Here is a 111,808-nt window from a genome sequence, read left to right on the forward strand (position 1 = left end):
CCGCCGTACAGGCCATGGAAGCTGCAACCCGCCCTCAGGCACCAGTACCGGCACCAATGGTTCCACCGGCCGCTATTGCCCAGAGCCGTCAGGCAGCTGCTGTTGATATTGATGAAGTTACCACGTCTTCCACCCGCCAGGCTTCCGGTTGGGTTATCCAGATCGGTGCTTCTCCGGACAAGAACTCCGCCATGGCCCTGTTGCAGAACGCACAGGACAAGGGTGGCAACGTTCTCAACTCCGCAACCCCCTTCACCGTCGCTTTCAGCAAGGATGGTGCTCAGGTCTACCGTGCACGCTTCGGCGGGTTCACTGACCAGAACAAAGCAGTCAATGCCTGCAATGCATTGAAAAAGAAGGGCATCAGCTGCTGGGCTTCCCTTCAATGATTATCAACTGCTGGCATGACGTTGTTCTCGACATGCCAGTGCCTTCCTCGACTTGTTCTGCGTAACGAGGTTCAAAAATGGCGAGCAACGAAAACTACTCTGAAGCAATGACAACCGCACCCGTACAAAGAGGTAACTCGGTTTTGCACCCTCTGCATGAGGTGGCAATGCGTATTGCTGACGTTGGCCTGAATAGATCAAAAGCCAAGACCAAGGATCTGGTCAATCTGCTTCTGTGCCACGGTGCACGCGCATGGCGCAACAACCAGCCAGAAGCCAATATACACCTGCATATTTCGGCACGTTATGGTCGCGCGCCCATCAATATCCGCATCCGCTAATATCAGGCGGTGAGGAAAGGCGGTTTCCGCCAAATGACTTCAAAAGGCACGCTTACTGGTTCACACCTGAGCGTGCCTTTTGCGTTTCAGCGATTGCCTGAAATGATCAGGCCGCGATGCGCGGATAATGTGTTCTGATTTTGCTGATGTAATGCTGGCCGGGAGACGGTGCTGCGCACATGGCAGTGGCTTCAGCTTCCGGTACATCACGGAAATTGCGCTCTTCACCGTTCTTGAAGCAGATACGGAGCTGCCCGTCTTCAGGGCTGAAATAGACTGACTTGATGATTTTCGATGTGACAGCAAGTTGTTTCATTTTTTTATTTTCCCTGTTTTGACGTCACCTTACACAGCGGACGCAAATATTCCGTCAAACAGGGTGGTGAACGGTTGTTTAAGTCAAAACGCCGCTTTCTAGGTATTTCACACTGCCTCCTTGCGCTACGTAACCTTACGTTACGGCGCGGTGTAATCCAGCGTACACAACCAAATCACGTCATCCGGTTCTGGAACGAATAGGGCGCCGACACGTTTTCCAGCCTCCAAATCGGCACATTCAGACCGATACCCCATCACCCAACGGAGGAAGTCATGCAAACACTGGCAGAACTGTTCGAGCACACCCTGAAAGACGTCTACTACGCGGAAAACGCGATCGCGAAAGCACTGCCCAAAGTGTCGAAGGCGGTCAAAAGCGCCGAGTTCAAAAAAGCGGTTGACCACCACCTGGAAGAAACCAAGGGCCAGATCAAGACCCTCGACAAGGTGTTCAAGACCATCAACGTAAAGCCAGAAGGCGTCAAATGCGATGCGACCGATGGCCTGATCAAGGAAGCCGAAGGCATCATGGAAGAAGCCAAAGGCGTGGCGCTGGATGCCGGTCTGCTCGCAGCCTGTCAGGCGGTCGAACATTACGAGATCGCCCGTTACGGTTCATTGCGTGAATGGGCAAAGGTGCTGGGCAATGAAGAAGCACATGTGCTGCTCAGCGAAATTCTCGACCAGGAAAAAGCAGCCAACAGCAAGATGACCAATCTTGCCGTCACGGCCATCAACAAGTGATAGCGATCTCCTGAAAACCAAAGCCGCCCTGAGACATCAAGGGCGGCTTTGTTTTGCGATATGCAGGCGAGGGCGGATCACAACCCACGCCAGTTATTCTTCAGAGTACCGTGCCGAACTCCATGCTGACGGGTTCGATCAGCGCCGGAAAGGCGTCACACTCGGCCTGTCCCAACCAGCCGGCACAAATGCCTTCCGCCCGGCTACGACTATCGGCAAAAGCCAGATCGGCAAACACATCACCATCGAGCGCGTCGACCGTATCGACACCGCGACACGCACTGGAGACCGCTTCCGTCCAGAAAAGGGAAAACGTTTTGAGGACTACCTGAAAACCTTGCACTGACCGGCAATCCCATGGTCTCATTGGCAAGCTGCGCCGCAAGGGCTTTCATTCCGACAGGTTTTTCTCGATGGAGTGTTTGCACAGCTCCGGTTTGCCGATTGTGATGTCCTTGACCGAAGTCCATTTGGACTTGCCGTTAGCGTCTTCATCAATTGTGAAATATTGCAAAACGCAGTTTTTGGACTGGTGATCGACGGACTGCACAGCGAGAAGTCGGCTGTCGCGACGGTAATCGACCCTCACATCACCCTGTTTGTTGCTGCCCGGCAGGTCGATCAAAATACCTGATTTGTGATCGGCGACGATAAATGGTGAGCAGTTTTTCGAACACTTGATGTCAACGAGCGAATATTGACCAGCAAAATTCGGGCGCCTTAACATGGCCGTGCGGACTGCGGTCTGGGCGGCCTTATCATCGGCGAGACGATCGCGAAAATCCGGCTTCAGGGTTTGCCCGGTATAGCGCGTGGCGGGAAAGTCCTCCCGGTCTGGAACGTCAAATTTGCTGTCGTGTACTGCAACCTTGGTTCCGGTCACCTCGAGAAAATCCTGGGGTGGGGCAAGCGGCCTGGGTTTGGGCACCGATACCACCTCCTGTTGCTGAGGCTCCGGCTTTTCCTTGTGCCAGGCTTTGTAGGTGACAGATTTTTTCTCAATGGACGGCATCTCGCATGCGTACCACTGCGACTGTGAAACTGACTGCCCCTTTTCCCTGTAACACCAGCCATTGGACTTCAGCGTCTTCTCCAGCGCGACGTGATGGTCACAGTCGTACTTCGTCTCCCGCGTCTGTCTGTCGCCCTTACGGCAATCCAGAGCCATTCTTTCCCAACGGCTCAGCATCGAAACCGGTCTGCTCCTGTCCGGCTCGGCAAACAGGGGCGCGTCCATTTCGCCGGTGATTTTTTCTGTTCTTGGGTTCCAGGACACGCTGTACATCGTCACCCCGGAAAGGAAGCTGGTACCGGCAGCATTTTTCTGGAACCAATCCGCAGAAAACTCTAAAACGCAGATGTCCTCGCAGATGATGTGATATATGCCTTCATTCAGCGTGTAGGCCCGCACTGGCCACTCCGCAGACAGTTGCCGTCTCTTTTTCAGCACATCCGCCTTGAGTGTCTTTCCGTCAGCCTCGATATCGCCCTTGTCCACAACACCGGCATAGGCCCTGTTCCAGAACGCCATGCCTGGTCTGTCGTTGCGTCCCAGATTTTCGATGTAACTCATCATAAAACGACGGGCTTTTTCCTCTTGCGCCTTCAAAAGCGGCGTGGATGCCACCGGCGGCCGATCGATAACCTCGCGCACGGACAGGAGAGGGGTTGTTATCCGATATTTTTCCATTTCGCTGGTCGTTAGATAGCGGACGTCATCATGTGAGACGGATAACGAAATCCGCAACAATGCAGGATTGGCACCCATATCATCGAGGTAGCCGATCAGTTCACCCGTTGTTTCCTGCATATATTCAATTGCAGTATCGACATCTGCATCGTCTTCATCTGTCGAATAAATCCCCCGGTGCACACCAAGCGAACCCTCGGCGGCATCTCGCTCAATGCCGCCCATGAAGGCGTAAACACAGGCAGAAGCGCAGCTATTGTCGACGCCCTGAATGGTGTTGAGGCCAAGATCGCGGATGGCTCTGCCAAATTTCATCGCCTCCATGATATCCCCGCCATCGCTGTTGAAGGAGACAATTTTTACGCCGTATCCGGCGAAATCAAGCTTCAATTGCTCGACATCATATTCTTCGTCAAATTCGCCACTGATCACCAGGTAGGGTGAAAAGCCGTCTGTCGTCACCAGTTCATAGGTAATCTCGGCCCGGGCGCTATTCGACCAGCAAAAACAGGCGACAAATGCCCACAGCATGAAACGCACAAACACCAGACCAAGCCCCCAATTACCCGGTAATTTCTCTCATTCAACATGGCGTCGATCACGTCGCTACCACGACCAAAATTTACGAGAACCGCAACCTAAAGCGAGAGGTCGCGGGTCCATGTCATTGCGTCAGATTTTTCATGATTGGACGATCGCAGGCCTTGGCATCACCAATATCAAGCCTATCAATGAGCCTCCAGTTCGAACTGGCATCCTGTCTCTCAGCGATTTCAACAGCATCAATCATGCAGCCAGCACTATCCGGAGATATGTATTGCATGAACATAAGTCTGCTGTCAGGGCGGTAACCGACACGCACTCCCTCCCGATCACTGTGTCTCGGCAGGGCAATCGGTTTGCCTGTCTTGTGATTGACAACAAAGTACATAGGGCAGCCTTCGTTGTTGCAATCAATTTTTATAAGCCTGTAATGCCCGGCAAAATTTGGCCCTTCACGCATCTCGTCACGAATGATGGTGGCGGCATTACGAAACTTGACGTCTCGCCCTTTGAAATCAGGCGACACGGACTTTCCCTTGTACTGGCTTGCAGGATAATCCGAAAGCTGCGGCACCTTGATCTGCCCGTTTGCGCCACCAACGGCACATTCATGCCAGCGCTCGTTACGTGCTTTGCCTGCTATGCCGTAACACCAGCCAATATCCGCTAAAAACGCTTCAATCTCCTGCTGAACCTGGCATGCGATCTTGAGTTCTGCAGGGTCACCGGACTGCAGACGGCAGTCTCCTTCAACAACACCCCAGGAAGCGATCATATGGGTTGGCCCGAATTTTTCCTCTCGCTCACCACTGAGTTGGGCAACATCTCCGATTATTTTGTTTGTCTTGGGATCAAAGTTCAAAACAGTCGCTAACATTCCGGAGCGGGCCTCTCCAGTCGCAGCGTTTTTCCAATACCACATGACGAAGGCGCTAACCGCACAGGTTGCCTTACACTCAGTTTTCGTCAAACCAAGGTCTGAACTGTAAAACCGTACTGGCCACTGTTTGAAAAATGCCTGTTTCTTTTTCAGCAAGCCCGCTTTTGATGTCATGCCATCATCGGTCTTGACCTTGTCTGCGTAGGACCTTTGCAGAAAATCCAGCGCCTCATCGTCTCCCCGGCGCAGTGCATGCAGATAGGCCAACATCATGTCCTGAGCCCGTTGTTCTGGTGTTGCAGAACGGACTGGTGTTTCTGGCAAAGGAGCATTGCCGGGTCGTTGCGTTTGTGCTGTTTTGGGTGTGGTTTCCAGTGCCGGCTGAACCTTGCCATCGTCATCGATAAAAAGTGTTGTTACCAGATATTGTTTCATCTCGCTTTCGGTCAAAAAGTGCGGATTACCGTCTGGTACCGATCCGGCGAGTTTTAATACGTTCGGATCGACACCCATCTCAACGCTATAATCAACAAGACTGCCGCCAAACTCGTGGAGAGACTCTTTCGTCGTAAGGCTGTCATTCCCGTCGAACATCGCCCTGTCGATGGCAAGTGAGCCTTCTCCCGCATAGCGATAGGCACCACCCATAAATGCGTAGACACAAGCGGAATAACATTCCACATTTTTGACCTGTGTTGTCATCAGATCGAGAGACCGGATTACCCTGCCAAACTCCATCGCCTTTGCGACATCGCCGCCCGCACTGTCAAAAACGATGCCTTCTGCACCGCTGGCGGCGACCTCAAGCGCAAGTTGGTCGGCATTATCAGACGGCTCGAACGTGCCCGAGACAAGCAAATAAGGCGCATCGCCTTTGATTGGTCTGACCTCATATGTCATCTCGGCGCGGACGCTACTCGACCAGCAAAGACAGGCGACAACCGCCCACAGCATTAAACGCAGAAACACCCGATCCAGCCCCCAATTGTCAGGCAGGTGCCATGTGCACCGCCCCTATGCGATTCCTTCGCCTAATATGTAGCACTGCGAACAAGCCTACACGTTAAACGATTAAGTAAAACGCTACGCAAATCGCGCTATTGGCGAAAAATGTCGCTCATCCGTGGCTGCAATCGCAACCAATCTCGTCCTCCAGCGGGCATTATAAAAGGTCGGGCAGGGGTTTTAAGCCTGTTCCGGTCCGCGTGATGCCTCCGGTTTCCAGCCGCGTGTATACCCATGACCCATGGCCGCCACGGCAATGTTCAACTGGTGCTGCAGATGTTCGATCTCCTCGATCATTGCTTCGATGGCTGCCTTGGGATCACCGTCGTGGCAGGACAGGATATAGTCGGCAACGTCGATATTTTTTTCAGGGCGCACGGTCCCGTTCTCCTGCTTAAGAGCCAAATTTCACCTGATATGTTGACCGTATGATCGATGCCCCAGCACCTATTTGTTCTATTTATGTTCTCATTTACAGGAGAGTCAAGGCAAACCTGAACCTGTGGAAAAATCGCCTGATGATACCGGAATTTTCAGGGGCACCGCTGGACAACTCAACCGCGCGGCAGATGACGCAAAAAGCCTTTTGCAGCAGGCATCTCACGTCGGCACAGGGGCTTTGGCGTTGCTGTCTTAACAACGCATCGTTGCTCTGACGCCGACTACCAATCAAATAACCCCCGCCCATAATCCTCGACTATCCGCCTCCAAAAAACTAGAAGATCGGCGTGATCGACGAGAGGAACAAGACATGAGTAAAGCAGCCGGGAATGGCTGGTGGCTACATTGCGTGGTCATCGGCATTGTCATCATCGCGGAACTAATTGGCATACAACGCCTGCCGATCGGCATTGGCACGGTGGTGTTTCTGCCAATTCTGTATGCCTTTGCGATGGGCATCATCCTTAACCCCCACATTCTCAAAAAGACCGCAGCCCTTATTCCGCCAAGCGCGGTCAAGCTGTCGGGCACCATGATCACCATTGCGATCATGCCCTTCATCGCCAAGTTCGGTACCACCGTTGGCCCGCAGATCGATGCCATTATCGAAGCTGGTCCGGCACTGGTCATTCAGGAACTCGGCAACCTCGGCACCATCGCCGTTGCTTTCCCGGTTGCGGTGTTTCTGCTGCGCATGGGCCGCGAATCCATCGGTGCGACCTATTCGATCGACCGCGAGCCAAACATTGCGCTGATTGCTGACCGTTACGGCCTCAACAGCCCGGAAGGCGCTGGCGCCATGGGCGTTTACGCCACCGGCACGCTGATCGGCACCTTCGTTTTTGCCATCATGCCACCGTTGATCCATTCGCTCGGCTGGTTTGATTTCCGTGCGCTTGCCATGTCCTGCGGCGTTGGTTCCGGCAGCATGCTTGCCGCCTGCACCGGCGGTCTCGTCACCATCATGCCTGACAACAAGGATGTCATTCTGGCCCTTGCTGCCGCCAGCAACATCCTGACCTACGCCACCGGCCTTTATGTTGGCCTGTTCGTGGCCCTGCCGCTGACCGACTGGCTGTACCGCAAGGCACGCCCCAATGACCCGGCGAACTACAAGACCAAGGAGATCGCAGCATGAGCACCGCGCACACAACATCCATGGAAGACGTCATTCCCCAGCACGGTGAAGATGAACGCAAGGTCAATGTGGCACGTTACGCCGTCCTGCTTCTGGTTGCCTGTGTCATCGGTCTCATCTCCAACTGGGTCGGAACCGGCACAAGCCCGCTGACGGCGCTGCCCGGCATGGTCGTTCTGTACCTGCTGTCAGTCGCCGGTATCGTGATGGCGCGTTTCATCCCGCTCAGCCTGCCAGGCGTTGCCTGGACCTCGCTTCTGGCCATTCTGGTCACGGTGCCAGCCATTCCCGGTTCTGCCTGGGTGCTGGCGCAGGTTGAGGCGCTGAACTTCCTGGCACTGGCCACCCCGGCACTGGCCTATGGTGGTCTGGCGCTGACCAAAGGCGAGTTTGATATTGCCCGCCGGTCCGGCTGGAAAATCGTCATCGTCGCCATTTGCGTGATGTTCGGCACCTATATCGGCTCCGTCATCATTGCGGATATTTCGCTGCGCCTCACCGGCATGTAAGCTCACCCTTTGAATCACATCTGGCCGCCCCGCAACGGGCGGCCTTTTTGAATAAAACACGTGTACTGGAGCCGATCATGCAGGGCGAACACATCGAGGAAGCCATCAAGTGGCGCCACCACCTCCACCAAAACCCCGAACTCGGCTTTGAGGAACACAATACCGCGGCCTTCATCGCCTCACACCTGTCCGACTGGGGTTTCAAGGTCACCACAGGTTACGGCAAAACCGGCGTTGTCGGCACGCTGTCCAAGGGCACTTCAACGAAAGCCATCGGCATACGCGCCGATATCGATGCCTTGCCCATTCTTGAACAGAGCGGCGTTGCCTACGCCTCCAAGGTGGCGGGCAAGATGCATGCCTGCGGGCATGATGGCCACGTGGCCATGGCGCTTGCCGCAGCACGCATTGCCAGCAAGACCGATTTTGATGGCACGGTGCATTTCGTGTTCCAGCCAGCAGAAGAAAACGAAGGCGGCGGCCGCGCCATGGTGGAGCAGGGGCTGTTTAAAGATTTCCCCATGGACCGCATTTTCGGCCTGCACAACTGGCCGGCACTGGAACTGGGCAAATGCGTGGCACGCGATGACCGCATGATGGCGGCCTTCGGCACCTTTGAAATCAAGGTGGTCGGCCGTGGTGCCCACGGCGCCATGCCCCATGAAGGTGCAGACCCGATTGTTGCGGCCTCGCAGATTGTCTCATCGCTGCAGTCCATTGCCGCCCGCAATGTTTCACCACTGGAATCGGCCGTTGTCTCGGCCACCCAGATCCATGGCGGCGACGCCTGGAACGTTATTCCGGAAGAGGTGGTCATTCGCGGCACCACCCGCTGGTTTGAAGAAACGGTTGGCGACAAGATTGAAAACCGTATCAGAACATTGGCCACTGCGGTTGCCGCAGGTTTTGAGTGCGAAGCAACGCTCAATTACGAGTATCGTTACCCCGCCACCATCAATGACCCGGAAAGCGCCCGGATCGTGCGTGCCACGGCCAAGTCTGCGCTGGGACTGGATGTGGTGGAGGTTCCACCGAGCATGGCGGCGGAAGATTTCGCCTTCATGCTGCGTGAAAAGCCCGGTTGTTATTTCTGGCTGGGCGCCAAGCGTGAAGGACGTAACCCCGGCCTGCATTCTGCCTATTTCGACTTCAACGATGCACTGTTGCCCACCGGTGTGGCCATGTGGGGTGCGCTGATTGAAGGGCAACTGGCAAAGGCCTGAGCCAGCAGCGCCTCGTGCTTATGCGTGCGGGGCGCAATGGACAGAACCCACGTTGACTGGCCTAACGTTTTGACGAAAATACACTTATGGAAACGCTAGACGCAAAAGCCTTGCGCATGTTCATCGCTGTCGTCCGCTGCGGATCGATCAGAAGTGCCGCCGATCATCTCGGCGTGGCAGCCTCTATCGTCAGCCGGCAGATAGCCGATACCGAAAAGAACGTCGGCCTGCCGCTGTTTGACCGCACCAGCCGTGGTGTGGGGCTAACGGATGCTGGCGGGCTGGTCTATGAACATGCCCAGCGTGTGCTGGAAGACAGCGGCGGGCTGGCCGAACAGCTGGACCAGCTGCGCGGCATCCAGCAGGCGCGGGTGCGCATTTGCTGCGGCGAGGGGTTTCTGGGCGACCTTATCGAACACGCACTGTCGAAATTCGTGAAAGTCTATCCCGGCATCAGCTATTACCTGAAACTTGGCAGCACCGATCAGGTGCAGGACGAGGTCGCCAATGGCGATGTTGATATCGGCATTGCCTATAACCCCGTCATCGATACCCGCATCCGCTCGCTGGCCATTTCCCGCCAGCCGCTGTGCCTTGTTGCGCCGCTCGACCATCCGCTGCTGAAAGAACAGTCGGTGTCGCTGGCGCAATGCATGACACAGTCTCCCTATTCGCTGCTGATCAAGGGTCATGGCGTCACCCAGCTGGTGTCGCGCGTCGCCGTCGACCACGGCATTGCGGTCGCGCCGCTCATCGACACGCCGTCGATCGACGTGCTGCGCCGCTTTGTCATGGCGGGCCTTGGCGTGACCTTCCTGCCGCGCTTTGCCGTCTCGACAGAACTGAACCGCGGCGCACTTGGCATTGTGGAACTGAATGACCCGCTTCTGGTGCAGGCCAGTGCCCACCTCATGGTCAAGGCCCGTCGCCGCCTGCCAAATTCGGTGGAACGTCTCAGCAGTTTTCTGGCCGCCGAAATGGCCGCTTTCCAGCAATAACACCGTCCTCTTAGCCTGATTTCCATCCCCGTGTTGCTTCACCGGCAACACTTTGTTCCCGGTTGCCCAACTACCGTAACGCCCTGTTTGATGACAGCCTCTTTGCCGACGGATCGACCGCACAAGCGGCGAAAAACGGATAAACGAGGTGGAATAATGTCAGAAGAAAACAGGCAAACGGTCGGGGTTGTCGGCCTTGGCAGCATGGGGCTGGGCATGGCGCAAACCCTGGTGGCGCGGTTTGTCACGCTGGGTTTTGACCTGTCGGCAGAGCGCCGCGCATTGGCGGAAAAGTCCGGCATCGTGCCAGTTACCGCCATCCGCGAACTGTTTGAAAAATGTGATTTTCTGGTGTTTTCCCTGCCCACCGCCAAGGATGTGGCCGGTGTGGTCAATGACCATGTCGATGTGCTGGAAGCACGCCAGGGCAGCAAGGTGGTCATTATCGACACCTCTACGTCAGAGCCGGATGTCAGCCGTGAGCTTGCCAAGCGCCTGAGCGCCCTTGGTCATGGCTTTCTCGATGCCCCGGTCAGCGGCGGCCCGGCCGGTGCAGCGTCCGGCAAACTGACAATGATGATTGGCGGCACGGCCGAAGACGTGGCACTGGCCAGCCCTGCCATCGAAACCATGGCCTCCAAGGCACTGCATGTTGGCGCAAGCGGCGCTGGCAACGTGGCAAAGCTGGTCAACAACATGCTGGCCGCAGCCCACATGGTCACCACCCGCGAGGGCCTGAAACTGGCGCTGGCCGCCGGTATTGATCCCGAAGCTGCCTTGCGCGTCGTCAACGCTGCGTCCGGCCGTTCGATGATCTCGGAAGTGCATTTCCCCACCTGGGTGATGTCGGGCCGCTTCGACAGCGGTTTTTCCATGGGCCTGATGCGCAAGGACGTGCGCCTTGCCAGTGAACTGGCCGCCAGCACCGGCGCCGATCTGCCTGTCGCACAAACCGTTGCCAAACTGTGGGCCGGTACCACCGAGTTTACGGACGGCGATGATTTCACACGTATGGGCGCCTTCAAGGCGGCAGGCAATTAAGGAGCGATATCAATGGATAATCTGAACATGACAAATGAGCCCGGCGCCCGCATCCGCGAAATCTACAAAACCATTACCGGTACGCAAGACATTGCCAGCTTCGTCGGCGGCGAATTCATCACCGGTTCCGGCACCGAACTGGCGCTGACAGACCCATCCACCGGCAAGGTTTTTGCGCAGTACAAGGATGCCGACAAGGCGGTCATCAACGCCGCCATGGATGCTGCAGCCACCGCCCAGAAGGAATGGATGAAGCTGACAGCCTCTGGCCGTGGCCGGGTGATGTTTGAAATCGCCCGCCAGATCCGCGCCAATGCCGCCGTGATTGCCGAAGTAGAAAGCCGCTCTGCCGGTCGCCCGATCCGCGACATCAGGGGCGAGGTGACCAAGGTCGCCGAAATGTTCGAATATTATGCCGGCTGGTGCGACAAGCTGCATGGCGATGTCATTCCGGTGCCGACAACCCACCTCAACTACACCCGCAATGAGCCAATTGGCACCGTGGTGCAGATCACCCCATGGAATGCGCCGCTCAACACCGGCGGCTGGCAGATTGCGCCGGCCATCTGCGCTGGCAATGCCGTGGTCATCAAGCCATCGGAACTGACACCACTCAGCACCATTCTGTTGGGTGTGTTGTGCGAAAAGGGCGGCGCACCGCGCGGTCTGGTCAATGTTATCGCAGGGCAGGGCACAACGGCCGGTCAGGCCGCCATTGCCCACCCGCAGACCGGCCTTGTTGTGTTTGTCGGTTCGGCCTTTGCCGGTTCGATCATCGCGGCAGAAGCCGCCAAGAACGTCGTGCCATGCATTCTGGAACTCGGTGGCAAATCCGCCAATATCGTGTTTGACGATGCCGATATCGACCGCGCTATCTTGGGCGCACAGTCTGCCATTTTCGGCGGTGCAGGCCAAAGCTGCGTGGCCGGTTCGCGCCTTCTGGTACACCGCTCCATCCACCAGAAATTTGTCGAGAAATATACCGAGGCCACCCAGCGCATTCCGGTCGGCGACCCCTTCCTGGACACCACCCAGATCGGCCCGATCAACAACCTGCGCCAGTGGAACAAGATCAGTGAAATGGTCGAAACCGGCCTCAAGGAAGGCGCAACGCTTGCCACCGGCGGCCGCAAACCATCAGAACTGGAAGCAACGGGCGGATATTATTTCGCTCCGACCATTCTCGACAATGTCGCGCCACAGGCAACACTGTCAAAGGAAGAGGTGTTTGGCCCGGTGGTTGGTGTCACACCATTTGACAGCGAGGAAGAAGCAATCGCCTTGGCCAATGACAATCCTTACGGATTGGCCGGTGCCGTGTGGACACAGAATGTGGCCCGCGCCCACCGTGTGGCCTCGCAGGTACGTGCCGGTACTTTCTGGATCAACGGTTACAAGACCATCAGCGTTATGTCGCCATTCGGTGGCTTCGGCAAAAGCGGTTACGGCCGCTCCAGCGGTCGCGACGCGCTTCTGGCCTATACTCAGACCAAGAGCATCTGGGTGGAAACCGCAGCAGACCCGGTGATTACCTTCGGTTATTTCGCCGGATAAAATTAAGACAGTGCGGGCCGGTCATTCCGGCCCGTTTCTGTTTCAGGCCCAACTCTTTCACCTTGCCGGATACGCCCAGATGCCGCATTCTCACTGGTGAGGATAACAAAAGGTGGGAATGAGCATGGAAACCAACCAACTGCATCGCGGTCGGCTCATCGACCATATCCAGCTTGTCGTGCGTGACCTGAAGGTCAGTCAGCATTTTTACACCGCCGTTCTTGCTGTACTCGACATTCCGGTTGTCGAAACGGCAGAGGATTTTTTCTGGGCCGACGAACTGGTCGTATCTTCATCCAAAAGTCCGGCGGCACTGGGCGTGTTGACCGGCCGGCACCATCTGGCCTTTCAGGCCAAGGACCGCGCCACGGTGGATGCGTTTTACAAAACAGCACTTGACCACGGCGGGCAGGACAATGGCGCGCCCGGCGAGCGCGAGAATTATCATCCCGGTTATTACGCCGCTTTCGTGCTTGATCCTGACGGCAATAATATTGAAGCCGTCTTCCACGGTGAGGCAAAACGCAGTGCACCATCCGTTGTCATCGACTTCTAGGATATCAGCACGTTTTGTCTGATAGCGGACAATGACGGTCCGTCATCACGCACAGTCACGCATTTTTGAACAATGCTGAAACCTTTTCACCATCTGGGAGTTTAGGCAGGGAGCGAATTGCTCGCACTTCAATTGTTCGCGATCCGCCTTCCAAGCGGAGGGTCAGGCTCGTTCAGGAGAGGAGATAACCCTATGAACTCCATTATCTATCTAGTCGGCCTCGTTGTTATCGTCATGTTCATTCTCTCGTTCCTGGGACTACGCTGATGACCGATCACACCATTGTTGAAACTCCCGCAGTGGGAACTCCCCCGGTGGAAACGCCAAACCGTAGCTATGTCGATTGGCCGGCCATTTTTGCCGGCGCCGTCATCGCGTCCGGCTCCATGGCCGTTCTGACGACGTTTGCTGGCGCTTTGGGACTTAGCTCAATCACGGCGGATGATGGCGGCGATATCAGCACAGTATGGCTGGTACTGACGGCATTGTTCGTCATTATCTCCATGGTTGGCTCTTACATGCTGGGCGGTTACGTAACCGGGCGCATGCGTCACCCATCTGTAGAGACATCGCGCGATGAACTGACCTTCCGTGATGGCATCAATGGTCTAGTAGTCTGGGGCATCGGCACCATCATTTCAACGCTTCTGGCGGTTGGTCTGGTGTCTGGCGGCGTCAAGGCAGCAGGAAATGTTGCAGCCACCGCAATCGAAGCAACCGGCTCAGCAGTCGGCGGCGCTGCACAGGGTGCTGGACAGCTTGCCGGTGGCGTCATTTCCGGTGCAGGCAGTGCCGTTGGCGGTGTTGCACAGGGCGTTGGTCAGGCTGCAGCCCCTACGGTCAACGACATGTTGCCAGGCGGCTTCAAGGCCAACCCGGTTGACTACTTCACCGACGTTCTGTTGCGCACAGACCCGCAGATTTCACAGATGGATGATACCCAGAACATGGCCTACACCCAGCGTCAGGTCAGCGGTATCCTCGGCACTTTGCTGTCGACAGGTGAAATCAGTGATGGTGACCGCATCTGGCTGACAAACCAGATCGTTGCCCGCACAGGTCTTAGCCCAACCGATGCAGAAGTACGCGTTGCTGAAACCGTAGAGCGTGTAAAGACGGTGCGTACCGAAGCGCAGGCCAAGATCGACGAAGCCCAGAAACAGTTGACTGAAGTCCGGGCACAGGCAGAAAAAGCCGTCGAAGATGCCAAGACTGCAGCAGCTGATGCTGCCGAGAAGGCCCGTATCACCGGCATTCTCACAGCCTTCCTGCTGGGTGCATCTGCCCTTGTTGCAGCGGTTGCCGCCTACATTGGTGCCGTCCACGGTGGTCGTCACCGCGACGAAGGTCGCATCTGGGGTGGTCTCGCCTACAGAAAGTAACCAAGCTCCCCCTGAAGAAGGCAGCCCCTGTCTCACATGTGAGGCGGGGGCTGTCGCTCGCTGATCTCGTGGCCAAATCGAACACCTGGCCACGCAGACGGCTATATCAAGCGGACCAGTAGCGGCAAGCCAACATACACCGCAGCGTGTGGAACTTCTTGCCGCTTTCGCTGTTTCGCTTACGTACTCAAGGTAAAGGAATTAGGGATGAAAACCACGACAACAACCCGCGCCAAATCACTCACCCCTACGCAGTTGAAGAGCGAAATTGCCCAGCTGCAAAAGCAGGTAGCAGACCTCAGCAAGCAGCTTGCCACGCTGAAATCCCGCAAGGAACCGGAATCCTTTCTTGCCATCGGCCAAGATCGCCCATGGATGCGCATTGCTGCAACGGTCGCTGCAACCTTCGTGCTCGGTCGCATCGTAGACCGTTTCCGGCTGGGTGCCGCTGGTGCGACAGCCGTGCCGATGATTGCCGCCCAGCTTGGCCACCGCTTTTCTCTTACCCACCGCCGTCGGTAATTTGAATGCCACCACGGATTAAGCAACAACATATCATTGGCAGTGCGACACAGCGGCTTTTGGCCCGCGCGTCGTGGAGATCGCAGTAAAATGTCGTCCTTCCTGGAAACCACATTTGGACCCAAGGATTTTAAAATCATCGAGACTGCATTGCAGGCATGGCGCAGTCATTATGCACTGGCAAAGGACGATCCCGATGTCAGCATAGCCGCCGAGATCTGCCTCAATCTCTACCGTGAGGGCAACAGAAACCTCCAGGACCTGCAAAACGCCATGGCGCGTCACAAGGGCCTGAACGAGATCGCCTCGCATCACTAGAGCAGCTCCAGCGACGCTCGAAACCGGTTTCGCTGGAAATGCTTCAGACTATTTTAGCACAAACATCTTGAGACAAGGGGCGGGGCATTTCCTGCGCCGCCCTTTGGTTTTGACTGCTAAAACACCTCAAATTCGCTCGGGGGAGCCGCTGCCGTCAGTTCATCGAGTTCATTTTTTGCATGAACTTCCAGTTCCTATTCCTCAGGCGCTCATGTTCAAGGGCATAGATTTTACGCGCTTTTGAAAGAGTCCAACCAATCTGATCAATGAGAAGAATCATTTGACGGACCGATAAAATCGCGTTGAGCTGGTCTACAACCATCTTTTCTTCGGGTGGGATAGAGGTTTCGATATATGTCCTGAAGGCATCTAAGTCGGATTGGATACCGTCAGCCCCTGAAGAAAAGTTCGCACCTCGATAGGTAAGGTGAGGGATGACATTGAAGGGGGAAAAATCAAACGCTGCGATGCCGCAACATTCAGCCAAGCAGTTGGTTTCCATTTTTTGGCAAAGAAACGCAATGCTCGGTGGTAGTTCTATAGTTATCATAAGCCTGTGATTGCATCGCATTTTATGTGAATGCAAGAGTGAATTTCCGCCATGGTTGCATCTCACCATAGCCACAAAACCGTTCCCCCGAACGGACAGCGAAAAACCGAAAAAGCTTCAAACTCGCCAACGGCAAGGCGGCCTGTTATATCAGGCGCACTGGCAGCGATGCCTCTATAAATACGCGTTCCGGGAGGCATGATGAAGCCGGACATTTTGATTGTCGATGACGATCCCGCCATCCGCTCGGTGGTACGGGTGGCGCTGGAAAAGGCGGGCACGACTGTGGCGGAAGCCCGCGATGGACGCAGCGCGCTGCAGGCAGTCGCTGAAAATCATTGTGATCTGGTTGTGCTTGATGTCGGCATGCCCGACATGGATGGTTTTGCCTGTTGCCGCGCCATCCGCGCAAATTCCAACGTGCCGGTGCTGTTTTTGACCGCCCAGGATGACGAAATAGACCGCGTGCTGGGTTTTGAACTGGGTGCCGATGATTACGTCACCAAACCGTTTTCGCCGCGCGAACTGGTGCTGCGCATCAAGGCCATATTGGCACGGGTCAGGCCCGTGCAGGACCACGTCGTCAGCACCCGTGTCATCAGTCATGGCGATCTGGTGGTTGATCTCAACCGCCATGCCTGCACATTGCGCCACCAGGCACTTGACCTGACAGCGACCGAATTTTCAGTCCTCAGCATTCTGCTGGCTCGACCGGGTTTCGTTCTGGATCGCAACATGCTGATCAGAGAGACCTATGGCAACAATTCCAGCCTGTCGGGCCGCACGCTTGACAGCCATGTCAGAAACATCAGGGCAAAAGCCGCCGCACTGGGTTACGCAGACATCATCGAGACGGTACGCGGTGTCGGCCTGCGGCTTGGTCCCTGCACACTTGGCTCGAATGGGCAAAACACATGACAAGGCCGTTGATCAACCGTGTGCCGAACAAGTGGCGTCCGCGCATGGCACTGGTCGTGACATTGGTCTGCGCCAGCCTGCTGGCCGTGCCATCAGTGGCAATTTTTGCCCTGCAATTTGGCACCAACTGGTTCATGCGCGAGACAGAATCCGCCTTGCTCAAGCAGGCCGCCATCTATGCCAGCGCCTATGCGCAGGCTTTTGAGGCGACAAAAACCGAAGCCGACACCGCCACACCGGGGTACTACCTGCCGCCGCCGATTCGCGTTTTCTGGAATGCCGAAGCACGCACCTTCAATTCGCTGCTGGATCTGCGCGTCAACACCATTGAACCGACCCGGCCAGATGCGGTGGAAAGCGACAAGACGCTCGGTCCACGCTACCGGCAGATAGCAGACGGACTGAAGACTTTGGCGGAACGGGCCGGTCGCACGACGCTTTCAAGCGTGGTGTTTGTGGATTTTCAGGGGCTTGATCTGCAAGCGGCCACACCGATGAGCTTTGCCAGTGTGCCAGAGGTCGAAAAGGCACTGCGGGGTGAGGTGGGTGCAGCACTTCGCTGGCACAGCGATGCCGATGCCCGCTGGCCGTTTTTATCTGTCAGCCGCGGCACGGGCTTTCGTGTGTTGATCACATACCCCGTCATCAGCTCCAACCGGGTAATTGGCGCGGTCTATATTTCACGCACGCCGCGCCCGCTTGAAAACTATTCCTCGCAGGAGGCAACCGCCTTCCTCACGCTGGCCGCGGTGACGGTGCTCGGCGCGCTGATCATCGGGTCGTTTCTGGTGTGGGCAGTGCTGCGGCCGCTGCTTGCCCTGCGCAATCAGGCGCGGCGGGTTGCAAATGGCGATGATACCGACCTTGCGCCGCTTGGCCATTACGGCATCGCCGAAATAGCGCAACTGGGTGACGCATTGCTGACCATGGCCGGCAGCCTGTCACAACGCTCCAAAGAAATTGCCATCTACACCAATCATGTCACGCATGAGCTTAAATCTCCGGTCACCTCCATCGTCGGGGCTGCCGAACTGCTTGAAGACGGCGACCTGCCACCAGAAACCCAGCGTGCGCTGGCCGCCACAATCCGCGAGCAGGGCGAGCGTATGACCAGACTGCTGGACCAGTTGCGGGAAATAACACGGGCACGGCAGCAGGTTTCAGGTCAATCCAGCCATGGGACAACCCGCTTATCCCAGATGTTACCGGCGGAAGATGGCTTGGAAATTTCCGTCAACAGCGATCAGGCGACACTGCCGCTTTCACTGCTGCATGGCCGCACCATTCTGTCCCACATGGCGCAAAATGCCCGCCACCACGGTGCCGACAGGCTGTCGTTGCATTGGAATGACCGACAACTGATCATCACCGACAATGGTCGCGGTTTTGCCGATGTTGATCTGACCCGGCTTGGCCAACCGTTTTTCACAACGCGGCGGGAAGAGGGCGGCACAGGCCTAGGGCTTGCCATCGTCATTGCCATTCTGGATCTATACGGCGGAACGCTGCGTCCGGTGCGCCACGAAGAGGGCGCACGCTTTGAGATATTCTTTCCAGGCGACTGATCTCTGCACACAATCTGCACCAAAGCTGCACGACACCAAGAGCGAACCAGCGGGCGATGCGCGCTAGACAGGCCAGGCAGGCACCACAAAGCCTGCTCATTCGATAGGAAAACCAATGAACGTAAAGCTCCTGTTTGGCCTTGCCATTGCGCTTGCCTCGCCAATATCTGCCCTTATGGCCACGCCTGCCAGCGCCGCTGACAACATCGCCAACCGGTATCTGAAAGCGTCTGAGCCATATTTAAAGGCGACATGCCCGGTGAAACCGGATGGCATCAGCAATTTCGTCTATTTCAGCCGCGACCGTGAAGCAATCCAGGGCCATCCGCTGCTGACCAACGCACGTTTTTCAGGCGCACAGATCATGTATTCCTGGCGCAACCTTGAACCGAGCGAAGGGCAATATGACTTTTCCGACATCAAGGCCGATGTCGATTACCTTGCCCAACATGGCAAGAAGCTGTTCATCCAGCTGCAGGATGCGTCATTCTCCCCCGAATACAAGCCGGTGCCAAACGACCTGCTGACAGACAAATTCGACGGAGGCGTTACCGGCCAATATACCGATGACGGCAAGCTTGAGGGCTGGGTGGCCAAACGCTGGAACGACGCTGTTCATGCGCGCTTCGAGAGCCTGTTGTTGGCACTCGGCAAGGAATTCGATGGCCGCATTGAAGGCATAAACCTGCAGGAAACCGCAATTGGCGTCACCGCCAAGTCCGATCATTCCTTCTCGGCCGCGCGTTACATTGAGGGCATTAAAGCCAACATGCAGGCGTTGAAGACCGCATTCCCGAAATCGACGACCATGATCTATGCCAACTTCATGCCGGATGAATGGTTGCCGTGGGACGACAAGGGATATCTGCGCGGCATCTACGACTTTGGCAACCAGATCGGCGTTGGCCTTGGTGCACCCGACCTGATGGTAACCCGCAAGAACCAGCTGAACCACGCGCTTGCCATGATGCATGAAAACAGCTTCGCTGTACCGCTTGGCATTGCGGTGCAAGATGGCAATTACATTGGCGAAACCGGCACTGAAAAGGTCGTCAAGAAGCGCAAAAATCTGGTGCCGATGCTACACGCCTTCGCAGCAGATTTTCTCAAAGTGAACTACATGTTCTGGGTCAACCAGCAGCCCTATTTCGAAGAGGACGTGCTGCCCTGTTTCGCAGAATAAACGGGTATCCAGTTGTCAATGACCGCACGAAAACCGGAGCTCACTGACTGATGATATCGAGCGCCGCCAGATCATTGTCGATCGGGCGGCGAGGCTTGAAATGTGCATGCAGGCCTTGGACCTGCAATCGATAGTTCGCCACCAATCCACTAAGTGCAGTCAAAATCTTATCGGCCTCAAGCGCGCAGTAGGAGTTGCCAAGCACCTGCAACACATCTGCACTGCCACGCTGGTCAAACTTGGCGAGCACAGTCGTTTCTGCCGTGCGCTCATAAAGCCAGTCATCGGCCAGCATCATATGGTGGCGCAGTTCATCCAGCAGGGTCTGGGCGTAAAACAGCTCGCCACGTTTTGCCCGCCGGAATGTCTCATGCGCGGCCGCAATGCCCTTACTGATGGAGATATCTACCTCGTCGGCAGTGACGGTAAACGGCAATTCCCGCGATGCCTCAACTAGCCCAGCCACGATCATTTCCGGATCGTGGAGAACGATCACCGGAAGCCGATACCATGGCGATGGCATCAGTTTCGCCGCATCGAGATAAAAGATATCGATCTTGTTGAATGGTGCGAAATGCGAAACACAGTGGCGGGTGCCGGGCATCCATTCATTGAACAGGAAACCCGGCCATTCCATAGGAATATTGCGCCTGTTTTGCACGAACCAGCCGTAACGTTCAGGCCGCACCACAACCCGCAGGTCTATGTCGGAATAGGCGTCAAAACTGCCCGCCGCCAGCGACCCGGACACAAACAGGCCAAGTACATCCGCATCGGCGCAAAAATGATCCGTGGCTACATCAAGCAGACGGTCTCTGGCGTCGGACAAATCTTTCGGATCGAGGTTGGCCATAAGTCGATCCTAGCAAAAGCCGCGATATCGGCAATGGGTGAGATATGGCTGCCGTTGCGTGAGGTTGCGTTACGCCAGGTGGTCGAGTTCAGCCGGGATAATCAAGAAACATCGTCGGTGTCATGGCCGTGACCTGCCGGAAGGCGCAGGAGAAGGACGCCGTGCTGGAAAAGCCGAACTCGCTGGCAACGCGGGCAATGGCATAACCTCGGCCCAGCTGGTCCATGGCCTGCACGATGCGGGCACGTTGTCGCCAGGATTTCAGCGTCATGCCGGTTTCCTCCGGAAAAAGCCGGCTGACCGTGCGCACCGAGGTTGCGGCCCGTGCCGCCAGTTCGTCGATGTTCATCGCGTTCCGGCGGTCCTCGAAGGCGAGATCCGCCACCCGTTTGCCAATCTGGCTGACGGGCAGGGGCAGAAAGGTCGGGGCGTGCGCCGTCTCGGTCAGTTCATGCAGCATCAGCCTTGCGACCAGTTCAACCTTGTCCGGCCCGGTCGTGTCGGAAAAGGCAGCGTCAAGCAGCGCCTGCATCAGCGGCGTCACCCTCAGCGTAAACGGCCGGTCCAGCTGGGTTGGCGGCGCCCATGCCTCGGCCACCGCTGGTTCCCAGTTGACCATCCACAGTTCCGCATCGGTCAGCACCTCGACCCGATGTGAAACACCGGCCGGTATCCACACGGCAAGCTGCGGCGGCACCAGCCAGCGACCGGCCTCCGTCAACACCTGCACCATGCCGGATGCGGCAAAGGTCAGCTGCGCTTCTTCATGGGTGTGGGTCGGCATGCCCATGCCACGCTCTTTGAAACCACGGTGCAGGGTAAAGGGCGGTTTGTGCATCCGGTTTGGCCTTTGCGCGATGCGGATTGGCGTCACATCGCCAAGCCGTTGGTCTATCATGGCCAGTATCAAAGGTCGAGCGCGTGCAAAGCCCAGCGGCACAAGCACCCGAAATGAGGAACGAGAGATGAAAGCGGTTGTCATCAGACAATACGGCAATAATGACGTGGTAGACTACACCGACGTTGATCGCCCGGTGCCGGGGCCAAGTGAGGTTCTGGTCAGGGTCCACGCCGCAGGGGTCAATCCCGTCGACTGGAAAATCCGTGGCGGCCTTGGCCAGCGCATGGGCCTGTCGCTGCCCATTCATCTTGGCGGAGAAATTGCCGGCACCATCGAAGAATGCGGCGATGCCGTCAGCAACTTCAAACCTGGTGATCCGGTCTATGGCATTATCCCGACCGGCGGGTTTGCAGATTATGCCATTGCCAAGGCCGACGACATTGCCCACAAACCGGCCAACCTCGATTTCATGGAAAGTGCCGCCATACCACTTGGCGCACTGACCGCATGGCAGGCGATGTTTGATCTCGCCAAACTTCAGGGCGGCCAGAAGCTATTGATCACAAACAGTTCTGGCGGTGTCGGTTCGCTTGCCGTGCAACTTGCCAAGGCCAAAGGTGCGCATGTCACCGCCATGGGATCAGCCCGCAATGAGGACTATATCCGCAGCCTCGGCGCAGATCAGTTCATCGACTACGAAAGCCAGCCGTTAGACACCATGGCCAAGGACATCGATGTGGTGTTCGACACGGTCGGCGGCGACACCTTCGACAAGGCATTCCTGCCGCTGAAGAAGGGCGGTTTTCTGGTCACTGCCGTGGCGTTCCCCGCCGATGAGGCAGACAGATATGGTGTTGGCGCTGCCCGCGTTTTCTGCAAAGCCAATGCACAACAGCTAATGTCGATCAGGGAGCTGGTTGAGGCAGGGAAACTGAAACCCACCGTCGCAACGGTGCTGCCGCTTGCAGAGATCAACCAGGCCTTTGATCTCTCCGAGGCCGGGCGCACCCGTGGCAAGATCGTGCTTGATGTCATCGGTCAGCACTAGACGGCATACCTAATCGGGCGCGGCGAGGGGATTGCCGCCGCCCATCATCCCGGCAGATGTTCGGCGGCAAAATCCACGAAGGCGCGTAGTTTGGGCGACAGATGTTTGCTCGTCGGCCACATGACGCTGATCTGTGTTTTCGTGGGCAGATAGTCATCGAGGACACTGACCAGACGGCCGCTTTGCAACTGGTTGCGCACGGCAAGATCCGGAACACAGGCAAGGCCAAGACCATTTTCGGCAAAACAGATTTGCGGGTCGAGCGTGTTCATGACGGCGCTGTTCAAAAGCTCGACATGAACCGGTTTCCCGCCATCGGACAGCGGCCATTTGTCCAGCTTGCCAGTGGTGGCGAAGCGGTAGATCAGGCAGGGATGGGTGGCAAGGTCTTGCGGACGCTCTGGAATACCGGCATCGCCAAAATAGTCCGGTGAACCGATGATCACCCGGCGGTAATAACCAAGCGTGCGTTTCATCAGGCGGCTGTCGGCATGGTCTCCGGTGCGGATCACCGCGTCAAAACCCTCATCGATCACATCAACGATACGATCGGTGAAATCGAGTTCCAGTTCGATCTGCGGGTAGAGCCGTTTGAACCCGGCAATCTTCTGCACAAACAGGCTGCCCAAGGACGGCAGGCTGAGGCGTAGTTTACCCTGCGGTGCCTGCCGCGTTTGCGACAGTTCGGTTTCGGCCGCCTCAAACTCTCTGAGGATATGACGACAGCGTTTGAGAAACATCACCCCTTCCTCTGTCAGGGTGATGCTGCGGGTCGAGCGATGAAACAGCTGCACGCCAAGCCGCTCTTCCAGACGTTGTACGGCCTTGCTTACCGCCGATGCCGTGACACCGAGCTTGCGACCTGCCTCGGTAAAACCGCCGGTATCGGCGGCCTGAACAAAGGCGTGGAGCGCCCCGAAACTGTCCAAAACTCGTCTCCCATGCACGACAAAAATTCCAAAGTGTTGTGAATTGTAGAGAATTTTTCTTTGTCTGACGAGCCTTTACAGCTGGCCGCCACCCAATTTCGAAAGGCTGTAAAGCATGACGACACAAACCAACTCCGCATCGCCGGCTCAACCGCCGCACAGCCTGCCGCTTGGCAGGTTGCTGGTGCTTGCCTGCGCAGGTTTTGTCACCTTAATGACGGAGGTCATGCCCGCAGGCCTGTTGCCGCAGATCAGCACCGGGCTTGGCGTAACCGACAGCCTGTCCGGCCAACTTGTCACCGCCTATGCCGCTGGCTCTTTGCTGACGGCCATTCCTTTGATGACACTGACCCAGACGTTGCCGCGACGCGGGCTGTTACTCACCGCATTGGTCGGGTTTATCATCGTCAACGCCGTTACGGCGGTGTCTCATCTCTATTGGCTGACACTGGTCGCGCGGTTTTTCGCGGGCATGTTCGGCGGCATGGTATGGGCGCTGCTGGTCGGTTACGCGGCACGCATCGCACCGGCGCATCTCATCGGCCGGGCCATAGCCATTACCGGTATTGGCGGCCCGCTGGCCTTTTCCCTTGGCGTACCCGTTGGCACATTCCTGGGCACGATATTCGGTTGGCGGCTGGCCTTTGGCGGCATGAGTGTGCTGGCCTTGGCACTTGTGCTGTCAGCCTATGTCTTGCTGCCAGATTTCCCCGGCCAGCAGCGTGGCAAACATGTGTCCATTCGCCATGTGTTGATGCTTCCAGGCCTTGTTGCCATCCTGGCGACGATGTTGATATTCGTCGTCGCGCACAACATTCTCTACACCTATATCGCACCCTTCCTGCAGCCTTCGGGCCTGACATCGCGTGTTGACCTCGTGCTTTTGCTGTTCGGTGTCGCTGGTATAATCGGGCTGTGGTTGGCCGGCACATTCATCGACCGTCACCTGCGCGTGATGGTGCTAGGCAGCCTGCTGATATTTGCAACCATTGCCCTCGTGCTCGCCTTTGCGACAACGTCACCATCCGTCATTCTGGTCGCCGTGATTATCTGGGGCGGTGTCGTCGGCGCTGCGCCAACCCTGTTCCAGACCGCGCAGGCCAAGGCGGCAGGTGAGGCGACCGATATGGCGCAGGCCATGTTCGTGACGGCCTGGAATTGCGGCATTGCTGGTGGTGGTCTGGTGGGCGGCCTGCTGCTTGATCATATCGGCCCAGCCTCATTTCCCTGGGTCATCTTTGCGCTGCTGCTTGTTGCCTTGGCGCTAGCAACGGCGGCAAAGCGCCACGGTTTTGTCGCGGCAAAACCATAGCAAACCACAACGGCTTGAGCGCTGTTTACAAGTGCTCAAGCCTTGCATGTAGGGGTATCAGCCGTTGTTGCAGCGGTCATGCGGCTCGTTGGATGCGGCATCCGAACTGCTCGAAACGGATGCCGGCACAGTTAGCGGATTTTTCGCAGTGAATTCTTGGTTGATTGCGGTTAGCTTCACACCACGCCCGCCGGGCCGTTAACAGGAGATAACACATGTTCACCCACATCATGATTGGCAGCAATGACCTGGAACAGGCCAGACGTTTCTACGACGCGACATTCACGGCACTGGGCGGCAAACCGGGTGAAATGGATGCCAGAGGTCGCCTGATATATCTGCATGACGGTAGCCGTTTGATGATCACCACACCGATCGATGGCAAACCGGCAACACCGGCCAATGGCGGCACCATCGGCATTGCCGCCGCAACAGCCGCCAATGTCCAGGCATGGCATGATGCGGGTATCGCCAATGGCGGCACCTCCATTGAAACGCCACCCACCGAACGACCCAACGGTGCTTTCGTCGCTTACCTGCGCGACCCCGACGGCAACAAGCTGACCGCTCGCACACCGGCAACGAAGTGAGCTCGACCGACCTCTATGAAAGATGATTTGAATTCCGCTGTGCGTAGAGCGGCAAAAGGTTCTGGATGGTCGGTAAAGCACGACACCCTCGTGAAGCGTCTTGATGGTTCAGTGCTTGCGGTGCATCCGCGCCGCGGCTCAAAAGGCTTTATCGAGGTACGAGCTAAACCTGTCGCCTGGGATCAGCTGCTCTGGTCGATCCTCCAAATATCAGGCAATGACAAAATGCCCGCCAGCTTCCATTTTACTGGTGCATTTACTTGCGACACACCGGCATTGATGCACTTAACGATCGCAGACACAGATGGGCATGACACGGTCGCCATCAAAATGCTCGAACTTGCGGCACGTTGCCAAGGCCAGACGGGCCTGTGGAGTGGTTATAGCCTGAACGACGCGATAGCAGCCGAGGCACCAAACCAACCCTATCGCTATCATATGACGCAAGTGATTGAGCGGATCGCCGCCGGAGATCGGCAATCTGCAAATTTTATCTGTCAGCAAGCGTCTTCCGGTGCGCTGGACATTAGAAAGTCGTTGAGTTCGACGGACAATGAAACGCCGCCAGATGCCAGAGGTGGTCGACCATCCAAGACCTTCTTTGAACTTGCACAGTTGTGGATGAACCGACATTGATGAGCGGACAGCCACCATGACAAATGGCTTAGTGGGCGCCGCGTTCGCGGGAAGAGGCGATCAGCGCAACCGCCGAAAGTTTGGTCCGTCTTGGCCTGATCAGGGCCCAAAAACACCGCGAAAATCCGACCGGAAACCATAAAAACAAAGCCCTATTAGAAGGGGCTTAACGAAATCGTTTCTCGAGGCTAGAATAGTCTCGCTAAAGGACGGAACCTTTTTCGGTCCGCCCCGTTTTAGGCTTGTTCTGGAGGAGGAACAGATGCCGACATTATCTTGGGGCAACCCAATCGAAGTGAAAACACCGCATAGTGGCACACAGACTGTCCATGGCCCATATTCCGCTCTTGCCATTCTGACCAATGAATGGCCGGATGCACGCGGACCGGCCTATGTCGAGGCCCGGCGTTTTTGCCGCGCTGCACTGGACGGCAGAAAATCAGCTGAAGAAGCGCGTGAGCGGTTCATGCTTGCCGCGGGCGAAGCAAACCTGACGCCACCATCACGGCGAAACCACGCATAGTTGCCGGTGGGCCGACCCTGTTGGCCGCTTGCAATATGACTGGATATAAACCGGCCGCCATAAGGGCGGCTGGATATTTGTCGTTTTGGCAATCAATCGCGCGATGATGGGCTCTTTGATCACGCCGACAGCGCGAGATCAGGGCTTCGGCAGGGCCGCTTCCACGGCAGTTCCCACTTCCTCAAAGCTGCTGGCAATCTCCAGCTGTTTACCGTCAAGGAAGAAGGTCGGCGTGCCCGCCACTTTGAACTCTTCCTGCGCCTGTTTGGTGGCTGCATTCAGCTGGTCGAAATAGGGCTGGTCGGCCACGGCCTTGTCGAAACCGGCCTTGTCGATGCCCATTCCCTCGGCAATCGACCTTACCGCCTGTTCCGTGTCCTGTGCGGCGGCCAGTTCGTCAAACTTGTCCATATAGGTCGAGACGGTCTCATCGAACTTGTCTGCACCGCGCGAGTGCGCCAACATGAAAATGACCGCATCCAGCGAGTTGCGCATGAAGGGGCGGTAGGCGATTTTCAGCTTGCCCGTGCTGACAAACTTTTCCTGCAACTTCGGCAGTTCATTGGCGTGGAAATCAACGCAGTGGCTGCAAGTTGGCGAGGAATAGACAATCAGCGACACCGGTGCACTGTCAGCCCCGATATAGCTGTCGGGCAGCAGGCTTTTCAAAACGGCATCGTCAGTGCTTTGCGCCAGCACTGGGGCTGCCAGACCAAGGGCAAGGCAGGCACCCAACACCAACCGACGCGAAATATGACCCGCTGCTATATTCATGTTCATCTGTCCGGACCTGCTCAAATATGATGTTTCCAAAGCTATCTATGACCTGAAGTTGTGCGATGAATAAAGCCACTTGATGGCCTTATCCAACGGACTTCAGTCATCACGTCAGTTTCGTCCCATATATTCATTTGGGCCCCAGAACCATCGTTAACGTGCCATCTTCGGGCAAGCCGGAAACGGTGCCGATGCTGCCATCATCCTTCTTGAACACAATGGCCGGCGTGCCGTTAAAACCAAGGCTGGTCATTAACTCGGCATTGCTGTTGAGGCTCGCGGTACTCTTTTCGCTGATCTTGGACAGGGCTTTGATGCCGCCGCTTTTGTGCTTCAGCTCATTTTCCGTCAGCGCCTCAGATGGCGACTTGGCCTCGAGAATGGCGGCTGCCTTGGCCGGAGAATCCTGCCGGATCACACCAACCATGATGTGGCGCAGTTGCACCTTACCGCTGTCGATCCATGGTCGTGCGGCCTGCCAGAACTTGTTGCAATAGGGGCAGTTGGGGTCGGTGAAGGTATAAACAATGCGCGGTGCATCGGCCTTGCCATCCGCCACCCAGGCGGATTGTTCCAGCTGTTTCCAGCCATCTTCCATGATCGGCTTTTCAACCATTTCCTTCAGCTGGGTTTCGGCCATGTCCTGGCCGGAACCGTCAACCAGCGTGCCAACCACCACATGTTCATTGTCAGGCGTCAGATAGATGGCAAGCGGCTGTGAACCCGCCTTGGCGGCAAAGGCCCGCAGGCCGCCCGGCACCTTCATTTCACCGAGGATGGTGATGCCCTGACCCTCAATGGTGCGCAGGATTGGCGGTAGATCGGCCTTGTCTTCGGCACGGGCGGGCAGGGCTGACAAGAGGCCAAGCGCGCAGGTGACAGCGATGAGATGGCGGGTAAGGGAGAAACGGGACATGGACGTTACTTTCAAGATTTGGAGTATGGGGCGTGCGGCCAATCATGGCTCAGGCACGCGCCAGTTTGATGGCGTCTTTCAGTGCCTTTTCACTGAGAACACCGGCATAGACATCCTTGCCAATGACAAAGGACGGCGTGCCGACAAAATTGAACGACAGGGCCTGGCTGTAATTACGATCCAGCAATGCGGAGATCTTGCTGTTGTTTTCATTGACGGCGGCCGACAGCATTTCCATCGTCAGGCCCACACCGGCCAGCGCCTTTTCAACCTGATTTTGCGACAGGCGTCCTCTGGTCTTCATCAGCGCTTCCATTGCCGGTTCATAGTGGCCGATTTGCGCCGCACCCAGTACCGCCTGCGCGGCAAACACCGAGGCATCGCCGAGGATCGGCCAGTCTTTCAGCACCAGCCGCACATCGCCATCCGCCGCCACCACCTTTTTCAAGGCGGCATGGGAGCTTTTGCAATAGGGGCACTGATAGTCGAAATATTCGACCACCGTTACCGATCCCTTGGGGTTGCCAAGCACCGGCGCATCCTTGTCAAAGAATATCTCCTTTGTGCTCATTTGCGCAGCGGCGCTATCCCTCACGCCAGGCAAAGTCAGACCTGCGGCAGTCGCAAGCCCGCCTGCCAGGACTTCACGACGTGACAACATCGGAATTCTCCTTCCGCGTTATGTGCTGATTTAAGTGCTGATGACGTCTGTTCAAAGACTGTCCTCCCGCGCCTTGCGGGCAGAGGCCGCCAGATCACTGGCGGAAAATTCGCCGACCAAACGGGTTGCCGCCGGTTCGCGGCGTTTGGCGCTCAGAAACATCATGGTCGGTGGACCGATAACCCCAAGTGCCGACAGCATGGCCTGTTTGTCGTCGTTTAGCTGCGTCAGGTCGAGACTGACAAGATTGACCTTGCCAAGCGCGTCGACAACGTCAGGGCTGGTCAGCAGCGAACGTTCAATGGTGCGGCAGGTCACGCACCAGTCGGCGGTGACATAAACGAGTGTCGGCTCATTGCCCGGCGAAGACGAGATACGGTTTTGAAGATCAGCCAGCGAACCAACCTTGGTAAAGTCCGACTTCTCTATTCTGGCCACGGCCTGCGGACCATTGCCTGATAGCAGCGGCTTAAGCGGCGCCAGCGGATCATTCGCACCAAGGCCGAGACCGACAAATAGCAGGCCCGCCCAGACGATCGATGCCAGACCGGCACTGCGCGAGATCACGCTGAAACCGGAACCGGTGGTGCCGCTTGCGGCGGTAAAGGCAAACACCCCGAAGGACAGCGCCAGCACGGCCCAGCCCAGCAACACGAGGGGTTGCGGCATAAGCGGTGTCGCCAGCCACAGCGCGGTTGCCAGAAACAGGAAACCGAAGATCTGGCGCACCTTTTCCATCCATAGGCCGGCCTTTGGCAAAGCCTTGCCGCTGGCTGTCGCCATGATCACAAGTGGAATGCCCTTGCCAAGCCCCAGCGCAAACAGCGCGGCCGCACCGATGGCAATGTCACCGGTGCGGGCAATGTAAAGCAGCGCCCCGGCCAAAGGTGCCGTCACACAGGGACCAATCAACAACGCGGAGGAAAACCCAAGCGCCATGGCGCCCGGCACGGTGCCGGCCCTTGTTTTGCCCTTGCTGAACCGCGCCGAGATAAAGGCCGGTAGCTGCAAGTGGAACAGACCGAAATTCGACAGCGCCAGCACCACAAAGAGAATGGCAATGGCCGCCACCGTGGTGGTGCTCTGCAACGCCACCTGCAGGTTTTGTCCCGACCATGCCGCGACCATACCAAGCAGCCCGAAGGCGCAGGCCAGTGCCAGCACATAGGCTGATGACAGGGTAAAACCACGCCGTGCCGTCAGGTTTTCACCCTCGCGGGCCAGCATGGCCGCAACGATCGGATACATGGGAAACACACAGGGCGTGAAGGCCAGCAGCACGCCAAACCCCAGAAACCCGGCCAGCAAAAGGGCCAAGCCGCCATCACTGAGCATACGGTCGATGGCAGTTTCAGCATGTTCATCCGCCAGCGTAAAGCTGCCATTGTCATCTGGGCGATCAATGGCATTGCCGGTGCTGGCCGCACTGGAAAAGGCGTTCGATGCCTTGGCTGCGGCTGCAAATCCGCCTTGTGAAAACAGGCCTTTACCAGCGTGATCACCAGCCAGTGACAATGTTGCCATATCCACGACCTTGGTCGTTGGCGGGTAACACAGGCCGTCTTCTTGGCAGCCCTGATAGGTCAGGCGAAATGTCTGTGGTGCGTTGAGCACCGAGGCCGTTGCAGTGGAATAATAGATCTCGGTCGAACCGAAGTTTGGATCGTCCTTGACCTTGCCCGGCAAGGTCTGCAGCTCAAGCTTGTTTCCGGCGCTGTCTTCGGCACTGAGATAGTCCCGGTACAGATAATAACCGTCATTTATGGTCCAGCGGATCACGGCGCGATTATCCGCTGCCTGTTCTACCGACACCTTGAAGGCCTGATCCATTTCAAGCGGTGTTTGCACTGCCACGGCTGGCGTTGCAAGGCCAGCCAGTGTCATGCCGACCAGCGTCAGCATCGCAAACGTGAACGCCAATATGCGCATCCGCCATGTCCTTTCGTCTACATTTTGTTATCAGGACTGATCCGACCGGCAGCTTAAGGCAGCCTTAAGGTGAAAATCGGACTAAAAATCCGGACGAAATGTTGAATAGACCGCTTGCGGAGACGTGACTTGCGAATACTTGTTGTCGAAGATGACCCGATTCTGCTGGATGGCCTGCGCGAAGGCCTGAAACTCAGCGGTTTTGTGGCCGATGGCGTGACCACGGTTGCCGACGCCACCGAGGCGCTGGAAACCGGGCGTTTTGATGCCGTCGTCCTCGACAGAATGTTGCCGGATGGCTCGGGGCTGGATGTGCTGCGCGGCATTCGCCAGGCCGGAAACCGCATTCCCGTGCTGCTATTGACCGCCAAGGACGAGGTGGGCGACCGCATTGACGGGCTGGATGCCGGTGCCGATGACTATATTGGCAAACCCTTCGATCTGGATGAGGTGGCTGCACGCCTGCGCGCCATCACCCGCCGCTCTAGCGGCCGCGCCAGTGCCGAGATCAGCCTGCGTGGCCTGACGCTTGATCCGGCTTCGATGCTGGTGCGCCGCGCCGACGTGGAGATTGGCCTGTCGCGACGGGAATTTTCCATTCTGCATGCGCTGATGGAAAGCCCGCAGGCCATCCATTCCAAACAGGCGCTGGAAGAGCGGCTTTATGGCTGGCAGGAAGATGTCGAGAGCAACACCATAGAGGTGCATGTACACAAGCTGCGCGCCAAACTCGGCACGTCGGTCATCGAGACGGTGCGCGGCGTCGGTTACCGGCTGGGGATGGGGTGATGCGCTCGATACGTCTTCGGCTGTTTGCCATCCTGCTGGCCACCACCGGTGCCGTGTGGCTGTTTGCGGTGCTGTGGACCTATTTCAGCGTGCAGCATCAGGTGGAACGCGTGCTGGATGCACGGTTGATGGAAGCCGCCCGCATGGTCAGTTCACTGATCACCGACCACCATATCGATGTGGCCGCCGCCATTGACGACACCAAGGCAAGCGATGCTTTAGGCTCCTCCGACGCGCCCTTTGATGTGCAGGGCGATTACCGCCGACAGCTGTCCTGCCAGATCTGGTCGTTGCAGGGCAAGCTGGTCAGCCGCTCGGCCAGTGCGCCGGATGATGCGCTGACCGACAACACCAGCGGTTTCAGCGAAACGACAGTGGATGGTGTGCGCTGGCGGGTGTTTGCCGTGGTCAACACCAGCCTCAATGTGCGGGTGCTGATCGGTGACAGTCTTGAAATCCGCGACCGGCTGGTGGCCGATGTGGTCAAGGGCCAGCTGGTGCCGGCCGTTGCCATGTTGCCAATCCTGGCGCTGTTGATCTGGTTCAGTGTGGGCAAGGGGTTGGGGCCGCTCAACCGCATCGCGACCTTGCTGGGCATGCGCACGGCCGACGAGTTGCACGCCATTGAGCAGAAGGATGCGCCAAGCGAAATCAAGCCGCTGCTTAAGTCGCTGAACTCGCTGTTCCTGCGGGTCGAGGAAGCGCGCGAGCGCGAAAAATCCTTCATTGCCTACGCCGCCCATGAGCTGAAAACACCGCTGGCGGGTCTGAAAACCCAGGCGCAGGTGGCGCTGAAAAGCCATGAGGAGGACGTCAGAAACAAGGCACTGGCGCATATCTCGACCAGCGTCGACAGAACCGGCCGCCTTGTGCGCCAGCTGATCGACCTTGCCTCGGTCGATTCCACCGACCGTGGCGACGAGGTTGAGGTAGCGCGCCTTGACCGTGTGCTGGAGGACATCCGCTGCGACCTCGAAGGGTTAAGCAGCAGACGCTCGGTGTCACTGGAATTTGACCTGCCGCAGCAACAGGACGTGGTTGTCAGGAACATCAATCTGCTGCGTCTGGCGCTGCGCAATGTCATTGAAAATGCTATTCAATATGCGCCGCAAGACACCAGTGTCACCATCCGCTTTCAAACCACTAATGCCGCTATGCAGATCGAGGTGATCGATCGCGGGCAGGGCATTGCCGTGGAAGATCAGGCCAGTGTGCGGGAACGGTTCAAGCGCGGCCACGCCCCAACGGCTGATGGCAGCGGCCTCGGTCTGGCCATTGTCGATATGGCCATGAAAAAGCTGGGCGGCAGGCTGGATTTTCGCGCGGTGACGACTGGCTTCGTTGTCGTTTTGACACTACCGGGCGAATGAAGCTGTTCACAGCTGCGTTAGTTTTACCAATCTTAAGGCAGTGTTAAGGTGGGGGCGTCAGCCAAGCGTGGAAAGTTCCAATCCGCATTAGGCAGGCCCCCCATGATTCGTGTTCTCTTCTCTCCTCGCAAGGCGTTGGCGATTGCGCTGCCCCTGCTGCTGTCGGCATGTGCCAGCACAGGCGACGGCAGTTCCGCGCCAACGCCACAGCTGGTCAAGCAACGCGCCGAAGACGACGCATTGAAATCTGTCGGCAGTGACCCGGTGCAAATGTATGCGGCCAGAACCGATGGCGGTTTTGAAATTCCCGCCATCGATGTGCAAAAGCTGAACCCGCAATATGTGCGTCAAGTCGTCAGCTATCCCTCGGAAGAAAAGCCCGGCACGATCATCGTCGATCAGAACAGCCGTTTCCTTTATCTGATCCAGCCCGGCAACAAGGCCATCCGTTACGCCGTTGGTGTTGGCCCGGTCGCGCGCTCCTTTGACGGCGGCGAGGCCATCATTGCCAGAAAGGCCGCATGGCCGCGCTGGATACCAACCCCTGACATGGTCAAGAGAAACCCCGCCCATTACGGCCCACACAAGGACGGCGTGGATGGCGGCCCGAAAAACCCCATGGGTGCACGCGCGCTTTACATGCACAAGGACAACAAGGACACCTATTACCGTGTCCATGGCACCAATGATCCAAGCTCCATCGGCAAGGGCATATCGGCCGGTTGTATTCGCATGATGAACCAGGACGTGATGGACCTCTATGAGCGCGTCACGCCGGGCGCCAAGATCATCGTAAAGGGCTGATGGGCCTGACTTTACCGGCGCTACGTTTCTACGTGGCGCCGATGTAAGACGGGTCAGACCAGTCAGGGATTACGCCATGCCTGCCAGAGTATCGCGGCGTGAGGCCCAACCCACCGACGCAGCTTTGTCAGGCTTTACAGGGATTTTTCTGCCGCCTGATGGTCCGGCCCCTTGGGAAACAGCGCCGACAAACGACGGCTGAATGCATCAAGGTAGGTCAGCACAACAGGCACAAAAACCAGCGTCAGCAGCGTCGACGAAATCAAACCACCAATCACAGCATGGGCCATTGGTGCGCGGGATTCTCCGCCTTCACCAATGCCGATTGCCATGGGCAACATGCCGAAGATCATCGCCAGCGTTGTCATGACAATCGGGCGCAGACGCACGGCACCGGCATTGGCCAGACTTTCCTGCAACGACTTTCCGTCCCGCCGCTCATGGTTTGAATAATCGACCAGCAGAATAGCGTTCTTGGTCACAAGACCCATCAGCATGATGAAACCGATGATCGAAAACATGTTGAGGGTCGATCCGGTGGCCAGAAGGCCGATCAGCACCCCGATCAGCGACAGGGGCAGGGTCATCATGATGGCAATCGGCTGGATGAACGAGCCAAACTGCGACGCCAGAATGATGTAGATGAAGATCACCGCCAGTACCAAGGCCTGCACGGCATACCCCATGCTTTCATTCAGGCTCTGCACGTCACCGCCAAACGACACACGGTAACCGGCGGGAATATCCATCTTGGCAATCGCTGCATCCAGATCCTGCCGTACATCACCCAGCGGACGTCCCTCGACATTGCTGGAAATGCGGATTTCACGCGACAGGTCCTTGCGGGTAATTGCATCAGGCGCAGTGCTTTCAACGACATCGGCGACCTGATCGAGCAGCACGGTAATCGGCTTGCCGTCCTCATCGGTGCGGTTGGTGGAAATCGTCAGGTTGCGAAGCTGCGCGGCATCCTGTCGTCCCTTGGCTGGCAGGCGCACCATCACATCATAGGTCTCACCGTCAGGCGCATTCCATACCGAGACGGCATCACCCGCCACCAGTGGCCGCAGCGTGTCACCAATCATCGATATCGATACGCCAAGGTCGCTGGCCGCTTCACGCCGTACCTTGACGGCAAGGGTAGGGCGCTCATTTTCAATCGAGGATTCCACTTCCGTCGCACCAGGAATGGCCGACAGGGCCGTGGTGATCTGGCTGGAAATCTTGCGCAACTGCTCGTCACCATCCCCCAGCACGGAAAGCTGCAACGGCTTGGCGGTCGCACCACCTTCCGACTGGCTGACAGAAACTTTCAATCCGGCAATCAGGGCCAGACGCTGGCGCACCGGTTCCAGCGATTCCGATGTCCTGATTTCGCGCTGTTCATTGGGCACCAGCTGCACGGCAACATTGGCCTGGTTGAAACCACGCGCACCGCTTGCATTGATGGTGGAATAGATCGTGTCGACATAATCGAATTCACGCAGCGCATTTTCAACCTGCCCAACCTTGGCGGCCATATATTCCAGCGATGCACCCTGATTGGCCTCAAGTGAAACAGACACTTCGCCCTGGTCGGTGACCGGCAGGAACTCGGCACCGATTTTTGGCACCAGCATCAGGCTGGCGACAAACATGCCAACCACAATGCCAATGGTTGTCTTGCGGTGGCCAAACGTCCAGTGGATCAGCTTACGATAACGGTCTGCCAGCTTTTCAAACCAGACATCGAACCGATGGATCAAGCGGCCAAGCGGCCCGCGCTTGGCATTCTTTTCCGAATCCGGATCATACCAGACGCTTGAAAGCATCGGGTCGAGCGTGAAGGACACGAACAGCGAAATCAGCACCGCCACGGCAACCGTCACGCCAAATTGCAGGAAGAACCGGCCAATCAACCCGCCCATGAAGGCAACCGGCAAAAACACCGCAACGATACACAAAGTGGTGGCCAGCACGGCAAGACCAATCTCATTCGTACCATCAAGCGCCGCACGCACATGGTCCTTGCCCATTTGCAAATGGCGGGTGATGTTTTCACGCACCACAATCGCATCATCGATCAAAATACCGATCGACAGCGACAGCGCCATCAGCGTCATGGTGTTGAGCGTAAAGCCCAGCGCATAAATCACCGCAAAGGTACCGATAACAGAGATCGGCAGCGTCAGCCCGGTAATGACGGTCGAGCGCCAGGAATTGAGAAACAGGAACACGATGACCACGGTCAGCACGCCGCCTTCAATCAGCGTTCTCTGCACTTCAGACACCTGCGCGGCAATGGCGCGGGAATTGTCGCGGGTAATGGTCAGTTCCACACCCTCGGCCTTCAGCTCGGTGTTCAGCGTGTCAATCTCGCTGCGCAAATCACCGGCCACCGCCACGGTATTGGCGCCCTGAACCTTGACGATATCCATGCCAAGCGATGGCACGCCCTGATAGGTGGCGCGGCTGGTGACTTCGGCACCGGTATCCAGCACGGTTGCCACGTCAGACAGATAAACCGGGTAACCGCCGCTTTGCGCAACAATGATGCTGTTGAACCCGGCGGTATCTTCAATACGTCCCTCAACGGTGACAATGCGCTGGTTGATGCCGGAAATCAGCGTACCGGCGGCACGGTCCTGATTTTCCCGGCGGATGGCGTCCATCACAGAGGCGACGCCGACACCATAGGCTTCCAGCCGGTCAGGATCGACCACGACAAGCATCTGCCGCTCACTGCCGCCAACAAGGGTAATCTGGCCAACGCCGGCAATGATGTTGAGGCGGCTGGTAATGACCCGGTCGGCAAGCGTGGTAATTTCCGACAGCGTGCGTGTGGAGGAGGAGACCGCCAAAGACAGGATTGGCGCATCCTCCGGGTTGAAGCGGGTAACCTGCGGTGTATCAACCGCGTCAGGGAAACCGGCCTGCAGGCGGGCAACACGGTCACGCACCTCTTGCGCTGCGGCCTGCGAATCCACATCCAGCTGGAACTGCACCACCACAACGGCGCGACCCTCATAGGATTCCGAGGTAATCGTATCGATACCGCCAATGGTGTTCAGCGCGGATTCAATGGGTCTGGCAATTTCGCTTTCCACCGTTTCCGGCGACGCGCCGGTATAAGCGGCGGTTACCACAACGATGGGAAGATCGGTTTCCGGAAACTGGTCGACACCAAGGCGGCTGTAGGAAAACAGCCCGATGACGAGCACCGTCACCATCATCATGGTGGCAAAAACCGGATGTTTGACGCTGACGCGGGTAAGGAACATCGGCTTATTTCCCCACCACGGTCACGGGCGTATCGGCCACCAGCTGCGGCAACGGCGCAGACACCACCACTTCTCCCGAGCTCAGCCCGTTGATCTCGACCAGGTTCTGGTCATTCCATGTGGTGCCAAGCTTCACATCCTGGCGGCGCAGATAACCGTCCTCAACCTTCAGCACAAAAGTGCCTGTGGCATCGTGGCGCACGGCAGCAATCGGCACGGCAATGACATTGTCCTGCTGGTCGATGCTGAGAACACCCGTGGTGAACATGCCGCCCTTCAGCAGCATGTCGTCATTGTCTATGGCAATGAACACACGCACGGCACGGGAACCTGCGACCGCCGTGGGCGCAATGCGGGTGACTTCACCGGTAAATTTGCGGTCCGAGAAACCTTCAACCGTCAGCTCTACCGGCTGACCAATACGCACACGCGGAATACGGCTGGTCGGCACACCGGCATCCACCTCCATGCGGCGCAGATCGACAATGGTCAAAAGCTCACCATTCACAGGCACCGTCTGGCCCTGTTCCACTGGCCGCGCCGATACCACGCCATCGAACGCGGCATGCACCTGCGCGTCACTCAAGGCTCTCTCGGCATCGGCAACAGCGGCCTGTTTGGCCCGCAACTGCGCCTTCAGGTTCAGCACATTGGCATTGGCCTCCAGCCGCACCGCCTCTGATGTCGCGCCGGTGTCGCGCAGGCTGACATTGCGGGCGAGCACATTTTCAGCAAGCTCCAACTGCGCCTCAACCGCTTCCACCTCGGCATTACGGGCCGTCAGCGCCGATGCCAGACCCTCGGTGTCGATGCGCACCAGAAGGTCACCCTTTTTCACCACATCGCCAATCTGCACCGGCAATTCGGTAATGGTGCCGGCAACCCGCGCCGTCAGGCTGGTGCGCCGGATGGGGGTAAGCGAACCGGACACACGCACTTCACTGCCCAGGTTACGGGCGGCAACGGTTGTCACGTCAACACCCGCCAGTTCCACCTTGCCAGCGGCAGCCCCCGACGCCGTGCCTGCTGGCGAACTTGCTGGTGTACCGGCGGGCGCCTCTGGCGTTTGTGACGATGCCGGACCCGCCACGGCCAGTGAAGGGATCAGCAATGCCGCGAGAAGGGCTGTTCGGGTGGGTTTCATGCAAAGGCTCCATTACGGGCAGAAGGGTGGCGGTCGCTTCGACATTTGCCGTTGCGCCCATGAACGACGCCTGAACGACATCAAGACAACAATGAAACGACAACGGAATGGCACATGCACCATCCACCGGCATGGAGACTGGAGGACCCCCGCATGCCGGTGAACGGTGCACAGTCAGAAACCGGACCACCACATTGATTGCTGCGCATTGCAACAACATTGCAGGTGGCGATTATTACCGCTCATTTTTGCGTCCACGCCTTAACGCGACGAAATTTCTTTTCGTTCCTGACGCTTAGACTGTTTGTCCTTGTCAGTGCAGTCCTGCTCCTACCAACACCGTCAACTGGCAACGGCACACCAACTGTCCATCGAACCTGCACTGCATGGCGGCAATGTGTTGGCCCTGCCATCGCGTACAGGCGCGTTGTTTCAGCTGACCTTAGCCGGCAAAATGTAAGAAACGACGTCATCCACTGACATTCAGCTACCTGTCAGGAATGGTGGGCATTTGGGCTCTACGATAGTTGATCGGAGACCCAATGATGAAACGTTCAAAGACCCGTGTTGCAGCAACAGCAATTGCTTTGGTGCTTGGCAGTTTGGCAGCCTATGCGGGTGTCTTGCAGATTTCGGGTAACTTCCACACCGTCATTGCGGGTCAACTCTATCGCTCGGCACAACCGACCTCGGCGCAGCTGGAACGGTATGTCCGCGACCATGGCATTGAAACCGTCATCAACCTGCGCGGTGAAAACACCGCAGACTGGTACAGACAAGAAATCGCAACATCGAAAAAACTGGGCATCAAACACATTGATTTCCGCATGAGCGCATCCCAGGAACTGGACCCTGAGCGCGCAGCCGAACTGGTTGCCGTGATGAAATCCGCGCCCAAACCCATTCTCATCCATTGCCAGGCCGGTGCCGACCGATCCGGCCTGGCCTCTGCGCTCTATAGCGACTGGGTGGCGCAGAAGAGCGAACATTTTGCAGAGGGCCAACTGTCCTTCTATTACGGCCATGTTGGTCTGCCCTATGTCTCCACCGCCTGGCCAATGGATGAAAGCTGGGAAAAGCTGGAGCATCTGTCGCTCGACAAAACAGCCGTCACGCAGGACATCGTTGGCATTGCAGGTGAAGACAATACCGACGTGCTGACGCAGACAATCGATACGCCCAGTAGCTGATATCTCCGCCTGAACCAAACCTGGATCAGAACCAGTCTCTGCTGCACCAGTCGCGGCGGCAATTGACAGGGCCCGGTTGCGTTGCTATCCGGGCGGCATGATTACCGCTGCAACCATTTCCGGTCTGTATTATGCGCTGCTGAAATAGCGGCGGGCAAATCATATTGTTTAACCGCTGCATGGCCAGCGGTTGATATTGACGGATGCCTCTGGCCGTGTGGCCTATGAGGATGTCATGTCTAAGTCTCTTCCCAAATCCTTTAACGGACCGGTCGGCATCATTGGTTTTGGTGCCTTTGGCCAGTTGGTTGCCCAGCATTTGCGCGCCCATTTTCAGGTCCTCGTGAGCGATATCGCGCCTGATCTCGCCACGGCCAAAACCCTTGATGTTGCCGTTGCGCCCTTTGAAACCGTGGCCAAATGTCCGGTGGTCATTGTCGCCGTGCCCGTCAGCGCCATGCGCAGCGTGGCAACGGCACTGGCGCCGCTTCTTAAAGTCGGCACACTGGTGCTGGACGTCGGCAGCGTGAAAGTTGAACCAGCCGCCATCATGGCGCAACTGCTGCCACCAACCGTCGACATTGTTGCCACCCATCCGCTGTTTGGCCCCAAAAGCGCCGGTAACGGCCTTCGTGGTTTGCAAATTGCCATATGTCCCATCCGGGGGCCGCGTTTTCGCGCCGCCGCCTTCTGCCGCAAGGCCGGCCTTGAGGTCATCATGACCACGCCAGAGGACCATGACCGCGAGATTGCACAGGTGCAGGGACTGACCCACCTTGTCGCCAACCTGTTGGTAAAAATGGATATCAGAGAAACGCGCATGACCACGCGCAGCTTTCAGGCGCTGATGTCGGCGGTTGATATGGTGCGCCATGATGCACCGGATGTACTGCAGGCCATCCTCAGGGTAAATCCGCATGCCGGCGATATCATCAAACGGTTCAAGTCGCTGACCTCAGCACTTGAAGACCCGGCATGACGGAAATCGACGACATGACCGGCAGCAGCCCCACAGGTTTTATTGTGAAATCGGCCGCGTTGCCGCTTGCCATTCCGGCTGCTTTTGATAGACCGGAATTCCGGCCAACTCGAAGGAAACGATATGCCGGATTTTTCCACCCTTATGCTTTTTACCGCCGCCTGCGTTGTTCTGACTGCAACGCCCGGACCTGACATGTTGCTGATTGCCTCGCGCAGTATCAGCCAGGGCCGTGCCGCCGGTTTTCTCACCTATGCCGGAATTGCCCTTGGCACTTACTGCCACGCACTTGCCGCCGCATTCGGCCTCTCGCAACTGTTTATTGCCGTGCCCATGGCCTATGACGCCATTCGCTGGGCCGGCTGCGCCTATCTTCTTTATCTCGCCTTCAAAACCATCCGTTCGGACGCAACACCCTTTTTACCCACCACGGGGCTTAAGCGCTTTTCCATGCAGCGCATTCTGGGCGAGGGGCTGTTGACCAATCTGCTCAACCCCAAAATGGCCCTGTTCGTGCTGGCGCTGTTTCCGCAATTTGTGGCCCCGCAATCCGGTTCACTGCCGCTGCAAATGCTGGTTCTTGCCACGGTGCTGAATGTAACAGGCCTTGTCGTCAACGGCACGGTCATTCTGCTCAGCGGCCATATCCGGACAAAAGTCGGCGCGCGCATGCGCTTTAAAAAACTGCCGCAATACCTGCTGGCCACGGTGTTTGCCGGTCTCGCCTGCCGCCTGGCGCTGGGTTCCAGAAACTGAGGACCCGCACAACAATCGTCCGAGATACAGCCAAACACTTGGTAGTGATCGGCCAACCGCTCGACAAACCAGGTGCAGTTTGGTTTGTGCTTCCTCAACCAAAAGGAGATTTTATGAAGATTCTGCTACTGTCCGTATCGGCACTAGCGCTGGCGACACTTACGGTGCCTGCATATGCTGGTTGCGGGAAATAACCGGCTATATAAGCTTCGGGGTCATCACGTCGAAGTAGAGCTCCTGTCCATATCCCGCTTATATACTGGTAAACTGACTGAACGGCGACGCAATTGAAGTCGCCGCTTAAACGCAACAGTTGTATCATGAGCCTCCCTCACGGTAGAAATCCACAATTGAAGCTGAACCGATTCGTCGGCTTTCAGGATGGATCTGGGGGATTTCGGTGCACATAACAAAAGTCGTCATCAAAAATTACCGTTGTCTCCAGGATTCGACCGTTGATCTCAATCCAAACCTAAATGTCATTGTCGGCGACAATGAATGCGGAAAATCGACCCTCCTGGAAGCAATACACCTCGCCTTGAGCGGTCAGATCAATGGCCGTGCTATCCAGGGCGAACTGCACCCTTATCTTTTCAATTCCAGGGTGGTCAGCCATTACATTGCGATACTGCACAAGAAGTATGTCGGCCCGCCGCCGCCGATTCTGATTGAACTTTACTTCTCAGACGATCCAGCGCTGACAAAGCTAAAAGGGCGGATAAACTCCCTGAAGCTCGACGTCCCAGGCGTCAGAATGCTGATCGAATTCAATGAAGGCTACCGGGCTGAGTACGAGGACTATATCGCCGATCCCTCACTCATCCGAACAATTCCGGTAGAGCATTACATTGTTCGGTGGCGCGATTTCGCTGACAACGATGTGACAGCACGTTCCATTCCAGTTCGACCAAGCTACATCGACGCGAGCACCCTGCGGAACAATGGTGTTGCCAATCGATACGTCCTGGATGTGGTCAAGGACAGCCTGACCCGTGAGGAGCAGGTTAGTCTCGCTCTCTCATATCGGCAGATGAAAGATCGCTTTCTGGCCGACCCTAAGGTTGCAGCCATCAACTCAGGCCTTGAGGCGAAAAAAGGGCATGTTTCTGACAAGGCGATCACCGTGTCGCTCGACAGTTCGGCTCGGGCAAGCTGGGAGTCAGGTGTGATGCCGCACCTTGATGAGATTCCGATGACGCTTATTGGCAAGGGTGAGCAAAGCGCCGTCAAGATCAAGCTAGCCCTGGATGTTGCGGACAACTCCCACATTTTCCTGATCGAGGAAGCCGAGAACCATCTTTCATTTACAAATCTCGCAAGCTTGATCGCTCATATCGCCGCCAAACGTGGAGACCGGCAGCTGCTGATAACCACACACAGCAGCTACGTAATGAACAAGCTCGGAGTGGATTCGGTTTTGATGTTCATGAACGGCATCGCGACCAAGCTAACGGCGCTCGATCCGAAGACCCGGGATTACTTCCTGAAACTGCCAGGCTACGACACGCTTCGACTGGTCCTCTCAAAGCGTGCGATCCTGGTTGAAGGGCCATCCGATGAGCTTATTGTGCAGAAGGCCTTTCATCGAATGCACGGAAAGATGCCAATTGAAGCTGGCGTCGATGTTATCAGTGTCAGCTCTCTCGCATTCAAACGCTTTTTGGAAATCGCGAACATATTAAATACCAAGGTCGATGTGGTGACCGACAACGATGGCGACGTGGCTCGGCTCCAGCAAAAATACGCCGATTATCTCACGCATGAACACATAGCAGTTCGGTACGATCCCGACGAGCATGCGAGGACATTGGAACCGCAGCTTCTCAAGGCCAATGACCGGACCGTGTTGAATGATATTTTGGGAACCGCGTATACCACGGACGAAGAGTTGCTGAAGTTCATGCAAAATAACAAGACCGAGGTCGCTCTACGGCTTTTCGAAACAGATAAAGCGTGGAACGTGCCGGAGTATATCAACCATGCGGTCGCCTAACCGGATTGTCATCGCTGCTGCAGGTGGTGGAAAGACAACACGGATCGTTGACGAGGTCTTGGCTGACAAGTCAGTCCGGTCAGCAATCATCACCTACACCAGAAACAATGTTCGCGAGATTCTGGCCAAGTTCTATCAGCGTGCGCAAGCCATCCCGCAAAACGTAGAGATCATCCCCTGGTACACATTCCTTCTCCGCGAAATGGCTAGGCCTTACAGGAACCATAAATACGACAAACGCATAGACGGGATTTTTTGGACAGAAACGACGGTCGACAGGTTCGCTCCCAAATCGGACGCTGGCCGCTATTATTTCGGAAATTCGTCGACCATTTACTCGAACAAGCTCGCGGAGTTCGTCTGCGACTGTAACGCGGCATCCGACAACGCGATAATGCGTCGGTTGGAGCACCGCTTTGAACGTGTCTACATCGACGAAATTCAGGATTTCGCTGGATATGACCTCGACATCCTTGAGCTGATGCTCAGGTCCAATCTTGAAGTGGTTCTAGTGGGCGATCCCCGACAATCCACCTTCATGACCAACAATTCCAACCGTCATAAAGGTTTTCGCGGGCCCGATATCATAAAGAAATTTCAGGAGTGGGAGAAAAAAAAGCTCGTAGAACTGCAGCATCTGATCGAGACCCATCGGTGCAACCAACTGATCGCCGACCTAGCCGACAGCTTTTATCCCGACCACGAAAAGACACAGTCGCGAAACGAGAACCTGACCGGTCATGACGGCGTGTTTTCGATAAAGACAGGACACGTTACCGAGTACGTCAACAAGTTTAAGCCGCAAGTGCTACGATTATCCGTGACAACGGACTGCGCTGGCTTTCAAGCGCTGAACTTTGGAGAGTCGAAGGGCATGACTTTCGACCGAATACTAATATTCCCGCATAAGAAGGCGCAGAAATGGCTGAAGACGGGAGACTATGAACTTGTAAACGGCGTCAAACCAGAGCTGTACGTTGGAGTTACCAGGGCCCGCTACAGCGTTACATTTGTGTATGACGGAACCTCAGCTCTGAAAGAGGTCGTACCACACTAAGCCATAAGGATACACAACTTCGAGTAATCAGGCCTACGACGAAGCCGACTCTCATCCGTTGGGTCTTCCAATCGCAAAGGATTGTCGTTTCAGTCAACGGATGATTCGGGCCATAGAGGTGGCGACCCCTGCAGGACTCGAACCTGCGACCTACTGCTTAGAAGGCAGTTGCTCTATCCAGTTGAGCTAAGGGGCCAAAATGGCAAAATAAAATGCGCTTAGATCAGTGGGTCCAAGGCTGGTTGCGCGAGAACCGGAAGTTGTCGGTATAGGAGACAGTCTTGCGTGTGGCTTCCTGTGGCTGAATAACGCGGTATTCGATGCCGTTTCTCTGCGCATAACCTTCGGCCTGCTCAAGAGTATCAAACGTCAGCTTGACCTGCTGGTTCATATCAGTCGTGGAAGTGTAGCCCATGATAGGGTCGATCTTGCGCGGTGCTTCAGCGTCAAACTCGAGAACCCAGAGGTGAGTTTTAGCTTTCCCGGACTGCATTGCTGTTTTTGCGGGGCGATAAATCTTGGCAGACATTTGAAAACTGCTCCATGCAAAAGGCAAGAACGGGATGGTAAAAAGTTATCCGCGTCGACACAACAACATTCTTTCTTTTTAGAGAAAGTGGTCGGAGTGGAGAGATTCGAACTCCCGACCCTCTGGTCCCAAACCAGATGCGCTACCAGACTGCGCTACACTCCGTCGCTGTGTTGATGCGGAGATACATCGTTCATTCTGTTTCCGCAACACCCAAAATGACATTTTTCGCAAGAATTCTGATTATTTTTCAAAAAACCTGTGCGCAATTTCGCAATCGCAGCAAAACGGCAGGAAAAACGCCTTACCGCTTCATTTTGTTGAAGAAATTCTCCGGCTGGTGACACGATCGCCTGGGTTGATTCCGAGTTTTGCCGCCGTTCCCGCGTTCAATTCCAGCACAAAACGGATGGGCCCGCGCGAACTGATGATGGATTCGGAGTAGGGCACGGCATCGTGGTGAATATGGTGGATGCTGCCATCGGCATTGATGAACAGCATGTCGAGCGGCAGCACGGTGTTGCGCATCCACATGGTCACATCACGGTCCGTGCCGAAGTCGAACAACATGCCGGCATCGGCAGCCATCGTCTTGCGATACATCAGCCCTTGCTGGCGCTGGCCATTATCAAGGGCAAGCTCAACCGTAAAACGGTGCTGGCTGCCCTTGGAGTTCATGATGATCAGCGGTTCCTGATCAAATGTCTCAGAGCCTTGCGCGCTGGCCAAAGAGGCCAGGCCTGAAAACAAAAAAAGAAGCGCCACAACGACGCTTCTCATCATAAGACCAAATCTCGTCATCATCTCAGTGCGCCATGTTGATGGGGCTTGGATTGTCCGGGTGGATTTCCGCCGCCATCAGGCCTTTGTCGCCGTCACCAAAGCGAACCAGCACCACCTGACCGGGGCGAAGTTCTGCCAGGCCATAGCGGCGCAGCGTTTCCATATGAACGAAAATGTCTTCAGTGCCTTCGCCGCGCGTCAGAAAGCCAAAGCCCTTGGTGCGGTTGAACCACTTGACGATGGCGCGTTCCAGACCACTCGATGCCGTCACCTGAACATGGGTGCGCACGGGCGGGAGCTGCGAAGGATGAACGGCGGTCGACTGATCCATGGACAGAATGCGGAACGCCTGGAAGCCACGGCCGCCGCGCTGGATCAGCGCAACAATGCGGGTGCCTTCAAGAATAGTCTGGTAACCGTCGCGGCGCAGGCAGGACACGTGAAGCAAAACGTCCTGCATGCCGTTGTCTGGCACAATAAAACCAAACCCCTTGGCAACATCAAACCATTTCACAACGCCGGTGATCTCGGTCAGTTCAACCGGATCGCCCGAAAGGTCTTCGAAATCTAGTACGTTATTCGATGAAACCCTGTTCGTCATATCCTGCCAACCCCTCGATTACGCGCCATACTACGGTTAACTGATTCCTGCGGGCTAGATTAACATCTTGGTAACGGTTTAACGCAAGCCCAGTTTGGAAATTACCCATAGGTTTCTACAGGCCCGGGCTTGCCCAAAGCTGACTTTCGACGCATGTCTTGCAAGGTACCCCAACAAAGGAGGAAAACAAAATGCGATATTTGCACACCATGGTGCGTGTACGAGATTTGGATCAATCTCTGAATTTCTACTGCAATATCTTTGGTCTTGAGGAGATACGCAGAATTGAAAACGAAAAGGGCCGTTTTACCTTGGTGTTTCTTGCAGCGCGCGATGACGTGACTGTGGCCAAGGACGCAAAGGCGCCGTGCCTTGAGTTGACCTACAATTGGGATACGGAAGATTACCAGGGCGGCCGCAATTTCGGTCATCTGGCCTATGAAGTCGACAATATCTATGAGACCTGCCAGAAACTGCATGACGCTGGCGTCACGATCAACCGCCCGCCGCGTGATGGCCACATGGCCTTTGTGCGTTCGCCAGACGGCATTTCCATTGAGATATTGCAAAAAGGCGCAAGCCTGGCACCAGCCGAGCCATGGATATCTATGCAGAACACTGGCGCCTGGTAACACCGGCAAAGGCAGGCTTCCCAGGAAATCCTAGACGTCAAATGCTACTGCGATATCGGGGATAAAAATGGTAAACAAAGCCTGTATTGCGTTCCATGCGCGTCATGGGGCATAGTGCCGCCGAATCGAAAAGGCCTTTTCAGGCAGATAGTTAGCTATGCCGGATACACCTTTAAAGTGTTATCCGGCAGAAAAAACGAACTGAGCGGGGGTCTCAATATCCATGATTGAAGCAAGGAACTTGACGACTGTCTGGCGGCATAAATTGCTGGTCGCCGTCTCGCTTCTGGCGTTGTCTGGCTGCGTTTCTGCGGTCACCGAAGACGGCGATACGGCGTCACTTTCACCCTCCGTCAATGCCGCAACGGCACTGAACAAGGGCGACACCAATACAACTGCCAATAATAATGCCGCCACGGGCAAGGCTGTTGCCGCCAATGGCGATTATGTTGACCCGGCGCTGGTTGCGTCTGGTGGCGCACAGCAGGCAAGTGCACCGCAAATGGCAGAAGGTCAGCAGATGAACGAAGCGCGGCCGGATCTGGCCAGCGCCGTTCACCAGTCCACATCCATTTCCGCCGGCAATACCAGCATTTTCGCCAATAATGCGGCACCTGTGCAGGACATGCCCGTGGCAGGCGAGACAGGCGTCAGCGCGCCTGACACCGCTTACGTGCCGGTACCGGGCGTAAACCCGTCACTTTCAAGCGTTTATTCGGCGCCGGCACCAGTTAAACCGCCGATTGCCGAAGTGCAGCCACAGACGCTGGAGGCGCAGGCCGCCACGATGAATGCCGCAGCAGCCGCCAACGCGGCCCCTGCGCAGACCGCAGCACCACAGGCCACATTGACCGCGCCAACGCCGCCGGTCGCGGCCAGCACAACGGCAAAAAGTGATGAAACACCAACAGGCAAATCCGGCATGACGCTTGCGGCATTTTTTGCCGGCGCTGCCAAAAAGCGCACGGGCAAAGCCGCAGACGGCGAACAGTCCGGAGAAAAGGCAGCCGGTGTGGAAGTGGCGCAACTGCCAACCAACACCGCCACTGATATATCCCAGATGGGCATTGCCTTGCAGGGCCGCGCCACCATGGGTGACGAATTTGACGACGAACATCTGGAAGAAGATGACGCACCGGCCGGCCTGATGAAGCTGGCCTCGCTGTCCGGCCTGACGCGTGTTGCCCCCAATGGACTGGTTCTGCAGACCGAAAAGGTCAATGTCGGCTGTTTCAAGCCGGAACTGGTGCAGATGATCAACGCGGTGGAAAACCACTATAAAGAAAAGGCCATCGTCACCTCAGGTTACCGCCCGCCCAAGGGTGGCGTGCGCCAGGGTTCCAAACACCACACCTGTGAAGCCGCCGATATCCAGATCAAGGGCGTTTCCAAGTGGGAACTGGCCAACTACCTGCGTTCGCTGCCAAACCGTGGCGGCGTTGGCACCTACTGCCACACCGAATCCGTACACATGGACATTGGCGAAGCACGTGACTGGAACTGGCGCTGCCGCAGAACGACCGCCACAGCCAAAAAGGGCTGATCGGGTTTCAACGATTGCAAAAGCTTGAAAGAGCGGGGTTTACCCGCTCTTTTGTTTTGGTGTGGTTTGTTACAGTCGGGCTTAAAAGTGTTGATGAGGGGTTCATGCATCTTGTTGCGATGAAAATATCCGGCAACGTGTTCCGGCTTGAAGAAACGCCATGGGACTATCACAACAATCTGCGGCCCTCGGCTTCGGTCGTTGGTGGTTGCACCATGTGCGAAGTGGTCCTGCAAGTCCCCGATGGCGTCATCACAAAGACACCCCAACCAGCTCATTTGCACTTTAGCAGGCTTGTGCAATTTGAAGAGCCCTGTACGGAGATCGATCTCTACGACGGCCCAAAACTGATCATGAAATTCCGGCCTTCAAGCCCGACAGATATCCAGATACAGACAGAAAAATAAGGACGAGGCAGTTCGAAGTTGATGGCAGTGTCCACTCTCTCACGCCTCGTTCATTTTCGCGTTTAGCCAACTGCAGCCGCGGCTAATCAATTCCGGCACATCCGAATCCCACGCGCGCCTCATCCTCGTCCTCGGGCAAGCCCGACGACGAGGATGAGGGGCGCGTGGGGCTGATAACAGTGTCCACTTCATGGCACCTCAGTCATTTTCACGGCTGCGGTTTACCGCTTCATGAGCAGGGCGCAGGTCCGAACAACCACCACCCCGTCGCGCTGTATTGCGCGACGGCACTATGGCACCAACCTAGTTGGCGGCCGCCTTCAACTCCTCATGCACATTGTCTGCGAAGTTGCCGAGTGCGCCTTTCTGTTGGCTGTAATCAATACCCTGCACCACGCTGACGGTAATATCCTCTACCGAAATGCACTGCACGACAAAGGCACCTTTGCCTTTAAGGCCGCCACTGACGAGAACCAGTTGGCCGGGGAAGTTTTGCGAACCGACATTCAACCCAACCTTCTGTGCCGCAGCCGCTACCACGGACCCGCAGGTCTCAATGCTGAGTTTTTCAGAGGGCGTGCGTTCGACATGGTAGGCCAGATGAAAATCATCATTCTGCGCATGGGCGGGAGCAGTCATGAAAAGCAGGCTGGCGGCTGAGGACAACACAGCTGCCGAAAATAACGTGGACGATGGACGCACAGGATAGTCTCCATGAACATTAAACTTCACCGCGCCTTTTGGCGGGCACGACAAGGTGGCAATTCATTTGATCAGGGAATGGTTGCAACCACAGCTGAAAAATCTGCGCTTCGCACAGCAGTCAGTTGTCGTTACTATCCTTGTGGCGCAGGCTCACGCCGGATCATGTTCATGATCGTGTGACGCAACTCATCAAGCGCCTGCTGTTTGGAAATTTCGCCATAGGCCGTTGCCGTCGACAGGGCGTCAGCCGCCCCCATCATGCCCCACAGGGCAGCAAGGGGGATGGAACCGTCTTGGCTGAAGGGTGCCAATGCCTCACGGCACTTGGTTATGAAACGGGTTTGATAGTTGCGGATCACCGCCTCCATTTCCGGCGAACCGACAAGTGCGGCGGCAACGCCTGGAATTTCCTGACCCTGCGTCAACACACAGTCTACATAGGCATTGGCAATGACACTGGCGCGGTCGGCCAAGGTGGCCGGGCAGGTGGACAGGCCGCTGTCCATCAACTCCGACTGGCGAATATCGTAATCTCGGTACAGCGCGGCCAGCAGCGCATTGCGCGTCTCGAAGTGATCATAGACCACAGGCTTCGACACGCCGGCTTCTTCCGCCAGACGGCCAAGCGTCAGACTGTCGGTTCCGGCCTGCAACACCAGATGCCGTGCCGTTTCAATAAGCTGCGTGTGCCGCTCATCGCGTGACAATCTTCGCCGGGGTGACGCTGTTTCCTGCATACTTGACAATCAACCTACCAATAGTAACCTACTATGAGTATATATCGAGCTCCCACTCGATTCAACTCATGCAACAAGGTTATCTCATGCACTCCCTCATTGTCACGGCTCAACCGGAACCGAATGCCTATACCCACGCTGTTGCCCGCGAAGTCATTGCCGGTATCAAGGCCACACCTGATCACACATATGAACTGCTTGATCTCGCAACAAGCGGCTTCGACGCAACGTTCAACACCGCCGACTATGCCGTGTTTCGCGAAAATGCCACGCCGCCGGATGATGTCCTGGCAGAACAGGTAAGGATCGATCGCGCCGATGCGCTGATCCTGATCTATCCGGTATTCTGGTGGACCATGCCAGCCGTGATGAAAGGCTGGATCGACCGGGTGTTTACACAAGGCTGGGCCTATTTCGACGAAAGCGGCAAGGACACCATCCGTCTGCTCAACCGCTTGTCCGTGCAGACCATTGCGATTGGCGGCGCAACAGAGCGCACCTATCAGCATCGCGGATATTCGCAGGCCATGAAAACCCAGATCGATCAGGGTATTTTCGGCTACATCGGTGCCCGGGTAATCGGCACGGAACTGATATTGCCGCTGGACACAGCCTCGTCGCAAGCGGGCCTTGTCAGGGCATTGCAGATTGGCAGCCACATTGCCAGCGCCCACCAGCACTCCATTGCGACAGAAGTCCGCGCCGAGGCATAACTAGGCGAGTAAATCGAAGCGCCCATCTACGCAGATGGGCGCTTCGTTAGCGTTCAGTTCAAATCGGCAAAACCGTATGGGCGGTGATCGTGTAGCCAAACGGGTCGACAAAAGCGAAGTATCGCCCGAACGGCCCGTCCTTCGGGGCAAAGGCAATCTCCACACCCTTGGCCTGCAAATGCGCATGCAGTGCATCGGCATCATCGCAACCGAACCAGATAGCGATGCCAACACCGAGTTTTTCGCCATCATCAAACGCTTCGATTGGCGTACGCACCGCAAAGGCAATGGGTTTTGTGTCAAACACCACAGCGCCCGGCGGTGCTTTGGGCGAAGGCGTCAGGCCAACCACATCACGATAAAAGGTGAGGGCGCCATCCAGATCTTTCGTCTGGATGCCAATGAAGTCGGGTCCAATCAGTTTCGGCATCTCTATCTTTCCTTTTTCAATACCATCCGATATTATCAGGGTGCTGATATCTAGATAATATAAGGGCCCTGATATGTCCAGCCTGATAAACCCGCCTGTCGGCGATACCTATCGTTCACTTGGTTATGCCTTGAAGCGCGCCCAGCAGGCGTTGCGCGGCCGACTTGATACGGCGCTGCGCGACATTGGGCTGACGACACCGCAATATTCTGTTCTGGCCGGGCTCGAAAAAAGCAGCGGCCTGTCCAATGCCGACCTGGCGCGCCGCGCCTTCGTGACACCGCAAACCATGCAGGCCATCATCGTCACGCTCGAAAAGGCCGGTCTCATCAAACGGGTGGCACATCCGGACAATGGCAGAATCCTGACCACCGAATTGACAGACGACGGGCGGTTGGCCGTGCGAGCAGCCCACGAAATTGCCGCCAATGCCGAAACGGACGTGCGCAACGCCGTGGCACCTGACGACCCTGATGTTATCTACGCCGCACTGCTGCGCATTGCCGAGGCAATGCGCTGATTGTTTTCGTTGATTAGACGGGGAAGGACGGGAATTCGGAGTGGATGGCAGTGCGCACTTTCTGCCTCATGCATTTTCTAAGGTTGAAGCGTCACTATCCGAAAGCCGGTAGCGATTGGAAAACCAACCTATCCACGTCATCCTCGCCCCTGTGGCGAGGATCTAAGCCGGCACCAAATATGCAACGTGATTAGATTCTCGGGACAAGCCCGAGAATGACGACGGAGAGGAAGCGACCTCAAACCCTCTCAAACCCAGTACCGGAACCTTCACGAGGAACGAATGGCGCACCCGCAATCCCCCTCATCCTCGTGCTTGTCACGGGGATCCAGGCCAGCCCCAGTCTAGGGGCTGAAAAGACTCTTCCTTCGCGCAGATGCGCTCAACTGGACCCCTGTGACGGGCACAGGGGTGAGGGCGGTTGGGGCTGATGGTAGTGCGTACTCTCTGACGCCTATTCCTTTTTCGTGGACATAACGTCGGTGTTCGAAAGCCGGTAGCGACTGGAAAACCAACCTATCCACGTCATCCTCTCTGCGGTAGTGAGGATCTAAGCCCGCGCCAAATACGCGACGTGACTAGATTCTAGGGAAAGCCGAGAATGACGACGGAGAAATGCTTTAGCGACGGTGCCAAGCACGCCACCAAGCGCCTTTGCTCTAAATCGGAAATGGCCGGCTGGGGATGACATTTTTCATTACCAGCGTGGAGTTGAGCCGCATAACATGCGGCAGGCCGAGCAGGCTTTTGTCATAAAGCCGCTGGAAAGCCGCAAGGTCCTTGGCAACCACATGCAGCATATAGTCAGGCTCGCCAAACAGCCGCTGTGCCTGCACGATCTCAGGCACCTTCAGCAGCGCCGCCTCAAAGGCCGATACGCTGTCTTTGCTCGCCTCGCGCAGCGTTGCATAAACAATAGCTGAAAATCCGATGCCGAGTTTCAACGGATCCACCGTCGCCCGGTAGTCGGTTATCACGCCAGCTTCTTCCAGCGCCCGTAGCCGTCGGTGGCAAGGAGACAGGCTAAGGCCAACGCGATCTGCCAGTTCCGTAGCAGAAATGCGTCCCTCTTTTTGCAATATTGCGATTATCTTGCGATCTGTAGCATCCATGGGGGATATTCTGCCTCAACATGGCTGTGTTTGGCAAGAAATAGGGAGCACCTTCTCAAACAAATCTCATACATCTCGCTCGCCGCAACGGAGAAGAGATGAAATGGAAATTGGTCTGCTTGGTGCTTTCTGGGCCTTGTCATTGTCGCTGGTTCTGACACCAGGTGCAGACTGGGCCTATGCGATTTCGGCGGGCATGCGCAACCGCGCCATAGCACCTGCCGTCAGTGGCATGGTGCTGGGTTATGTCGCCATTACCGCCGTGGTGGCAGCCGGTGTTGGCACCATTGTCGCCAGTGTGCCGTTGATGCTGACAGCCCTGACGCTGTTAGGCTCCGCCTATCTGCTTTATCTCGGCGTGGGTGTTTTTCTCAACCCACCAGTGCCGCAAGCCACAGAGTCTGACATTGCCTCATGGTCCAACTGGCTCATTCGTGGCTTTGGTGTCAGCGGCGTGAACCCCAAGGCACTGCTGCTGTTTCTGGCCATCCTGCCGCAATTCACCAGCCAGACCGCCACCTGGCCCATCTCCGGCCAGATCGCAGCGCTCGGCCTTGCCCATATCGTCAATTGCGCTGTCATCTATACGGCAGTGTCGGCCAGTTCCCGTGCGGTGCTGCGCACTCGGCCGCGTGTTGCCCGGCTGGTCAGTAAAACATCGGGTGCGGCAATGATCACCATCGCGCTGCTGCTGATCATGGAACAGGTCATTCAGTTCACGGCGTGACGGTGTGGTGGCTAAGGCCCGGAAAACAGGCAGGTCAATGCACGGAGGTCGTGCATAGTGCTGAGGTCTCGAATCCACCCCTCACTTGCGATTTCTAACACTTGGCACCTTCGTACCAAGATGTTGAAATCGCTTTCTCTCCCACAAGGGTAGAGATGGGTGGGTGCCGCGCCCATCCAGCAAGCCATCACTGCTGAGACGGATGAGGAGCCCAATCTAATGCAATTTTATTGAGATGGTACAAGACGGCGCCGCTTGGCACCCCTTACCTCTACCCTTGTGGGAGAGGAAGAAAAATCATGGTCTTGGCTTCAGCCAAGTCATAGATTTTTCAGGTGAGGGGTTATGTGCTGCACAACGCTCATGGTTTGACGCCGCCGGCGAAACACCCGACTCTCATGCCTCGTCCTCGGGCTTGACCCGAGGGGAGGCCACAGGCATCCAGCCAGCCCCAGTACTGGGGCTGGAAAGACATCTTCCGTCACACAGACGCGTGACGACTAGATTCCCGCAACGAGTGCGAGAATGAGGGCGGTTGGAGTGCCGGGCGCGCATAACGATAAGACATCGAACCAACCACCGCCCCAACCCATGTTCCCCACCCACAATTGAGAATGCTTCCGAACTGCACAAAACACTTCTGATTGCAGTTGCAAGTCATTGTTATCTAGAGATATTTCACGTATTTCTCACAGAGTTCACATTGACAGATCAAGGGCAGTTTTTTAAACACCGGCGCATCGGGGAGTAGTCACCGCTGAGGTTCAGCGGGAGTGCGTCAACATACTCGTGCAGCAGCACGTGGCGTACTCAGTCGATTAATTCGGCTCAACGAGACCGTGGCTGAGATCTGCCATATCGGACGGGCAGATGACGCCCGGGGTCTATGTCCGCGAGGTCTTGTTATGTCTATCATGGCAATCATCCTGCTATCCATCAGCATGTCCATGGACGCCTTTGCCGTGTCCGTGGGGCGTGGCGCGGCACTCGGCCGCCCGCCATTCAGGGAAGCGTTGCGCACCGGCATCGTGTTTGGTGTCGTGGAAGCCATCACGCCGTTGATCGGCTGGGCAGCTGGCGTTGCCGCTGCCGCCTATATCTCCACCATCGACCATTGGGTGGCATTTGTGCTGCTGGGTGCCGTTGGCCTCAATATGATCTATTCCGCACTGAAGGGGGACGAGCAGGACGAACGATCCACCTTCAAGGCATCCTTCTTGGTGCTGGTCGCAACCGCCATAGGAACCAGCCTTGATGCCATGGCCGTTGGTGTGTCGCTTGCTTTCCTTGATGTGAACATTGCCGTCATCGCCCTCGGCATTGGCCTTGCGACCTTCGTGTTCGCCTCAGGCGGCATCATGGTCGGTCGTTTGCTGGGTGAACGGTTTGGCCGTTATGCCGAAGGCATTGCCGGCATCGTGCTGATTGGCCTTGGTTCGTCTATCCTCTACGAACATCTGATGGCGGCTTAAACCGCCATCCAGCACTGCTTTGAGGTGGTTTTCATCTATCTATCGGTTGAATAACCGCTTGAAGAAACTGGCACAAAATCTTGTTTTACAATATTAATTCTTCCATCGACAAAAGCAATCAGCAGCGTCGCAGCAATCACGCAACGCGACAGAACCGAGACACTGCGCGATGAGGGCAGGACCGCCTTGAGTGGTGAGAGCGACCTCTGTCGACCATCCTCGGCGCGATGGCCTGCAGGACAGATGTCACCTGGTTGAGAGTATAAATCACGTTTCATGCCGACACTCACACGCAACATGGTGTTGCGACATGCAGCCTGGCACTTCTGCGAATGAGTTGCAATAGCGAAATTTGAGATCAATCGGACTTCAAACAACCCGCAGATAGCAGGGTCAGATGAGGCATATCGCTCGCAGCAGCACCGACTTCGACCGCTTTGTTTCGCGCGCCCGCAGTGCTGACACCAGGATAAAACCGAGGTTAGGGGGTAGGGGTGAGGAGAAAAGCAGTTGCTATAAGGATCAAAAATCTCGCCGATTGCAACTCTCGCGCGTTTTCGTATGATGCGTCACAACAGTACAAACGAACGCCCGGATACAGACCATGTTTTACATCGGCGGCATCAATGACGATCTGCGCGCAGAGATACACAACGCACTGACCGAGCGTGGTCTGACATCCCACATGAACGATACCAAGTGGTACAAGTTATGTACCGCTATCTATGAGGAGATGCCATTCCCACCCAGCTATTGGCACAAAGACGTCCTCTATGATGCAGAAGAACCGGAAGATCCACAATCTGTAGGCAGTTCCTACGGTGATTGGGCAAGGACACCTGAAGCGTCACTCGGACTGCACATTGAATGGCTGAAGGTAGATCCAAGATACGCACATCATAGAGGACAATTGATACCGCCAAGAATTGAAGACTGCTCAGCACAGTTCCGCGACATCCTCATTCGCCTGAACATTCCATTCACTGAAGAAGAGCACCTGTTCGTCATCCATGGCCATAGCGTCGGCGTGGAACTGCCCCGACACGTCAAAACGCCCGCTTAAGGCAAGCCAAGCCGGCAGCAAAGGAGGAGTGATCTTTAGCACCTGTAGGCAGGTTCCCGGCCGAGCCAAAGGCGTAGACGACTTCGACAGGAGATACCAAAAGTATTCGTAAAGCCAAAGCGCGCGATAACGGTATATTTATTTTCGTTTATTTTAAGCAACTTATATACATGCCCGCGCGCCATCAGTATCGTTTTGTATTCTATCTTTATTGCTAAGCGTTTCGGGGGGAAGTGCGTTGAAAATAGCAATAGTCTGCGACAACGCATCTTTCACCAAGGGCGGAGAGGCGGCCATTCCGCTGCGTTTCTTCCGCGCGTTTCGCCAACTCGGCCTGAAGCCTCAGCTTTTGTCGCATGCCAGAGTGGAGCCGGATCTTCGTGCGTCGCTGACAGCGGATGAGCTAAACGATGTCACGCTTTTCTCCGACCTCAAGCTTCAAAAGATTGTCTACCGTCTTGGCCTTTACCTGCCGGGCCGCGTGCGCGAAGCCTATACGGATCAGATCATCCGCCTCGCCACAGAGGCGAGACAGCGCAAGGAGCTTCGGCAACGCGCGAAGGCTCGTGATATCGATTGCGTATTCGTGCCGATACCTATCTCTCCCAAGGCGATCAGCTTGATCACGGATATCGGCGTTCCCGTCTTTTTCGGTCCGCTGAACGGCGTAATGGACTATCCGCCTGGCATGCGCGACAAGACCAGCGAAGCCGGAAAATATCTGATCGCAGCGGGGCGGTACATTGCGGAGCCGTTGCACTACATCTTTCCGGCAAAACGCAACGCAGCAGGCCTGTTCTACGCAAACGACCGCACACTCGCCAACCTTCCCGTGGCCACGAAGAACGTGCCTCGATTTCGCTCTTTCGACGCCACGATCGACGCTGCCAATTGGCAGAACGTGGATCGTAGCGGTGCGATTGATCCGACCCATTTCGTTTATGTCGGCCGCCTGATTGACTGGAAGGCGGTAGACCTCGCCATCGAGGCAATCCATCGGCTGGAGGGGCGGGCACGCTTGACCATCGTGGGTGAGGGGCCGGAGAGGCCACGCCTCGAAAAGCTTGCGGCAAGCGGCAAGGGGTCCATCTCCTTCGTTGGCTTCAAGGGCCACGAGGAAATTGTCGAAATTTATCAGGATACAGCCGCACTTCTGTTGCCGTCCATGCGTGAAGCGGGCGGCAATGTCTGCCTGGAAGCGCTCGCGGCCGGTGTGCCTGTCATCGCAACGCGCTGGGGTGGCGCTGAGGATGTCGTGCAGGATGGCGTCGACGGTATTCTGGTAGACCCCATCGACCGGGCAAGTTTCATTGCCGGCTTCGCGGATGCCATACAGCAGCTTATGGACGATCCCGCTCGCATACGTGTGATGGGCGAGGCTGGACGAGCACGCGTGCTGGTGAGTTACGACTGGCAAACGAAAGCGCGCCAATGTCTGCAAACCTTCGAACAGACACTTGCGGCCAAGAGTAACGCGTGAGGAATTGCACCGCTAACATCGAGGATTGCTCAGGCCTGCTCCACCATCCGTCTGAAGTTCCAGCAGCGACGGAAAACGAGTTGTGGGCATTGCCTGCAAGTTCCGGCAAGACTTCTGATACCCGCAGGACAAACCCTCATAGCTAAAGGCAGACAAATCGGGCAGGGGAAACCCTGCCCGCAATTGTGGAACGGCTAGACGCATCTGCGGCCTGCCGCAACAGCAAAATCAGTGTAGCTGATCCTTTTCATGGAACGACGTATCCAGCATCAGCCTGCGTAAGAAGTCGCAAAATGAAGAGGCAAATTTCCTATCCGAATGCGGAAAGAAAACCGCTTCTTGCCGGGGCCGCAGTACAAATACTGCATGTGCATAGGCCATAAAAATCGGCACTTCATCCTTGGCAATAAAATCAGGATAAACCACCCCATCGGACGTTTCTTCTCGCAAGATGGCAGCTATCTGGCCGAGATCTGGAAACTCATTGTAAGAAGCAATTGAAACATTCGAATTGACGTTTCTGGATAAACATCCAGCCCCTATTTCCAACAGGAACTTTTCATATATCGGCGGAAGGATATCACCGAACTCATCCTTGAAGTCAGCGATGTCTTCTGGCTCCACACGTATGAAAAAATTGCCAGCCTCATGGTCGTAGGCTGTACCGGGCTTATGCGAAAACTGCTGACACCATCCCCATATCTCGGCATATTCCTTCACATCCACAGCACCATACCCCTTATAAAGACAGCGATGAAAAATTCAGAACTGGAAATGTCATTTAATAAGAAAAATCAGTTCAGTATTTCATTGTATTAATCCACATTATGCGAAATGGTCAAACGCGCCATCAACACCAGAAACCAACGAAATCAGAATACATTTTTCTACATTATTTCAATTAACTAACCAACACTGCTAAACAGGAATGATAGAAAATTCATGTCTGACATCCACAGGTACGATAAGAGCTAAAGGGTAGGGGAGCGCCCTACTCCTGAAAACCTGGCATTTCAGTTATTCAGGTCTTCTCGACCACACCAACAAACAGCGAAACCAACGCCATAAAACAGGTCTGCATATCGGCGCGCACGACCATTCTACGCCACGCAACGGCGATCAAGAATGGTCTGAACATCATCAGCTTAGTGTCATGCGAACACGCATCGGAAACGCACAGACAACGCCGTACAAAGCGACGAGCCGATACGAACGCGGCGATACTCAATCAACGACCAAATGCGCGCATGCGGCTGGCTGGTCGAGCCCGCAATTGCTCTCAGCGCTGGCCAGCCAAGCCTGGTGGCTGCATGGCAGATGTATGACTTTCGTATTGATGATTTGACTGAGAGTATGCCAGACCTGTTGCTTGTCGCGCATTCAAGACCATCTGCAGGATGTTGGTATAGATCGGCTCATTCATCATCGTTGGTTTGGAAAGCTCATCGAGGCTGATGTAGCGTATCGTCGCATCGCAATGAACATTGGCTCAACACAGCGCAGCGCGTCGTAGCGCGTTGCGGAGGATGACACAGCAGGAACGGCGACACTCAGCAAAGCATATGGCAGTCAGCAAACCCACAGCGTAAGACAGGCAACATCCAAAGCGTCCAAGACCAGGTTTTCAGGCATTCTGGGCTATTACCCGATACGAATAAGTTCCATAATATATCTTATGCGATTTATATGTGGGCTTGGGCGGGCTCAAGAATGAAGCGCCTCCCTCGCGAATAATCACATGCAAGGAAGCCACTAAGGAACGCGACGTCAAAGTGTCCAACGTTCAATCCTCAACTGCAAAACATCCCCAACCGTCTTTCTCACCGCCGAACGGAGCTGCCGCGTCTTCTAGGAACATTTCCACTTCCGTGATCTCTTTATGGTCCGGAAGCATCATTCGACTGCCAGCTACATCCCAGGCAAATCCAGGCGTGCCTTCCTCAAAAAGCTTTATTTTGACACGGTCAAATTTCGAACTGACGACCTCTGCAAATCGTGTCGCTGATTTTTCATCCGGAAATATGATCTGGAAATCAAGTGTCCGTGGCGCGGACAGATTGTCTCCGTCTGCCACCAATCTGCGCAGGACATCGCCGTTAACGTCGTCTGGAATGTCATGTTGCATGTTAAACCCTTGCCTTGAAAATCACCCCGAATTCGCGCGCCATGCTTTCGATATCACTGGTTCCGTTCAAAGCTTTTGGTCACGACGATTTCGCCGACAATCGCAGCATTGAATTTTTCGAGATCTTCCGCCGGTATCCAGTATTCCTTCAACGCCTGGCCGCCAGCCTCTTGCGGAGCATAGGCGGAAAGAAACGCAGCCTGAACGTCAAAACGTGTGACATAGCCCGCGCCATCTCGACCGACATTCCAATCCCGCGCAATACGAATGGCATAATCCTCGGTCAGCACAGGATAAAAGATCGGCTGATCAGGCAAACGTGGCGGAAACGCCGTCATGCCACTCTGCCTGATCAAATCCAGTTCAACGGGACCCACAGGCCTCCACAATGTCACAGTATCCACTCAACACCTCAGTGTAAAAAATATTCAATTTCAACGAATTGCGACCACATCCTACAGTGAATATGAGAATTTTTCTTGCCCGTTGGTGCCTACAGTGCATGAACGGGCAGCTACACGGTTATACTCCCAATCCCTGCCCCAAAAATCACAGCACCTGTATTAAAGCCTGCGCCGCAAGGACCAATCTTTGCGGCGCAGAATGGTGAGTGGCCAACCGTTCTTGAACGGCGAGCGCATGAGACGACGGTTACAGCTTCTGTTCGAGCTTTGTTGTCAGCGCCTTTGTGCGCGGCTGGATATCATCAACATTCGTGAATGGCTTCCAGTTCACGGTCAAAACACCGTCATCGAATGAAACACCGTCTGCGTAGTTCGAAGCCGGCGCTGACGCCTCGTCATAGTGGATGACGATCGATTTCAGTTTTTCCTGCAGCGCGTCCTTGCCGATGTCGCTCGAAGCAATGTCCGTAAGAGACTGGATCAGAGGATCGATGATGGTTTTACGGAGATAGTCATCGCTTGCATATGATTCCGCCAAGCCTGGCAGCGCCAGGCTTTTCTGATCAAGAGTGACGGGCACCGCAAACCCTGCCGCAGTCTGGATTGCCTTCTCCAAAGACGGCCATGTCTCCTTGGCGTAGGCCGCAATGGCACGGCGCTCCGCCAAGCCCGCTTCCTGTGCATGAGATGCACCCGGCACAAGTAGGAGCAGCACGCCAGCCATCAGTGCAGAGCGAAAATTCGACATGATCTATCCTTTCGATGATATATTGCTTGTAGTTATTCGCAGTTTGCGAGGTCGCGCTTGACCGAGATTGCAGCGATGCGGATCCGTGATTCAGCGATTTTCCTCGCATCCGCATCACGCGCATCAAGCCCGCCGATATAGCCCTTCAGCTCGCGTGCGATGCCCGTCGCGGCAAGTCGGCAACTGATATCGATGCGTTTATCTTTCCCCATCGGGTCCAATACGCCGGAAAGCCTCAGAAGCTGACGTTTGTCGCCTTTCTCGTAATGAGATTTCGCCTCGGCACGCAACGCGGCCAATCCCTCACCTGTCGGCGTATAAGCCTCACCAGCCGCATGGCCCGGCGCCCAGCATGAACTCGCGGCGCAGAAACCAAAGACGTACAAAATCACCCGCATTCCAGGCATGACACCCATTCCCCGCTACGCATAAAACACGTTAAAGTAGATGTATACATTGCCACCCATACCGAACGCTCACAAAAAGCACAACTGTCACGGACGCCTCTTTCACTCGCCTTGACGCCGGGATTTCCGGCATGAAGACCCCGGTATCAAGACGTGCCTCTCAAGATTTCGCCTTGGCGGTCAGGCATCAACAGCAGTGGTTTTGGCCATATTTTCCGAGACATAAGCACGAAAATTGATACGCAACCATGACGTTAATCAAAAACGAAACAACGTACCAAAAGTATTGAATTTGCCCAAAATTTAAGCCATAAGCCGCCAATAGTGCAAAAAAGCTGTTACAACTGATCTTTGGTTTGCAAAAACAGACGGCAACACGGTGAAAAGCACAGTGATGAATGTGGAAGAGGCAACGTCGATCTCGCTTGACGAGGCCTAGACATAGGTGTCGACATATGACCGAAAATACTTTTCAAACGCCAGTCTTTGCCCTGTCTGTTTTACTGTCGATTGTGGCTTCGTTATCCGGCGCTGCCGCGCAAGGAACAGCGGATTCCGCCTATTTGGAGCGGCGAAACGATCACGGTATAGTTGTATATTGCAGTGGCAAGGGTTTGCTGGACCCAGATGCGGAGCAGTTTTTCAAGGTTGGCACGGATGAGATTTTTGGCGAAGTCGAAAACACGCCCGAAGCCGAGCTGCATGAGCAGAAGGGCCGCGAGGGGATTTCCTATCTTCAGGGCGACGAACAGTCACTAACAGATCTGGCTGCGGCAAATGGCGTTAGCGTCGATGAGGTCTGCGGCCAGTACCGGGGCCAAATCACCCTTGGACGCATGATGGCAAAAAACAAAGCCGGCAAATAATCGATACAGGAAGAGGATACTCGATGATAAACCGTTACCTGGCACTTCTCTCGGCAGCAACTGTACCGCTCGTGATGCTGGCATCGGCTGCATCTGCGGATGAAACGCAGCAATTGTACAACAGCTCGCGAAACCAGCTTGGCCTGATCAAATATTGCGTTGAGCAAGGCCACCTGAGCGACGATACAGTGAAAGCCTACCAGAATATCGTAAGCGTTCTGCCTACCCCTGCTAGCACCACGGAAGGTGACGCGTATGAAGCGGAAGGCGCTAAGGGAAACAGCTTTGACGGCAGTTCCGGCGTGTCGATGGAAGATATTGCACAGGGAACCGGAATGACGGTTGCCGACCGCTGTGCTTCGTTTGAAGCACTGACGAAGCAATAACCCAATCTGAGACGTAACAGGGTTAACCTCGAAGGTCTCGGCTCTCACCAGCCGGGACTTTCTTTTTGAAGGCGCGCTCCCGTTTGCGGCCTCACAATAGCCTTTGGTGAAAGATGCCTGTATTTTTCTACAGCTTAGTCGTGTTGGCCACCTCAGTGACGGCCCTGCCACCAGACGCCGCGAATGAATGCATCGCTGAAAATGGCGACAACGCATTGTCGCAACAATCCTTCGGCGCATGGACGCTGTTTCACGCAAAATGTTCCTGCATGCTGTCTCTGCCGGGTTCCGGTGACAGCAGTTTTGACATGCTTGTGGTCAAGGCAACCGCCGACCAGAAGGCACCGCGTTTGTCTGTCATGGTCTCTGTGACACAGGAATTTCCCGATGATGTCGAATACTTTCCCGTCATCATAAACGACAAACCGATTGCGGCAGGAGCCCAGCCAAAGGGTGGCGTTTTCCTTGTGGAACTGGAGGGACATGTCGACTGGTTCAATGAGGTCGCCCAATCCGCCCAGTCCGGCACCATCAGCATCGGCCCCTATAGTTTCGGGTCCGACCAATCAGACAAAGCGGTTTCCGCGCTGCGCACCTGTTACACCGGGCTCGAAGGAAAGTAATAAACGTTCCAACGCATGGCATCTGTGAGCATGGGATACGAAACAGAGTTTGCCTCAGCGCACCCGCCCTGCTCAATCTACCTTCAGCACCGCGCCGGTGTCGTATTGGCGCACATAGTCCACGCGTTTGCCATTCCAGTGGTAACAATAATGCCGACCCTGATCGGGAATGCTAATCACGTCAGGCCAGAACACGCCGATGCAACGCCCGCCCGGCATGCGTACGCTGTCCCATAACAACCCGTCGCTGCCGGCGGTCCGCAGCCGCTTTCCCTCAACATGCGATGCACTGTAATCCGTGGGATGCAGCACACCAGGCACGGCGTTCACATCATCCAGTGTCCTGTCGATACGGCCCACCAGCACCCGGAAATCGGATGTCCAGCCGGGTGCCTGCTGGGTGGCGCGCATAAAATTCTGGTGGTGATGCACGGTTTCTGCCACCGCCACATCTTCCGTGCCGCCGGCATAATAAATGCCATAGCTGCCATCGCTGAACCGACCCGGCCGATCGGTGGAACAATGCAAAAAGGGTGCCATGACAAGGCTGGAGCCGGGGCCAGACACCCGCCTCTCGGCCGGCACCTTGCCCAGATCACCCACCTCGTAACGCACCCGTGGATTGGTCTTTTCCTCCACGGCCACCAGCGCCTCCCAGTCACGCGGGTCAGCAATGTCTTCAAACAGATGGATGGGGGGAAAGATAGACCGAATGATGCGGTAGGTCTGCGAACGCACATGGGCGCGAACGGCCAGGTGCCCTACCATGCGCTTCTCTCGGCATCGAGCCATTCGCGCATAACGGCCAGATCCGACAACTCGCCCTGCAGCATGATGTGCAGTGCCGACTTGCCCGCAAAGGCGGCGTTGGGCGCCTTGATCCACTCGTAACCGCGCGCCACATCCTTGAACAGATAACGCACTCCCTTGTGGATGCCCATCAAATGCGCCATCCGCATTCGTAGATCACGGTCTATGCGGCCGGGGCTGCCCTCTTTCCAGCGTGCCCAGGTGCGGGCGGAAAGCCCGCCCAGCAACGTGCAGGCCTGCGCATCCGTCAGCTTCCAGGCATTAAACAGGTTTACCGTGGTGCGTGCCAAAGCTCCGGCTTCCGCATCGCTGATGTCTGTTGAACTGGCATCGGCCAGCGTGGGCACAATTGGCTGTAACAACATGGCAACCTCACATTCTGGCGTATAAATAACATAGTTATGCCATTTGGCAAGGATGTTGGGGATAATCTATCTTGTCACAGCAGCGTGGGCCGCCATTTTTTAAAAGCCGCGTGTTCCGGCTAATTAACAATTGGCCTTTAATCTGGGTGTTACAGAAGACGAAACAGCATGAAAACACCCCTCTTCCGCCAAGCAGCGATGACGTGACCCTACGGTGAGCCGCAATTGATTTTCAGTAAAGACCCGAAGACAAATCGCCTCTTCGAGATTGAATGCTTGCGCGGCTTTGCAGCTCTTTATGTGGTTGTTTTCCATGTGTTGCGGCCAGAGGTCCAGGAATATTCCTACGTCCTGTCCATTCCCTTCCGCTTCGGGCAGGAGGCGGTCATTCTGTTTTTCTTGTTGTCAGGTTTTTCAATCAACTATTCCTGGTCGCAACGGCCAGAAAAGACTTTCCGCATTTTTGCCCGCGACCGGCTGGTCCGCATCATGCCGATCTTTCTGGTCGCACTGCTTGCCACCTATCTCTTTACCGCACTGGCAGCCCGTGAATGGGTCGACATCGACCTCGGCACCTTTATCGGCAATGCGCTGATGCTGCAGGACCGCCCTCGCCTTGGTACCATTGTTGAACCCTACATGGGCAATCAGGCGCTGTGGTCGCTGTCCTACGAAGTGGCCTTTTACCTGTTCTATTACATGCTGGTGCGCTTTACGCCGCCGGCACACAGAACCGTCGTTGTCGGCATCACCTCGGTGATATTTTTCCTGGGCATGCTGGCTTACCCCAATCAACTCAGCCGCTTTCTGGCCTACTTTTGCATCTGGTGGCTAGGTGCTGTCATGAGTGAAATCTACCTTGGCCGCGCGCAGGCAAAGGAGTTTTTCCTGGCGCTGCTACCGGTTGCTCTTGTGGCACTCTGCCTTGCCCTTTTGGCCTCCAACAGCGATGTCGAGATTGATATCGGTTCAAGTGTGCTGTTTCCGTTGCTGGAACTTCGCCACTTTGCGGGTGCCTTGGTCATTGCGCTTGCCATGTTTGTCTGGTCGCTCAACGGCTGGAAAGGCTTCCGGCCGCTATTTGCGCCATTTGCCTTGCTGGCACCGGTCTCTTACGCCGTTTACGTGCTGCATTTCCCAATCATGGCGGACATGCGTGAAAGCCTTGAACTCTCGCCCTGGCTGACCATTCCGGTGACCGCTCTCGTCACCCTGGTCTTCGCCATTCTGCTGGAAGGCCCATTCCAACGCGCCATCAACCGCGCAGTCAAAGCCCGCAAACAGAAGATCAGCCTCACCAGCGAAAGCCACCAGACGCCTTGAAAAAACAAAGCACGGATTTGTTAGAGCTTCCTGCCGGTTGGTTGTCGCCGTCCCCGGAATCTGCCCGGCAATTTGAGCAGGAACTGCAACGGGAGTTGTGCCCGCAGCACGTGCTTTACAATGTTCCCGCACAGGCAGTTGGACGAAAAGACCGGCGCGATGATTTCCTCTTCAAAATTCCGGACAATTGTTTTGCGCAGGTGCATCTGACATGGCGACAGGAAACAGACCCGTTTTGGCCCGCAACAGATTTGTTCTCATCCTTTGAAGCGTGGAAAACATCTCTTGATGATGAGGATTTTGATTAAGAACACCAAAGCCTTGTCAGTACAGTTTCAACGCACGGACAGAAGGTATTTCAGGCCTTGGGTGAAACCGCGCGGCGCAACGGTCAGGTGATCCTCATCTTCAAGCACAACTGATTTCAGTTGCAGGTTCGGATAGTGACGGCTTTTCAAAGCCGCTTCGAAAGCCTTGTTATCCGCCACCATATCCACCGACTGGTTGTAGCGTCTGTCGCCTTTTCGCAAGGCTTCGTAAGCGCCAACATAAAGATAGACCTTGGCGCTCAAGTCCTTGTTGTTTTTCGCGTACATCTCTTCCAGCTTCAAAGCATGACGTTTGTCATACCACAGCGACGGGCTACCGAGTACATAGCCGTTAAACAGGTCAGGCTGCGTCAACAAAATCTGCGCGCCCAGCAAAGACCCGTAGGAGTGTCCAAGGAAAAACGATGCAGCCGGGTCGGTCCGGTAACGGGTGGCGATGAACGGTTTGACCTGATCGGCCAGATAGTGCTGATAGGCTTTTCCTTCCCCATGAACTGCGCCTGCTGTTGCCGTGCTCGGACCTCTTGGGGTCGGGGTATAATCACGCTGACGACTGACTTTTCCATCCTCACCCTTGGCATAGGACAGGCCAACAAGGATAAACTCCTTGATCTGCGGCCCCTCGACGTTTAGGCGACGGCCGATCTGCCGGATAATGGGGAAAGCGTAATCAGCATCCGTGACATAAAGTACGGGATAGCGCCGGTTTGGCTGGGTGGCATAGGACGGCGGCAAAGCAACAAAGACCTGGTAACCGCGGCCGGAAACCGGATCAGGCACATCCCAGACCTCACTACCGATTATCTCATAGGCGCGCCCCTCACCCGCCTGCGCCTTTGGTGCTGACTGCGCATAAGTTTGCGTCGCGGTACCGGTACCGGTAACGCTGACGCCAGCCATCAGTGCCGCCAGCAGGATATTTTGAATATTATGTTGCACGCGCAAGTCTCCGCCCAAACAATGTCGATGCTGTCAGCCTCTACGGACGGATATGCGCGGCAATAAGACCAGAAGTCTGGTGACTGGATTTGTGCTTAACAAAAACAAAACCTGGGGTTGATGACGGTAACATATACTAAGCCGCCAAAATCTCAATTCGACGGCCGCTGCAACTGACGTAAAAAAGCCATTACTTCAGATTGTATATTCGCGAGACCTTTCACTAGCGGCGAATAACTGAATGGGATTTCAGACTGCGGCTTGAAAGGTTGCGTTTTTCTTGGGGGCTACGTGTTTTTCAAATCAATCAATACGGTGAGACGTCCTGTTATGACGCTCGCCCTTGCAGCCATGCTGTTTCCATCATGGGCAATGACCACAGCGACCCCGGCACATGCAGAGGACTTCAACCTCAAACGTGCCGGAATATTCATTCAAAAAAAAGACTGCCAAAAAGCTTGGGAAGTGCTGCGGGGCAAGATCAAGGCAGATCCGGAAAGTGCTTATGCATTTATCGGCTGGATATATGGCGACGGTTTTCTGGTCTATCCGCTGATGAACAGACAGGAAAACTACACAAGGCTTTTTCTTTCAACGACAATTGTTTCCGAGAGCCTAATAGAACCAGACTTCATGGGTTATACGGATGCGATCTTATATGAGGTTCTACCGAAACAATTCAAAGACGAATTCCGCCAATGTTATGAGCAGAAAAAGAATTGCCGGTCAGAGATGTTCGAAAAATTTTACGGAAGATCTGCCAAAGAAGATTTTGAAGGAATGCTCTTATTGATTAGCACACCAGGAAATTACGGCATCTGCCCTCCTGGGCGTACTGGAAAAAAGAAGGCGCCTGTCAAAACACTTTCCAGCATCATTGAAAACTGGAAATATTCTCGCTGATAAGCCAAGCAAGTCGTGAAAATCACCGCCGCACCGGGTTGGAGATGCGGCAGGGCTGCCATATGGTCAGCCTTGGCCTTCATCCCTCCGGGCGCAGATGAATGACCACCATCGCCCCGCCCTTTGGGCGGTTGCTGAATTCAAGATGGCCGCCATGCGCCGTTGCTATGGCCTGCACGACAGACAATCCAAGCCCGGTGCCGCCGGTTGCCCGTGAGCGTGATGGATCACCGCGCCAGAAAGGATTGACGGCCACCGCGTCCATATCTTCAGGAAAACCGGGGCCGCGATCGAGAACACGGATAACCACGCTGTCGTCGGGCAGACTTTCCGTCTCACAGCGCAGCCAGTGGCCACTTTCGGCATAACGGCTGGCATTGTTGAGGAGGGCCAGCACAGCCTGGCGCACCCGTGATGGGTCGGCTAAGATCATTGCCGGTTTCAGTGCGGTTTCAATCTCGAACGTGCGCTCCTCCAGCATCGGGCGGGCCGCTGCAACAACCGCCTCCACCACCTGCGCCACATCAAGCGGCTGGCGTTGCATCACCAGCTTATGGCCAATCGCCAGCGACAGGGTGCGCAAATCCTCGACAATTCGCCCCAGCCCCTCCACCTGCAGCAGAAGGTCGGAGATAATCTTCCGCTCCATCGGAAACACGCCGTCAATCATGCCCTGCAGCGCGCCCTGTAGAATGGTCAGCGGCGTGCGCAACTCATGGGCAATGGCCATATTGTTGAAACGCAAACGCTTTTCCATCGTATCAAGGCTGGTCGCCAGCGCATTGAACGTCTCGACAAGGCTTGAAACTTCCTGCGTATTGCTGGTGGAAACCGCAACCCGTGCTGAAAAGTCACCCGATTTCAGCGCTTCAGCCGCGACGGTCAGATCTTCCAGCGGCCGGGCGATGCGCCGCGCCAGATAGATGCCGATAATAGCGCAAACCAGCGCGGACAGCAGGCCACACACAAGGGCGGCAAGCTGAATTTGCAAATCGGTCTGCGCATCCTGGGCGTTCAGATGTTCAACAAGGATTTTGACGCCAGCACCATCGGGCACATCGCCTTCGGTCAATGCCTTATAGGCCACTGCGGCCTCTGGCGGCAGGTTGCTGTTGATGGTGTCATCCAGATAAGCCGAATACCGGTTGACCCCGACATAGGCCATGCCAACGCTGAGCAACAACATCGTTGCGATGACAATGGCTGTCAGCGTTGCAAGCGACAGATTTTTAAATCTCGGCAACCTCATAGCGGATCAGAAAACCGGTAGCCGATGCCGCGCACGGCGGAAAAGAAACCGGTTTGCCCCAACTCTTCCAGCTTGCGTCGAAGGTTTGAGATATGTGTATCGACGGTGCGCACCAGCGCGTCACTTTCCGGCAGGCAGGCATCAAGAATGTCGGCGCGGCCAAATGCCTGCGTCGGATGGCGGATCATATGCGCCAGAATGCGAAATTCACTCAACGTCAGTGTCAGGGCAATACGCTGCCCATCCTTGTTGACGAAAACCGAATAACTGCCGAAATCCACTTCAATCGCCCGAAACCGTCGTATTGTGTCCTTTCGCTCCCCCAGTGTCCGGCGCAACACCGCCCTCACCCGCGCCACAACCTCCTGCGGGTTGAACGGCTTTACCACATAGTCATCGGCGCCCAGATGCAGGCCGCTCAACCGGTCCAGATCATCGGCCAGTGCAGTGACCATGATGACAGGTGTCGAACTGGTCTGGCGAAGGCGCGCCAGCACACCCAGACCATCCAGCTTGGGAATGCGCACATCCAGAAGCACAAGGTCCGGCTTTAGAATGGCATGGTGCTGCAGGGCGGTTTCACCATCGGCGGCATGCACGGTGCGAAAGCCGTCGCGCTGCAGATATCCTTCAAGGATCATTGCAATTGCCGGCTCATCCTCAACGATGAGAACAAGATTATTATCCACTTTTGTCCCTGGCTATCATTTAGGTCTTACATTTGGCCGTCAAAGCCGCCGCGACTATGGGAAATAAACCGCCCTCACGCAATTCCAAACAATCTCTTGATCGTCGGAAAACCCAATCTGAACAGGCCCTTGATCGTGTCTTGGCCGTTTCTTGACAATTGAATTTCAAATTCCGGCCACACACGGGCACCTGGCGTCACTCAATGGCGCAAGGCTGCACCATATCGTCGAACTTACGCATCAGGCCGGCGGAAAATCTCACAGCATTTTCCGGTCTGTGCCGTGGCCTCAGGAATGACCAGCATGTCAAAAACCGCATGGGACTATCTGTCCAGCGCGTCCCTTCAAAAACACCAGCCGACCACACAGACAGGTACGGAAAGGGCCATCAGCCTGCTTGGCACAGCCATTGTGTTGACCAGCTTTTTCTTCGTGGTTTTTCCCATGGTGGACCTTGCGGCATCACGCTGGTTTGCGCGCGGCTCGGTGTTTGTTCTGGCAGAGCAACCCTTCCTGAAAGGCGTGCGAAACGTCAGCCGTGGCAGCGTCTATTACATCATCGGGGCTATGCTGCTGCTCCTTGGCCTCAACCTGGCTTTGCCGCGCAAATACCGGTTCTGCCAGTTGCACAAACCTCTGTTTGTGCTGCTCAGCTTTGCCGCGGGGCCGGTCATCATTGTCGAGACATTAAAGGCCGTGATCGGCCGCGCCCGGCCCCGCCACCTCCTGGAATTTGGCGGTAGTGCAGATTTTACCCCGGTCTGGCAGTTTGCCGCCACCTGCGCCCGCAACTGCTCCTTCCCCTCAGGCGAGGCATCGGGCGCAGCAGCCGCTCTTTCACTTCTGGTGTTTATCCCTGAGAGATTGCGCAGCATCGCCGCGCTCGTTCTCACGCCTTTCCTTGCGGTCATTGCGCTTAATCGCGTGCTGTTTGGCGCCCACTTCCTGTCTGATGTCATGCTTGGCTGGCTGCTGACCTGGTTTGCCATGGTTCTGATCTGGCGCTGGTTGTTACCACAGCAACAAAGCATCGATGCGTTTTTGACCCGGGCACGGGTTGTACCAGCCCGGCGCAGATAGCCCCGCAGCACCTTCCTCCCCAATCAACAACCACATCGAAAGACAAATCCGTGAGCACACTTCTTATCGAAAAATATGTCGATGGCATCTGCGTGGAAAAACTGCAGCTGCCCGTCACACCGCTGCAATTGCTGGCAAAACTTCTGCCGTCAAAGGCGCGACGCGACATGCTGCGCCATGGTCTCGACATCGACGCGCTGCTGAACGACCCGCCAACCACGTTCACCGAACAATGGCTTGATGTTGAGGAAAAGAAGGTGGCAAAGCGCATCCGCATTTCCCGCCAGTAACCGCCCTGGCAATCAGGGCATCTGGCGACGCCTTGAAATCCACGCACCCCAGAACAGGCTGGCAAAAAACTGCGTGGGTTGTTCAAATCCGTTTTGTGTAAACAGCGTATCGACCGCCTCTTGCGAGACCGGCGGTTCGGCACCTTGCAATATCCGGTCCATCTTTGCCCTGATCTCGTCCGGCTGCGCGCCGGACATTTTCCACCGTCGCGCCCATGCCGCCATGAACAGCGGCTGAGACTGGTAGGCCCGATAATTTCCCGCCACCACAAGCGGTGCACCATCTTTCAGGTGGGCTGCCAGCTGGCGCATGATGTCACGCTTGGCGGCATCACCGGGCAGGTGGTGCAAAACCCCAATCATCATGGCGGCATCAAACACCGCATCTCCGTCCACACACGAAAGGTCACCGGCTATGCAGGTAACCCGCGCCGCCAGCCCGGCATTGGCAATGTTTTCCTGCGCCGCGTCCAGCATCGGTGCGGACGGATCGACAGCCACAAACGACCAGTCAGGTTCCAGTCCCGCAAGGGCGATGATTTCGCCAGCCGTGCCACCTGCCCCAACCACCAGAATGCGGGCCTGACTGACATCGGCGAGAGAGGCCGACACCATGCAGGCAGACAGTTCATGGCAGGCATCGTAACCGGCAAGCGCAATCCGGCTTTGGTGCGCATATTCCTCTGCGCGTGACTGATCAAATTTGGTGACAGAGTTTGCGGGTGTGTCTGACATGACGGCAGTCCATTTTATGGCATGAGTGCGTTATCATCAGTTTACCTCAATGCCGATCAAGCCTATGGCTAATTGCATGATCGAACGTTCAAATCCGAACCAAAAGCATGACCGGCTGGCAGCCTTCCTGCGCACCTATGGCCTTCAGGCCCATCACGCTGAACAGCCAGACAGCGCCAATCTGCTCATTCTGGATGCGGATGGCGCAGGCGCGCCAACCCACCTGCTTTATATGCCGCGCAGCGCCGGGACGCCTCTGCCGGACACCACGCTGCTGACCGCCGCTGTCATCGATTTCAACGGCATCATCAATCCGTTGATCAACACCCTGCCCGACACATTGTCGTTTGACCTTTCACAGGAGCCACATTTGCGCGGGCTGTCAGACCTCATCGTCACAGAAAGCCTTGAACGGCGCTGTGGTGGCGGCACGATCTTTGCCCGGCTGTGCGAAGTGGTCGTGGTTCTGGCCATTCGCAAGGCCATTGCCGCAGGCACCGTCAATGCCGGTTTGCTGGCCGGCCTTGCGCATGCTGAGCTGCATGTCAGCCTGACTGCCATGCATGAAGACCCGGCACGCGACTGGCAGATCAGTGAACTGGCGGAACGTGCGGGCATGAAACGCAGCACCTTCATCGCAACCTTCAAACATGTGGTCGGCCAACCACCAGCCGCTTATCTCACGCAGTGGCGGCTGTCGCTGGCACGCGCGCAACTGCGTTCAGGCCGCAGTGTCAAATCCGTTGCCGCAGACGTTGGTTTCGGCAGTGCAGCTGCGTTTTCACGGGCATTTTCCCGTGCCTACGGCTACGCGCCGCGGTTTGAAACAGACATCATAGAATACGCAGATGGCCGGAAAGGGCCAGCCACTCTGAACACACACCGGGCTTAAATGGCCTCCCATTCGGCTCGCAACATGCCCATGATAGCGGTGTCCCAGCGCTCGTCGCCCACCTGAACAGACGAGCGCCGCACCCCCTCCGGCACAAAACCCACCTTCGCATAGGTACGCATGGCCGGCGTATTCCAGGTATAGACGTTCAACTCTACCCGTTCGATTTCAAGGTACGAAAAAGCCCGTTCGAGAACCGCTTGCAGCAACGGCCCGGCAAGTCCCTTGCCGCGATGATCCGGCGCAATGATCACCCGCCCGATGCGGGCAACGCCATGCCGCCAATCCATGGCCAACTGAATATGCCCGGCCAGTGCCTGATCAACATCAACCGCCATCCAGCACAGGCGTTTGGGCGGCGTGCCAGAAGCTTCCGCCCGCATCTGCTCCAACTGCTCGTCACTGACAGGAAAGGTCAGGTCGGGCCCGCCCCACTGCACAAGCTCTCGCTCGCTGGAAAGCCAGCTACGCAACATGGGAAAGTGCGCAGGCTCAAAATCAATCAGTGTCATCATGTCCGCATTCACAGGTCATTTTCCGTTTTGCCACGCCGCGCCCGCTGGTGCCGGGTCCACCAGCTGTCACGGCAGATAACGCGGAACTCGCGCTTGAAGTATTTTCACCAGTTCAGGGTCCATGAACTCGTAATCGTCTGGGATATCAAGACAAATAAGCCGTTTGCCGAGCAGGAACTTTTTGTACTTTTGCTGAACTTTGTTCCGGTGCGCCTTTTCCATGACGAAGATGATATCCGCCCACTCGATCTGTTCACCATCGAGCGGATTAAAAGCGTCATTATTGGTTCCGGCAGACGAAACCTCAAGATTGTCCCATCGTGCGAACACCTGTTCGGCAGTGGGGCTGCGCAGTTTGTTTTGACTGCAGATAAATAATACGCGTTTGATTTTCGGCCTCGTTGATCCAGCAAGCACTGCTACTTTGTAGCAATGAAATCCTCACAATTGCAACGTGAGGTTTCGGCGTGACCGATCTCTCGAAACACTCACATCATGCTCAACGTCGCACTTGCCAGCACCACATAGCGGCCAACCTTGGCGATGCTCACGAGCAGAAGAAACACCGGAAAAGGTTCGCGCATCACGCCGGCAACAACGGTCAAGGGGTCGCCGATAATGGGTGCCCAGCTGAGCAGCAGTGACCATTTGCCGTAACGCTGGTACCAGCCCTGCGCGCGCTGCAGTGATGCCTGCTTGACCGGAAACCATGGCCGGTTGCGGAAGCGTTCGATGCCGCGCCCCAGCAGCCAGTTGACGACCGAGCCGAGCACATTGCCGACGCTTGCGACTGCCACCAATATCCACACGGCATAATGGCCGGTATAGATCAGCCCCACCAGTACCGCTTCCGATTGGGCGGGCAAAATGGTGGCGGCCACAAAGGCGGCCATAAACAAGCCCGAGAGGGCAGCAAGTTCAGTCATCAGTGGTGGGACCATTCCATGTGGTGGCTGTCGATGATGAAGGTATGGCGGTGGCGATAGACCCTGCCCGTCCCTGTGCGAAATGAAGGCGCGGGTAAATCGCGTCGGAATCGTCAAACATGGTCAAAGCTCGCCCGATGCCTCGCGGCGGCGCTGTTCCAACTCTTCACTGTAACGGCGCAGCGTGTGGCTTTCAGTCAACAGGCCAACCGGCCGGTTCTCGATCTTGTCATTGACGACAACCAGCGCTTCACTTTCCGCTGCATCGAAGGCCGCTGCCGCCTGCCGTGCATTCATGGTCGGCAGCAGAATGTCATTCTTGTAATGCAGGTAGGTTCCAAGGTTTATGGTTTCCGGATCACGGTCCATCGGGTCTGCATAGATTTCCGGCAACAGAACCATGCCGGCATAACGCCCATCATCATCGGTCATCACAACGCGCTGGCTGGAACCCAGCGGAAACTTTTCCTTGAAGTCGGCAAGTCCCATGCTGACATTGGCCTTGCGAATGTCGGCACGCATCATGCGGCCCACCGTCAGGTCACGGATCCAGCCAATATCGTGGGCGCTGCGAATGCTTTCACCGCGCAGATGAAAACGCCATGTGGCGAAGGAGTAACCGAATGTGGTGCGCACCACCAGCGATGTGGTGACAACGGCTGCCAGCACCAGCACGGAAATCTGGAAGTCTCCAGTCAGTTCCAGCGCCAGAAAGGTCATGGTCAGTGGCCCGCCAATAATGGCGGCGGCAAAGGCGCTCATGCCGATAACAGCGTAAACGATGGGCGCGGTTTGGCCGTAACCGATGAAGGGCACGATAATGGCAAAAATCTTGCCCAGCAGCGCGCCCATGAACAGTGATGCGAAGAACAGGCCACCACGGAAGTTGGAGCCGATGGAAATCGCGCTGGCGGCGGCTTTCAGCAGGAACAGACCGGCCAGCATGTAAATTGGCAGGTCGGCATCGATGTTGAGATGCAGCGCCCCATGGCCGCTGGACAGAACCTGTGGTGAGATCAGTGCAAGTGCGCCGACCACAGCGCCGCCCAGCGTCGGGCGCAACCAGGTGGGAATAGCGCTTTTGCGCGCCGTTTCCTCGATGAAGGACACCGCCTGCATGAGCACGATACCGATCGCCGCGCAGATAATGCCAAGAATGATGGCCGGCACATAATCCGGTGCCGTCACGCGGCTTGCATCAAACAGGTCGATTGTCAGGCCGTGGCCACCAATAAAACCGATTACGATGGTCGCAACCAGCGCCGAGACGATCAGCGGTGCCAGCGTGACAATCGTATAGGTGCCGATGATCAGTTCAATGGCATAAAACGCCCCGGTCAGTGGCGCGTTGAAGGCGGCGGCAATGGCACCGGCGGCCCCGCAGCCAACCAGAATACGCATGTCGCCGCGCCGCAGTTTCAGCTTGGTGCCAAGCTTCGAGGCAACACCACTGGCAATCTGCGTGTAACCGGCCTCAAGGCCAACCGATGCGCCAAAACCGTTGGACACGATATTTTGCAGGCAAACGAGAATACTGTCGGTCAGGGAAATACGCCCACCATGCAGCGCGTTGGCCTCAATGGGGTCAATCATCGGTTTTTTGCGGGTTTTCGACAGAATGAAAATGATCAGGCCAAGCACCGCGCCACCGGCCATGGGCCCGACAAAAACAACCCAGCCCGAAAGAGTGCTGCTGCTTAACCGCTCAACCCCGAATACAAGCACATGCAGCGCCGTGCTCATCGCGCCAATCAGCCAGACAAGAAGACCGGCGGCAATGCCGATGATGACAGCCAAGGCCACAAGCCCAAGTTCGCCACGCCGGAACATGGCGCGCAACCGGCTGGCGCGCACATTGTCGAAAAAGCTTGCCATATTGGGAGCACGGAAAGGCTTGGTCGACATGGTAGTCCTTCACAGGCAGTATCAGGGAGCTTTGACTTCGACCTCAAAACGCATCTGGTCGTAGGCCGGTTCAACATGATCAGGCGTTTCGCGCATCACGGTATCGTAATCCAGCGGCGTATGCATGTGCGTCAGCACTGCACGTTTTGGCAACAGCGTATTGATGCATTCCAGCGCCTGCGACAGGGACAGGTGGCTGGGGTGCGGCTGGTATTGCAACGCATCGATAACAAGCACATCAAGCCCCTGCAACTGCGCGAGACTTTGCGTAGGAAAACGGCTGACATCTGTGCAATAGGCCACATCACCCATGCGAAAACCCAGCGAAAAAATATCGCCATGGTGTTGCAGATGCGGGGTAAAATCGATTGGCCCACCCTCGCCCGTAATCACGAATGTACCGGCCTTTGGGTCAATGATATTAGCATCGATGATCGCGGGGTAATTGCTGCCCACCGGTGTCTTCAGGCAATAAGCGAAACCGTCGCGAATGCGGTCCAGGGTCGCCTGGTCGGCATAGATGGGAATACGCTGTCGCTGCAGCGCCCAGTAGACCCGCAGGTCATCAATGCCGTGCAGATGGTCGGCATGGGCATGGGTGTAGATAACGGCGTCGATATGGTCGACACCGGCGCTGATCATCTGATGGCGAAAATCAGGCCCGGTATCGACAACGACTGAGGTCTTGCCGCCATCAGGCGCAAACTGCTCCACCATGAAGGCGGACCGGCTGCGCCGGTTTTTCGGATTATCAGGGTCGCAGGCGCCCCAGTCACCGTTGATGCGCGGCACACCGGGGGACGATGCGCAGCCTAGAACTGTAAAGCGTCTTTTATAGACGCTCATCCCAGCCTCGGCATTTTTGAAAAGCACCGGAATGCATTTTCGGTGGTGATGCGCGCCATCTCGGCGTAGCTCATGCCATGCACCTCGGCCAGAACCTCGGCGGTGTTGACGACATAGGACGGTTCGTTGCGTTTGCCGCGCCAGCGTTTCGGCGCCAGATAAGGCGCGTCGGTTTCCACCAGCAGGCGGTCGAGCGGCACGGTTGCGGCAATGTCCCTGATGTCCTGCGACTTCGGGAAAGTCAAAATGCCGGAGAACGACACATAACCACCAAGCTCCGCACCGGTCTTTGCCAGTTCAGGCCCGGCCGAGAAACAATGCAGGATAAACGGAAAGGCACCCTTGGCACTTTCGTCTTTCAAAATGGCTGCCATGTCATCATCGGCACTGCGGCTGTGAATGACCAGCGGCAGGCCGGTGACCCGTGCTGCCTCGATATGGCGCAGCAGTCCGGTTTTCTGGTCTTCAGGCTTTTGCGTGTCGTAGAAATAGTCCAGACCCGCCTCGCCAATCGCCACGATCTTGTCATGGCTGTTGGCGATCTTGATGAGCTCCTCGGCAGTTATGTCGAGTTCTTCATCTGCATTGTTAGGATGGGTACCCACCGAGCAGAACACTGACGGGTACTTTTCCGTGATTTTCAACAACTCAGGCAAACGCCGCACACGGGTTGAAATCGTCACCATCTGCTTGACGCCGGCCGCGTGCGCGCGCGCGATGATGTCATCGCGCTCCGCTTCGAAATCCGGAAAATCCAGATGGCAATGGGTATCGATCAGCATCTGTTATACCTTACGCTTCCGGCGCCACATAACGCGGGAAAACGGGTGTCGGTGCCTCAAGCGGTGTGCCGGGCACCAGACGTCCCGCCTCACCCAGTGCTGCAAAGTCGCGCTTGTCAGCCGGTGCTGCCACCAGATCCAGCAGCTTTGCCGTGCTGTCAGGCATGAATGGCTGCAACAGAAGCGCAATCTGACGCACGACTTCCGCCGTCACGTAAAGCACAGTGCCCATACGCTCCGGGTCGGTCTTCTTCAGCGCCCATGGCTCCTGACCGGCAAAATAACGGTCGGTTTCAGACACAACGGCAATGATTGCGGCCAGTGCCTTGTGGATCATCTGCTTGCCCATTTCGTCGCGGCAGATTTCGAGCAGCGCATCGGCAGACGCCAGCATCGCCTTATCTTCATCGGTGTAAGCGCCCGGTGCCGGAATCTTGCCATCGCAATTCTTGACGATCATCGACAGCGAACGGCTGGCGAGGTTGCCAACGCCATTGGCAAGGTCGGCATTGATACGGATGCCAATGCCTTCTTCGCTGTAGCTGCCGTCCTGGCCGAAGGAGACTTCGCGCAGGAAGAAATACCGCACCTGATCAAGACCGAAATGGTTCACCAGATTGACAGGATCAACCACGTTGCCGAGCGACTTCGACATCTTCTCGCCCTTGTTGAGCAGGAAGCCGTGGGCAAAGACGCGCTTTGGCAAAGGCAGACCGGCGCTCATCAGGAATGCAGGCCAGTAAACGGCGTGGAAACGAATGATGTCCTTGCCGATGATATGCACGTCGGCTGGCCAGTACTTGGCGCGTGGGCCATCCTTGTCTTCAATGTAACCGGTGGCGGTAATGTAGTTGGTCAGCGCGTCCACCCACACATACATGACGTGTGCGGGATCATTCGGCACCTTGATACCCCAGTCAAAGGTGGTGCGCGACACCGAAAGGTCACGAAGGCCAGATTTGACGAATGAGATCACTTCGTTGCGACGCTCGGCCGGACCGATGAAGTCTGGGTTTTCTTCGTAAAGCTTCAGCAGCTTGTCCTGGTATTCGGACAGTTTGAAGAAATAGCTTTCTTCCTGAACCCACTCCACCGGCGTGCCCTGCGGCCCGTAACGTACGCCATCGGCGCGCACTTCGGTTTCGTCTTCGCCATAATAGGCTTCGTCACGCACGGAATACCAGCCGGCATAACTGTCCTTGTAGATGTCGCCGTTGTCGGCCATCAGGTTCCAGATATTGCGCGATGTCTCGTGGTGACGCTCTTCGGTGGTGCGGATGAAATCGTCATTGGACGCGTTCAGCAGCTTGCCCATGTCACGGAACTGGTCGGAATTGCGCTGCGCCAGTGCTTCCGGCGTAATGCCCTCTGCCTTGGCGGTCTGCTGCATCTTCTGGCCATGCTCGTCGGTTCCGGTCAGAAAGAACACATCACGACCGTCCAGACGCTGGAAACGCGCCATGGCATCGGTTGCGATCAGCTCATAGGCGTGGCCGATATGCGGCTTGCCATTGGGGTAAGAAATCGCGGTGGTGATATAAAAAGGTGTCTTGTCTGTCATGACGGCTATCAGCTTTACACTATGTTTCCTAGGTAAACCGCTCATAGCCTATTGTTCGCACAAGCGAAACACCAACTTGGACGCGACGGGGCTTTTTATCTGACCTGAGATGACGTGAGCCAGCGCGTAGTCAGCGCTGCATTTCCTCGAGAATGGAAAGCACAGTCTGCTTGCGGTCAAGGTTATAGGCCTGCGCAATGGTGATGCGTTCACCGATCGAGGATGATAGCCGGGCGTGATAGTCGGCCGCATGCAGGTCACCAGCCAGCGCTGCTGCCTTGGCGCGAGCAATCAGTTCCTCGCTGGCATAATCCATAAAGAAGCTCAAAACCGTGTCGCTGTCCTTCTGCGACAGCACATCGGCCAGCTTGTGCATGGATTTTCTGGCGGCAGGCCCCGTATTGCTCATGATCGCGCCAAAGGCTTCGATAATGTCGGCGCCGCCATAGTTCAGCAGTTTCAGCGCTTGCGCCACGCTGCCACGCGCCGCCGTCAGCAACTCGGCCTTCTTGTCGTCAGGCACACCAACACCGAGATTGGCCAGAGAGCGTTCCAGATTACCATCATCAAGCGGGTTGAGTTTCAAAGGCAGGCAGCGCGAGCGGATGGTTGGCAGCAACTTGCCCGGTGCATGCGACAGCACCAGAAACATCGCACGTTTCGGCGGTTCTTCCAATATCTTCAAGATAGCATTGGCGGCGTTGCGGTTCAGGTCGTCGGCGGGATCGATGATCACGATACGCCAGCTGCCGGTGCCCGAGGTCTGCGAAAAGAAATGCCCGGCACGGCGCACTTCATCGACGGTGATCGCAGACTTCACCCGGCCGGTCTTTTCATCGACCGGACGCGACAGGTGCAGCAGGTTATGGGACGCACCGGACATGATCTGACGGCTGACCGCACTGTCAGGCACGGGATCAGCAATCACTTCAGGTGCGCTGGCCGGATCAGGATAGGACAGAATGTGGTTGGCAAAGCGGAAGGCAAGCGTTGCCTTGCCAATGCCTTCAGGTCCCTCGACCAGAATGGCATGGTGGCCTTTACCGGAGCGGTAGGAAGTTGCCAGAAACTGTTCAGCCTCGGCATGTCCGAAAAGCTTCGTGTTCTGCGCCGGTGGAATGGCACCTTCGAGAACGCCGGGAATGTCGCTCATTTCGATGCCTGCTTCTGCGCAGCTGGTGTGTTCAGCAATGGCTCAACCATCGCCCATACATCTTCCGCCACCTGTTCCAGCGGCTGCTCGGCATTGATCACCCGGCAACGACGCGGATCGGCAAGCGCAATATCCAGATAGGCTTCACGGCGCTTTTCATGCGTCTCGATCTCTTCCTTCTCGAAACGGTCAGGCACCGCACCGTCGTCAGCACGCTTACGTGCACGTGCAAGGCCTGCCGCTGCGGGAATGTCAAATATCAGGGTCACGTCGGGCATAAAGCCGTCGACCGCAATACGCTGTAATGTCTCGATAAAGTCCGGTTCAAGATTGCCTGTGGTGCCCTGATAAACACGCGAGGAATCCAGAAAACGGTCGCAAAGAACAACGGTGCCTTTTTCAAGCGCCGGGCGAATAACCTCTTCCACATGGTCGTTGCGCGCAGCAGCAAACAGGATTGCCTCCATGCGCACGCCGAAGGATTCTGCAGCACCGGACAGCAGCACATGGCGCACGGCTTCTGCACCGGTCGAGCCGCCCGGCTCGCGGGTGATGATAACGTCGAGGTCGCGCTCACGCAGTTGCTCTGCCAGCATGCGAATCTGCGTGGATTTTCCGGCGCCCTCGCCACCTTCAAAGGTTATGAACAATCCACGTTTATCGGACAATTTCAGCATTCCCGTTTGCTTGATCGGCAAATCATCAATTTTCAAGCATAGTTGAATATTAGGTGGGCGACCAGTCGCAACACCGGTGTTGTTATAACCAGAAGAACAGAAGCTCCATAAGCGCATCTCCGGCGTTTTGCGAAAGAGTACCCTTTTCCACAGACGCGGTTGTGACCAGCGGAACCTCGCGAAGCAAGCGGTCACCGGCAAAAATCTGCAAGGTACCGACCGTAAAGCCGGGCTCTACCGGCGCGTTGAGCGGCCAGTGGTAGACAATATTGCCGGTCAGGCGGTCCGGATTGTTGATCGGCACGACAATATTGACCGGCTCTGCCACCGCAACATCGATTGACGACTGCGTACCACCGTAAACACTGACGGCACCCACGGTCTCGCCCTTGGTGTAGAGTGTGCGTTTCTGAAAACTCGTCAGGCCCCATTCCACCACACGGCGGGTTTCTTCAAACCGCACCTTGTCATCGGGCAGACCGGCCATGCCAAGATAGATGCGGCGGCCGTCACGCTCGGCAGAGGCAACAACGGCAAAACCATTGGCCTGATCGAAACCAAGTCCCAACCCGTCAATGCCCGGTGCCGCACCCAGAACCGTGTTCTTGTTGCGCTGGTAGATCTTGTTCCACTCGAAATCCGGCTTGGTGAACAGGCTGTAAAATGCCGGAAAGGTCTGGTGCAGGTGCTGCGCCAGCACCACCATATCCTTGACCGTGGTCTTGTTGCCGGGGTCCGGCAGACCGGTTGAGTTGGTGAATGCGCTGTGTTCCAGCCCCAGCTCAACGCCGCGCTCGGTCATGCGTTTGGCAAAATTGGCGTCAGAGCCGGTCATGCCTTCGGCCAGAATGATGCAGGCATCATTGGCATTCTGCACGATGATGCCGGTCAACAGATCCTTGACGGGGATTTGGGATTTCAGCGCCGCAAACATGGTGGAGGTGCGCGATGGCGCGCCGCCGGTGCGCCAGGCATATTCCGATACGGCGTAGGTTTGCGTGGGGCTCAGTTCGCCCTTCACCACCGCATCCAGCACCAGATCTACGGTCATCAGCTTGGAAAGCGAGGCAGGCGGAAACACCTCCTCCTCATTTTGCGACAAAAGCACCGTGCCGGTTTCGGCATCAATGACATAGGCCTGTTTCGCCTTGACGGTAAAGGCGGCTGTCTGGGCATGCGCCACCACCGGCTCAACAACCGTACCTGTTACCAGAACGGCCAAAAGACAAAGGGAATGGAGTGTGGTCTTACGCATGAAAGGCCCGAATCGTCGTCTCATTTTTGCGATGATACGCATTGAACCCTGTCTGGCGGTTAAAGCGTACCGCCAGATCAATGACCCGTGAACAGATATTACTGTCTGGCCTGCTTCTTTTTCACAAAGCTGAGAATGGACTGCTCTGTCAATTCGCCACGATCGCCCGTCAAAACCTGCTGGAACACGGCTTCAGTCTTGGAGGTCGTGTCATTGTCGGCAGAATAGGCGGCGGCATATTTGGCCGATGGCAGTCTCAGATAGTTGCTATCCGGACGCTGCTGCACGAAGGGGCCAATTTCCGGCAGTACCATAAATTGCTCGTAGCCCTGCTGCGACTGCGCGGCAGGCGCTGCATTGGCAAACGGTGTCGGCGCCTGCAGCGTATGGCTTGGCGTATTGCCAACCAGCGATGTCTGCGCAGAGCCGGAATAGGTTGGATTGAAGGATGGCACCGGAATGTTATCCCGCGAGGCGGACGCCACCATCACACCGGTTGCAATCTGCCCCTCCGGGTTCACAGCCGGGCTGCGCGACCCCTTCGGAATATAGGATGCCATCAGATACGGCATGTCATGGCCGTCCATGCGGGCACGACCCACATATTGCACACGCACATTGGCAGTGCCGGTGCGTTTCATGTCGAGAAGTTCAGCCGTCTTGCTGGAAACGTCGATGATGCGGCCTTCATGGAACGGCCCACGGTCATTGACGCGAACAATGACCGAGGAGCCGTTTTCAGTATTGGTAACGCGGGCATAGCTAGGTAGCGGAAATGTCGGGTGCGCACCCGAGAGATGATCAGAATCGTAAACTTCGCCATTCGCTGTCAGGCGACCGTGGAAGGCAGAGCCATACCACGAGGCCAGACCACTCTTGTCATAACCGGGATCTTCCTTCGGAAAATACCGGCGGCCTTTCACTGTATATGCATCACCGACCATGAAGCGCCCGCCCCCTTTGGGAACGTTTTTGCCTGTGGCCACGCGAGGACTTGCCTTCACGCCATACTCGGATTCGGAGAAGTATTCCTTGCTCCGTGTTTTCTTCTTAGGCTCGGATGTTGTTGAACAGGATGCCGTCGCCACACACAAAGCTGCGACCGCGAAAAATCTTGCGCTCAATCCGAATTTATTGCCGTCAAAAGTCAAAACTACGCCCCATCCTGCTGTCTGGCCAGCTTCCACACTGGCCGCGATGCTTGATGGTATTGACCTGCCACCAAGCGTCTAACAGATGCTTAATCTTGTGGACAACATGGCGAAAATGCGAGTCCTGATGCCTTTTTCGGTAAAATTGTATTGGTTATGGTTAGCGACGGGTTAACGCAAGCCGGTTTCAACGGCCTGCCGTCACGTCAGATTGGGTCAATATCACCCTTGGCCCACATCTCCTGCGTTTCCGCATAAAAGTCCTCAAAACGCCCCTCTTCGATGGACTTGCGGATACCCTGCATCAGCTCCTGATAGTAGGCCAGGTTGTGCCAGGATAGCAGCATTCCGCCCAGTGCCTCGTTGGAGCGGGCAAGGTGATGCAGGTAAGCGCGCGAATAATCACGCGACGCCGGGCAGTTGGACTGTTCGTCCAGCGGGCGCATGTCTTCGGCATGGCGGGCGTTGCGAATATTGACGCGGCCACGACGGGTAAAGGCCAGACCATGACGGCCCGAACGGGTCGGCATCACGCAATCGAACATGTCGATACCGCGTGCCACAGACTTGAGGATATCGTCAGGTGTACCAACGCCCATCAGGTAACGTGGCTTTTCGCTTGGCAGCACCGGCAAGGTGGTGTCGAGCATGCGCAGCATCACTTCCTGCGGCTCACCCACGGCCAGACCGCCAACCGCATAACCCTTGAGGTCAAGCTGCTTCAGGCCTTCGGCCGAACGGATACGCAGTTCAGGAACATCACCGCCCTGCACGATACCGAACATCGCCTTGCCGGGCTGTTCACCAAAGGCCACACGGCAACGTTCTGCCCAGCGCAGCGACATTTCCATGGCGCGCTCGATTTCCCGCCGCTCGGCAGGCAGCGCCACACATTCGTCCAGCTGCATCTGTATATCGGAACCCAGGAGACCCTGAATTTCAATCGACCGTTCGGGCGACATGTGGTGCAGGCTGCCATCGATATGGCTCTTGAAGGTCACGCCCTGCTCGTCCAGCTTGCGCAGGCCAGACAGCGACATCACCTGAAAACCGCCACTGTCGGTCAGGATCGGGTGTTTCCAGCGGATCAATTCATGCAGACCGCCAAGGCGTGCCACGCGCTCCGGGCCTGGACGCAGCATCAGGTGATAGGTGTTGCCAAGAATGATGTCGGCGCCAAGATCACGGACCTGATCGAGATACATGGCCTTGACGGTGCCTACAGTGCCAACCGGCATGAAGGCCGGCGTGCGAATGACACCACGTGGCATGGCCACTTCGCCAAGACGGGCGCCAGCGCTGGTGGCCTTGAGGGTGAACGTAAATTTGTCGTGCATCAGTTTTTCCGGAAAAGCAGGCTGGAATCGCCGTAGGAATAAAAACGGTAGCCGGAGGAAATGGCGTGCGTGTACGCACGGCTCATCGTTTCCAGGCCACTGAACGCTGAAACCAGCATGAACAGTGTGGACCGCGGCAAATGGAAGTTTGTCATCAGCACATCAACCGCCTTGAAGCGGTAACCGGGCGTGATGAAAATGTCGGTGGAACCGGACCATGGCTGAATGGCGCCACTGTCGTCGGCTGCACTTTCAATCAGGCGAAGTGACGTCGTGCCAACGCAGATGATGCGCCCGCCCCGTGCCTTCACCGCATTAAGCTTGGCAGCCGTTTCCTCAGAGACATAACCAACCTCATGGTGCATGCGGTGGTCATTGGTATCGTCGGCTTTGACGGGCAGGAAGGTGCCAGCACCGACATGCAGCGTCACGAAGTGGCGCTCGATACCGGCCTTGTCCAGCGCCTCAAACAGCTCTGGCGTAAAATGCAGACCGGCGGTCGGGGCGGCAACCGCACCTTTTTCCCGCGCATAAATGGTCTGGTAATCGGTCTGGTCCTGGTCATCTTCAGGACGCTTGGCCGCAATATAGGGCGGCAATGGAATATGGCCGACTGACGCAATCGCCTCATCGAGAGCCGGACCGGAAAAATCGAACAGCAGGGTGATTTCACCCTCCTCGCCCTTTTCCTCGACGGTCGCATCCAGCGTGCCAATCAGGCAGGCCTCACCATGCCCCTCACCGGTACCAGTACCGAAACGGATGCGGTCTCCGGCCTTGATTCGTTTGCCGGGTTTGGCAAAGGCTTTCCAGCGCGAGGCACCAACCCGCATGTGCAGCGTCGCAGAAACCGGCGTTTCCGGCGCACCTACGCGCAGGCGTACACCTTCAAGCTGGGCTGGAATAACGCGCGTGTCGTTAAACACCAGCGCATCGCCCGGCTTCAGAAACGTTGGCAGGTCAATGACGCTGTGGTCAGACAATTCTGTCGCTACGGCCCCAGTATTCGGATCAACCACCAGCAGGCGTGCGCTATGGCGCGGATTGGCCGGGCGCAGCGCAATATTTTCATCTGGCAGGTCGAAATCGAACAGGTCTACACGCATTTCAAGACTCTCAAAAAAACATCAAAACCCGCCCCGCATGCCTGCGAAGCGGGTTCTGCTGTCAAAATCGCAAATCAGGCTTCGGAAGCCAGACGGATCGAAACGATGGAATCAGGATCGCGAACAGGTTCGCCACGCTTGATCTTGTCGACAACTTCCATGCCTTCAATAACCTGGCCCCAGACCGTGTACTGCTTGTTCAGCCAAGGAGCGTCGGTGAAGCAGATGAAGAACTGCGAGTTGGCGGAGTTCGGGTTCTGCGAACGGGCCATCGAGCAGGTGCCGCGAATGTGCGAGGTTGCGGAAAACTCGGCCTTCAGGTCCGGCTTGTCGGAACCACCCATGCCAGCGCGGGCCGGGTTGAAGTTTTCAGAACCCTGCTTGCCGAACTGCACGTCGCCGGTCTGCGCCATGAAGTCTTCGATAACGCGGTGGAAAACAACGCCGTCATATGCCTTTTCCGCAGTCAGTTCCTTGATGCGGGCAACGTGACCAGGGGCAACTTCGGGAAGAAGCTGGATAACAACCTTACCCTTGGTGGTTTCCATGATCAGGGTGTTCTGCGGATCTTTGATCTCGGCCATTTTTATCTCCTTCAATCGGGCTTTCTGGCCCTGTTTCAGTTTTTGCCGACAGTGACTTTAATCATTCTGTCCGGGTCGGAAACTTCGCCGTTGCCGCCTTCGCCACGCTTGATCTTGTCAACCGCTTCCATGCCGGAAACGACCTTGCCAACCACGGTGTACTGGCCGTTCAGGAACGGACCCTGATCGAACATGATGAAGAACTGCGAATTGGCGGAATTCGGGTTTTGCGAACGGGCCATGCCAACCGTGCCACGCTCAAACGGTGTCTTTGAAAATTCTGCAGGAATATCCGGCAGCTTGGAACCGCCTGTGCCAGCGCGACGGGCGTTAAAGCCGTTTTCCATGTCGCCAAATTCCACGTCGCCAGTCTGCGCCATGAAACCGTCGATCACGCGGTGAAATGCAACATTGTCATATTCACCGGCCTTGGCCAGTTCCTTGATCTGCGCAACGTGCTTTGGTGCAACTTCCGGCATAAGCTGGATAACCACCGGACCATCCTTCAGCTGAATGGTCAGGAAGTCGTCATCGGCAGCCACCGCATTGGTGATGGCCGCGCCAAGAAAGAGTGCGCCAGCAAGGGCAAGGTGAAGCAATTTCATATCAAGCTCCGGAATTCATTAATGTGAACCAGGTCAACTCTGGCGTTTGAATTTACCACTCAGCGCATCAAGCACTGCGGTCGGTACAAAGGCAGAAACATTGCCTCCCATGGCAGCGATCTGGCGAACCAATGTGGCGGTAATGGGTCGTGATGCGCTTCCGGCCGGAATGAATACGGTCTGTATATCCGGAGCCATCTGCCTGTTCATGCCAGCCATCTGCATTTCATAATCCAGGTCGGTACCATCGCGCAGACCGCGCAGCAAAATGCTGGCACCGTGTTTGCGGGCGGCATCCACCACCAGATTATCAAAGGAGACGACTGAAATACGGTGTGCGGCATCAGGCAGCGCCTGAACAAGCGAATCCTTGATCAGCCCTGCCCGTTCTTCGAACGAAAAAAGCGGTGTTTTGCCGGGATGGATGCCAACGGCCACGATGACGCTGGATGCAATATTCAGCGACTGGACGAGTACATCCAGATGTCCATTGGTCATCGGGTCAAAAGACCCAGGGTAAAAAGCAACCGTCATTTCGCTCTCAAGCCAGTACGATGTCGCCGCCTTTTGTCATGGACAGCAGCGCATCGCAAGAGTTTTGCCGTTTCTTGCAACCATACACGCGGTTGCGACGCCATATTTGGGGCATCCCGCACAAAGCCGCAACCTGTGACACCGCACTTACCCGACAAAGCAGTCAAAATTTCTATGTCCTACAGACATCTGAGGATAGCCCGTTGCCGTTTTCAGACACCTGCTGAAGGCCGGCCAACATGGATACAGACGCCACTCTACCCACCAACCTGCAACAATGCGCCATCCAGAAGCGCACGCACCTCATCGAGGACATCGCCGCGCGTCACATCCACATGCGTGATCTGCGACGCCGCGTCGGAAAAGCGATAAAACTCATATTGGTTTTCATTCACCTCGATCTCGCAGATAGATTCGGTCGAACTCCAGCAAAGACGAATGTTAGGCCAATACCCAAGACAGACCTTATCGGGCACAGGATATCGATCCGAGACAAAACGGATCAGCACACGTGTATTTTCAAATGTGTCTTGTTGAATGTCGGACTTGGCAGCCACGAGCTCATGAACCGCCGATTCAACATCAGCCCATGAGGCAAAGACTTTTGGCAACGTTTTGATGTCGTTTCCGCGGACCGCGTCAATCATTCCCAATCCTTAATGTAAAAGCTTTGGAACTAAAACCAGTTCTGGAACTTGTTGCAGTGACCACATGACAATTACACGTCTTATCTGTCAGCACCCCATGCTGAACGGCACATGAATGCATCATTCAGGGCTGTTTCAGCGCCGCTCCTCTAGACCTGTCTTCGGGCTAGACGTTGTCGAAAGACATCAGGGGTAAAGGGATTACGTAACGTGATTATCGTGTTGGTTTTGGGTGCCATAGCCGTTTCGTTTGCCGTTGAATACGCGCTCTACGGTGAACGATTTTAAGGCAGGCCTCCGAGAAAGATGAACGCCAGATGAACGGACCATTCAAGGAAGCTTCAGAGGCGGGATGCTAATCGATTTTTATGATGGCGCGAACAACGCGACAATGATGGGCAAAACGACCCACTCGAGGAAGGAATAAACATATGTTTATCAAGGGAAAACAGTCAACTTCGACCAAGATTGGTGCAATCAGCACAGCCTGGATGGTTCTGGTGTTTACCATGTTGGCCACCACATTTACCCTTTATGAACAACAAATCGAAAAACAGGGTCCTGAATTCCCGCAGGTTTCCTCCCGTTATCAATATATGAACTACTACTGAGGTAGGCGAGGAACATCGCCAAGCCTTTGTGGAGTACCCGGCTATGTTCGTTATCCTTACAGCACTTGCAGCATTGATAAGTTTGATGTTCATGGCCTCGTTTATTACCGCCCTGACAGAACTGAAACGTGAACATGAAGAGGTTCGCGCCGTTCTGGAGCGTAACAAGCCATTTTAAGTTTGATCGACGCGAATCTGATCGCTTAGACGATAAAACATTGGCTTATGTCATTGGCCTTACGGCAAAGTTTTTGCCGCCCTCGCCCAACCGCGACGGGCGGCTTTTCATTGCCCGGTGAATAGCGCTTGACAGCACGGCCAAAGCCGCTTTGACACATGCGAAATCACCGCTGAGCAGCAAGATAAGATCATTGTGAATTCATTCACATTATTCTCTCGCGCATTTAGCCTTCAAATTCCTCAAGGATTGTTCTAAGGAACCCGCAACAATCAACTCGTGGCTATGCCAGAGTGAAAAGACGAGGTTTGCCTGACGATGCTCGATTCCCTGCGAAATGCTTCCAAAACGATGGCCGCAAAACTGCTGCTTTTGCTTCTTGTGGTTTCCTTCGGTGTGTGGGGTGTTTCGGCCTCGCTGGTTACATCAGCCTCGAACTCGGTGGTGACGGTTGGCGATCAGACGGTTTCGCCGAATGATTTCCGCCTTGCCTACCAGCGCCAGATCTCGGATCTGAGCCGCCAGTTTGGCACCCGGTTGACGACCGAACAGGCCAAGGCCTTCGGTATTGATCGGCAGGTGTTTAGCCAGCTTGCAGCCGGTGCAGCCCTCGACCAGCTTTCCGAAGACATGAACCTTGGTCTGTCTGAAGATCGTTTGGCCTCGCTGATCGCCGAAGACCCGGCATTCCGCTCGGTAAACGGCCAGTTTGACCGTAACCTGTTCAGTGAGCGTCTGCGCAACTCCGGTCTGCGCGAAGACGATTACATCCAGGAAAGAAGCAAGGTCGCTGTTCGCAGCCAGATCGTCGACGCCGTATCGGATGGCTTTACCGCACCGAAGGTGCTGGTCGATGCGCTCAAGCAGTACCGCAATGAACGTCGCTCTATCGACTACCTCATTCTGTCCAACGCCAATATCGACCCGGTCAAGGCACCGGCCGACGATGTCTTGGCTGCATGGTTTGAAGGTGTGAAGAACCGTTACCGCGCGCCGGAATACCGCAAGTTCTCCTACGTCAAGCTGGAACCGTCGGATATTGCCGATGCATCCGCTGTGACCGAAGCGCAGATCGATGAGTACTATAACGGCCACAAGGACAGCTTCCGCACCGCAGGCCGCCGCACCATCGAACAGATCGTGTTCCCGAATCGCGAAATGGCAGATGCCGCTGCAACGCAGCTGCGTGAAGGCACCACCACCTTCGATCAGGTCGTGAAGGATCAGGGCAAGACACCAAACGACGTGATGCTTGGCGAGTTCACCAAGGACACCATGCCTGACCAGTCGATTGCTGCCGACGCTTTTGCTGTCCAGAAGGACGGCGGCGCAACCGGCGCACTCAGCGGCGCATTTGGCCCGGTTATCCTGCGCGTATCCGGCATCAAGCCTGAAACCGTCAAGACACTCGACGAATCCCGCGAACAGATCAGAACCGAACTGGCAACGGCCGCAGCCGTAGACCAGATCAACAGCGTTCATGACCGTTATGAAGACCTGCGCGCTTCGGGTTCCTCGTTGGCCGACGCTGCAAACCAGCTGAACCTCAAGGCCGTCACCGTTGCTGCCGTCGACACCACAGGTCTTGACGACAAGGGTGATGCGGTCAAGGACCTGCCGGCACCTTCGCTGGTGACCGAAGTGTTCAAGACTGAGCCGGGCGCAGAATCACTGCCAATCAACCTTGGCCGTGAAGGTTATGTCTGGTTCGACGTTGAGCAGATCATCCCTGAGCGTGACCGCACACTGGCGGAAGTTCGGGAAGACGCACAGGCTGACTGGACTGCCGAACAGCAGAAGGCAGCGCTGGCCACCAAGGCAGACGAGCTGAAAGCCCGCCTTGAAAAGGGTGAGACACTGGCAGCCATTGCCGACGATCTCGGTATTGTGGTTGAAAACAAGACTGGCCTGAAGCGTAACAGCGAAGACGCCGTTCTTGGTGCCCAGGCTGTGACTGCCGCCTTCTCCGGTCCGGTTGGAGCCACTGCCAGCACTCCGGGTGCCGATGGCGAATCCCGCATCCTGTTGCAGGTTACAGCCGTTGATGCAGACGCCCTGCCCGACGCACTCAACAATGACGACCAGCAGCTGACCGCCATGGCGCAGGCCGCTGGCGACGATATCCTGGATCAGATGGTCAACCGTCTGCAGTCCGATTATGGTGTGACGATCAACCAGGCCGCAGCCGATCAGGCAATGGTTGGTTTTTGATCCCGGGGGGAGCATTTCGAAATGGCTGAGTTGAAACCGCTTATCGCAAAGGTGGCAAACGGCGAAAGCCTGACAAAGGAAGAATCTCGAAGCGCCTTCGACATTCTGATGTCCGGTGAAGCCACCCCTTCCCAGATAGGCGGTTTCCTGATGGCGCTTCGGGTGCGCGGCGAAACGGTTGATGAAATCGTCGGCGCCGTATCGTCGATGCGCTCCAGAATGCTCACCGTCAAAGCGCCTGAAACGGCCGTTGATATCGTTGGTACCGGTGGCGATGGCATCGGTACCTATAACATTTCCACCCTGGCAGCGCTGATCGTTGCCGGTGCAGGCGTGACCGTTGCCAAACATGGCAACCGCGCACTCAGCTCCAAGTCCGGCACAGCCGATGCGTTGTCCAATCTTGGCGTCAAGCTGGATAACGGCCCGCAGCAGATCGAAAACTGCATTGCCAATGCCAATATCGGTTTCATGTTTGCCCAGATGCACCACAGTTCGATGCGCCATGTTGGCCCATCACGCGTCGAGCTTGGCACACGTACGATTTTCAACCTGCTCGGCCCGCTGTCCAATCCGGCTGGCGTGAAAAAGCAGCTGCTTGGCGTGTTTGCGCACAAGTGGGTGGTGCCGCTGGCTGAAGTGCTGCGCGATCTCGGCTCCGAACATATCTGGGTCGTCTACGGCGACGGCATGGACGAAATCACCACCACGGGCACAACCCATGTTGCCGCCCTTGAAGATGGCAAGATCAGAACCTTCGAACTGACACCGAAAGATTTTGGTGTGCCGGTTGCACAGATGGACGATTTGAAGGGCGGAGACGGCCTCGTCAACGCCGCAGCCCTCCGCGACGTGCTGTCCGGCAAACGCAATGCCTACCGCGATATCGCGCTGTGCAATGCCGCTGCTGCACTGGTCATTTCTGGCAAAGCCGGCACCATTGCTGACGGTATGCGGCTTGCCTCTGCCTCCCTTGACGATGGTAATGCGACACTGGCGCTTGAGCGGCTGGTCGCGGTATCGAACGAAGCGTAATATTTGCCCACGAAGGCCAGAGACAAAGCCATGAGCGACATTCTGAAAAAGATCGAGCTGTACAAGCGTGAAGAAATCGCTGCGGCCAAGGCAAAAGTCTCTCTGGCCGATCTTCAGGCCATGGCTAAGGACCAGAGCGCACCGCGCGGGTTCTACAAGGCATTGCAGCAGAAACAGGCTGACGGCAAGTTCGGCCTGATTGCCGAGATCAAGAAGGCAAGCCCGTCCAAGGGTCTGATCCGCCCGGATTTTGATCCACCGGCACTGGCCCGCGCCTATGAAGCCGGTGATGCTGCCTGTCTTTCCGTGCTGACCGACACGCCAAGTTTTCAGGGTGCACCGGAGTTCCTGACAGCAGCACGCGAAGCCTGCGGCCTGCCGGCCCTGCGCAAGGATTTCATGTTCGAAACCTATCAGGTGCACGAAGCCCGCGCCTGGGGTGCCGATTGCATTTTGCTGATCATGGCATCGCTGTCCGATGATGAGGCAAAGCGCCTTGAAGACGAGGCCTTTGGCCTTGGCATGGATGTTCTGGTGGAAGTGCACGACGCCGAAGAAATGGAGCGCGCGTTGAAACTGGCCTCTCCGCTGGTTGGCATCAACAACCGCAACCTGCGCACCTTCGAAGTGACGCTTGAAACAAGTGAAAAGCTGGCCGGCATGGTGCCTTCCGACCGTCTGCTGGTCGGTGAAAGCGGCATCTTCACCCATGAGGATTGCCTGCGCCTGCAAAAGGTCGGCATCAGCACCTTCTTGGTCGGCGAAAGCCTGATGCGCAAGGACGACGTGACCGCAGCAACCCACACACTGCTGACCGGACAGGCAAATATACAGGCCGCAGAATAAGGGGTATCCCTCGTGAACGCAGGTGACAAACTCTCCCATATCAGCGCTTCCGGCGAGGCGCATATGGTTGATGTCGGTGACAAGAACGAAACCGTTCGTGTCGCCAGCGCCGAGGGTTATGTGCGCATGCAGCCGGAGACCCTGCGCATCATCCGCGAGGGTGATTCCAAGAAGGGCGATGTCATTGGCACCGCCCGCATTGCCGGCATCATGGCCGCCAAACAGACGTCCAATCTCATTCCGCTGTGTCATCCGCTGATGCTGAGCAAGGTTTCCGTCGACATTACCGAAGACGATGATCTGCCGGGCCTGCGCGTGCGCGCCACCGTCAAACTGACCGGCAAGACCGGTGTTGAAATGGAGGCGCTGACCGCCGTGTCCGTGACTTGCCTTACCATTTACGACATGGCCAAGGCGGTCGATAAGGCTATGGAAATTGGCGGCATTGTCGTGTCTGAAAAGACCGGCGGAAAATCCGGGGACTATAAACGTCAGGAGAACTAGACGTGTCATTGCTGCCAGTAGAAGACGCTTTGGACCGATTGCTGTCGCGCGCAAAGCCTGTCCTTGAAACGGAATCGGTGCTGCTGGCCTCTGCTGATGGACGTATTCTCGGTGAAGATGTCACTGCCCGGCTGACCCAGCCTCCGTTCAATTCCTCCGCCATGGATGGTTATGCGCTGCGGGCCGAAGACGCGCCTCAACTCCGTTCGGTCCTGACCGTCATCGGCACGGCGTCGGCTGGTCACGCCTTTGACGGCACGGTAGGCAAGGGTGAGGCGGTGCGGATCTTCACCGGCGCACCGGTGCCTGAAGGCGCCGACACCATTCTCATTCAGGAAGATGCCGACCTGCTGGATAATAATCAGATCCGCAGCACGTTCGACGTGGTCAGGGATCGCCATATCCGCCCAAAGGGCCAGGACTTCATGGAAGGCGAAGTGGTTCTTCAAAAAGACCGACTGCTGTCCTTTGCCGATGTGACGGTTGCCGCTGGCATGAACCATGCGGAACTGCGTGTTTATCGCAAGCCGCTGGTTGCCATTCTTGCCACCGGTGACGAATTGGTGCAGCCGGGCAGCGTGCCAAAAAGCGATCAGATCATTGCCTCCAACACCTTTGGTGTGGCGGCTATTGCCCGCAACGCCGGTGCAGAGGTGCTGGATCTCGGCATTATCAGCGACGACAAGGAACTGATCGGCAAAGCCATCGAGCGCGCCATAACCGCCAAGGCCGACGTGCTGGTGACACTGGGCGGTGCATCGGTCGGTGATCATGATCTGGTGCAGGCCAGCCTCAAGGCCAAGGGCATGGAGCTGGATTTCTGGCGCATTGCCATGCGCCCCGGCAAACCGCTGATGGTCGGCGCCATCGACACCATGCAGGTGCTTGGCCTGCCCGGAAACCCAGTTGCCAGTCTGGTGTGCAGCCTGCTGTTTCTGGAGCCTCTGGTGCAGAAACTGGCGCGCACGCCTTTGCGCCGTCGCGAGGTTCAGGCCGTGACCGAAACCGACCTTAAGGCCAACGACCACAGGCAGGATTACATGCGTGCCACGCTGACCATCCGTGACGATGGTACGCTGGTGGCAAAAAATTTCGACAAGCAGGATTCATCGATGATGAAGACGCTGGCCAATTCCCACGCATTGATTGTGCGCCCGCCCAACGCCCCGCCATTGAAGGCCGGAGATCCCTGCCCGATTATTCTGCTTCGCATTTAGACACCCCGCCCCTTTGCCCCACCCTTCGGGCAACTCCTTTCGGAAGGACATTTCCATGGCTGAGACTGTTATCCCCGCACCCAAGCCGGTGACCTTGCCTGTTGCCGGAACGGACAGCGTGTTTCCGGTACGCCGCGTTTATTGCGTTGGCCGCAACTATGCCGACCACGCCATTGAAATGGGCCATGATCCGTCACGCGAGCCGCCGTTCTTTTTCCAGAAGAACGCCGATAACCTGCTGCCCGCAGGTCAGAACTTTCCCTATCCGTCACTGTCATCAAACGTGCATTACGAAGTGGAATTTGTCGTTGCGCTGAAAAAGGGCGGCGAAAACATTGCCGTTGAAGACGCGCTGGATTGCGTCTGGGGTTATGCTGTCGGTATCGACATGACCCGCCGTGATGTGCAGGACGTTGCCAAGAAGATGTCGCGCCCATGGGAAGCAGCCAAGGCCTTTGAAGCCTCTGCACCGGTCTCGGCACTGGTTGCTGCAACTGACGCCGGCCACCTCGATCAGGGCGCTATCTGGCTTGATGTCAACGGCACACGCCGCCAGTCTGGCGATCTCAACCAGATGATCTGGAAAGTGCCTGAGATCATTGCTGAACTGTCCAAGCTGTTTGTGCTTGTGCCCGGCGATGTCATCATGACCGGAACGCCGGCCGGGGTTGGCGGCGTCGTTGCCGGTGACGTGATGGAATGTGGTGTTGATGGCATCGGCACACTGACCGTCAAGGTCGCCTGATCCGTCACGAAAACAGCCTAATCCCGAAACCGTTTCATGTTTCGGGAGATATGTGGGAGGAGAAACATCATGCCGATTTACCGCCTTGGCGACAACGCACCAACGCTGCCGGACGCTGACCGCTACTGGGTGGCGCCGGATGCCAATGTCATTGGCTTGGTAACGCTGGGCAACGATGTCGGCATCTGGTTTGGCGCCACGCTGCGCGGTGATAACGAACCGATCACAGTGGGTGCCGGCACCAACATTCAGGAAGGCGTGATGGTCCATAGCGACCCCGGTTTTCCTGCCACCATCGGTGAAGGTTGCACCATCGGCCACCACGCCATCGTGCATGGCTGTACCATTGGCGACAACTCGCTGGTCGGCATGGGCGCGACTATTCTCAACGGTGCAAAGATCGGCAAGAACTGCCTGGTCGGCGCCAATGCACTGATCACCGAAGGCAAGGAATTTCATGACAATTCGCTGATTGTCGGCTCACCTGCCCGCGTCATTCGTACACTTGATGATGATGCCATTGCCGGGCTGAAACTCTCGGCGCAGAAATATATCGGCAACTGGAAGCGGTTTGCGAAAGACTTGCACGAGATCTGAACTTTGTCAGGCCACCACAGCCATCAAAGGACGCGCTTTAACACGTCGTTCCTATAGGCCTGATCCTGAATACGGAAATCCGTGGTTCCGACCTTTTCAAACCCCTGTCTCAGGTAAAAGCCGATTGCCGGGGCATTTTCGGAGTTTGTCGTCAGCCATACAGAAGCGCTGCCGGACTGGCGCGCAAACGCCAGCCCCTGTTCCAGCAACAGCAATCCAATACCTTTGCCGTGATGACGCGGCTGCACATAGAGGGTAGATATTTCGGTTGTTGAGCAGTTGGCAACCGGTGCCACCTGCCCTTCACTGACCCGGATAAATCCGTCCAAGCCGTCCTCGTTTTCCGACACCCAGATATGTTCTTTCGGATTTTCCAGCAGCGCAGAAAACCGCGCGGCAGTAAATTCAGTCAGCGCGTAGTCGGCAAAAAACGCATTCACACCGCGCCTGAGGTAGGTACCCCGCCAAACTTCGATCGAAATGGCCGCAAGAATGGCAGCGTCAGACGGGCGCGCTATCCGTATGGTCAATGCACCGCTCCCGCAGCCTCAGGCCGCACAGGCCTCACAAAGCCCACGAATTTCGATCGTGGTCTTTTCCGCTTTGAACTTCTGGCCGTTGACCCAGGTCTGCAGGCGATGGTCGATCTCATGGTCATGGAATTCACTGACCTGACCACAGGAATTGCAAATGGCAAACGCCACGGTTCCATGGTGCGATGAACAGCAATCGGTCTGGGTGTGTGCACAGGCAACGAAGGCGTTGAGGCTTTCCAGCCGGTGTACCAGCCCGAATTCCACAAGCTTTTCAAGCGCGCGATACACCTGCAACGGCGCACGGAAACCATGGTCACGCAGCTTGTCCAGAATGTTGTAGGCACTGAGTGGCCCTTGCGAACCGGACAGCGTTTCAAACACAAGCGTCTGGTTTTTGGTCAGCGCTGGAGTAATCATGATGAACCTCCTTCATTCAATGGACGGGCATCGCGGTTTCTGCCGGGCGCCGGCAGCAGACTTAGAACAAAAAGAACCACCGCTGCAACCACGATTGACGGTCCGGACGGCGTATCAAAGTGAAGTGATCCAAACAGGCCACCAATCACCGCCACCATGCCGATCAGGGCGGAAAAAATCGCCATCATTTCCGGTGTAGACGAAAAGCGCCGTGCCGCCGCCGCCGGAATGATCAATAGAGACGTAATCAGCATGATACCGACAATCTTCATGGCAATAGCAATCACCAGCGCCATCAGCAGCATGAAAAACAGCTTGGTGCGCTCCGGCTTCAAACCTTCCGCTTCTGCCAGTTCTGCGTTGACGGTAGAAGCAAGCAGCGGTTTCCACAGATAGATGATCGCGCAGATCACCAATATACCGCCGCCCCAGATCATCTGGATATCGCTTGTCGTGACCGCCAGAATGTCACCGAACAGGAAGGCAATCAGGTCAATACGCACCCATGTCATGAACGCGACCAGCACCAGACCGAAGGCCAGCGCCGAATGCGAGAGAATGCCAAGCAGCGCGTCGGCGGACAGCGCCTGACGGCGTTGCAGGAACAGCAACAGCAGCGACACCAGCGTGGCGACGATGAACACGCTGACAATCAGATTGAGTTCAAACATCAGTGAAAGTGCCACGCCCAGCAGTGCCGAATGCGCCATCGTATCGCCGAAATAGGCCATGCGCCGCCAGACGACAAAGCAGCCCAAAGGGCCGGTCATCAAGGCGATGCCGAGACCAGCCACGATTGCCCGGATGAAAAAGTCGTCAAACATGTTTGTGGCTCCCGCCAGTCTGCTGATGCTGATGGTCGTGGTTATGGGCGTGACCCTCACCATGACTATGGTCGTGATCGTGGTTTCCACAGCCGCAACCATCGTCATGGGCATGTGTGTGGGCCTGGTCATGATGGGCATGGTCATGCTCACCATGATGGTGGCCGTCATGATGATGGCCATCATCGGGATGGCAATGTTCGGTTATCGAACCGTCACTGTGCTGCACACGCCCATCCGGCAGATGGGTATGATCGTGATGGTGGCTATAAACCGCAAGCGTCTTGGCCGCAGCCGTGCCGAACAACCGCATATATTCCGGGCTCTGGCTAACCGCCTGTGGCGTGCCGGTGCAGCACACATGGCCGTTGAGACAAATCACCGTATCGGTTTCAGCCATCACCACATGCAGATCATGCGAAATCAGCAGAATGCCGCAGTTGGTTGTTTTCTTTATGTTTTTAATCAGGTCATACAGCGCGATCTCGCCAGCGAAATCCACCCCCTGCACAGGCTCGTCCAGCACCAACAGGTCCGGTTTGCGGGCAATGGCACGCGCCAGCAGCGCACGCTGAAACTCCCCGCCCGAGAGATGCTGCACCTCGGCCCGCGACAGATGCAGAATGCCGGTCGCATCCAGCGCCCGGTCAATCTCCTTGGCAGGTAGATTGCCAGTCAGGGTAATAAGCCGCCGCACAGTCAATGGCATTGTCCAGTCAACGGACAGCTTTTGCGGCACGTAACCGATCTTCAGATCGCGGGTGCGCTCCACCCGGCCTTCCGATGGTTTCAACACACCGATCGCCATTTTTGCCGTGGTGGATTTGCCAGACCCATTCGGGCCGATCAGCGTGACAATCTCCCCCCGCCCGACCGAAAAGCCGACATTGCGGACAAGCCAGCGATTGCCGCGATAAATGCCGGCACCATGAAGGTGCACCAGCCTGTTGTCGTTTTTGCCGGGAGTATGGAGCATTCGTTTTTTTTCCAAAGTCGTTGTTGCAGATGCTTATTGCATACGTTATAGCATCACATCAATATATGTAATAACATTACATTTGTCTGCAAGAGGTCCAACATGCGTTCAATCACTGCCCTGCTTTGCCTGTCTGCCAGCGTTTTCAGCTATTCCAGCGCCATGGCTGCCCCCAATGTCGTTGTGTCGATAAAGCCCATTCATTCACTGGTCGCGGCGGTCATGGACGGTGTTGGCGAACCCAAACTCATCGTTGAAGGCGCAGCCTCCCCGCACACATATAGTCTGAAGCCCTCCAACGCCAAGACGTTGCAAGACGCCGATGTGGTGTTCTGGGTTGGCCATGGTCTGGAAGCCTTCCTGGAAAAGCCCCTTGAGGCTTTGGCCACCAAGGCAACGGTCATTGAACTGGAAGATGCCAAGGGTCTGGAAAAGCTGAAATTCCGTGAAGGCGGCGCTTTTGAAGCCCATGACCATGGTGATGAAGGTCACGGTGAGCACGCCCATGGGGATGAAGGTCACGACCACGCCCATGAAGAAGGTGAACACAAGGACGGAGAACACGCCCACGAGGCCGAGAAAGGTCATGATCACGCTGGCCACGACCACGGCGAATATGACATGCATCTGTGGTTGGACCCGATGAATGCCAAGGCCATGGCCGCTGCCATTGAAACGACGCTTATTCAGGCAGACCCGTCCAATGCCGCCAAATATCAGGAAAACGCCAAGAAGCTGATGGAGAACCTCGACAAGCTCGACACCGAGCTTGCTACGACGCTTGAACCTGTGAAGGACAAGCCATTCGTGGTGTTCCACGATGCCTACCAGTATTTCGAACACCGCTATAAGGTGCGCGTTGCCGGCTCCATCACCGTCAGCCCGGAAACCATGCCCGGTGCCGACCGCGTGCGCCAGATCCACGACAAGATCAAGAGCCTCAATGCGACCTGCGTGTTTGCAGAACCGCAGTTTGAACCGAAGCTGGTCAGGGTCGTGACCGAAGGCACTGACGCCAAGTCGGGAACGCTGGATCCGGAAGCAGCAACCTTCAAGGAAGGCCCATCGCTCTATTTCGACCTGATGCGCGGCATCGCCACCTCGATCAAGGATTGCCTGTCTTAACGACGGCAACATCATCGGCCAGAAACGGTTCAGCGGCTTTCGGCCGATGATTGCAGATGCTAGGGCGCACACAGCCTCACCCGACCTTCGTCATCATAGGGCTTTTCCCTAGGATGACGCCGAGAGCTCCGAAGACGCAACAATCGACGTCTGCTCACTCAACACCCCAATCATCTCCTCGCGCGCAACCCAATTGCCCATGTCGCATTTACGCAATCCGGCCCGTTGTGCCAAATTGAGAAGCATCAAGTTTCTCGCGTGAAAGATGCAGACAGCGGCAATCTGCCATTCATCAAATATCCTGAGTATAAAATGCAGGAAATGCCTGCAAAATGAACTCTCAAGGCGCGATTTTAATCTCGCCGCTGCCTATTTTGGATGCGTTGCATTTTGCCTGTATAATTTGGCCGCATAAAAATTAAAAATTGTCGCTCATTGGCGTGGTTTGCTATTATAATGTCGCAAACTGGATATCCAGTTCAAGGTTTCCAAGCAAGGAATTGTGCTTTCGCAACGGAGCATGGACACTATGAGCAAAATCGGCCCGAAAAAACGCTCGATAGTCTTTTTTCTCGTTCCTCAATTTACGATGCTGCCCTTCATGGGCGCAGTTGAGACATTGCGAATAGCCAACAGAATGCTGGGCTATGATGCCTATGAATGGCGGCTGGCCTCCGCTGACGGGCTGAAGGTCCAGTCCTCCGCTGGCATCTCTCTTGACGTCGATACCTCGCTCGCCGACGAGCGTCGCAATCTGAGTGGTGACAAGCGCTCCAACATGGTCATCGTCTGTTCGGGCATCGATATAGAGCAGTATCACAACAAGTCCGTGAATGCCTGGCTGCGCGAGGCCTATAACCGCGGAATCTCGGTCGGCAGCCTCTGTACCGCCGCCCATATTCTGGCACAGGCCGGCCTGCTGAATGGCAAGCGCTGCGCGATCCACTGGGAAAACCTGCCCGGCTTTTCGGAAAACTTCCCGCAGGTCGAGGTCTATGCCGACCTCTACGAGGTCGACAGCAACATCTACACCTGCGCCGGTGGCACGGCCTCACTGGACATGATGCTGAACCTGATCGGACAGGATTTTGGAGACAACCTCGTCAACCGCGTCTGCGAACAGCAATTGACTGACCGGGTGCGCAACCCGCGTGACCGCCAGCGCCTGCCGCTGCGGGCCCGGCTGGGCGTACAGAACGGCAAGGTGCTGTCGATCATCGAACTGATGGAAAGCAATCTGTCCGAACCGCTGTCGCTGCTTGATATTGCCGATGGTGCCGATCTGTCCCGCCGTCAGGTGGAGCGACTGTTCCGGCAGGAAATGGGCCGCTCACCAGCCCGTTATTACCTTGAAATCCGCCTTGACCGGGCGCGCCATCTGCTGGTGCAGTCGGCCATGCCGGTGGTCGAGGTGGCCGTTGCCTGCGGTTTTGTCTCCGCATCGCATTTTTCGAAGTGTTATCGCGAAATCTACAATCGTTCACCGCAGCAGGAGCGTGCGGAACGCAAGATTGTCGTGTCATCGCTGCGCAAGGAACCGATTGCCTTCATGTCCGGCCCGCACTAAACCTGACATACTGAATTGGCCCAGATTGACATGGGCCACACCAACAGGGGCAGAGCGGCAAAAGCCGCAAATGAAAACAACGATAAGGCGCATTACAAATAGGGTTTGACGGCGGCCAGAATGTCTTCTGCCGTACTGCCGTGACCGGCCCTCTGCCCCGCCTCACCATGCAACCATACTGCCGCTGCCGCCGCCTCAAAGGCTGGCACGCCCTGAGCCAGCAGGCCGCCAACAATGCCCGACAGCACATCACCGGAACCGGCCGTCGCCAGATTGGGCGGCGCATTGGCATTGATCAGTGCCCGACCATCCGGCGCGGCAATCACCGTATCGGCACCCTTGTAGATCACAACCGCATGCGAACGGGCGCTCGCTGCCCGCGCCTTCTCAACCTTGCTCAGGTGATCGTCGGCGGCAATGTCGGGAAACAGCCGGGCAAACTCACCCCCATGTGGCGTCATCACCCGTGGTGCCTGCGCTTTGGCAAACACCTCAAACAGCAAATCCGTCTCATCACGAAAGGCAGTAATCGCATCCGCATCCAGCACCAGTGCCTTGTCGGCCAATTCAGGCACGAACTGGCGGATCTTCTGCAGATCCGAAAAACCGGGACCGATGACAAATGTCGCATGACGACTGTCTGTTAGCCAGTCCTGCAGATGCTGCACAGTGTCGATTGCTGTCAGCATCACTGCGGTCAGCGTCGCAGCCAGAACCGGCAGGGCGTCGGACGGTGCTGCAACGGTCACAAGGCCAGCGCCGGTTTTCAAACCGGCACCCGCCGAAAGCCTTGCAGCACCAGTGGCATATTGCGGCCCGCAAAATACCGTCAGATGACCGCGTGTGAACTTGTGCGAAGCAGAACCGGGATGCGCCAAATGGTCCTGCCAGAACAGTGGATCATTTTGCGCCAGCCGGTCGCTATGTCGCTCCAGAATGCGCTGGGGAATGCCAATATCAAACACTTCGATCTCGCCGGCCAGTTCCCGACCCGGCATCAGCAGATGGCCGGGTTTGAGCGCCATGAAGGTTACGGTGTGGCGAGCTTTCAGCGCAGCGCCCAAAATCGTGCCACGCTGGCCACAGACACCCGACGGCAGGTCCGCAGCCACCACATCCAACTGTAGCCCGTTGATCGTTTCAAACAGCGCGGCCACGGTTTCCGGCACGTCACGTGACAATCCGGCCCCAAACAACGCATCAACAACCACATCGCCGACTTCAGGCGTATAGCTTTCCATCGGTTTGCTGTTGATGGGACAAGCCAGCATGGCGCGCCGCGCATCACCGCAGAGCCTGTCCTGACCACCCAAATGAAAAACAAGCGGTGCAGCACCGCAGGCAGCAAGGGCGGCCGCCGCCACATAACCATCGCCACCATTATTGCCCGGCCCGCACAGCACGATGTAACGCCCAGCCTCTGGGTAATGGCGCAGCACCAGTGCGGATATCGCCTGCCCTGCCCGCTCCATCAGCGCATAGGAGGAAAGCCCGCTATCGGCAGCATCCTTGTCGATGGCAGTCATGGCGGACGGGCTATAAAGGCAATGGCGAGCGGAAAACTTCATGCTGAATATTGATAGCAATTTGGCTGCCAAATCAATGTGCATAAAACAGGCAGGCCGCCTCGCCCAAATTATACGCAATTGACTATATTTTCATCAAATGACGATGCAATTAGCAAAATATAAACCGGCGAAAATTCATATGGAAAATACGAAATAATGACACATTAACGCACCATTTTTGGCAAAACAGTGCTGTTTTTTGATGCAAATCAGGTCAAACTACATTCGTTGGATGCTTTTTTGAGAAAAAATACAAAATCTTCGTTTCAATTTGGCATGCTATGTGCATTCTGTTCGGGAGGCGGGCAGACCCTGCTTTAACGGGAGAAGCGGAGAGATATTTTCAAATGAAAAAGATCGAAGCGATCATTAAGCCTTTCAAGCTCGACGAAGTGAAGGAAGCCCTTCAGGAAGTCGGTCTTCAGGGAATAACTGTAACTGAAGCAAAAGGCTTCGGTCGCCAAAAAGGCCATACCGAACTTTATCGCGGTGCTGAATACGTCGTCGACTTTCTGCCCAAGGTGAAGGTCGAGGTTGTTTTGGCTGACGAAAATGCAGATGCAGTGATCGAAGCAATACGAAATGCGGCCCAGACAGGCCGTATCGGTGACGGCAAGATTTTCGTCTCGAATGTAGAAGAAGTCATCCGTATCCGGACAGGTGAAACGGGCGTTGACGCCATATAAAAAAGCACCTGAGTCCGGAAACTGGCTCAGGTAAATCGCCACCTCGTCATCCCACACTCAAGGAAAACCTTAAAATGACGACTGCAAATGATATCTTGAAACAGATCAAGGACAACGACGTAAAGTTCGTCGATCTGCGCTTCACGGACCCCAAGGGCAAGCTGCAACACGTTACCATGGACGTTGTCTGTGTTGACGAAGACATGTTTGCCGATGGCGTAATGTTCGACGGCTCGTCTATTGCCGGCTGGAAGGCTATCAACGAATCCGACATGGTTCTGATGCCCGACCCTGCGACGGTTCACATGGACCCATTCTTCGCACAGTCCACCATGGTCATCCTTTGCGACATTCTCGACCCTGTCTCGGGTGAATCCTACAACCGCGACCCGCGCGGCACTGCCAAGAAGGCAGAAGCCTACCTCAAGGCATCCGGTATCGGCGACACGGTTTTCGTTGGCCCCGAGCCAGAATTTTTCGTCTTCGACGACGTCAAGTACAAGGCCGACCCGTACAACACCGGCTTCAAGCTTGATTCTTCCGAGCTGCCGTCCAACGACGACACCGATTATGAGACAGGCAACCTCGGCCACCGTCCGCGCGTCAAGGGTGGTTACTTCCCTGTTCCGCCAATCGACAGCCTGCAGGACATGCGTTCCGAAATGCTCACGGTTCTCTCGGAAATGGGCGTTGTCGTTGAAAAGCATCACCACGAAGTGGCATCTGCCCAGCACGAACTTGGTGTGAAGTTTGACACGCTGGTTCACAGCGCCGACAAGATGCAGATCTACAAATATGTCGTGCACCAGGTTGCCAACGCTTACGGCAAGACCGCAACCTTCATGCCGAAGCCAATCTTCGGTGACAATGGTTCGGGCATGCACGTTCACCAGTCCATCTGGAAGGGCGGCAAGCCAACCTTCGCTGGCGACGAATATGCAGGTCTGTCTGAAAGCTGCCTGTACTACATCGGCGGCATCATCAAGCACGCCAAGGCCATCAACGCCTTCACCAACCCGACAACCAACTCCTACAAGCGTCTGGTACCTGGTTATGAAGCGCCTGTTCTGTTGGCATACTCCGCTCGTAACCGTTCTGCTTCGTGCCGTATTCCATTCGGCTCCAACCCGAAGGCAAAGCGCGTTGAAGTCCGCTTCCCGGACCCGACACAGAACCCGTACCTCGGTTTTGCAGCAATGCTGATGGCTGGTCTCGACGGCATCAAGAACAAGATCCATCCTGGCAAGCCAATGGACAAGGATCTCTACGATCTTCCTGCAAAGGAATTGAAGAAGATCCCAACCGTCTGCGGCTCGTTGCGTGAAGCGCTTGAAAGCCTCGACAAGGACCGCAAGTTCCTGACGGCTGGCGGCGTGTTCGATGACGACCAGATCGACAGCTTCATCGAGCTGAAGATGCAGGAAGTCATGCGTTTCGAAATGACCCCGCATCCAGTCGAATTCGACATGTACTACTCGGCTTGATAATGGATATGCGCTGGCTCTGCTGGCGCATTTCTTTTTTAAGCGGCGGCTCACGGGCCGCCGTTTTTTATGGCATCAATTCAATTCTTATTCGTGGGTCGCACAGACCGACACGCGAACTGGCGGTATGGCCAGACATTGCCTGAAGTGGAATACAAGACATGAGCGCAGAAACCTCGCAACCCCGGCTGTTAGACTGGGTCATCTTCCTTCTTGCGCCCTTGTGTTTCGCTACCAACATCATTTTCGGCCGCGGCGTGATTGGCGAAGTCGCCCCTTTCACCACCGCCTTCATTCGCTGGACCGCATCGGCTCTCATCATGGCGCCCTTCGTTTATGCCGACCGCAAGGCCTGCATCGACTTCGTGCGCAACAACAGCATGTTGTGGCTGGTCATCGGTTTTCTCGGCATGGGTATTTGCGGTGGCGTCGTCTACTGGTCGCTGAACTACACATCCGCTGCCAACGGCACGCTGATCTACACGACATCGGCGCTGTTCATCATCATCTTCCAGCGTTTCTTCCAGAACCGGCCGATACGCCCGCTGGAAGTTGCCGGCATGATCATCGCTTTTGCCGGCGTGACCGTCATTGTGCTGAAGGGTGATATCAACGCCCTACTGCATCTCAACTTCAACCTTGGCGATTTCGGTATCCTGACGGCCGCCATTGCCTTTGCGGTCTATTCGCTGCTTTTGCGCAAACCTGCCGTCAACAAGCTGAAGTCCTTCAGCCTGTTTGGTCTGATTGCCGCATCAGGCGCCCTGGTGCTGCTGCCAATTACGGTGGTGGAATTTGCGCAAGGCGGCAGCCTGCCGGTTACTGCCACAGCCTGGATGAAGATGGCTGGCATCATTCTCATCGCTTCACTAGCGGCATTCCTGTGTTTTACCCATACGGTGCGGGTGTTTGGACCCACCACGGCCGGTGTGACGCTCTACATCATGCCACCAATTTCCATCGTGCTGGCCTGGCTATTTCTTGCCGAAACTTTCGAAACCTATCACGCCATAGGGATCGTTCTTGTCATGAGTGGCGTTATTCTTGCAACAGCGCCAATCGGGCGACGCATGAAAGGGCCAAAAACCATAAACACTTGATATCTGCAGCAAGACGTCCCAAATTATTCTTCGAAAGGATGTTTCAGCCATGAAGCAAAGAAATGCAAAATTCACGATCGGAGAAGTGGTTCGTCACAGGATATTTCCTTTCCGCGGCGTTATCTTTGATGTCGATGCGGAATTTTCCAATACGGAAGAATGGTGGAACTCGATACCGGCAGAAATCCGTCCCGAACGCGACCAGCCCTTTTATCACCTGCTGGCCGAAAACGATGACACGGAATATGTCGCCTATGTTTCGGAACAGAATCTGATCCATGACGATAGTGGAAAGCCTCTGCGCAATCCCAACATCACCAGGATCTTCGATACGGATTCCGGCGGCCACTTGAAACCCAAGCCGATCATGTCGCACTAAACACAACAGAACCGGCCTCCCAGGCCGGTTTTTTTGTGGGCGCGCGGGGGAAGCATAACCCCTCCCAACGCTCCCCACCCCAAAAAACGCGCATAAAAAAACCGGCCACAGGGGCCGGTTTTTTCTGTCTCTTGCGAAACGAATTATTGTGCAGGTGCAGTCTTTGCAGCTTCCTGAGCGGCTTCGAGCTTCTTGCGAGCCTCTTCAGCCTTCTTCTGCATGCCTTCCTGCAGGGTGCGCTGGCTTTCAGCCAACTGCGACTGCGAGATTGCTTCGCCATCATAAGCACCGGTGAAGCCGTTCAGGGCAATCTTGATCGGGTTTGGTGCGCGGCGGAAGTTGATCGATGTAAAGACCACTTCGTTGCCCTTCTTCAGGCTGGCGATCATCGCATCTGTCAGTGGTACTTCAGCGGTGCACTTGTCTGGAAGGCAAACTGCGTAATCAAGCTGAACGCCCTTGGCGCCGTCGATCTGCATCATAACGCCAGGAGGAATAAGACGTGCGGACGGCACGGAAACCTGCAGGATCTTGCGGTTTACCTTGCCTGTAACGCTGATGAGGCCAACGGCAGTGATCATCTGGCCGTTCTGCGCCAGAACAACGTTCTGAACGACGCAAACGTCGTTGTCTTCCTGCTTGGAGCAAGTCTTGAACCAGCCGAGTGGCGGTGCGCCAGCCGGAGCCGCAGCCTGCTGAGCCTGGGAAACAGCCGGGGCGGAAACGGCGCCAATGGAAAGAACGAGAGCGGACAGTGCTGTCCGGGTGAACTTGTTTGCCTTGTACATCATAAGAGTTCCGTCTCCTGAAATTCGGTCGGGTCAGTTTTGAACCTATGCCCGTCGTTGGCGCGATCCGCTTACCTGTTCAACTGTCTTTCAATTGAGGCAAATGCGTGACCCACCAATTCTGGCACACCTGTTACATGTCGAATGCGTCGATATCCAGCATTTCTTTAAGAATTTTGACGACTGCCTTAAGATTTCCCGACCATTCATGTCTGTAGACCGACGCCTGTGGTAAATTCCGCAGGAATCAGACAACCGACTTCCGCATAGGAGATTGAAATGCGCAGATGCCTGATGGCTGTCATTCCGGCCTTGCTGCTCAGCAGCGCAGCGCTGGCCGAACCTGTCCATGGCATTTCCATGCACGGCACACCTGCCCTTCCGGCAGATTACAAGAGCTTCCCTTACGTGAACCCGAACGTTAAAAAGGGCGGCAAGATTGCCTATGGCGTGGTCGGTACCTTCGATAGCCTCAATCCCTTTGTCTTGAGGGGCATGCGCACCACCGCACGCGGCGTGTGGGACCCTGATTTCGGCAACCTGCTTTATGAACCGTTGATGCAACGGTCCAATGACGAACCCTTCTCGCTTTACGGCCTGTTGGCCGAAAGTGTCGAATGGGACGACGAGCGCACCTACACCCAGTTCAACCTCAATCCAAAGGCGCGTTGGCAGGACGGCAAGCCGGTAACACCTGAAGACGTGATGTTCACGCTTGAACTGTTGAAGGAGAAGGGCCGCCCTCCTTTCAACAACCGCCTGACCGCGGTGGAAAAAATGGAAAAAGTTGGCGAACACGGCGTGCGTTTTACCTTTAACGACAAGGCCAATCGCGAAACACCGCTGATTCTCGCCTCATCGACCCCTATCCTGCCCAAACACGCCATCGATGCGGAAACCTTTGAAAAGGCAGGCCTTGGCCCGGTTGTCGGTTCCGGCCCCTACAAGATAAAGTCGATGCGCCCGGGTGAAAAGATCATCTGGGAACGCGACCCCAATTATTGGGGTAAGGATGTGCCGTCCAAGGTCGGTTTCGATAATTACGACGAAATCAGCATTACCTATTTCCTGCAGGTCAATTCGATGTTCGAAGCCTTCAAAAAGGGCGATATCGACATGTATCCGGAAGGTGATGCCATTAATGGCAATGCCGATTCGTCGCATTGGGGCAGCGCCTACAACTTCCCCGCCGCCAACCGTGGCGACATATTGAAAGAAGTGTTCGAACCGCGCCTGCCTTCTGGCATGTTCGGTTTCGTGTTCAACACCCGCAAGCCTATCTTCGCCGATGAAAAGGTGCGCGAAGGCCTGTCCTACGTGCTGGATTTTGAATGGCTAAACCGCAACATTCTCGGTGGCGCCTTCAGTCGCACCCAGAGTTACTGGCAAAATTCATCGCTGGGTGCCTATGGCAACCCGGCCAATGAAAAGGAACTGGCCTTGCTCGGCGATGCCGCCAAGCGCCTGTCACCAGAAATACTTGCCGGAACCTATATGATGCCCGTGAGCGATGGTTCGGGCGCCGACCGCAAGGTGCTGCGCAAGGCCGTCGATCTGCTGCAGGAGGCCGGTTACAAGATCACCGGTGGCCGCATGGTCGATGCCAATGGCAGACAACTGGCCTTTGAGGTGATGACCCAGAACCCGGCGCAGGAACGCATTGCACTGGCCTATCAGCGGTCGCTGAAGCTGATTGGCGTCAACATGGCCATTCGCTCTGTCGATGACGGTCAGTATCAGGCCCGGTCAAACAATTTTGATTACGATATGATCATCCGCTCGTTCCCGTCGTCGCTGTCCCCGGGTATCGAGCAATATAACCGCTGGGATTCGACCTCCAGAGATGCGCCGGGCAGCTTCAACTATGCCGGCGCGGCAGACCCCGATATCGACCGCATGATCGAGGCGCTGCTGCAGGCACGCTCCACCGAGGATTTTGAAGCCGCGGTGCGCGGCTATGATCGCCTGCTGGTGTCAGGCCACTACGTCATTCCGCTTTATTACATTGGCGCGCAGTGGGTGGCCCACTGGAAACATCTCGGCAAACCGGATGTAACGCCACTTTTCGGCTATCAAAAACCGGTATGGTGGGACAATAGAGCTCAATAACAGGCGCGCCCAATAATCCCGGCAATAATGCCTTCCAGGACCAGGAGCCATGAGGCAAAACCGGGCGGTTACGTCGAGGTAACCGGTTGAATGGCGGCGTTGAAATGCATAAATGCCTGCATATTTCAAAATTGACGTAAGGAAACACCATGCTGCGGCTTACTATTGATATCGTTTCGGATGTGGTCTGCCCATGGTGCTACCTCGGCAAGGCACGGCTGGATCTGGCCATTGCAGAAGTGCAGGACAAGATCGGTTTTGACATCAACTGGCGCCCTTACCGCCTGAATCCGGATTACCCGCCAGAAGGTGTGGACCAGAAGGCAGAGCTTGAAAAGAAGCTGGGCGGCAAGGAAAAGGTTGAAAAGGCCCACGGCATCCTGACCGATCTCGGCAAGGAAGTCGGCATTGCCTTCGACTTCGACGCCATCAAGATCGGCCCCAACACGCTGGACGCACACCGCCTCGCACTTTGGGCTCATTCCGAGAACCGCGAATTGCAGGACAAGGTCATTTCCCTGCTGTTCAAGGCCAACTTTGAAGAGGGTCGCAATGTCGGTGATCACGCTGTTCTTCTCGACATTGCCGAGCAGGCTGGCATGGACCGCAAGGTGGTTGAAAAGCTGCTGGCATCCGACGCCGACAAGGACACAATTGTCGCTGAAATTGATGCAGCGCAGCAAATGGGCGTCAATGGAGTGCCATTTTTCATTGTAGATCATCAGTACGCTATAAGCGGTGCACAAACTGCGGATGTTTTGGTCAATGCTTTTAAAGAGATTGCAAAACTCAAAGAGCAGGCTCATAGGGAATTGAACTGACCGTCAGACCTCCCGCTGTCGGCACTCCCCGCACTTAAAAACTCGAGTTTGATCCTGTGTTCGACAGCACACTGAAAGGCATTCTTATTGCCTTTGCGTCCTTCGCCGCATTCGCTTGGAGCGATGCCAGCGTAAAATTGATCGAGGGGCAAATCTCCCCGATCGAATCGGCATTTTTTGGTGCCGTGTTCGGCACGGTTGCCCTTCCATTCCTGCGCAAAAGAAAAGACCAGTGGCGCGATGTGCTGCGCACCACCAACCGGCCGCTATGGTTGCTTCGTTTCGTGTCGTCAGGCATGGGCGCCATTGGCAGTGTAACCGCCTTTACCCACCTCTCAATGGCAGAAGCCTTTGCGCTGATCTTCCTGTTACCGTCCTTCGTCACCATCATGTCGGTGGTGTTTCTGAAAGAACAGGTTGGCATCAAGCGCTGGTCCGCCGTCATCATCGGTTTTGCCGGTGTATTGATCATTCTGCGCCCAGGTTTCCGTGAGCTGTCGATCGGCCATCTCGGCGCGATCGTCGGCGGCTTGAGCGGTGCGCTCTCCATCGTCATCTTCCGCGCCATGGGCCCGTCGGAAAAGAACATTTCGCTTTATGGCGCCGGTGTTCTCGGCACGCTGTTCCTCTGTGGTCTGGCCATGATCCCGGATTTCCAGCCACCCAATGCCGAACAATGGCTGTGGCTCGCCGGATACGGCCTGTTTGCAGCACTTGCCAACGTGCTGTTGATGTATGCCGCGCAATATGCGCCAGCCACGGTGATTGGCCCAACTCAATATAGCCAGATGTTGTGGGCTATTCTGTTCGGTTATCTGATCTTCGGCGACCATGTCGACCAGTGGATGCTGTGTGGTATCGTGCTGATCATCGGTTCCGGCATGTTGACGCTGATCCGTGAAAAGCAGCGCCACACGCCGCTGCCAAGCTCGGTTGCCGCCGATCAGAACGTCGCATTGGCGATCACACCGGAAAACCAAGACACAGATACCAAGGCCTGAAAGCTCGCTTTGAACACAGCGCCCCGAAACCCATGACAGTTTCGGGGTTCAAATCCCACCGTTGACATTGGCCCTATGATGGTCTGGCCATCAGACGCCGTGACGTTTAAACCAAGG

The 111,808-nt window shown here is 56.1% G+C and carries 124 protein-coding genes, 2 tRNA genes and 1 riboswitch (1 of these 127 running past the window's edge); of the genes, 66 read left to right on the forward strand and 60 right to left on the reverse strand.

The features are described from left to right. Both HGO37_RS22985 and HGO37_RS22990 read left to right on the forward strand, forming a co-directional pair. On the forward strand, positions 1-389 hold the 3' portion of the coding sequence (locus tag HGO37_RS22985; RefSeq protein WP_409515531.1) for an SPOR domain-containing protein. The gene continues 988 nt to the left of window position 1, outside the view; only the last 389 of its 1,377 coding nucleotides appear in the window; its start codon lies off the left edge, out of view; the stop codon is at positions 387-389. Between the two features lie 77 nt (positions 390-466). After that, complete coding sequence (locus HGO37_RS22990) at positions 467-730, forward strand: hypothetical protein (RefSeq protein ID WP_192491073.1); 264 nt, start codon at positions 467-469, stop codon at positions 728-730. Positions 731-836: 106 nt separating this feature from the next. Here HGO37_RS22990 and HGO37_RS22995 read toward each other — a convergent pair whose 3' ends face one another. Next, a complete protein-coding gene (locus HGO37_RS22995; protein ID WP_192491072.1) occupies positions 837-1,046 on the reverse strand; it encodes a KTSC domain-containing protein in 210 nt (69 codons plus the stop codon). Between the two features lie 275 nt (positions 1,047-1,321). Between HGO37_RS22995 and HGO37_RS23000 the strand changes: the two genes are divergently transcribed. Beyond that, positions 1,322-1,792: a YciE/YciF ferroxidase family protein gene (locus HGO37_RS23000; RefSeq protein WP_192491071.1), complete on the forward strand. Its 471-nt coding sequence runs from the start codon at positions 1,322-1,324 to the stop codon at positions 1,790-1,792. A gap of 100 nt (positions 1,793-1,892) precedes the next feature. Here the strand turns inward: HGO37_RS23000 and HGO37_RS23005 are convergent, their stop codons facing one another. From HGO37_RS23005 to HGO37_RS23020, 4 genes are all read right to left on the reverse strand, one after another. Continuing rightward, the gene (locus HGO37_RS23005; RefSeq protein WP_250985410.1) at positions 1,893-2,135 is read right to left on the reverse strand and encodes a hypothetical protein; all 243 of its coding nucleotides are present in this window, start codon (positions 2,133-2,135) and stop codon (positions 1,893-1,895) included. 48 nt (positions 2,136-2,183) lie between these two features. Further along, the gene (locus HGO37_RS23010) at positions 2,184-4,028 is read right to left on the reverse strand and encodes a COG3904 family protein (RefSeq protein ID WP_250985411.1); all 1,845 of its coding nucleotides are present in this window, start codon (positions 4,026-4,028) and stop codon (positions 2,184-2,186) included. Positions 4,029-4,146: 118 nt separating this feature from the next. Continuing rightward, complete coding sequence (locus tag HGO37_RS23015) at positions 4,147-5,607, reverse strand: hypothetical protein (protein ID WP_250985412.1); 1,461 nt, start codon at positions 5,605-5,607, stop codon at positions 4,147-4,149. 483 nt (positions 5,608-6,090) lie between these two features. Beyond that, positions 6,091-6,288 carry a hypothetical protein gene (locus HGO37_RS23020; protein ID WP_250985413.1) on the reverse strand — a complete coding sequence of 66 codons (198 nt, stop codon included), beginning with the start codon at positions 6,286-6,288 and terminating at the stop codon, positions 6,091-6,093. Positions 6,289-6,661: 373 nt separating this feature from the next. Between HGO37_RS23020 and HGO37_RS23025 the strand changes: the two genes are divergently transcribed. The 10 genes from HGO37_RS23025 (at position 6,662) to HGO37_RS23070 (ending at position 15,592) form a co-directional block, all read left to right on the forward strand. Further along, positions 6,662-7,489: a DUF3100 domain-containing protein gene (locus HGO37_RS23025; protein ID WP_250985414.1), complete on the forward strand. Its 828-nt coding sequence runs from the start codon at positions 6,662-6,664 to the stop codon at positions 7,487-7,489. Next, entirely contained in the window at positions 7,486-7,998 is a 513-nt protein-coding gene (locus tag HGO37_RS23030) for a hypothetical protein (RefSeq protein WP_192491066.1), read from the forward strand. The genes HGO37_RS23025 and HGO37_RS23030 overlap by 4 nt, the downstream gene beginning before the upstream one ends. Positions 7,999-8,075: 77 nt before the next feature. Continuing rightward, positions 8,076-9,221: a M20 aminoacylase family protein gene (locus HGO37_RS23035; RefSeq protein WP_250985507.1), complete on the forward strand. Its 1,146-nt coding sequence runs from the start codon at positions 8,076-8,078 to the stop codon at positions 9,219-9,221. Positions 9,222-9,307: 86 nt separating this feature from the next. Next, a complete protein-coding gene (locus HGO37_RS23040) occupies positions 9,308-10,219 on the forward strand; it encodes a LysR family transcriptional regulator (RefSeq protein WP_250985415.1) in 912 nt (303 codons plus the stop codon). Between the two features lie 90 nt (positions 10,220-10,309). Then, positions 10,310-11,260, forward strand: coding sequence for an NAD(P)-dependent oxidoreductase (locus tag HGO37_RS23045; protein WP_285201104.1), 951 nt, complete (start codon positions 10,310-10,312; stop codon positions 11,258-11,260). Between the two features lie 12 nt (positions 11,261-11,272). Beyond that, positions 11,273-12,814: an aldehyde dehydrogenase family protein gene (locus tag HGO37_RS23050; protein ID WP_250985417.1), complete on the forward strand. Its 1,542-nt coding sequence runs from the start codon at positions 11,273-11,275 to the stop codon at positions 12,812-12,814. A 124-nt stretch (positions 12,815-12,938) separates the two neighbouring features. Beyond that, positions 12,939-13,370, forward strand: coding sequence for a VOC family protein (locus HGO37_RS23055; RefSeq protein WP_250985418.1), 432 nt, complete (start codon positions 12,939-12,941; stop codon positions 13,368-13,370). Between the two features lie 266 nt (positions 13,371-13,636). Beyond that, on the forward strand, positions 13,637-14,752 hold the full coding sequence (locus tag HGO37_RS23060) for a hypothetical protein (RefSeq protein WP_250985419.1): 1,116 nt from the start codon (positions 13,637-13,639) through the stop codon (positions 14,750-14,752). A gap of 207 nt (positions 14,753-14,959) precedes the next feature. Next, a complete protein-coding gene (locus HGO37_RS23065) occupies positions 14,960-15,274 on the forward strand; it encodes a hypothetical protein (RefSeq protein ID WP_250985420.1) in 315 nt (104 codons plus the stop codon). A gap of 90 nt (positions 15,275-15,364) precedes the next feature. Beyond that, the gene (locus HGO37_RS23070) at positions 15,365-15,592 is read left to right on the forward strand and encodes a hypothetical protein (protein WP_192491059.1); all 228 of its coding nucleotides are present in this window, start codon (positions 15,365-15,367) and stop codon (positions 15,590-15,592) included. Positions 15,593-15,746: 154 nt separating this feature from the next. On the opposite strand, the gene HGO37_RS23075 is transcribed toward HGO37_RS23070, so the two are convergent. Continuing rightward, positions 15,747-16,142, reverse strand: a complete 396-nt coding sequence (locus HGO37_RS23075; protein WP_192491058.1) for a DUF6331 family protein — start codon at positions 16,140-16,142, stop codon at positions 15,747-15,749. A gap of 201 nt (positions 16,143-16,343) precedes the next feature. On the opposite strand from HGO37_RS23075, the gene HGO37_RS23080 reads away from it, so the two are divergent. The 3 genes from HGO37_RS23080 (at position 16,344) to HGO37_RS23090 (ending at position 19,808) form a co-directional block, all read left to right on the forward strand. After that, positions 16,344-17,060 (forward strand): response regulator transcription factor, encoded by a 717-nt coding sequence (locus HGO37_RS23080; protein WP_250985421.1) that lies wholly within the window; start codon positions 16,344-16,346, stop codon positions 17,058-17,060. Next, positions 17,057-18,625: an ATP-binding protein gene (locus HGO37_RS23085; RefSeq protein WP_250985422.1), complete on the forward strand. Its 1,569-nt coding sequence runs from the start codon at positions 17,057-17,059 to the stop codon at positions 18,623-18,625. The genes HGO37_RS23080 and HGO37_RS23085 overlap by 4 nt, the downstream gene beginning before the upstream one ends. 115 nt (positions 18,626-18,740) lie before the next feature. Continuing rightward, a complete protein-coding gene (locus HGO37_RS23090; protein ID WP_250985423.1) occupies positions 18,741-19,808 on the forward strand; it encodes a hypothetical protein in 1,068 nt (355 codons plus the stop codon). Positions 19,809-19,848: 40 nt separating this feature from the next. On the opposite strand, the gene HGO37_RS23095 is transcribed toward HGO37_RS23090, so the two are convergent. Then, positions 19,849-20,661: a nucleotidyltransferase domain-containing protein gene (locus HGO37_RS23095; protein WP_250985424.1), complete on the reverse strand. Its 813-nt coding sequence runs from the start codon at positions 20,659-20,661 to the stop codon at positions 19,849-19,851. An 88-nt stretch (positions 20,662-20,749) separates the two neighbouring features. Next, positions 20,750-21,559 carry an AraC family transcriptional regulator gene (locus tag HGO37_RS23100; protein ID WP_250985425.1) on the reverse strand — a complete coding sequence of 270 codons (810 nt, stop codon included), beginning with the start codon at positions 21,557-21,559 and terminating at the stop codon, positions 20,750-20,752. Positions 21,560-21,626: 67 nt separating this feature from the next. On the opposite strand from HGO37_RS23100, the gene HGO37_RS23105 reads away from it, so the two are divergent. Continuing rightward, a complete protein-coding gene (locus HGO37_RS23105; protein ID WP_250985426.1) occupies positions 21,627-22,550 on the forward strand; it encodes an NADP-dependent oxidoreductase in 924 nt (307 codons plus the stop codon). A 44-nt stretch (positions 22,551-22,594) separates the two neighbouring features. Here HGO37_RS23105 and HGO37_RS23110 read toward each other — a convergent pair whose 3' ends face one another. Further along, positions 22,595-23,479, reverse strand: coding sequence for a LysR family transcriptional regulator (locus HGO37_RS23110; RefSeq protein WP_250985427.1), 885 nt, complete (start codon positions 23,477-23,479; stop codon positions 22,595-22,597). 115 nt (positions 23,480-23,594) lie between these two features. Here HGO37_RS23110 and HGO37_RS23115 point away from each other — a divergent pair, with 115 nt between their 5' ends. The 4 genes from HGO37_RS23115 (at position 23,595) to HGO37_RS23130 (ending at position 26,540) form a co-directional block, all read left to right on the forward strand. Continuing rightward, positions 23,595-24,791, forward strand: a complete 1,197-nt coding sequence (locus HGO37_RS23115) for an MFS transporter (RefSeq protein WP_250985428.1) — start codon at positions 23,595-23,597, stop codon at positions 24,789-24,791. A 215-nt stretch (positions 24,792-25,006) separates the two neighbouring features. After that, positions 25,007-25,381: a VOC family protein gene (locus HGO37_RS23120; RefSeq protein ID WP_250985429.1), complete on the forward strand. Its 375-nt coding sequence runs from the start codon at positions 25,007-25,009 to the stop codon at positions 25,379-25,381. 15 nt (positions 25,382-25,396) lie between these two features. Continuing rightward, entirely contained in the window at positions 25,397-26,017 is a 621-nt protein-coding gene (locus HGO37_RS23125; protein ID WP_250985430.1) for a hypothetical protein, read from the forward strand. Between the two features lie 262 nt (positions 26,018-26,279). Continuing rightward, positions 26,280-26,540, forward strand: coding sequence for a DUF982 domain-containing protein (locus HGO37_RS23130; RefSeq protein ID WP_192491047.1), 261 nt, complete (start codon positions 26,280-26,282; stop codon positions 26,538-26,540). A 138-nt stretch (positions 26,541-26,678) separates the two neighbouring features. Here the strand turns inward: HGO37_RS23130 and HGO37_RS23135 are convergent, their stop codons facing one another. The 4 genes from HGO37_RS23135 to dsbD form a co-directional block, all read right to left on the reverse strand. Further along, positions 26,679-27,314, reverse strand: coding sequence for a DsbA family protein (locus HGO37_RS23135; protein ID WP_250985431.1), 636 nt, complete (start codon positions 27,312-27,314; stop codon positions 26,679-26,681). 133 nt (positions 27,315-27,447) lie between these two features. Then, on the reverse strand, positions 27,448-28,233 hold the full coding sequence (gene dsbG, locus HGO37_RS23140; RefSeq protein WP_250985432.1) for a thiol:disulfide interchange protein DsbG: 786 nt from the start codon (positions 28,231-28,233) through the stop codon (positions 27,448-27,450). A gap of 49 nt (positions 28,234-28,282) precedes the next feature. After that, positions 28,283-28,894 (reverse strand): DsbA family protein, encoded by a 612-nt coding sequence (locus HGO37_RS23145; protein ID WP_250985433.1) that lies wholly within the window; start codon positions 28,892-28,894, stop codon positions 28,283-28,285. Between the two features lie 51 nt (positions 28,895-28,945). Then, a complete protein-coding gene (gene dsbD / locus HGO37_RS23150) occupies positions 28,946-30,823 on the reverse strand; it encodes a protein-disulfide reductase DsbD (RefSeq protein ID WP_250985434.1) in 1,878 nt (625 codons plus the stop codon). Between the two features lie 129 nt (positions 30,824-30,952). On the opposite strand from dsbD, the gene HGO37_RS23155 reads away from it, so the two are divergent. From HGO37_RS23155 to HGO37_RS23165, 3 genes are all read left to right on the forward strand, one after another. Beyond that, positions 30,953-31,612, forward strand: coding sequence for a response regulator (locus HGO37_RS23155; RefSeq protein ID WP_250985435.1), 660 nt, complete (start codon positions 30,953-30,955; stop codon positions 31,610-31,612). After that, positions 31,612-32,982, forward strand: coding sequence for an ATP-binding protein (locus tag HGO37_RS23160; RefSeq protein ID WP_250985436.1), 1,371 nt, complete (start codon positions 31,612-31,614; stop codon positions 32,980-32,982). The genes HGO37_RS23155 and HGO37_RS23160 overlap by 1 nt, the downstream gene beginning before the upstream one ends. Before the next feature lie 102 nt (positions 32,983-33,084). Beyond that, positions 33,085-33,786, forward strand: coding sequence for a L,D-transpeptidase (locus HGO37_RS23165; protein ID WP_250985437.1), 702 nt, complete (start codon positions 33,085-33,087; stop codon positions 33,784-33,786). A 134-nt stretch (positions 33,787-33,920) separates the two neighbouring features. On the opposite strand, the gene HGO37_RS23170 is transcribed toward HGO37_RS23165, so the two are convergent. After that, positions 33,921-37,046: an efflux RND transporter permease subunit gene (locus HGO37_RS23170; RefSeq protein ID WP_250985438.1), complete on the reverse strand. Its 3,126-nt coding sequence runs from the start codon at positions 37,044-37,046 to the stop codon at positions 33,921-33,923. A 4-nt stretch (positions 37,047-37,050) separates the two neighbouring features. After that, positions 37,051-38,190 (reverse strand): efflux RND transporter periplasmic adaptor subunit, encoded by a 1,140-nt coding sequence (locus HGO37_RS23175; RefSeq protein ID WP_285201114.1) that lies wholly within the window; start codon positions 38,188-38,190, stop codon positions 37,051-37,053. A gap of 545 nt (positions 38,191-38,735) precedes the next feature. Between HGO37_RS23175 and HGO37_RS23180 the strand changes: the two genes are divergently transcribed. The 5 genes from HGO37_RS23180 (at position 38,736) to HGO37_RS23200 (ending at position 44,165) form a co-directional block, all read left to right on the forward strand. Next, on the forward strand, positions 38,736-39,380 hold the full coding sequence (locus HGO37_RS23180; protein WP_250985508.1) for a dual specificity protein phosphatase family protein: 645 nt from the start codon (positions 38,736-38,738) through the stop codon (positions 39,378-39,380). Between the two features lie 235 nt (positions 39,381-39,615). Further along, positions 39,616-40,359 (forward strand): prephenate dehydrogenase/arogenate dehydrogenase family protein, encoded by a 744-nt coding sequence (locus tag HGO37_RS23185; RefSeq protein ID WP_250985439.1) that lies wholly within the window; start codon positions 39,616-39,618, stop codon positions 40,357-40,359. Positions 40,360-40,482: 123 nt separating this feature from the next. Then, the gene (locus HGO37_RS23190; RefSeq protein ID WP_250985440.1) at positions 40,483-41,115 is read left to right on the forward strand and encodes a LysE family translocator; all 633 of its coding nucleotides are present in this window, start codon (positions 40,483-40,485) and stop codon (positions 41,113-41,115) included. 400 nt (positions 41,116-41,515) lie between these two features. Further along, positions 41,516-43,108 carry an ATP-dependent nuclease gene (locus HGO37_RS23195; protein ID WP_250985441.1) on the forward strand — a complete coding sequence of 531 codons (1,593 nt, stop codon included), beginning with the start codon at positions 41,516-41,518 and terminating at the stop codon, positions 43,106-43,108. Further along, positions 43,095-44,165: a UvrD-helicase domain-containing protein gene (locus HGO37_RS23200; RefSeq protein ID WP_250985442.1), complete on the forward strand. Its 1,071-nt coding sequence runs from the start codon at positions 43,095-43,097 to the stop codon at positions 44,163-44,165. Before HGO37_RS23195 ends, HGO37_RS23200 begins: the two co-directional genes overlap by 14 nt. Before the next feature lie 119 nt (positions 44,166-44,284). Here the strand turns inward: HGO37_RS23200 and HGO37_RS23205 are convergent. From HGO37_RS23205 to HGO37_RS23225, 5 genes are all read right to left on the reverse strand, one after another. Beyond that, positions 44,285-44,361: transfer RNA gene (locus HGO37_RS23205), tRNA-Arg, on the reverse strand. 27 nt (positions 44,362-44,388) lie between these two features. Continuing rightward, on the reverse strand, positions 44,389-44,694 hold the full coding sequence (locus HGO37_RS23210) for an ETC complex I subunit (protein WP_250985443.1): 306 nt from the start codon (positions 44,692-44,694) through the stop codon (positions 44,389-44,391). Between the two features lie 88 nt (positions 44,695-44,782). Continuing rightward, positions 44,783-44,859: transfer RNA gene (locus HGO37_RS23215), tRNA-Pro, on the reverse strand. Between the two features lie 147 nt (positions 44,860-45,006). Then, a complete protein-coding gene (locus tag HGO37_RS23220) occupies positions 45,007-45,498 on the reverse strand; it encodes a DUF192 domain-containing protein (RefSeq protein WP_502941452.1) in 492 nt (163 codons plus the stop codon). A 1-nt stretch (position 45,499) separates the two neighbouring features. Beyond that, complete coding sequence (locus HGO37_RS23225) at positions 45,500-46,078, reverse strand: cold-shock protein (RefSeq protein ID WP_192491034.1); 579 nt, start codon at positions 46,076-46,078, stop codon at positions 45,500-45,502. 191 nt (positions 46,079-46,269) lie between these two features. Between HGO37_RS23225 and gloA the strand changes: the two genes are divergently transcribed. The 3 genes from gloA to HGO37_RS23240 all read left to right on the forward strand — a co-directional run bounded on the left by gloA (position 46,270) and on the right by HGO37_RS23240 (position 48,660). After that, positions 46,270-46,710, forward strand: coding sequence for a lactoylglutathione lyase (gloA, locus tag HGO37_RS23230; RefSeq protein WP_250985444.1), 441 nt, complete (start codon positions 46,270-46,272; stop codon positions 46,708-46,710). Between the two features lie 241 nt (positions 46,711-46,951). Then, positions 46,952-48,253, forward strand: coding sequence for a YcbK family protein (locus tag HGO37_RS23235; protein WP_250985445.1), 1,302 nt, complete (start codon positions 46,952-46,954; stop codon positions 48,251-48,253). A gap of 14 nt (positions 48,254-48,267) precedes the next feature. Next, a complete protein-coding gene (locus HGO37_RS23240) occupies positions 48,268-48,660 on the forward strand; it encodes a hypothetical protein (RefSeq protein ID WP_250985446.1) in 393 nt (130 codons plus the stop codon). A 303-nt stretch (positions 48,661-48,963) separates the two neighbouring features. Here the strand turns inward: HGO37_RS23240 and HGO37_RS23245 are convergent, their stop codons facing one another. Further along, complete coding sequence (locus HGO37_RS23245) at positions 48,964-49,362, reverse strand: DUF6180 family protein (RefSeq protein WP_250985447.1); 399 nt, start codon at positions 49,360-49,362, stop codon at positions 48,964-48,966. 134 nt (positions 49,363-49,496) lie between these two features. Then, entirely contained in the window at positions 49,497-50,102 is a 606-nt protein-coding gene (locus tag HGO37_RS23250; protein ID WP_250985448.1) for a TetR/AcrR family transcriptional regulator, read from the reverse strand. Positions 50,103-50,188: 86 nt separating this feature from the next. On the opposite strand from HGO37_RS23250, the gene HGO37_RS23255 reads away from it, so the two are divergent. Further along, positions 50,189-50,815 carry an NAD(P)H-dependent oxidoreductase gene (locus tag HGO37_RS23255; RefSeq protein ID WP_250985449.1) on the forward strand — a complete coding sequence of 209 codons (627 nt, stop codon included), beginning with the start codon at positions 50,189-50,191 and terminating at the stop codon, positions 50,813-50,815. A 58-nt stretch (positions 50,816-50,873) separates the two neighbouring features. Here HGO37_RS23255 and HGO37_RS23260 read toward each other — a convergent pair whose 3' ends face one another. After that, positions 50,874-51,245 carry a VOC family protein gene (locus tag HGO37_RS23260; RefSeq protein ID WP_250985450.1) on the reverse strand — a complete coding sequence of 124 codons (372 nt, stop codon included), beginning with the start codon at positions 51,243-51,245 and terminating at the stop codon, positions 50,874-50,876. A 73-nt stretch (positions 51,246-51,318) separates the two neighbouring features. Here HGO37_RS23260 and HGO37_RS23265 point away from each other — a divergent pair, with 73 nt between their 5' ends. Next, positions 51,319-51,765 (forward strand): MarR family winged helix-turn-helix transcriptional regulator, encoded by a 447-nt coding sequence (locus HGO37_RS23265; protein WP_250985451.1) that lies wholly within the window; start codon positions 51,319-51,321, stop codon positions 51,763-51,765. Between the two features lie 659 nt (positions 51,766-52,424). Here the strand turns inward: HGO37_RS23265 and HGO37_RS23270 are convergent. Further along, complete coding sequence (locus tag HGO37_RS23270) at positions 52,425-52,877, reverse strand: Lrp/AsnC family transcriptional regulator (RefSeq protein ID WP_192491024.1); 453 nt, start codon at positions 52,875-52,877, stop codon at positions 52,425-52,427. A gap of 103 nt (positions 52,878-52,980) precedes the next feature. On the opposite strand from HGO37_RS23270, the gene HGO37_RS23275 reads away from it, so the two are divergent. Beyond that, positions 52,981-53,604, forward strand: a complete 624-nt coding sequence (locus tag HGO37_RS23275; protein ID WP_250985452.1) for a LysE family translocator — start codon at positions 52,981-52,983, stop codon at positions 53,602-53,604. Between the two features lie 730 nt (positions 53,605-54,334). Beyond that, a riboswitch (yybP-ykoY riboswitch) is annotated at positions 54,335-54,434 on the forward strand. Between the two features lie 75 nt (positions 54,435-54,509). Next, positions 54,510-55,076 (forward strand): manganese efflux pump MntP, encoded by a 567-nt coding sequence (locus HGO37_RS23280; RefSeq protein WP_250985453.1) that lies wholly within the window; start codon positions 54,510-54,512, stop codon positions 55,074-55,076. A 35-nt stretch (positions 55,077-55,111) separates the two neighbouring features. On the opposite strand, the gene HGO37_RS23285 is transcribed toward HGO37_RS23280, so the two are convergent. Beyond that, on the reverse strand, positions 55,112-55,354 hold the full coding sequence (locus tag HGO37_RS23285; protein ID WP_250985454.1) for a hypothetical protein: 243 nt from the start codon (positions 55,352-55,354) through the stop codon (positions 55,112-55,114). 326 nt (positions 55,355-55,680) lie between these two features. On the opposite strand from HGO37_RS23285, the gene HGO37_RS23290 reads away from it, so the two are divergent. Both HGO37_RS23290 and HGO37_RS23295 read left to right on the forward strand, forming a co-directional pair. Next, on the forward strand, positions 55,681-56,139 hold the full coding sequence (locus HGO37_RS23290) for a DUF6678 family protein (protein ID WP_250985455.1): 459 nt from the start codon (positions 55,681-55,683) through the stop codon (positions 56,137-56,139). A 238-nt stretch (positions 56,140-56,377) separates the two neighbouring features. Beyond that, positions 56,378-57,619, forward strand: coding sequence for a glycosyltransferase family 4 protein (locus HGO37_RS23295; RefSeq protein ID WP_250985456.1), 1,242 nt, complete (start codon positions 56,378-56,380; stop codon positions 57,617-57,619). A 228-nt stretch (positions 57,620-57,847) separates the two neighbouring features. Here HGO37_RS23295 and HGO37_RS23300 read toward each other — a convergent pair whose 3' ends face one another. The 5 genes from HGO37_RS23300 to HGO37_RS23320 form a co-directional block, all read right to left on the reverse strand. Beyond that, positions 57,848-58,345, reverse strand: coding sequence for an SMI1/KNR4 family protein (locus HGO37_RS23300; RefSeq protein ID WP_250985457.1), 498 nt, complete (start codon positions 58,343-58,345; stop codon positions 57,848-57,850). Between the two features lie 1,057 nt (positions 58,346-59,402). After that, positions 59,403-59,744: a ribonuclease E inhibitor RraB gene (locus HGO37_RS23305; protein WP_285201133.1), complete on the reverse strand. Its 342-nt coding sequence runs from the start codon at positions 59,742-59,744 to the stop codon at positions 59,403-59,405. A 53-nt stretch (positions 59,745-59,797) separates the two neighbouring features. Next, positions 59,798-60,082, reverse strand: a complete 285-nt coding sequence (locus HGO37_RS23310; RefSeq protein ID WP_250985459.1) for a hypothetical protein — start codon at positions 60,080-60,082, stop codon at positions 59,798-59,800. Positions 60,083-60,395: 313 nt separating this feature from the next. After that, positions 60,396-60,896: a hypothetical protein gene (locus HGO37_RS23315; protein ID WP_250985460.1), complete on the reverse strand. Its 501-nt coding sequence runs from the start codon at positions 60,894-60,896 to the stop codon at positions 60,396-60,398. 32 nt (positions 60,897-60,928) lie between these two features. Continuing rightward, complete coding sequence (locus tag HGO37_RS23320; protein ID WP_250985461.1) at positions 60,929-61,303, reverse strand: hypothetical protein; 375 nt, start codon at positions 61,301-61,303, stop codon at positions 60,929-60,931. A 455-nt stretch (positions 61,304-61,758) separates the two neighbouring features. On the opposite strand from HGO37_RS23320, the gene HGO37_RS23325 reads away from it, so the two are divergent. The 3 genes from HGO37_RS23325 (at position 61,759) to HGO37_RS23335 (ending at position 63,178) form a co-directional block, all read left to right on the forward strand. Then, positions 61,759-62,169: a hypothetical protein gene (locus HGO37_RS23325; RefSeq protein ID WP_250985462.1), complete on the forward strand. Its 411-nt coding sequence runs from the start codon at positions 61,759-61,761 to the stop codon at positions 62,167-62,169. Between the two features lie 23 nt (positions 62,170-62,192). Continuing rightward, positions 62,193-62,555, forward strand: a complete 363-nt coding sequence (locus HGO37_RS23330; protein WP_250985463.1) for a hypothetical protein — start codon at positions 62,193-62,195, stop codon at positions 62,553-62,555. Between the two features lie 113 nt (positions 62,556-62,668). Continuing rightward, complete coding sequence (locus HGO37_RS23335) at positions 62,669-63,178, forward strand: hypothetical protein (RefSeq protein ID WP_250985464.1); 510 nt, start codon at positions 62,669-62,671, stop codon at positions 63,176-63,178. 72 nt (positions 63,179-63,250) lie between these two features. Here HGO37_RS23335 and HGO37_RS23340 read toward each other — a convergent pair whose 3' ends face one another. Further along, entirely contained in the window at positions 63,251-63,946 is a 696-nt protein-coding gene (locus tag HGO37_RS23340) for an RES family NAD+ phosphorylase (RefSeq protein WP_250985465.1), read from the reverse strand. Continuing rightward, positions 63,940-64,353, reverse strand: coding sequence for an antitoxin Xre-like helix-turn-helix domain-containing protein (locus HGO37_RS23345; RefSeq protein WP_250985466.1), 414 nt, complete (start codon positions 64,351-64,353; stop codon positions 63,940-63,942). The genes HGO37_RS23340 and HGO37_RS23345 overlap by 7 nt, the downstream gene beginning before the upstream one ends. Positions 64,354-64,578: 225 nt before the next feature. Between HGO37_RS23345 and HGO37_RS23350 the strand changes: the two genes are divergently transcribed. Together HGO37_RS23350 and HGO37_RS23355 are read left to right on the forward strand one after the other, a co-directional pair. Further along, complete coding sequence (locus tag HGO37_RS23350) at positions 64,579-65,676, forward strand: acyltransferase family protein (RefSeq protein ID WP_250985467.1); 1,098 nt, start codon at positions 64,579-64,581, stop codon at positions 65,674-65,676. Beyond that, the gene (locus HGO37_RS23355) at positions 65,673-65,984 is read left to right on the forward strand and encodes a hypothetical protein (RefSeq protein WP_250985468.1); all 312 of its coding nucleotides are present in this window, start codon (positions 65,673-65,675) and stop codon (positions 65,982-65,984) included. Before HGO37_RS23350 ends, HGO37_RS23355 begins: the two co-directional genes overlap by 4 nt. Before the next feature lie 27 nt (positions 65,985-66,011). Here the strand turns inward: HGO37_RS23355 and HGO37_RS23360 are convergent, their stop codons facing one another. Further along, a complete protein-coding gene (locus HGO37_RS23360; protein ID WP_250985469.1) occupies positions 66,012-66,944 on the reverse strand; it encodes an alpha/beta hydrolase in 933 nt (310 codons plus the stop codon). Between the two features lie 330 nt (positions 66,945-67,274). Between HGO37_RS23360 and HGO37_RS23365 the strand changes: the two genes are divergently transcribed. After that, on the forward strand, positions 67,275-67,847 hold the full coding sequence (locus HGO37_RS23365; protein WP_250985470.1) for a hypothetical protein: 573 nt from the start codon (positions 67,275-67,277) through the stop codon (positions 67,845-67,847). Between the two features lie 79 nt (positions 67,848-67,926). Here the strand turns inward: HGO37_RS23365 and HGO37_RS23370 are convergent, their stop codons facing one another. Together HGO37_RS23370 and HGO37_RS23375 are read right to left on the reverse strand one after the other, a co-directional pair. Then, a complete protein-coding gene (locus HGO37_RS23370; RefSeq protein WP_250985471.1) occupies positions 67,927-69,096 on the reverse strand; it encodes an ATP-binding protein in 1,170 nt (389 codons plus the stop codon). Then, on the reverse strand, positions 69,093-69,785 hold the full coding sequence (locus HGO37_RS23375) for a response regulator (protein ID WP_250985472.1): 693 nt from the start codon (positions 69,783-69,785) through the stop codon (positions 69,093-69,095). The genes HGO37_RS23370 and HGO37_RS23375 overlap by 4 nt, the downstream gene beginning before the upstream one ends. 303 nt (positions 69,786-70,088) lie before the next feature. On the opposite strand from HGO37_RS23375, the gene HGO37_RS23380 reads away from it, so the two are divergent. Both HGO37_RS23380 and HGO37_RS23385 read left to right on the forward strand, forming a co-directional pair. After that, positions 70,089-70,865 (forward strand): phosphatase PAP2 family protein, encoded by a 777-nt coding sequence (locus tag HGO37_RS23380; RefSeq protein WP_250985473.1) that lies wholly within the window; start codon positions 70,089-70,091, stop codon positions 70,863-70,865. 50 nt (positions 70,866-70,915) lie between these two features. Then, entirely contained in the window at positions 70,916-71,155 is a 240-nt protein-coding gene (locus HGO37_RS23385) for a hypothetical protein (protein ID WP_250985474.1), read from the forward strand. Between the two features lie 12 nt (positions 71,156-71,167). On the opposite strand, the gene HGO37_RS23390 is transcribed toward HGO37_RS23385, so the two are convergent. Continuing rightward, positions 71,168-71,890: a class I SAM-dependent methyltransferase gene (locus tag HGO37_RS23390; protein WP_250985475.1), complete on the reverse strand. Its 723-nt coding sequence runs from the start codon at positions 71,888-71,890 to the stop codon at positions 71,168-71,170. Positions 71,891-71,966: 76 nt separating this feature from the next. Here HGO37_RS23390 and HGO37_RS23395 point away from each other — a divergent pair, with 76 nt between their 5' ends. Then, positions 71,967-72,782 carry a helix-turn-helix transcriptional regulator gene (locus tag HGO37_RS23395; RefSeq protein WP_250985476.1) on the forward strand — a complete coding sequence of 272 codons (816 nt, stop codon included), beginning with the start codon at positions 71,967-71,969 and terminating at the stop codon, positions 72,780-72,782. On the opposite strand, the gene HGO37_RS23400 is transcribed toward HGO37_RS23395, so the two are convergent. From HGO37_RS23400 to HGO37_RS23450, 12 genes are all read right to left on the reverse strand, one after another. Then, positions 72,779-73,297, reverse strand: a complete 519-nt coding sequence (locus tag HGO37_RS23400; protein WP_250985477.1) for a GNAT family N-acetyltransferase — start codon at positions 73,295-73,297, stop codon at positions 72,779-72,781. The two genes, HGO37_RS23395 and HGO37_RS23400, sit on opposite strands and share 4 nt — an antisense overlap. 66 nt (positions 73,298-73,363) lie before the next feature. After that, the gene (locus HGO37_RS23405; RefSeq protein WP_250985510.1) at positions 73,364-73,687 is read right to left on the reverse strand and encodes a low molecular weight protein tyrosine phosphatase family protein; all 324 of its coding nucleotides are present in this window, start codon (positions 73,685-73,687) and stop codon (positions 73,364-73,366) included. A gap of 98 nt (positions 73,688-73,785) precedes the next feature. Then, entirely contained in the window at positions 73,786-74,223 is a 438-nt protein-coding gene (locus HGO37_RS23410) for a YqaA family protein (protein ID WP_250985478.1), read from the reverse strand. Beyond that, a complete protein-coding gene (locus HGO37_RS26415) occupies positions 74,216-74,344 on the reverse strand; it encodes a hypothetical protein (protein ID WP_285201140.1) in 129 nt (42 codons plus the stop codon). Before HGO37_RS26415 ends, HGO37_RS23410 begins: the two co-directional genes overlap by 8 nt. Before the next feature lie 2 nt (positions 74,345-74,346). After that, a complete protein-coding gene (locus HGO37_RS23415) occupies positions 74,347-76,128 on the reverse strand; it encodes a chloride channel protein (protein WP_502941453.1) in 1,782 nt (593 codons plus the stop codon). A 21-nt stretch (positions 76,129-76,149) separates the two neighbouring features. After that, a complete protein-coding gene (locus HGO37_RS23420) occupies positions 76,150-76,974 on the reverse strand; it encodes an MBL fold metallo-hydrolase (protein ID WP_250985479.1) in 825 nt (274 codons plus the stop codon). Then, a complete protein-coding gene (locus HGO37_RS23425; protein WP_250985480.1) occupies positions 76,971-77,756 on the reverse strand; it encodes a TatD family hydrolase in 786 nt (261 codons plus the stop codon). The genes HGO37_RS23420 and HGO37_RS23425 overlap by 4 nt, the downstream gene beginning before the upstream one ends. 10 nt (positions 77,757-77,766) lie before the next feature. Continuing rightward, positions 77,767-79,317 carry a methionine--tRNA ligase gene (gene metG / locus HGO37_RS23430; RefSeq protein ID WP_192491004.1) on the reverse strand — a complete coding sequence of 517 codons (1,551 nt, stop codon included), beginning with the start codon at positions 79,315-79,317 and terminating at the stop codon, positions 77,767-77,769. Positions 79,318-79,447: 130 nt separating this feature from the next. Continuing rightward, entirely contained in the window at positions 79,448-80,470 is a 1,023-nt protein-coding gene (locus HGO37_RS23435; RefSeq protein WP_250985481.1) for a DNA polymerase III subunit delta', read from the reverse strand. Beyond that, on the reverse strand, positions 80,467-81,138 hold the full coding sequence (gene tmk, locus HGO37_RS23440) for a dTMP kinase (RefSeq protein ID WP_502941455.1): 672 nt from the start codon (positions 81,136-81,138) through the stop codon (positions 80,467-80,469). Before tmk ends, HGO37_RS23435 begins: the two co-directional genes overlap by 4 nt. A 91-nt stretch (positions 81,139-81,229) precedes the next feature. Beyond that, complete coding sequence (locus tag HGO37_RS23445; protein ID WP_250985483.1) at positions 81,230-82,402, reverse strand: D-alanyl-D-alanine carboxypeptidase family protein; 1,173 nt, start codon at positions 82,400-82,402, stop codon at positions 81,230-81,232. A gap of 98 nt (positions 82,403-82,500) precedes the next feature. Beyond that, positions 82,501-83,346 carry a septal ring lytic transglycosylase RlpA family protein gene (locus tag HGO37_RS23450; RefSeq protein WP_441296635.1) on the reverse strand — a complete coding sequence of 282 codons (846 nt, stop codon included), beginning with the start codon at positions 83,344-83,346 and terminating at the stop codon, positions 82,501-82,503. Here HGO37_RS23450 and HGO37_RS26645 point away from each other — a divergent pair. Next, positions 83,345-83,635, forward strand: a complete 291-nt coding sequence (locus HGO37_RS26645) for a hypothetical protein (protein ID WP_464040335.1) — start codon at positions 83,345-83,347, stop codon at positions 83,633-83,635. The two genes, HGO37_RS23450 and HGO37_RS26645, sit on opposite strands and share 2 nt — an antisense overlap. A 124-nt stretch (positions 83,636-83,759) precedes the next feature. On the opposite strand, the gene tgt is transcribed toward HGO37_RS26645, so the two are convergent. The 6 genes from tgt to HGO37_RS23480 all read right to left on the reverse strand — a co-directional run bounded on the left by tgt (position 83,760) and on the right by HGO37_RS23480 (position 88,366). Then, positions 83,760-84,890: a tRNA guanosine(34) transglycosylase Tgt gene (tgt, locus tag HGO37_RS23455; RefSeq protein ID WP_192490999.1), complete on the reverse strand. Its 1,131-nt coding sequence runs from the start codon at positions 84,888-84,890 to the stop codon at positions 83,760-83,762. Continuing rightward, a complete protein-coding gene (gene queA, locus HGO37_RS23460) occupies positions 84,890-85,996 on the reverse strand; it encodes a tRNA preQ1(34) S-adenosylmethionine ribosyltransferase-isomerase QueA (protein ID WP_250985485.1) in 1,107 nt (368 codons plus the stop codon). The genes tgt and queA overlap by 1 nt, the downstream gene beginning before the upstream one ends. A 74-nt stretch (positions 85,997-86,070) precedes the next feature. After that, positions 86,071-86,580, reverse strand: a complete 510-nt coding sequence (locus HGO37_RS23465) for a peptidylprolyl isomerase (protein WP_192490997.1) — start codon at positions 86,578-86,580, stop codon at positions 86,071-86,073. A gap of 35 nt (positions 86,581-86,615) precedes the next feature. Continuing rightward, entirely contained in the window at positions 86,616-87,185 is a 570-nt protein-coding gene (locus tag HGO37_RS23470; protein WP_250985486.1) for a peptidylprolyl isomerase, read from the reverse strand. Positions 87,186-87,218: 33 nt separating this feature from the next. Next, a complete protein-coding gene (coaD, locus tag HGO37_RS23475; RefSeq protein WP_250985487.1) occupies positions 87,219-87,719 on the reverse strand; it encodes a pantetheine-phosphate adenylyltransferase in 501 nt (166 codons plus the stop codon). 257 nt (positions 87,720-87,976) lie between these two features. Next, positions 87,977-88,366 carry a hypothetical protein gene (locus tag HGO37_RS23480; RefSeq protein ID WP_250985488.1) on the reverse strand — a complete coding sequence of 130 codons (390 nt, stop codon included), beginning with the start codon at positions 88,364-88,366 and terminating at the stop codon, positions 87,977-87,979. Between the two features lie 431 nt (positions 88,367-88,797). Here HGO37_RS23480 and HGO37_RS23485 point away from each other — a divergent pair, with 431 nt between their 5' ends. The 9 genes from HGO37_RS23485 to HGO37_RS23520 all read left to right on the forward strand — a co-directional run bounded on the left by HGO37_RS23485 (position 88,798) and on the right by HGO37_RS23520 (position 96,310). Beyond that, positions 88,798-88,977 (forward strand): hypothetical protein, encoded by a 180-nt coding sequence (locus tag HGO37_RS23485; protein WP_192490993.1) that lies wholly within the window; start codon positions 88,798-88,800, stop codon positions 88,975-88,977. 43 nt (positions 88,978-89,020) lie between these two features. Beyond that, positions 89,021-89,155 (forward strand): hypothetical protein, encoded by a 135-nt coding sequence (locus HGO37_RS26420; protein ID WP_256435727.1) that lies wholly within the window; start codon positions 89,021-89,023, stop codon positions 89,153-89,155. A 318-nt stretch (positions 89,156-89,473) separates the two neighbouring features. Then, positions 89,474-91,366 (forward strand): SurA N-terminal domain-containing protein, encoded by a 1,893-nt coding sequence (locus HGO37_RS23490; protein ID WP_250985489.1) that lies wholly within the window; start codon positions 89,474-89,476, stop codon positions 91,364-91,366. 21 nt (positions 91,367-91,387) lie between these two features. Continuing rightward, entirely contained in the window at positions 91,388-92,401 is a 1,014-nt protein-coding gene (gene trpD, locus HGO37_RS23495) for an anthranilate phosphoribosyltransferase (protein WP_250985490.1), read from the forward strand. 30 nt (positions 92,402-92,431) lie between these two features. Next, entirely contained in the window at positions 92,432-93,247 is an 816-nt protein-coding gene (gene trpC / locus HGO37_RS23500; RefSeq protein WP_192490990.1) for an indole-3-glycerol phosphate synthase TrpC, read from the forward strand. A 12-nt stretch (positions 93,248-93,259) separates the two neighbouring features. Then, the gene (gene moaC / locus HGO37_RS23505) at positions 93,260-93,751 is read left to right on the forward strand and encodes a cyclic pyranopterin monophosphate synthase MoaC (protein WP_192490989.1); all 492 of its coding nucleotides are present in this window, start codon (positions 93,260-93,262) and stop codon (positions 93,749-93,751) included. A 2-nt stretch (positions 93,752-93,753) separates the two neighbouring features. Next, the gene (locus HGO37_RS23510) at positions 93,754-94,968 is read left to right on the forward strand and encodes a molybdopterin molybdotransferase MoeA (RefSeq protein ID WP_250985491.1); all 1,215 of its coding nucleotides are present in this window, start codon (positions 93,754-93,756) and stop codon (positions 94,966-94,968) included. A 55-nt stretch (positions 94,969-95,023) separates the two neighbouring features. Next, positions 95,024-95,713 (forward strand): fumarylacetoacetate hydrolase family protein, encoded by a 690-nt coding sequence (locus HGO37_RS23515; protein ID WP_250985492.1) that lies wholly within the window; start codon positions 95,024-95,026, stop codon positions 95,711-95,713. Between the two features lie 69 nt (positions 95,714-95,782). Then, positions 95,783-96,310 carry a gamma carbonic anhydrase family protein gene (locus HGO37_RS23520; protein ID WP_250985493.1) on the forward strand — a complete coding sequence of 176 codons (528 nt, stop codon included), beginning with the start codon at positions 95,783-95,785 and terminating at the stop codon, positions 96,308-96,310. A 23-nt stretch (positions 96,311-96,333) separates the two neighbouring features. Here the strand turns inward: HGO37_RS23520 and HGO37_RS23525 are convergent, their stop codons facing one another. Genes HGO37_RS23525 through HGO37_RS23540 form a run of 4 tightly spaced genes read right to left on the reverse strand, consistent with a single transcriptional unit; the run spans position 96,334 to position 99,063 of the window. Next, positions 96,334-96,840, reverse strand: coding sequence for a GNAT family N-acetyltransferase (locus HGO37_RS23525; RefSeq protein ID WP_250985494.1), 507 nt, complete (start codon positions 96,838-96,840; stop codon positions 96,334-96,336). Positions 96,841-96,858: 18 nt separating this feature from the next. Further along, positions 96,859-97,263, reverse strand: a complete 405-nt coding sequence (gene zur, locus HGO37_RS23530) for a zinc uptake transcriptional repressor Zur (protein WP_192490985.1) — start codon at positions 97,261-97,263, stop codon at positions 96,859-96,861. Beyond that, a complete protein-coding gene (gene znuB, locus HGO37_RS23535; RefSeq protein ID WP_250985495.1) occupies positions 97,260-98,087 on the reverse strand; it encodes a zinc ABC transporter permease subunit ZnuB in 828 nt (275 codons plus the stop codon). The genes zur and znuB overlap by 4 nt, the downstream gene beginning before the upstream one ends. Further along, on the reverse strand, positions 98,080-99,063 hold the full coding sequence (locus tag HGO37_RS23540) for an ATP-binding cassette domain-containing protein (protein ID WP_250985496.1): 984 nt from the start codon (positions 99,061-99,063) through the stop codon (positions 98,080-98,082). Before HGO37_RS23540 ends, znuB begins: the two co-directional genes overlap by 8 nt. A 102-nt stretch (positions 99,064-99,165) precedes the next feature. Between HGO37_RS23540 and znuA the strand changes: the two genes are divergently transcribed. Beyond that, on the forward strand, positions 99,166-100,188 hold the full coding sequence (gene znuA / locus HGO37_RS23545) for a zinc ABC transporter substrate-binding protein ZnuA (protein ID WP_250985497.1): 1,023 nt from the start codon (positions 99,166-99,168) through the stop codon (positions 100,186-100,188). Between the two features lie 529 nt (positions 100,189-100,717). Then, entirely contained in the window at positions 100,718-101,755 is a 1,038-nt protein-coding gene (locus HGO37_RS23550) for a GlxA family transcriptional regulator (protein WP_250985498.1), read from the forward strand. A 92-nt stretch (positions 101,756-101,847) separates the two neighbouring features. Here HGO37_RS23550 and HGO37_RS23555 read toward each other — a convergent pair whose 3' ends face one another. Further along, the gene (locus HGO37_RS23555) at positions 101,848-103,323 is read right to left on the reverse strand and encodes an NAD(P)H-hydrate dehydratase (RefSeq protein WP_250985499.1); all 1,476 of its coding nucleotides are present in this window, start codon (positions 103,321-103,323) and stop codon (positions 101,848-101,850) included. Between the two features lie 347 nt (positions 103,324-103,670). Between HGO37_RS23555 and HGO37_RS23560 the strand changes: the two genes are divergently transcribed. The 4 genes from HGO37_RS23560 (at position 103,671) to hspQ (ending at position 106,972) form a co-directional block, all read left to right on the forward strand. Then, a complete protein-coding gene (locus HGO37_RS23560; RefSeq protein ID WP_007753933.1) occupies positions 103,671-104,009 on the forward strand; it encodes a P-II family nitrogen regulator in 339 nt (112 codons plus the stop codon). Between the two features lie 74 nt (positions 104,010-104,083). After that, entirely contained in the window at positions 104,084-105,493 is a 1,410-nt protein-coding gene (gene glnA / locus HGO37_RS23565; RefSeq protein WP_192490979.1) for a type I glutamate--ammonia ligase, read from the forward strand. Between the two features lie 161 nt (positions 105,494-105,654). Then, positions 105,655-106,593 carry a DMT family transporter gene (locus HGO37_RS23570; protein WP_192490978.1) on the forward strand — a complete coding sequence of 313 codons (939 nt, stop codon included), beginning with the start codon at positions 105,655-105,657 and terminating at the stop codon, positions 106,591-106,593. Positions 106,594-106,642: 49 nt separating this feature from the next. After that, positions 106,643-106,972: a heat shock protein HspQ gene (gene hspQ / locus HGO37_RS23575; protein ID WP_192490977.1), complete on the forward strand. Its 330-nt coding sequence runs from the start codon at positions 106,643-106,645 to the stop codon at positions 106,970-106,972. A gap of 143 nt (positions 106,973-107,115) precedes the next feature. On the opposite strand, the gene HGO37_RS23580 is transcribed toward hspQ, so the two are convergent. Beyond that, positions 107,116-107,763 carry an invasion associated locus B family protein gene (locus HGO37_RS23580; protein WP_192490976.1) on the reverse strand — a complete coding sequence of 216 codons (648 nt, stop codon included), beginning with the start codon at positions 107,761-107,763 and terminating at the stop codon, positions 107,116-107,118. 276 nt (positions 107,764-108,039) lie between these two features. Between HGO37_RS23580 and HGO37_RS23585 the strand changes: the two genes are divergently transcribed. The 3 genes from HGO37_RS23585 (at position 108,040) to HGO37_RS23595 (ending at position 111,691) form a co-directional block, all read left to right on the forward strand. Then, a complete protein-coding gene (locus tag HGO37_RS23585) occupies positions 108,040-109,869 on the forward strand; it encodes an extracellular solute-binding protein (RefSeq protein WP_250985500.1) in 1,830 nt (609 codons plus the stop codon). Between the two features lie 149 nt (positions 109,870-110,018). After that, complete coding sequence (locus tag HGO37_RS23590) at positions 110,019-110,690, forward strand: DsbA family oxidoreductase (protein ID WP_250985501.1); 672 nt, start codon at positions 110,019-110,021, stop codon at positions 110,688-110,690. Positions 110,691-110,746: 56 nt separating this feature from the next. Next, positions 110,747-111,691, forward strand: coding sequence for a DMT family transporter (locus tag HGO37_RS23595; RefSeq protein ID WP_250985502.1), 945 nt, complete (start codon positions 110,747-110,749; stop codon positions 111,689-111,691). The last annotated feature ends 117 nt before the right edge of the window (positions 111,692-111,808 follow it).

The organism is Rhizobium sp. CG4 (assembly GCF_023701965.1).
In the GTDB taxonomy this organism is placed as follows: Bacteria; Pseudomonadota; Alphaproteobacteria; order Rhizobiales; family Rhizobiaceae; genus Agrobacterium.

Coding starts and splice junctions, on each gene's coding strand:
- HGO37_RS22990 (WP_192491073.1), top strand. CDS start 467: ATGGCGAGCAACGAAAACTACTCTGAAGCAATGACAACCGCACCCGTA.
- HGO37_RS22995 (WP_192491072.1), bottom strand. CDS start 1,046: ATGAAACAACTTGCTGTCACATCGAAAATCATCAAGTCAGTCTATTTC.
- HGO37_RS23000 (WP_192491071.1), top strand. CDS start 1,322: ATGCAAACACTGGCAGAACTGTTCGAGCACACCCTGAAAGACGTCTAC.
- HGO37_RS23015 (WP_250985412.1), bottom strand. CDS start 5,607: ATGACAACACAGGTCAAAAATGTGGAATGTTATTCCGCTTGTGTCTAC.
- HGO37_RS23025 (WP_250985414.1), top strand. CDS start 6,662: ATGAGTAAAGCAGCCGGGAATGGCTGGTGGCTACATTGCGTGGTCATC.
- HGO37_RS23030 (WP_192491066.1), top strand. CDS start 7,486: ATGAGCACCGCGCACACAACATCCATGGAAGACGTCATTCCCCAGCAC.
- HGO37_RS23035 (WP_250985507.1), top strand. CDS start 8,076: ATGCAGGGCGAACACATCGAGGAAGCCATCAAGTGGCGCCACCACCTC.
- HGO37_RS23040 (WP_250985415.1), top strand. CDS start 9,308: ATGGAAACGCTAGACGCAAAAGCCTTGCGCATGTTCATCGCTGTCGTC.
- HGO37_RS23045 (WP_285201104.1), top strand. CDS start 10,310: ATGACAGCCTCTTTGCCGACGGATCGACCGCACAAGCGGCGAAAAACG.
- HGO37_RS23050 (WP_250985417.1), top strand. CDS start 11,273: ATGGATAATCTGAACATGACAAATGAGCCCGGCGCCCGCATCCGCGAA.
- HGO37_RS23055 (WP_250985418.1), top strand. CDS start 12,939: ATGGAAACCAACCAACTGCATCGCGGTCGGCTCATCGACCATATCCAG.
- HGO37_RS23060 (WP_250985419.1), top strand. CDS start 13,637: ATGACCGATCACACCATTGTTGAAACTCCCGCAGTGGGAACTCCCCCG.
- HGO37_RS23065 (WP_250985420.1), top strand. CDS start 14,960: ATGAAAACCACGACAACAACCCGCGCCAAATCACTCACCCCTACGCAG.
- HGO37_RS23070 (WP_192491059.1), top strand. CDS start 15,365: ATGTCGTCCTTCCTGGAAACCACATTTGGACCCAAGGATTTTAAAATC.
- HGO37_RS23075 (WP_192491058.1), bottom strand. CDS start 16,142: ATGATAACTATAGAACTACCACCGAGCATTGCGTTTCTTTGCCAAAAA.
- HGO37_RS23080 (WP_250985421.1), top strand. CDS start 16,344: ATGAAGCCGGACATTTTGATTGTCGATGACGATCCCGCCATCCGCTCG.
- HGO37_RS23085 (WP_250985422.1), top strand. CDS start 17,057: ATGACAAGGCCGTTGATCAACCGTGTGCCGAACAAGTGGCGTCCGCGC.
- HGO37_RS23090 (WP_250985423.1), top strand. CDS start 18,741: ATGAACGTAAAGCTCCTGTTTGGCCTTGCCATTGCGCTTGCCTCGCCA.
- HGO37_RS23095 (WP_250985424.1), bottom strand. CDS start 20,661: ATGGCCAACCTCGATCCGAAAGATTTGTCCGACGCCAGAGACCGTCTG.
- HGO37_RS23100 (WP_250985425.1), bottom strand. CDS start 21,559: ATGATAGACCAACGGCTTGGCGATGTGACGCCAATCCGCATCGCGCAA.
- HGO37_RS23105 (WP_250985426.1), top strand. CDS start 21,627: ATGAAAGCGGTTGTCATCAGACAATACGGCAATAATGACGTGGTAGAC.
- HGO37_RS23115 (WP_250985428.1), top strand. CDS start 23,595: ATGACGACACAAACCAACTCCGCATCGCCGGCTCAACCGCCGCACAGC.
- HGO37_RS23120 (WP_250985429.1), top strand. CDS start 25,007: ATGTTCACCCACATCATGATTGGCAGCAATGACCTGGAACAGGCCAGA.
- HGO37_RS23125 (WP_250985430.1), top strand. CDS start 25,397: ATGAAAGATGATTTGAATTCCGCTGTGCGTAGAGCGGCAAAAGGTTCT.
- HGO37_RS23130 (WP_192491047.1), top strand. CDS start 26,280: ATGCCGACATTATCTTGGGGCAACCCAATCGAAGTGAAAACACCGCAT.
- HGO37_RS23135 (WP_250985431.1), bottom strand. CDS start 27,314: ATGAATATAGCAGCGGGTCATATTTCGCGTCGGTTGGTGTTGGGTGCC.
- dsbG (WP_250985432.1), bottom strand. CDS start 28,233: ATGTCCCGTTTCTCCCTTACCCGCCATCTCATCGCTGTCACCTGCGCG.
- HGO37_RS23145 (WP_250985433.1), bottom strand. CDS start 28,894: ATGTTGTCACGTCGTGAAGTCCTGGCAGGCGGGCTTGCGACTGCCGCA.
- dsbD (WP_250985434.1), bottom strand. CDS start 30,823: ATGCGCATATTGGCGTTCACGTTTGCGATGCTGACGCTGGTCGGCATG.
- HGO37_RS23160 (WP_250985436.1), top strand. CDS start 31,612: ATGCGCTCGATACGTCTTCGGCTGTTTGCCATCCTGCTGGCCACCACC.
- HGO37_RS23165 (WP_250985437.1), top strand. CDS start 33,085: ATGATTCGTGTTCTCTTCTCTCCTCGCAAGGCGTTGGCGATTGCGCTG.
- HGO37_RS23170 (WP_250985438.1), bottom strand. CDS start 37,046: ATGTTCCTTACCCGCGTCAGCGTCAAACATCCGGTTTTTGCCACCATG.
- HGO37_RS23175 (WP_285201114.1), bottom strand. CDS start 38,190: ATGAAACCCACCCGAACAGCCCTTCTCGCGGCATTGCTGATCCCTTCA.
- HGO37_RS23180 (WP_250985508.1), top strand. CDS start 38,736: ATGAAACGTTCAAAGACCCGTGTTGCAGCAACAGCAATTGCTTTGGTG.
- HGO37_RS23185 (WP_250985439.1), top strand. CDS start 39,616: ATGTCTAAGTCTCTTCCCAAATCCTTTAACGGACCGGTCGGCATCATT.
- HGO37_RS23190 (WP_250985440.1), top strand. CDS start 40,483: ATGCCGGATTTTTCCACCCTTATGCTTTTTACCGCCGCCTGCGTTGTT.
- HGO37_RS23200 (WP_250985442.1), top strand. CDS start 43,095: ATGCGGTCGCCTAACCGGATTGTCATCGCTGCTGCAGGTGGTGGAAAG.
- HGO37_RS23210 (WP_250985443.1), bottom strand. CDS start 44,694: ATGTCTGCCAAGATTTATCGCCCCGCAAAAACAGCAATGCAGTCCGGG.
- HGO37_RS23220 (WP_502941452.1), bottom strand. CDS start 45,498: ATGATGACGAGATTTGGTCTTATGATGAGAAGCGTCGTTGTGGCGCTT.
- HGO37_RS23225 (WP_192491034.1), bottom strand. CDS start 46,078: ATGACGAACAGGGTTTCATCGAATAACGTACTAGATTTCGAAGACCTT.
- gloA (WP_250985444.1), top strand. CDS start 46,270: ATGCGATATTTGCACACCATGGTGCGTGTACGAGATTTGGATCAATCT.
- HGO37_RS23250 (WP_250985448.1), bottom strand. CDS start 50,102: ATGCAGGAAACAGCGTCACCCCGGCGAAGATTGTCACGCGATGAGCGG.
- HGO37_RS23255 (WP_250985449.1), top strand. CDS start 50,189: ATGCACTCCCTCATTGTCACGGCTCAACCGGAACCGAATGCCTATACC.
- HGO37_RS23260 (WP_250985450.1), bottom strand. CDS start 51,245: ATGCCGAAACTGATTGGACCCGACTTCATTGGCATCCAGACGAAAGAT.
- HGO37_RS23265 (WP_250985451.1), top strand. CDS start 51,319: ATGTCCAGCCTGATAAACCCGCCTGTCGGCGATACCTATCGTTCACTT.
- HGO37_RS23270 (WP_192491024.1), bottom strand. CDS start 52,877: ATGGATGCTACAGATCGCAAGATAATCGCAATATTGCAAAAAGAGGGA.
- HGO37_RS23275 (WP_250985452.1), top strand. CDS start 52,981: ATGGAAATTGGTCTGCTTGGTGCTTTCTGGGCCTTGTCATTGTCGCTG.
- HGO37_RS23280 (WP_250985453.1), top strand. CDS start 54,510: ATGTCTATCATGGCAATCATCCTGCTATCCATCAGCATGTCCATGGAC.
- HGO37_RS23285 (WP_250985454.1), bottom strand. CDS start 55,354: ATGAAACGTGATTTATACTCTCAACCAGGTGACATCTGTCCTGCAGGC.
- HGO37_RS23290 (WP_250985455.1), top strand. CDS start 55,681: ATGTTTTACATCGGCGGCATCAATGACGATCTGCGCGCAGAGATACAC.
- HGO37_RS23305 (WP_285201133.1), bottom strand. CDS start 59,744: ATGCAACATGACATTCCAGACGACGTTAACGGCGATGTCCTGCGCAGA.
- HGO37_RS23310 (WP_250985459.1), bottom strand. CDS start 60,082: ATGACGGCGTTTCCGCCACGTTTGCCTGATCAGCCGATCTTTTATCCT.
- HGO37_RS23315 (WP_250985460.1), bottom strand. CDS start 60,896: ATGTCGAATTTTCGCTCTGCACTGATGGCTGGCGTGCTGCTCCTACTT.
- HGO37_RS23320 (WP_250985461.1), bottom strand. CDS start 61,303: ATGCCTGGAATGCGGGTGATTTTGTACGTCTTTGGTTTCTGCGCCGCG.
- HGO37_RS23325 (WP_250985462.1), top strand. CDS start 61,759: ATGACCGAAAATACTTTTCAAACGCCAGTCTTTGCCCTGTCTGTTTTA.
- HGO37_RS23330 (WP_250985463.1), top strand. CDS start 62,193: ATGATAAACCGTTACCTGGCACTTCTCTCGGCAGCAACTGTACCGCTC.
- HGO37_RS23335 (WP_250985464.1), top strand. CDS start 62,669: ATGCCTGTATTTTTCTACAGCTTAGTCGTGTTGGCCACCTCAGTGACG.
- HGO37_RS23340 (WP_250985465.1), bottom strand. CDS start 63,946: ATGGTAGGGCACCTGGCCGTTCGCGCCCATGTGCGTTCGCAGACCTAC.
- HGO37_RS23345 (WP_250985466.1), bottom strand. CDS start 64,353: ATGTTGTTACAGCCAATTGTGCCCACGCTGGCCGATGCCAGTTCAACA.
- HGO37_RS23365 (WP_250985470.1), top strand. CDS start 67,275: ATGACGCTCGCCCTTGCAGCCATGCTGTTTCCATCATGGGCAATGACC.
- HGO37_RS23370 (WP_250985471.1), bottom strand. CDS start 69,096: ATGAGGTTGCCGAGATTTAAAAATCTGTCGCTTGCAACGCTGACAGCC.
- HGO37_RS23380 (WP_250985473.1), top strand. CDS start 70,089: ATGTCAAAAACCGCATGGGACTATCTGTCCAGCGCGTCCCTTCAAAAA.
- HGO37_RS23390 (WP_250985475.1), bottom strand. CDS start 71,890: ATGTCAGACACACCCGCAAACTCTGTCACCAAATTTGATCAGTCACGC.
- HGO37_RS23395 (WP_250985476.1), top strand. CDS start 71,967: ATGATCGAACGTTCAAATCCGAACCAAAAGCATGACCGGCTGGCAGCC.
- HGO37_RS23400 (WP_250985477.1), bottom strand. CDS start 73,297: ATGATGACACTGATTGATTTTGAGCCTGCGCACTTTCCCATGTTGCGT.
- HGO37_RS23410 (WP_250985478.1), bottom strand. CDS start 74,223: ATGACTGAACTTGCTGCCCTCTCGGGCTTGTTTATGGCCGCCTTTGTG.
- HGO37_RS26415 (WP_285201140.1), bottom strand. CDS start 74,344: ATGTTTGACGATTCCGACGCGATTTACCCGCGCCTTCATTTCGCACAG.
- HGO37_RS23415 (WP_502941453.1), bottom strand. CDS start 76,128: ATGTCGACCAAGCCTTTCCGTGCTCCCAATATGGCAAGCTTTTTCGAC.
- HGO37_RS23420 (WP_250985479.1), bottom strand. CDS start 76,974: ATGAGCGTCTATAAAAGACGCTTTACAGTTCTAGGCTGCGCATCGTCC.
- HGO37_RS23425 (WP_250985480.1), bottom strand. CDS start 77,756: ATGCTGATCGATACCCATTGCCATCTGGATTTTCCGGATTTCGAAGCG.
- metG (WP_192491004.1), bottom strand. CDS start 79,317: ATGACAGACAAGACACCTTTTTATATCACCACCGCGATTTCTTACCCC.
- HGO37_RS23435 (WP_250985481.1), bottom strand. CDS start 80,470: ATGAGCGACATTCCCGGCGTTCTCGAAGGTGCCATTCCACCGGCGCAG.
- HGO37_RS23445 (WP_250985483.1), bottom strand. CDS start 82,402: ATGCGTAAGACCACACTCCATTCCCTTTGTCTTTTGGCCGTTCTGGTA.
- HGO37_RS26645 (WP_464040335.1), top strand. CDS start 83,345: ATGAAGCGCCCGCCCCCTTTGGGAACGTTTTTGCCTGTGGCCACGCGA.
- HGO37_RS23450 (WP_441296635.1), bottom strand. CDS start 83,346: ATGGTCGGTGATGCATATACAGTGAAAGGCCGCCGGTATTTTCCGAAG.
- tgt (WP_192490999.1), bottom strand. CDS start 84,890: ATGCACGACAAATTTACGTTCACCCTCAAGGCCACCAGCGCTGGCGCC.
- queA (WP_250985485.1), bottom strand. CDS start 85,996: ATGCGTGTAGACCTGTTCGATTTCGACCTGCCAGATGAAAATATTGCG.
- HGO37_RS23465 (WP_192490997.1), bottom strand. CDS start 86,580: ATGGCCGAGATCAAAGATCCGCAGAACACCCTGATCATGGAAACCACC.
- HGO37_RS23470 (WP_250985486.1), bottom strand. CDS start 87,185: ATGAAATTGCTTCACCTTGCCCTTGCTGGCGCACTCTTTCTTGGCGCG.
- coaD (WP_250985487.1), bottom strand. CDS start 87,719: ATGACGGTTGCTTTTTACCCTGGGTCTTTTGACCCGATGACCAATGGA.
- HGO37_RS23480 (WP_250985488.1), bottom strand. CDS start 88,366: ATGATTGACGCGGTCCGCGGAAACGACATCAAAACGTTGCCAAAAGTC.
- HGO37_RS23485 (WP_192490993.1), top strand. CDS start 88,798: ATGTTTATCAAGGGAAAACAGTCAACTTCGACCAAGATTGGTGCAATC.
- HGO37_RS26420 (WP_256435727.1), top strand. CDS start 89,021: ATGTTCGTTATCCTTACAGCACTTGCAGCATTGATAAGTTTGATGTTC.
- HGO37_RS23490 (WP_250985489.1), top strand. CDS start 89,474: ATGCTCGATTCCCTGCGAAATGCTTCCAAAACGATGGCCGCAAAACTG.
- trpD (WP_250985490.1), top strand. CDS start 91,388: ATGGCTGAGTTGAAACCGCTTATCGCAAAGGTGGCAAACGGCGAAAGC.
- trpC (WP_192490990.1), top strand. CDS start 92,432: ATGAGCGACATTCTGAAAAAGATCGAGCTGTACAAGCGTGAAGAAATC.
- HGO37_RS23515 (WP_250985492.1), top strand. CDS start 95,024: ATGGCTGAGACTGTTATCCCCGCACCCAAGCCGGTGACCTTGCCTGTT.
- HGO37_RS23520 (WP_250985493.1), top strand. CDS start 95,783: ATGCCGATTTACCGCCTTGGCGACAACGCACCAACGCTGCCGGACGCT.
- zur (WP_192490985.1), bottom strand. CDS start 97,263: ATGATTACTCCAGCGCTGACCAAAAACCAGACGCTTGTGTTTGAAACG.
- znuB (WP_250985495.1), bottom strand. CDS start 98,087: ATGTTTGACGACTTTTTCATCCGGGCAATCGTGGCTGGTCTCGGCATC.
- HGO37_RS23540 (WP_250985496.1), bottom strand. CDS start 99,063: ATGCTCCATACTCCCGGCAAAAACGACAACAGGCTGGTGCACCTTCAT.
- znuA (WP_250985497.1), top strand. CDS start 99,166: ATGCGTTCAATCACTGCCCTGCTTTGCCTGTCTGCCAGCGTTTTCAGC.
- HGO37_RS23550 (WP_250985498.1), top strand. CDS start 100,718: ATGAGCAAAATCGGCCCGAAAAAACGCTCGATAGTCTTTTTTCTCGTT.
- HGO37_RS23555 (WP_250985499.1), bottom strand. CDS start 103,323: ATGAAGTTTTCCGCTCGCCATTGCCTTTATAGCCCGTCCGCCATGACT.
- HGO37_RS23560 (WP_007753933.1), top strand. CDS start 103,671: ATGAAAAAGATCGAAGCGATCATTAAGCCTTTCAAGCTCGACGAAGTG.
- glnA (WP_192490979.1), top strand. CDS start 104,084: ATGACGACTGCAAATGATATCTTGAAACAGATCAAGGACAACGACGTA.
- HGO37_RS23570 (WP_192490978.1), top strand. CDS start 105,655: ATGAGCGCAGAAACCTCGCAACCCCGGCTGTTAGACTGGGTCATCTTC.
- hspQ (WP_192490977.1), top strand. CDS start 106,643: ATGAAGCAAAGAAATGCAAAATTCACGATCGGAGAAGTGGTTCGTCAC.
- HGO37_RS23580 (WP_192490976.1), bottom strand. CDS start 107,763: ATGATGTACAAGGCAAACAAGTTCACCCGGACAGCACTGTCCGCTCTC.
- HGO37_RS23585 (WP_250985500.1), top strand. CDS start 108,040: ATGCGCAGATGCCTGATGGCTGTCATTCCGGCCTTGCTGCTCAGCAGC.
- HGO37_RS23590 (WP_250985501.1), top strand. CDS start 110,019: ATGCTGCGGCTTACTATTGATATCGTTTCGGATGTGGTCTGCCCATGG.